This window comes from Endobacterium cereale (assembly GCF_009617585.1).
GTDB lineage: Bacteria > Pseudomonadota > Alphaproteobacteria > Rhizobiales > Rhizobiaceae > Neorhizobium > Neorhizobium cereale.
In genome coordinates this window covers 1-112,658 of sequence record NZ_WIXI01000048.1, presented here as the reverse complement: position 1 = coordinate 112,658, position 112,658 = coordinate 1, and the positions used below count along the sequence as shown (strand labels likewise).

Here is a 112,658-nt window from a genome sequence, read left to right as displayed (position 1 = left end):
GGCGTGATCACCGAATTGGTGTCCCAGCTGGCAAGCGTCGGGCCAAACGGGATGGCGATCGACAGGTTCGGAAACAGTGTCGACATGTTGTACCAGAAGATCAGCTGGACCAAGAGCGGCGTGCCGCGGAAGAACCAGATGAACAACGAGGCAAAACCGCTCGCCAGCCTGTCGTCGGACATGCGCATGATGGCGATGATCAGGCCGAGCGCCACGCCAAGGATCATGGCGATCACGGTGAGGCCAAGGCTGACGTAAAGCCCGCTCAGCACGGTCGGGTCGAAGAAATACTGGGCAACGACCGGCCAGCCGAAATTCTCGTTATTGGCAACGATCCAGCCGAAATCGACGACGACGATCGTTACGATCAGCCAGAGCGCAAGACGCCCGTAACGGAATGGCGCGTGGGCGGTCGCCACATCGCGGAAATCCGCAGCGCCCGAAGGCGCTGCTCGTGGTGAAGTGTTGGTGCTCATTTCGGCAGCTGTCCACCGAGGTTGATGCCCGGCTCCTTGAGCATGTTGTTCTCAAGGCCCCACTTTTTCATGATCGTCGCATAGGTGCCGTTGTCGATCAGAACCTTGACGGCATCCTTCAGGAGCGGACCGAGCGGCGAACCTTTTGGCACGACGGCGCCCTGATACAGGCTGTCGAAACCGTTCTTTTCACCAACGCCGGTCAGTTCCAGCTGGCCGTTTGCCTGGGAAACGAAATAGGTCAGCGGTGCCTGCGAGGAGAAGAAGGCATCGGCGCGCTTGGAGCGGACAGACAGGATCGAGGCCGGCTGGTCGGTGTAGGACTGCACGGCAACGGCTTCCTTGCCATCGGTCTTGCACTTTTCCGACTGCGCCTGGATCACGCGCTCGGCGGAGCCGCCGGCCATGACGGCAATGCGCTGGCCACAGGCGGTGTCGAGCGAGGTGATGCCCTTCGGATTGCCCTTCTGAACGGCGAAGACCACGAATTCCTGAACCCAATCCACGAAGTCATTGGCTTCTTCGCGGCTCTTGAAGTCACCGACCGGGCCGAAAGCGAACTGGTAGCGGTTGGAGTTGACGCCGGCGAGCAGCGCCGGCAGGCCGCCGACGGTTGCGTGGTCGATCTTGACGCCGAGAACCTGGCCGAGCGCGTCGGTGAGGTCGGCGCTGGCGCCGGTCATTTCTGTGCCGGTGACGATTTCATAAGGAGGGAAGGAGCCGTTGTTGACTGAGGTCATCTTGCCGGCGGCCTTGATGTCGGCCGGCAGGCGGTCGTTCAGTTCCTTGACCATTTCCAGTTTGATGGCGGCGTCCTGTGCTTTCGCAACGCCGGCAAGGGCAACGCCCACCAATGCAAGAGCGATGAGTTTCTTATGCGACATGTTCATTCCCCTTTGTTTTACAAAGCTACGTTTCTTGAGAGGCTAAGGTTTCAGAATTCCGCTCAGCCGATGCGGCTGCCGTCGGTATCGTATGCAAAAAGCTCTTCCGGCGTCATGTGACGTTTCATGATGCCTTGCGCATGCAGTTCCTTGGCAAAATCGTCAATCATCTTGCGGTTGATGGCAAAGCCGCTGGCGTCCCAACCCTTGGGCAGTTCGCGAGATGTCTTCAGCACTTCGTCGAACATCCAAGGCGTGGTCTCGGCATATTTGCGGCGCTTCTCGGTCCACATCTTCTGCGACTCGTCCACCAACCGGCTGACCTCGGCGATTACCCACGGATTTTCGGCGACGATTTCGGCCTTGATGCCGATCAGATGCATGCCGGGAACATAGCCGACACCATCGAAATAACGGCGCTCTTCCGAACGGAAGTCCGATAGAACCTGACGGAAGGGTGAACCTGGTTCGAAATAACCGTTCGGCATGAACGGTGTAAAAATCGCATCCAGTCCGCCGTCGCGCAACAAATCGACCATCGGCTTCTCACCGGGGCAGGCCTCGATCAGGCCGGGCTGGCCAAATCCGTCCAGACGGTCAGTGATCGGATGAGCTTCGGTGAGGCGGCCAGCATACCACATGGCATCCTTGACCTCGACACCTTCGCGGCGCACTGCCGCGCGTGTCCAGGTGTTGCCACTGTCGCGCCAGCCGGTCACGCCGATGCGCTTGCCTTTCAGCTGGCCAAGCGTGGTGATGTCGCTACTGCCCATGGTCATGATGCAGCGATGACGAAAACCGCGCATGATGAAGTTGGGGATACCGACGACTGTGTCATCGCCATCGTGACGAAGCTGGGTATAGCGGCTGAAGGAAATTTCCGCGGCGTCATGGTCGGGGTCTTTGCCGAGATGGGAAACCAGCGTGCCGATGCGGTCAACCTGAAGATCGAGCTTGTCGGACGTGACGTCGCCGAGAACCAGCGGTGTCATGTAATCCCAGTCACGAAGTGCAATTCGAAGGCGCAGTGTCATTTGAGCTACTCATTCAGAAAATGCTGATGGACGTAGATTAAAATGTTCATTTTGGATTGATCAAATGTTATTACGTTATTGAACATTAAATTTGGTGAGAAAATGAGCGACGCCTACAATTCAACCTGGTTTGCCGAAAAATTGAGCGACCGCACAATTCGCGGAATCGCTTTGGAAACCAGTGCCTTGATCCGCGCGGGCGCGCTGCCGGTTGGCGCAAAACTGCCTCCAATCCGCGACCTCGCTTTTTCGCTGGGGGTCAGCCCCGCGACGATTTCCGAGGCGTGGAGCGAGCTCCGAAAGCAGAAAATCATCACGGGCAGGGGTCGAAACGGTACCTGGGTAAGCGGTGATCGTTTCATCGCCAAGCCGGAACGGCTGGCCAGCTCCGGTCGTTATGGCCCTGATGCACTCGATCTGACCATGGCCGTGCCGGATCAAAAACTGCTGCCGCCGCTTGCAAAGGCGCTCGCCTATGGTGCCTCGGCGGAGGATCTCAACAGCTATGAGCGCAGCCGGATACTGCCGGAACTGGAAACGGAAGTCCGCAAGCAATGGCCTTACGAGGCTGAGGCATTTTTGACCATGAACGGTGGTTACAACGCCGTCTACACCGCCATTCAGGCGCTGGTTACACCGGGTGCGCCTGTCGCCATCGAAGAGCCGACGGCCATGCGCCTTCTGGATATTCTCGAACATCAGGGTGCACGAATCATCCCGGTGAAATGCGATCAGGACGGGCCTATCCCATCGTCACTTCAGGAGGCGATGCGCTACAAGCCGGTGGCCTTCCTGTTCCAGCCGCGCCTCCATTCGGTAACCGGTCGCACCGTGACTGCAGGGCGAATGTGGGAACTGGCGGACATTTTGCGCGGCAGCGATACGCTGATCATCGAGGATGATGGTGTCGCCGACATTGCCGAAAGCGGGCGTCATTCACTCGGCAACGAATTCCCCGATCGCGTTATCCACATCCTGTCCTTTTCGAAAACCCACGGGCCGGACCTGCGCCTCGCAGTGCTTTCGAGCACAAAGGCGATCGTCGAACAGATACAGTCCTATCGCAGCTTCAGCGCCGCCTGGACGAGCCGCATTCTGCAGGCCGCCGGCGCCTGGCTGCTGCGCGACGAGACAACAGCCGAGATGATTACGACAGCGCGTGGCATCTACAAGACGCGGCGCGACGGGCTGACGGAGAAACTCGCTGCGCGCGGTGTCGAGGCGACGGTCGGCAGCGGCCTCTGCGCATGGGTGAAGGTCGAAAGCGAGCCGTTTGCCATGGTCACGCTCGCGGCGCGCGGCATTGCTGTGCAGCCGGGCAACAAGTTCTCCTTCCTTCCCAGCCATCATCTGCGTGTCGCCACCAGCACGCTGGAAGATCGCGCCGATGAGGTGGCGGATGCGATCGCTCTTGCAGCACGAGGGGGGTGAGGGGGCGGCGCTTCTTGCGCCCGTCTCCCCGCTCTCAGCTCCGCGGCTTCAAGTTCTCCGGGTCGTAGATCGGCTTGTAACCGACACTCACAACTTCCACCGGATAGCTTTCCGCAAAATATTCGACATTGAGCTTGCGCCCGACTTGGGCATGCGACCACGGCAGATAGGCAAGCGCGATGTTCTTGCCCACCGTCGGACCATAGGCGATTGAGGTCGTGTAGGAGCGCCGACCGAGCTCATCGACCAGAACCGCGCCCGTATCCGGGTCCATGACCGGCAGGTTGCCGACCGGATATCGTTTGATACCCGAGGCATCGGTGTTTTCGGTCATCACCAGCGTGCACAGCATGGCCGGCTGGTTTTCCCGCGCCTTGTATTCCAGGTGTTTTGCCTTGCCGCGGAAATCCGCTTCCTTCACCTTCGGGCGCGCCAGATCGGCTTCGATCAGGTTGTATTGGGTCAGTAGATCGCCGTTCTGCAGGCGCAGCGATTTTTCCATGCGGCGCGAATTGGCATAGGTCTCGACACCAAATGCCATCACGCCGGTAGCGCGCAGCGCGTCCCAGACGGCTAGGCCGTCCTCGTATTTCATGTGCAGTTCCCAGCCCTGTTCGCCGACATAGGAAATGCGGAAGGCGGAGACCTGCTTGCCGGCGATCTCGATCGGCTTGATGGCCGCGAATGTGAAGTTCTCGATGTTCAGACCATCCGGATCGGCAACCACTTTCTTCAGCGTCTCGCGGGCATTCGGACCCCAGATGCCGATGGTGATGAATTTTTCGGAGACGTCGGTAATGGTGACATCGAGGCCGCGATCCGCCGCCACGCGCTTCATGTAATGATAATCGCGCGGGCCGGCATCTGCGCCGTTCACCAGACGGCCACGGTCTTCCATGCGGAACACGGTAAAGTCGGCGCGCACCATGCCCTCGTCATCGAGGAAGTGGGTGTAGATGCCCTTGCCGATATTGCCGTCACCACCGATCTTTGCCGCGCACAGCCACTCCAGCAGCTCGACATGATCGGGCCCTTCGATATCGACCATATGGAAGTGGCTGAGGTTGACGATGCCGACATCCTCGCTCATCGCCAGATGTTCGGCATTCGAAACGCGCCAGAAATGGCGGCTGTCCCATTCGTTCTCGCGCTCCGGCACCTGATTGCCGTATTTTTCCAAGAGGTGCTCGTTGGCGGCGTAACCGTGGGCACGCTCCCAGCCGCCAAGTTCCATGAAATGACCGCCGAGTTCTTTTTCACGCTCATGGAACGGCGATTTTTTCGCGCCGCGACCGGTCGCGTAAGGCTCGCGGGGATGCACGGCCGGGAAGTAGATCTTTTGGGCAGCCTCATAGGTGCGGCCCTCGATGAACTTTTCTTCCAGCTGATGCGGATAGAACCGTGCGTAATCGATCGAATTGTGGTCGACCTCGGTGCGGCCGTCGGTCATCCAGTCGGCAATCAGCTTGCCGTAGGCCGGGCCGTCTTTCACCCAGATCGCCACGCAATACCACAGTCCACGCACCTTCTGGCTTTCGCCGCAGGAAGCACCACCGCCGGCCGATACCTGCAGCAGGCCATTGAAGGAATGGCCTTCGTTATAACCAAGCTCGCCGAGAATGGGCGTCAGCTCGATCGCCTTTTCCAGCGGCTCGAGGATCTGTTCCATGTCGAGGTCGCGCTGCGACGGCGACAGGCGTGCTTCGTGTTTTTCCAAAATGTCGCGGGGGTGGCAGAGGCGCGGATTGGTGGTTTCGTAATAACCCCACTCGATCTGGCCACCCTCGGTCGTTTTCGGATCGCCGGTATCGCGCATGTAAGCCGAATTGCCCTGGTCGCGCAGCAGCGGAAAACCGATCTCCTTGCCCGTGCCTTCGAATTCGTTATAGGGGCCGAAAAAGGTCAGCGGATGATCGACCGGCATGACGGGCAGGTCTTCGCCGACCATTTCGGCGATCAGGCGGCCCCAGATGCCGGCGCAGACGATGACGTGATCGGCCATGATCGTGCCGCGATGAGTGACGACGCCCTTGATCCGGCCGCCTTCGACGATCAGCGATGTTGCCGGCGTATTGCCGAAAACCTTTAGCTTGCCCGCCTTTTCACCGGCATCGACAAGCTTGCCGGCAACGGTCTGGCTGCGCGGAATGACGAGACCGGCGTCGGGATCGAACATGCCACCCTGAACCTGATCCTCCTCGATCAGCGGGAACATTTCCTTGATTTCGGACGGCGTGACGAGGCGGACATTGGTGCCAAAAGCCTTGCCCGAGGTGACCTTGCGCTTGATCTCCTCCATCCACGTGTCGTCGCCGGTGCGCGCCACTTCCAGACCGCCGATGCGGGCGTAATGTCCCATCTTCTCGTAGAAATCGATCGAATACTGGGTGGTCCAGACCGACAGGTAATCGTGGCTGGTCGTGTAACAGAAATCCGAGGCGTGGGCGGTGGAGCCGATATCGGTCGGGATGCCCGACTTGTCGATGCCGACGATGTCGTCCCATCCGCGCTCGATCAGGTGATGGGCGATCGAGGCGCCGACGATACCGCCGAGCCCGATGATGACGACTTTAGCCTTGCTCGGAAATTCTGCCATTGCATGCCTCGTGCTTCGAAATGTCCGGCGATCTTATGAGGAGTAACATGCGCCACCTCTTCAGAATACGACATGCACGAACAACGATGCGCCATGGCGCAACTGGCGACGGATGTCGCAAACGAAAACGGCCGGGCGTTGAACCCGGCCATTCTGTTCTGTGGGCTGACTGCTTCAGGATGCCCGCTTCTTTTCGATTTCCTGCGGCACGATCGCCGGATCATTGAAACCGGCAATCGGTTTGCCGGCAAGATCGCGCGCCACGGCAAGCAGAAACGGCCAGGACGACACAAAATACCGCTTGGCCAGACGGCGTGGCTCGCTGGCCACCCGCCAGAGGAATTCGAAACCGAGTTTCGACACGATCCAGGGGGCCCGGCGTTTGGTGCCGGCGTAAAACTGCAGGGCGGCACCAAAGGCCATGCCGTAGCAATCCGGCAGGTCGTGTCGATGCTGCGCCATCCATTTTTCCGATTTCGGCGCGCCGAGGCCAAGGAAAAGATGCGTCGTCTGCTGCTTGCGGGCAAGAGAGGTCAGCCAGGTGCCGAAGGCCTCGTTTTTCTCAAATCCCATCGGCGCGGTAATGGATAGATGGTCCGTAAAGCCCAGTTCGCGAATACGCTCGTTCAGCTTGATGGCGGTCTCTTCATCCGGGCAGACGAAAAGCAGGCGATGTTGTCCCGGAGACAGGCGACGCAGAATTTTAGGAAACAGGTCGGAGCCTGAAAGGCGGCCGGGAATGGGGGCGCCACGCAGACGGGCATAGATCATGACGGGCATGCCATCGACCACGGCCTTCCAGGCGGAGCGATAGGCCGCGCGAAATTCGGCATCCTTGGTCAGGCGCACGATATGATCGACATTGGCCGTGACAAGCAGTTGCAGGCCTTCCGCGCGCGGAGCGGGCGTTGCCAGCGCCGCCAGCATGACCTCTTCATTCCACGTGGTGAAGTTGAACCCCAGAAGGTTGTGCTCAGCGGATGTGTGGTTGTTATCATTATCCCATTGCGATGGGACGCCTCGGGGCGAAAGCTCTGTCATGAACTGTCCCAGACTCCGTATCTCTGACGATGCTGCAGCGAGCCTGGTAAGCCAAGCCGAACATTGCTGCGGACAACGTGAACCAAAATGGGCCGGATCGCGCCAAGAAGACACTCTCCAAGCAGGCCAGAAAGATACCGTAGAGCCAAATTCTTAAGAACAACCGGGAAATATTGTTAGAATTGTTCCGATCACTTTGAATATTAAAGCTTCTTAGCGGGACGTAAAGTAGACAAGCTATCAGAATAAAGAGGCCTGGTAATCCCATGTTAACCATGGCGTCTACGTAGGCATTGTGTGCATCTACTGCTTTTACGGCCCAGGTGAAGGCTCCGAGGTCACTGTTCACCAGTGTGTTAGTACCCCAGAAACTATCAAACCCATATCCGAAGACCGGATTTTCGGCGATTGCTGCGAGTGCGAGATTCCAGATGTCGGCGCGCGCGGTAAACGTTGCGTCGATGCCGAGTGAGGTTACGAACTCGCGCACGGCCGGCAGGGCAACCACCCCGACAGTGGAAAAGTTGATAAGACCGACACCGCCGAAAACGATGGGCACCCGTGCCCAGCGAAAGCGCTCGAAGACAAATGCCAGAACCAGAATGACCGGCATCAGTGCCGTCGATGTCTTGGCGCCGGTCTTGAGCAGGAAGAGCGCGGAGCCGGCAAAGATGGCAAGTCCGATCACGCGGGACCAGGAGCGCGCCAGATAGAGCCCGAAAAAGCAGAACATGGCCATCACGCCGCCTGCCTCGTTCTTCTGAACGTAGAGGCCACGCCACAGCCCGGCATGTTCCGGCTCCAGAAAGTCGTTGGGCTGATGGATCGAGAGATAGGGCACGAAAATCACGCCGAAATAGCAAAGCCCCAGCACGATCAGTACGCTCTTGCCCAGCAGTCGCGCAAATTCCTCTTCGCTTGCGGGCAAGAGCAGAAGGATGCCGGCGCTGAGTGTGACCATGATGGCGATGATCGAGCGTTTGAGGGCGCCGGCTGGATCGACAGACAGAATGGCGGTCAGCAGCAGCCAGAAGAACAGCGTGCCGAACACGAGGCGGGGCTGTAAGACGAGTTTGCGGGCCTGCGCATTGGTCGCGGCAAAGGCAACCAGCATCAGGGTCAAAAGCACCATGATACCTTGCGTCCAGCCCGGCGGCTTTGACGTGGAAGGGTCGACGCTCAGGTCGGTAAACGGCGTCAGCGTGACCCAGTAGAGCAGGAATACGCCGATGAACAGCAGTCGCGCGGCAAGGCTTGCCCGCGGGGCGGCCGGTCTGCCGGTGGCGATTTCGCTGTCTGTCGGCACTGGCTGGGCTCCATCTTGTCGATGCCCGATAGGCACCTTTCCGTCAGGCTGATTAGATTAGAGATGTCGCATTAAGAATTTGCCAAGGCTGAATGGCGGCGGTTTGCGGCGGCTTAACCACGAAGGGTGAAGCGTCGCCGCGGGGCGCGGGTTTCATGTATCATGTGGGTCATATCTGTTGCGCCAGAAGGGTGAGACGCTTGAAATTTCAACTGTTTTCGTTGCGTCAGGGTCTCGCCGTCTGCCTGCTGCTGCTTCTTGGCGACACCGTTGCCGCCCAATCTCCGCGCACCGCGGAAGAACAGACCGCAGCCCTCGGTCGTGGCGTCAATTTTGGCGGCATTCTGGAAGCCCCCGATGCCGTCGATCGCGCAAAGCACCTCGATCGCACGCTTTTCAAGGCCGTAAGGGACGGCGGGTTTGCCACAGTTCGCCTGCCGGTTCGATTCAGCAATCACGCCGGCTTGACGGTGCCCTATGCACTGGACGAAGCCTTCATGCGTCATGTCGATGACGCGGTGGAATCGGCGTTGGCGGAAGATCTCACAATCATTATCGATTTTCACCATTACCGGCAGATGGATGGCGATCCGCTGGATGAAGGCGAGAGGCGAGCCGACCTTTCCGACGAGAGCCTGCGCGAACGTTTCACGCTCATCTGGCAACAGATCGCCGAGCGGTATCGTTCGCAGCCGGTCGAAAAAGTTCTGTTCGAGATTTATAACGAGCCGCACGGCAATACCGATGGCGATGTCTGGAACCAGCTGGTCGCTGACACGCTTGCCGTGATCCGCAAGAGCAATCCGGAGCGGTTTGTCATCGTCGATGCCGGCAACTGGGCGACGGCCTGGGGTTTGGAAACGCTGGAACTGCCGAAAGACGACCGCCGCCTGATCGTGTCGGTCCACAATTACGCGCCGTTCGATTTTACCATGCAGGGCGCAAGCTGGATCGAAAATTCGGCAAAGTGGGTCGGCACACCCTGCTGCTCCAAGGCACAGATCGCCAAGATCAACGAGCCTCTGGATATCGCCGTGGAATGGTCACGCGAGAACAAGCGCCCGATCTTTCTCGGCGAATTCGGAGCCAATTCCATTGCCGGTTACGAGGATCGTGTGCGTTATACCCGCATCATGCGCGACGAAGCCGAAAGACGCGGCTTCACATGGGCGTATTGGGATTTCTCATCCGACGAGTTCGGCCCGTGGGATTATCTCGGCAAGAAATGGCGCGTCGAACTGCGTGACGCGCTCACCGGGAAATAATCCTAGGCAATTCCCAGACGGTTCACCGTATCGATCACGGTTTCAACCTTCATGCCGCGCTTGCGCACCTTCTCCACCACTTCGGAGAAGAAGCGCGGCGTGCAGCCGATATTGGTCGGGTCGGGGCGCACGTCGTGGGTATAAAAGATCAGCCAGCCCTTGCGGCGTTGGGCATCGTCCAGCATGGCGTCGATAGAGCCTGAATCCTGCGAACAATCATAAAGCTCCTGCGCCTGCAGATGCGCGAGGTCGATAATGCCGTGATTGGTGCCGACCTTGATGCCCCGCAGCACCGGATAGCGGTTCATCAGGGTCAGCTTTGACATGACCGAAATCATGCCGAACGGATAGGCGAAGGAGACCGGTTTCGAATGGCCGACGATCTCGGAAATGATCCGGTCGTTGCGACGAACGTCTTCCTTCAGGTCGGAAAGCGGGGTGCGCTGCACATTGACATGGTCATGGGTATGGCCGCCGATTTCGTGCCCCTTGTCGGAGAGGTCGCGCACCATTGCTTCATCGACAATCAACTGGCCGTTTTCGTAGCGCCCCATCAAGCCGCTTGCCAGATAGAAGGTCCCGCGCATACCGGCGTCTTCCAGAGCTGGTGCCGCGTTCTGATAGCAGGACACGGGAAAGTCGTCGAAAGTAAAAGCAACGACAGCCTCATCCAGTTTCAGACTATATGGCCTGAAATGTACGTGCCTGCCGATCTTGCGGGAAAATCCATAGAGAATTTCCTGCGGTGAGTTTGACCGCATGCCGCGGTCTGCACCATTATCCGTCATACCGCCCCCGATAGATTGATGCCGTTTCTTTAATCCAGATTGCGGCATCGGGTAAGTATCGTTCTGTGTTAATGGTTACTTCGAAGCGGAAGCCTCATTTTCAAAAGCACGTCTTCGAATGCTTGTGACGCGCGCTCGACCGAAAACTGCATCGCGCGTTCCCGCAGCGCATTGATATCGGTCGGCTTGTCGAGAACATCCGCCATGGCGCCAGCCAGTTCCTTCGCATCGCCCACCGGCACCAGAGGCCCGAGTGCGCCACCCTGCAATATTTCGCGCGGCCCATGCGGTGCGTCCGTACATGCTACCGGAATACCGCAGGCCATCGCCTCGATAATCGCATTGCCCAGTCCCTCATGGCTCGAGGAGGAAACGAACAGCGATGCTCTTGAAAGCGCTTCGATCGGATGGGGATGGTGGCCGGGAAGATCGACATCGCTGGTCACGCCCAGTTCGACGATTTTTGCTTCGAGGTTCGGCCTTTCCGATCCCTCGCCGACAATTGTCAGTTTCGCCGGCCGTTGCTTTCGCAGCAACGCAAACGCCTCGATCAGCGTCACAAATCCTTTCTCCGGCGAAAGTCGCCCTACGGAAAAGATATGGCCCGGCTCGGGCGCACGCAGGCTGCCGTCGATCTCAGCGCGGATCGCCGGTGTGATCACCGCATTGGTGCCAAGATTGACGATCTTTTGCCGAGGCACGGAAAACTGTTCGATCAGGTCGTTGCGAGCGCCCTCCGTCAGCGTCATCACCACATCCGCCATCGGATAGAGTTTTGGTGCCATCCGATAGGCCAGCCGGTTCTGCCAGTAGGGATCGTTCAGTCGTGCCTGAACCGGGCTTGCCGCCTCACGCAGGATGATCCAGGGGCGCGATGCTTTCGGAACGAAACGCGATGCCATCGCTAAAAGCGCATTGGGTGCGGCTTCGGCCGAAACCACGCCTTTTGGCCGCCCTTTTACCATCAGCCTGCGGATCGCTGGTCCGGCGAAGGCGAGCCGTATTTTGGTGCCATCGCCCAAGTCGATGACCGGCACATCCGGGCTGATCAGTGCGTTCAGCGGGCCTGAACTCTGCAGCGTGACAATCGCCGTGTCTATGCCATTTCTCTGCAACTCATTGGCGAGGAGAATGGCATCGCGCTGCGCGCCGCCACCATCCAGGCCCCGAACCAGAAAACACAAGCGTCCGTTAGCATTCTCGATACCACGAGAGGGATTGGTAACCATTGATCCGCCATTATCAGCTTTGAGCTTTCCTCGGAGGAGGGTATCCATCCAGGATCGCAGCCCGCGTATTTTAGGCGGCAATCATTAATGCGAGGCGAATGGCCGACACATCGGGAAAAACGCAATCGGGCGAGAGCGACGTTCTCGTCTACCTGCTCTGCCGGGTGGCCGCCGCGATTTTCAACATCGTGGCCGTGGCGCTGTTTACCCGTCTGTCCGATGCGCATCTCTATGGTGAATATCTGATCGGTTTCTCGATCTGCTTCATCGTCTACAGCCTGACGGTTCAATGGGCCGTGTTTGCGCATTTCGGTACCTATACGCAGGAGGCCGCCGATCGTTTTGCCGGCTCGCTGCTGGTGATTTCCGCTGTGATGACCATACCGGCCCTGTCCGTTATTGCTGTCCTGGCCGCGACTGATACGCTGGAAATCCACATCGCCTGGGGTTCTGCTTTTCTAGCCGTCTGCTTCACCGCCTATTTCGCTTCCACCGAAATCGCCCGCGCACGGCTGCGGCCCGGTCTCGTCGCCATCGCCACCATCCTGCGCAGCGCACTGTCCATGCTGCTCGGTTGCGCCGCACTTTATCTCTTCGACAGCCCGACGGCACTTTTGATGGCGATCGGCATCGGTTATGCACTGGGCGCCATCCCGATTTTCGTCTTTCTCGCGCGCACCAGTTGGGCCAAGGGCTTTGTCTGGCCGCTGAAAAGCGATGTTTGGGGCATGCTGCGTTACGGCTGGCCGCTGATCTTTGCCTTCGGGGCTTCCGCCGGCGCGCTCAACATCGACCGTATCGTGCTGGAGCATTACACCAATGCAGCTTCAGTCGCACCCTATGGTGCGGTGATGGACCTGATGAAGCAGACATTTCTGGTTCTCGCCGAGGCCATCAGCGCGGGGTATATCGCCCATGCCCGCAAGCATATGCTGAACAAGGATGAACACGAAGTCGGGCAGGTACTGCGCCGCAGCTTTATCTCGCAGGTTTTTATCGTTGTGTTCGGTACCACGGCTTTTCTCGTGCTTGGCCGTCTTGTCTTCGGCATCATTCTGGCGCCGAGCTATGTCGATACGGCACTGGAAATCATGCCTTTCCTGCTGATCGGCAATGCCATCCTTATCCTGCGTGCCCATTATTTCGGGCAGATCATCTATCTCGGCGCGTCCTCGATGCTTGAACTGATTGCCTCCGTGGCGATGGTTGCCGCCGCCGTCGTCGCCGCCTTCATGCTGGTGCCGGACATGGGGCCGAAAGGCGCAGCTTTCTCCTTCGCCATCGGTCAGATGGTGGCACTCGTGATCCTGATCGTCGGCGCGCCGAAAGCCGCCCGCATGCCGATCGACTGGGTGAGTGCCGGCATGCTTCTCGCGGCCGGTTTCAGTCTCACTGTGATTGGCTTGGAACTGCAGGTGCTGATCGGCCATCTCTGGGCCAACACCATCAGCATCCTGCTGATCGGTATCGTCAGCGCCTTCTTCGCCATCCGCTGGAATATTTTCAATATCGGCGAGGTCGCCGGCAAACTGATGGGTAAAATGTCGCGAGCCTAGTTCGCCTTTTTCACTTTTGTCGCCGGCACGAAAACGGTCCATCCTTCCGGGTCGCCCCAGTCTCTGGGTTTCGCACAGCTCACGACAACGTTGTCGCCTGAGGCGCCATGGCTTTTCGGCAGCCATTGTACCGTCAGCGCCACGTCACAGCGCGGGGCGACCACTTTCAGGTTCGGATCAAGCGCTTGCCAGTCATCACCCGTCGTCTTGTTATGGGCGTCCAGAAAGCGAACGGCTTCCTGCCGGATTTCGTAAAGGCCGTGAAGCGTGTCCGTATTTCGGAACTGCTCCACACAACAGGCAAGAGCTTCGCCATCCGTCACGAATATAAATGCAGCGATCATGGACCCGGAGAGAGTCCGCCTCATCAGGATTGCTTATGCTTGACCGCCGTCTTCAGCGGCGCCAGCAGATTTCCGTAAAGCTCGAGCATATGAGCGCGTCCATGCCGCTCCACCTGCATGCGCCCATAATTCGCGCGCGTTTCGGCGGATGGGTAATGGGCCACCATGTCCTGTACGGCGAGCGCGAGTTCGTCGGCATTGCGCACGTCGTGAAACCGCGTCATCGCCTGCACGCCGACCGGCTCTCCGGTGGAAAGCACTTCGCGCAACACCGCCAGATCGGCTGCCACAATCGGTAAACCCGCCATGGTCGCTTCCACGCCGGCAAGGCCGAACGTTTCCCAGATGGACGGGAACACGTAGATATTGCCGGCAGCGAGCACGTCCCCGAGGTCCGCGCGATCGATGGCACCGATCAGGTGCAGGCGATCGAACACGCCAAGACGTTGCGCCTGGTTTTCCAGCGCTGCCTGATCCGGTCCGTCACCTGCGATGATTAGGTGCACGCCTGGCAAGAGTGCCAGCGCGCCGATGGCCGTACCATGGTTTTTTTGCCCGACAAGCCGCCCGGTCGCGACCAGAACTGTCGCGTCTTGCGGAATTTTGCGTTTCTCTCGCCAGTCGGTGCGCCCGGTCGCTTGCGGCAACGGATCGACGCCGTGGATGATGTCGATGAAATGTTTCTTATACGCCTTGGGCCAGCTGCCGAAGGCATCGCGCGTAGCATTCGAATTCATCACCATATGCGTATAGATGCCGAACGTGCCGAACAGCTTGTCGATCGCTCGCCAGTGCGGCCGAAGTCCTTCCGGAGAGGCTGTGTGATGCGACACCCGCATCGGCACGCGCGCCAGCCAGCCGAAAAAATTGCCGTAGATGGAGGCGGCGATCTGGTAGGTGAGGATCGCCTGATAGCGACCTTTGAGAATGTCGCGCGCCAGCAACGCCATGTTTTTCACGGTATCTACCGCGCCGCCCTGCCTCAGGCCCCGGCTTTCCACGGCAAAGCCACGCTCTTCAAGGCCGGCCGTCACCATGTCCACCAATGTGCGCACGCCGCCCATCTTGTCGTGGGTGACGAGTTGCAGCACGCGCGGCTGGTTTTCTTTTTGGTCGGTCATGCTTTTCAAGGCCCGGCAAATCGTTCCGTTTGCCGAACATGAAGAGCATTTTTGTGCAGTGCTCACAAATGCAAGCCGCCACAAGGGCGGCGATCAAAGCAAGAACACCGACGATGTGCGGCTTTTAGATCACAATTTTCTAACGCAGACCGCTCCTGCAATCCCTTCAACCAGGCTTGCTGGCACAGATAGCGTATCGATGCTGCAGCCCGCGGGCCGTCGCCTTGAAGAAGCTCAGATGTTTCGCCTGCGCGCGGTGAATTGTCTTCAGGTCGTGATCGATGATCACGCTCGCGAAACCGGCTTGCCGCAGCAGCGCTGCCACATCGTCGGCTCGGGCGCCGCCCGAAAAATGGACTTGGCTGAGGATCTCCTGGTGCTTGCCGGCCAGTTCCGCCGGCGCATGCAAAATTTCGGCCTTGATCAGCCCGATCCGCTCCGCCCACGCCGCCAACCGCTTCACCAGCCTTTCCGCAAAACCGACATTGACGAAATCGCCATCGACGATCAGCAGTTTTCCGCCCGGTTTCAGAACACGCATCCATTCGGCAAAACAGGCAACCGGATCCACAAGTGTCCAGACCAGATGCCGGGTCACGATGACATCGTAGGCTTCATCCGGCTCCATCGTGTTTTCCGCATCCGCCATGCGGAAGGTGATGTCGCGCCCGCGCTGTCTGGCCTTGCTCCGGGCCAGCGCCAGCATGGTCTCCGACCAGTCCAGCCCGGTCACTTTGAAACCGGCATCATCCATCATATGCGAGACGACCGCAGTCCCCGAAGCCAGATCGAGGGCAGGGCGGCCATCACCCTTGCCCAGGTGTTTTTCGATCAAGGCCTGCCAGGCCTTCCGCTCGTCTTCGGAGAAAATCTCATGCCCCGGAGACAGGTCGAATTTTTCGGCGCGGGCCGACCAATAGGCTTTGATCTCATCCCGCAGATTGTAGTTTTTGCCGTGTGTTTCAGTCATTGCAGTCTTTGGTTGTCCGCTGCTTACATAGTCGAGAATTGCTCTAAAAGATAAAACTTGACCAATCTAGTCATAAAAACATAGAGCGCCCTCGGTTTCCACGGGAGAGAGCATTCATGCCTCGCAATATCAAGGTCGCCGCGCTGTCGGCAGCACTTCTTTTTTCAGCCGTCTTCCCGGCTCTGGCCGACAAGGTCACGGTCAAGGACGTCACAGGCCGTGACGTCGAGGTCGAAGCGCCGGTCAAGCACGTGATCCTCGGCGAAGGCCGCCAGATCTATTTCCTTGCCGCACTCGACAAGGAAAATCCGTTTCAGCACGTCGTCGGCTGGCGCGATGACCTGCCGAAGGCCGACCCGGAAACCTATGATGCCTATCTGGCAAAATACCCGGATATCGCAAAAATCCCGACATTCGGCGGCATGAAGGACGGCACGTTCAACATCGAGCAGGCTGTTGCGCTGAAGCCCGATGTCATCCTGATGAACGTCGACGCCAAGACCGCGACGGAAGAAGCCGGTTATATCGAAAAGCTCGCCAAGGTCGGCATTCCGCTGGTCTATGTCGACTTCCGCGAAAAGCCGATGGAAAACACCGAGCCGAGCATGCGCGTCATGGGCAAGCTGATGGGCAAGGAACAGCTGGCCGAGGACTTCATCAAGTTCCGTTCGGATGCGATCAAGGTCGTTACAGACAAGCTCGCCGCTGAAAAGCCGAAGGCACCGGTTGTCTTCGTCGAGCGCGCCGGCGGTTATTCCGATGATTGCTGCATGTCCTTCGGTAACGAGAATTTCGGCAAGATGGTCGAGATCGCCGGCGGCAAGAACATGGCCAACGGCATTATCCCGGGCACGTTCGGCACGGTCAATCCGGAGCAGGTCATCGCCTCCAATCCTGACCAGATCATCGTCACCGGCGGCATGTGGGAAGCGTTCGTTCCCGGCGGCGCCTGGGTCGGCGTCGGTTATGGCGCGGACATGAAGGAAGCCAAGGTCAAGCTCGAAGCGCTGACCAAGCGTCCGGCCTTCACCGGCGTCAAGGCGGTTGAGGACAGACAAGTCCACGCCATCTGGCACCAGTTTTACAACAACCCCTACCAGTTCGTCGCCATCCAGGAGATCGCCAAGTGGCTGCACCCCGATCTTTTCGAGGATCTCGATCCGGAAGCGACCTTCAAGGAACTGCATGAACGTTTCCTGCCGCTTCCATACAAGCAGGGTTTCTTCGTATCCCTGAAGGACGAATGATCGGATGACCAACATGGCTCTGGAGCAATCCACAGTCGCCGGTTCCACGACAGCAGGGCGGGAGCGCTATCGCGCTCTCGCCTTCCGGCGCATCCTTATCCTCTGTTTTCTGACGGCAGCGTTGGCCTTCAGCATCGCCGCCGACATGGCGCTCGGCCCGGCCAACTACACCATCTCGGAAGTGCTGCAGGCGATCTTTTCGCCGTCGACAGCCAGCAACCAGCTGCGCGTCGTCATCTGGGATATCCGCATGCCGATCGCGCTGATGGCGGTCACCGTCGGTGCAGCCCTGTCGGTCGCCGGTGCGCAGATGCAGACCATTCTTGCCAACCCGCTGGCCAGCCCCTTTACATTAGGCATTTCCGCCGCTGCCAGTTTTGGCGCAGCCTTGGCGCTTGTCGCAGGCGTCGCCATCTTTCCGGCTGCCGTGCAATATATGGTGCCGATCAACGCCTTTCTGATGGCGATGGCCGCCTCGCTGTTCATCTATTTCGCCTCCACCATGCGCGGCGTCAGCGTCGAAACCATTGTGCTGCTCGGCATCGCGCTGGTCTTCACCTTCAATGCCGCACTGTCGCTGCTCGAATACCTGGCCTCCGAACAGGCGCTGGCCGCCGTGGTCTTCTGGACCATGGGCAGCCTCACCAAAGCAACCTGGGCCAAGGTCGCGGTCACCGCCGCGGTACTCGTCGTCACCGTGCCGCTGTTCATGCGCAAGGCATGGGCGCTGACGGCGCTGCGTCTGGGCGATGACAAGGCCGCCAGCATGGGCGTCAATGTCCGCAGGCTGCGGCTTGAAACCATGCTGATCGTCAGCTTGCTCGCCGCCATTCCGGTCTCCTTCGTCGGCACGATCGGTTTCATCGGCCTTGTCGGCCCACATATCGCCCGCATGGTGGTGGGCGAAGACCAGCGGTTCTTCCTGCCCGGCTCGGTCATTTGCGGCGCGCTGCTGCTGTCGGTCACGTCGGTGGTCAGCAAGGTCATCATTCCCGGCGCCATCCTGCCAATCGGCGTGATCACCGCACTTGTCGGCGTGCCGTTCTTCTTCGCCCTCATTTTCGGCAACAGGAGGCGCTCATGGTAAGCCTCGCCCTCAAGGACGTTGGTGCGAGCTACGGCCGCGTCACCGTTCTTGCGAATATCGGCATCGACACGCTGGAAAGCGGTAGCCTGACCGCCGTTATCGGCCCCAACGCCGCCGGTAAGTCGACTCTGTTCAAACGCATCGCTTCGCTGATCTCAGGTCCCGGCCTCGTGCAGCTGTCGAATAGCGAACGCGGCGACCGTTCCATCTGCTACATGCCGCAGGATACCGGCGCCAACGCCGTGCTGACCGTCTACGAATCCGTGCTCCTGTCTGCCAAGCAGGGCGGCGGCTGGCGGGTGCAGGATGACGAGTTGAACGAGATCGACGAGATCCTGAAGGCGCTGCGTATTGAAGACCTTGCCTTCCGGGGCTTGGGCGAATTGTCTGGCGGCCAGCGTCAGCTCGTGTCACTGGCGCAGGCGCTGGTGCGCAAGCCGGAAGTGCTTTTGATGGACGAGCCGACTTCGGCGCTCGACCTGCACCGTCAGATCGAGGTTCTGGCCTTCGTCAGCCAGCTGGCTGCCAAAAACGGCATGATCGTGCTGATCGCGCTGCATGATCTCAATCACGCGCTGCGCTATTGCCACAACACGATCGTCATCGCCGGGGGCACGATGATCGTCAGCGGCACGACGGCGGATGTCATCACGCCGGACATGCTGCGCGATGTCTATAAGGTCGAAGCTCGCATCGAGACCTGCTCGCGTGGAGAGCCTTATCTGCTGGTGGATGGAGTGGCGTAAAGAGGCGGTTTGTCGCTTGGCTGCATGCGGCGCGATCATGTCGTTTATTTTGCTCTGACCGCCGGTACGCGCCTCCCTCTTCGGAAACATCAGACACCCTCCCCCGCACCATCCCGGTTTTAGAGCCGGGATGACGGCAACGCCGCGTCTGCGGCGCGCTAGGGCCGCTGAAATCGGCACGTCCTGCGCCACTATAAAACTATACCAGAAGGCAAAGGACGTGCCCCGGCCGCATGGCCCGGAAACGACACCGGGCAAAAATCGAAAATCTCAGATCGCCAAGGCCGGGTTCTGGCTTGCCAAAAGCAGTTCTAAAATGCCCTTGCCATTCACCTGGCAAAGCGCAAGCATGCAGGTAGCACGGGGCAGCCATGGCTAAAAAGGCTTGCCATTCAGCGTGTGACATGGTTTGACCCGGCCAATTCGCGGCGCGCGTGCGTCGCCTTCATTATCAGGACATCGCAAATGCCTACGGAAAACCCTCATCTTCTGATCGTCGAGGCGCGTTTTTACGACGACATGGCCGATGCGCTTCTCGATGGCGCAACGACAGCCATCACCGCTGCCGGCGCAACCTTTGATGTCATCACCGTTCCCGGTGCGCTCGAAATCCCGCCGGCGATTGCCATGGCGCTGGATGGCGCCGACAATGGCGGTACACATTACGATGGTTTTGTCGCGCTCGGCATGGTCATCCGTGGCGAGACCTACCACTTCGATATCGTTGCCAACGAATCCTCGCGTGCGCTGATGGATATGGCCGTCTCGGAATCGCTTGCCATCGGCAACGGCATCATGACCGTCGAAAACGACGAACAGGCTTGGGCCCGTGTGCGTCGTTCGGACAAGGACAAGGGTGGTTTTGCCGCCCGCGCCGCGCTCACCATGATCGCCCTTCGCGAAAAGCTGGCGGGCTGACATCATGACACGTGAGAACGAACATCCGGTCAAGCCGGCAAACCAGCGTGGTGCCGCCCGTCTCGCCGCCGTTCAGGCGCTTTACCAGATGGATATCGGCGGCACCGGAGTGCTCGAAGTCGTCGCCGAATACGAAGCGCATCGTCTGGGCCAGGAACTCGATGGCGATACCTATCTGAAGGCAGATGCCTCGTGGTTTCGTTCGATCGTCTCGGGCGTCGTGCGCGATCAGGAGAAGATCGACCCGATGCTGCGCTCGGCACTGCAGGAAGACTGGCCGCTGTCGCGCCTCGATTCGACGCTACGCGCCACCTTGCGTGCCGGCACGTTTGAATTGATCGAACGCAAGGACGTGCCCGTCGCCGTCATCGTAACGGAATATGTCGAGATTGCCCGCGCCTTCTTCGAGGGTGAGGAGCCCAAGATCGTCAACGCAGTTCTCGATCGCCTGGCAAAGCAGCTCCGGGGCGACCCAAAGAAGTAAACAGGGAAGAAGACAATGGATGCGTCTGGGGCAACCGGTAGTTCTCATGGCCTCGACGGCCAGTTGAAAACCGCCAGACGCAACGTCCTCATTCTCTCCGGCGCACAGGCCATTCTTGGCTCGGTCGCGCCGCTCACCATCTCGATCGGCTCTTTGGCCGGTTACCAACTCTTGAGCCTCGATAAATCACTGGCGACTTTGCCGGTCACCGGTTTCAACGCCGGGACCTTGGCCGGCGCGGTACTGATCGCCTTTCTCGCGCGAATGCTCGGCCGTCCGCAAGCCTTTATGCTCGGCGCAGTCATCGGCGCGCTCGGCGGCGCACTGGCGACCATCGCTTTGTTTCGCGGCGATTTCTGGTTGTTTGCCGCAGCGCTCACGCTGATCGGCACCTGCAGCGGCTTTACCCAAAAAATCCGGTTTGCGGCAGCCGATGCCTCGCCGTCGTTTTTCAAGGCGAAAGCAATCTCCTGGATTCTTGGGGCAGGGGTGGTATCGGCCGTCATCGGTCCGCAGCTGGCCATCTGGGCCAAGGATCTTTTCGAGCCCTTCACCTTCGCCGGCACGTTTCTCGCCATCGTGCCGCTGGCGATTCTGGCGATCGGCATCCTGTTTTTCCTGAAACTTCCGAAACCTTCCGCCGCCGCCGACCATGCCGAGCCGGCCCGGCCCCTGCGGCAGATCGTCGCCACGCCACGTTTCCTCACCGGCATGATCTGTGGCATCGGCACCTATTCGCTGATGAGTTTCGTGATGATCGGCGCGCCGCTCGCCATGGTCATCGGCTGCGGGTTCCCGACAGAAATGGCAACGCTTGGCATCCAGTGGCATGTGCTTGCCATGTTCGCGCCAAGCTTTTTCACCGGCATGCTGATCACCCGTTTCGGGGCGGAAAAGCTGGTTGTCGCCGGGCTTTTCATCCTCATGGCCTGCGCCGTCGTCGCGCATATGGGGATCGAGCTATGGAATTTCTGGGGTGCGCTGGTGCTACTCGGTATCGGCTGGAACTTCGGTTTCATCGGCGCCACCGCCATCGTCGCCTCCAGTTACCGCCCGGCGGAAGCCGACAAGGTGCAGGGTTTTCACGATATCATCCTGTTCGCCTGCGTGGCGGTCTCGTCTTTCTCGTCGGGCAAGGTTTTTACCGCCTATGGCTGGTCGGTCATGAACCTCGTTATCTGGCCGGTGGCGATTGTTTGCCTGCTCCTCGTGCTCAATCTCCTTCGCCTGCAGCGCCGCCGGCTAGCGGCTTGAGCCTCACTGTCGCAGGACGAAAAATCCTGACGATCGTCAACGACACTGTCCCATGGTGAAACTAGCATCGCACGTCCGTTGCCGGACGGTTGTGAGGCGGGGCTTGACGCACCAACGCGCGCACCGCAATCTCGCGCTCGCGCCGCACGGCCTTCCTTGGGAGGGGAGGGCTTTGGCGCTGGCCTTTTCGGCCCATACCTAATGCATATTTGGCGTTGCGTTTTTTGGAGAGGAAAAACGAATGACAGTGCTTACAGGGGTAATCATCTGCGGACTTCTGTCGATCGTCTACGCCGTCTGGGCGACACGATCGGTTCTCGCCGCGGATCAGGGCAATGCCCGCATGCAGGAAATCGCAGGCTACATTCGCGAAGGCGCTCAAGCCTATCTCACCCGTCAGTATATCACCATCGGCATTGTCGGCGCCGTCGTCACGGTCGTCGTCTGGCTGCTGCTGACTGGCCTTGCCGCTTTCGGCTTCGTCATCGGAGCCGTTCTGTCCGGTGTTGCCGGCTTTATCGGCATGCATGTGTCGGTGCGTGCCAACGTCCGCACCGCACAGGCATCCTCGGTCAGCCTTGCTGCCGGCCTCGATATCGCTTTCAAGTCCGGTGCCATCACCGGCATGCTGGTGGCCGGTCTCGCCCTTCTCGGTGTCTCCATCTATTACGCTATCCTGACGAGCGGCCTGGGGCATGAACCCGGCTCGCGCACGGTCATCGATGCCCTTGTATCGCTTGGTTTCGGCGCCTCGTTGATCTCCATCTTTGCCCGCCTCGGCGGCGGCATCTTCACGAAGGGTGCGGATGTGGGCGGCGATCTCGTCGGCAAGGTCGAGGCCGGCATTCCCGAAGATGATCCGCGCAATCCGGCAACCATTGCCGATAATGTCGGCGACAATGTTGGCGATTGTGCCGGCATGGCGGCCGACCTGTTCGAGACCTATGCGGTCACTGTCGTCGCAACCATGGTTCTGGCAGCGATCTTCTTCACCGGCACGCCGACGCTTGCCGCCGCCATGCTTTATCCGCTCGCCATCTGCGCGGTCTGCATCCTCACCTCCATCGTCGGAACGTTCTTCGTGCGCCTCGGCGCCAACGGCTCGATCATGGGCGCGCTTTACAAGGGGCTGATCGCAACCGGCGTGTTGTCCGTTGCCGGCCTTGCAGCGGCCACCGCCTTCACCATCGGCTGGGGCCCGATCGGCACCGTTGCGGGCAAGGAGATCACCGGCGGCAACCTGTTCATCTGCGGTATCGTCGGCCTGATTGTCACGGCGCTGATCGTGGTGATTACCGAATATTACACCGGCACCAACAAGCGTCCGGTCAATTCGATTTCGCAGGCTTCCGTCACCGGTCACGGCACCAACGTCATTCAGGGACTTGCCGTCTCGCTCGAATCGACCGCTCTGCCAGCCATCGTCATCTGCGGCGGCATCATCGCCACCTACCAGTTCGGCGGCCTGTTCGGCACCGGCATTGCCGTGACCACCATGCTTGGTTTGGCGGGCATGATTGTTGCGCTCGATGCTTTCGGCCCGGTCACCGACAATGCCGGCGGCATTGCCGAAATGTCGGGACTTCCACCGGAAGTGCGAAAAGCCACCGATGCGCTTGATGCGGTCGGCAACACCACGAAGGCCGTCACCAAGGGGTATGCCATCGGTTCAGCCGGTCTCGGCGCGCTCGTGCTCTTCGCGGCATATTCCAACGATCTTGAATATTTTGCCGCCAATGCCGCCCAATACCCCTATTTCGAAGGTGTTGGTGCCATCTCCTTCAGCCTGTCCAATCCCTATGTTGTCGCCGGCCTGATCTTCGGTGGCCTCATTCCCTACCTGTTCGGCGGTATAGCCATGACGGCTGTGGGCAAGGCGGCAAGCTCGATCGTGGAGGAGGTGCGCCGCCAGTTCCGCGAAAAACCCGGCATTATGCAGGGCACGGAGCGGCCGGATTACGGTCGTGCCGTCGACATGCTGACGCGTGCGGCGATCAAGGAAATGATACTGCCCTCGCTTCTGCCGGTTCTGGCGCCCGTCGTCGTCTATTTCGGTGTGCTGCTGATTTCCGGCTCCAAGGCATCGGCATTTGCGGCCCTCGGTGCATCACTGCTGGGCGTCATCGTCAACGGCCTGTTCGTGGCGATTTCGATGACATCGGGCGGCGGTGCCTGGGACAATGCCAAAAAGAGCTTCGAGGACGGTTTTGTCGACAAGGACGGTCAGCGTCATCTGAAAGGCTCTGACGCCCACAAGGCCTCCGTTACCGGAGATACCGTCGGTGACCCTTACAAGGATACGGCCGGTCCTGCTGTGAACCCGGCGATCAAGATCACCAATATCGTAGCCCTGCTGCTGCTGGCGATCCTCGCCCACTGAGCTGTAAATCGATGCCAGCAAAAAGCCCGCGAGACCAATCGGTTTCGCGGGCTTTCGTTTGAATGATCAACTGCCTTACGGCTGTGCCTGCTGGAACATGTTGCGTGCCGCGGCCGCCGCTGCGCCCGGGCCGGAACCGCCCGACAGCAGCTGTTGCAGGAAGGTGAGGTCCTTGCCGCCGGTCGGCGTGGTGCGCGAGATCGTATCGAATACCTTGCCGTCCTGCAGGGTATAGCTGGCGCGACGATCAACAACGCCGTCCTTGTTGAAGTACACGGCAACAACGGTCTGATCGACGACGCGCGGCTTCATGAAGGCGGCGCTGCGGCGGCGAACCTGGGAAATGTAATAGAACACTTCGTTGTCGAAGGTTGCTGTCGTCGAGGGGGTTCCCATGCTGAGCATGACCTGCTCGCGGCTGGAGCCGACGGGGATGAGGTCGAGCGACTGTTTGTCGACGACATAACCGCTATAGATCGTGTCGCCCACGCCTGTGGTGCAGCCGGAAAGGCCCAGTGTCGCGATGACCAGCGCGATTGCGGTCTTGTTCATCAGTTTCATGTCAGGCCCGTAAACGCGCTTATTCACACCAGTCCTCATGTCTTCCACCTCGCCGCAAACCGCCACCCCTCTGCACACAGCATTGTGGCTATTCCGCGAACAGGATCGAAAAGCTGATCCTTCACGGCCACTTGGGCGTCGGTTTGCCGCGTTCCGCTGAACGGCGTTGCAATTCGTGCCTGCTTCGGTAAACCAGCTTTCGTTTGCATGCAACACGGCCGCCATCCGGACGGGCGCTTTTGCTGGCGATGTTTGACGGGATTTCTCATGTTTTTCGGTCTGTTCGGCAAAAAAAACCAGAACCGCGCAATTGTCGACCGGCAATATGCAACGCTGACGGCCATGGCCCGCGAGCCGTATTTCTATACGGATCTTGGTGTGCCGGACACGGTCATGGGCCGTTTCGAAATGCTGTCGATCGTGATGATCCTTTTCTTTCGGCGTACCCGAACGTCGCCACGCAGCGGTCAGGAAATTGCACAGGAAATCGTCGATGCCTTCTTTCAGGATATCGATCATTCCATCCGCGAGCTTGGCATTGGCGACCAGGGCGTGCCCAAGCGTATGAAGAAACTGGCCGGCATGTTCTATGGCCGACTGGAAACCTATGCGACCGCGCTTGATGCAAAAGACGAGGTGGCATTGGCGGAAGCGCTCAGACGGAATATATACCCGGAAAAGCAGGAGGGCATACCGGCCGTCGATGGTCTGGCGCGCTGGATGACAGAAGCGGATGCCGATCTTGCTGCACTGGATGAAGACAATATTTCCCGAGGCGTTGCGCAATTGCGCAAGCCGGGAAGCGAGGCATGATGCAGAACCACGTCGACGAAGAAAAACCGCCGTTCTCCTATGGCGTTAAAGTTGGGCACGTTTCGACCAATGCCTTTTCCGTGCATGTCGAGGCAGACGCGCGCGAACTGGTGGAGCTTGCCAGGGCCTGGAAGGTCGAGGCGGTCGAAAGCCTTTCCGCCGAGTTGCAGATCAACCGCTGGAAGCGCGATGGCATTCGCGTCAAGGGTACTGTTTCGGCCAAGCTGACGCAGGCCTGCGTCGTGACGCTGGAGCCTATCGAAACAAAGGTCAATGAAGAGTTCGAGCAGATTTTTGTGCCGGAAGGTTCAAAGCTCGCTCGCGTTGCGACAGGCTCGACGGCCGAGATGGTGCTTGACCCGGATGGCCCGGATCTGCCGGAAACATTTTCCGGCGATACGCTTGATGTAGGCCCGATTATCAGCGAGTTCGTGGCGCTTGCAATCGACCCTTATCCGCGCAAGCCGGGTGCCGAATTTGCCGATCATATCGAGCTGGACGATGAACAGGCAGCGAAGCGCCCATCGCCCTTTGCAGCGCTGAAAGACTGGAAAAGCGGGCAGTAGCGTTTCGCTTTCGTCATAATTGAGTTGTATGCGGTCCGGAAAACATTATTTTGGCCGCGATTTCGCCTGAAGGCGAAACAGAAGGAAAAGAACCAGCGTGATCAGAATCTCTATCGATGCCATGGGTGGTGATGCCGGCCCCTCGGTCGTCATACCGGGCGCCGCCAAGGCGCTTGAGCGTCATCCCGATGCGACGTTTCTGATCTTCGGCCAGAAGGATGTCTGTGAACCTCTGCTGGCCCAGCATCCGAAGCTGCGCGAAAAATCGGTCTTCCATCACTGCGATGTTGCAGTCGGCATGGATGAGAAGCCGTCGGCAGCTCTGCGCCGCGGCCGTAACGTCTCCAGCATGTGGCGCGCCATCGATGCCGTGAAGCAGGGTGAAGCGGATGTCGCCGTCTCGGCCGGCAATACCGGCGCGCTGATGGCCATGGCAAAGCTCTGCCTGCGCATGCTCGAAGGTGTTGATCGCCCGGCCATCGCCGGCATCTGGCCGACTTTGCGCGGTGAAAGCATCGTGCTCGATATCGGTGCCACCATCGGTGCCGATGCCCAGCAGCTTCTCGATTTCTCGGTTATGGGTGGCGCCATGGCGCGCGCGCTCTTTGAAATCGAACGTCCGACCGTCGGCCTGCTCAATGTCGGCGTTGAGGAAGTGAAGGGTCAGGAAGAGGTCAAGGAAGCCGGCCGCCTGATTCGCGAGGCAAATTTCTCCACTATTGATTATCGCGGTTTCGTCGAAGGCAATGATATCGGCAAGGGCACGGTCGACGTCGTCGTCACCGAAGGCTTTACCGGCAATATCGCGCTGAAGACCGCCGAAGGCACCGCCCGGCAGATCGCCGAGCTGCTGCGCGCCGCCATGTCGCGCACGCTGCTTGCCAAGATCGGCTATCTGTTTGCCAAGGGCGCGTTCGACGCCCTGCGGGAAAAGATGGACCCGCGCAAGGTGAACGGCGGTGTCTTCCTTGGCCTGAACGGCATCGTCATCAAAAGCCATGGCGGTACCGATGCGGTCGGTTATGCCGCCGCAATCGACGTCGGTTATGACATGGTTCGCAATGCGCTGAACGAAAAGATCGCGCATGACTTGAAAACATATCACGCCAATCATCAGCCCAACCAGGGCCCTGAAGAAGCGGCGTGAGGACAGGACAAAAAAGCATGATCCGTTCAGTAGTACGCGGTTTCGGGGCAGCGCTTCCGAAACGGGTTGTCACCAATGCCGAAATGGAAGGCATGGTCGAGACGTCGGACGAGTGGATCGTCCAGCGTACCGGCATCAAGCAGCGCTACATTGCCGGCGAAGGCGAAACGACAGCCTCGCTCGGTGAAGCCGCAGCCCGCGCCGCACTCGAGCGCGCCGGCCTGACGGCAGACGATATCGATCTCGTCATCGTCGCCACGTCCACGCCGGACAACACATTCCCGGCTACCGCCGTCAACATCCAGCATCGTCTCGGCATGACCAAGGGGTATGCGTTTGACGTACAGGCGGTCTGTACCGGCTTCGTTTACGCCATGGCGACGGCAGACGCGCACCTGCGCGCTGGTCTTGCCAAGCGTGCGCTTGTCATCGGCGCCGAAACGTTTTCCCGCATTCTCGACTGGAATGACCGCACCACCTGCGTTCTGTTCGGTGACGGCGCCGGTGCGCTGGTGCTGGAAGCGCAGGAAGGCGAGGGCACCATTTCTGATCGCGGCATGCTGACGGCGCATCTGCGCTCGGACGGTTCGCACAAGGACAAGCTCTATGTCGATGGGGGCGTGTCCTCGACCGGTACGGTCGGTCATCTGCGCATGGAAGGCCGCGAAGTCTTCAAATATGCGGTTGGCATGATTACCGACGTCATCGAGGCCGCTTTCGAGGCGACCGGCACGACGGCGGAAACGCTCGACTGGCTGGTGCCGCACCAGGCCAACCGCCGCATCATCGACGGTTCGGCCAAAAAGCTCGGCATCCCGAGTGAAAAGGTCGTGGTCACGGTCGACATGCACGGCAATACGTCTGCTGCATCGATCCCTCTGGCGCTGTCCGTTGCCGCTGGCGACGGTCGTATCAAGCAGGGCGATCTCGTCATGCTGGAAGCCATGGGCGGCGGCTTTACCTGGGGCGCGCTTCTCGTCCGCTGGTAATCCGCAAACACTGCACCATATCCGGTAACGGAAACGGGAAGTTTTAAAGCCAAGCGGCGGATAAGCGAATGGAAGCAGACGCTTGACCGCCGCCGCCAAGAAACATAAGCTCCTTTCTGCTTTGATAACAATAATTCTGATGGGCGGGGGTCATGGCCGGTAAGACAGTGACGCGAGCAGATTTGGCGGAGTCGGTTTTTCGCAAAGTCGGGCTTTCTCGAACGGAATCCGCTGAACTTGTCGAAACCGTCATCGACGAAATCTGCAATGCGATCGTGCGCGGAGAGATGGTAAAACTGTCTTCGTTCGCGACCTTCCAGGTCCGCGCCAAGAACGAGCGCATCGGCCGCAACCCGAAGACGGGTGAGGAAGTGCCGATCTCGCCGCGCCGCGTGATGACCTTCAAGGCGTCGAATGTGCTCAAACAGCGCATCCTGAAGGCCCATACCCAGCGCAAGAACAAGCAGAAACCTGCCAATCCGGCGGCCTGAGGAAGACCTGCCTTCCGCATCTCCTGTGGAAACGCGAGCGGGCGCTTGAAACCGTGCGCCCGAACCGTTGATATATGACGTATTGTGAATCTGCCGTTTGGCCTTAAACGGCAAGCAGCAAGCCGCCGGAGACGAGATCTTGGACAAGAGCCCTGATGCATTTCGCACCATCAGCGAAGTCGCGGACGATCTCGATCTGCCGCAGCATGTGCTGCGCTTCTGGGAAACACGCTTTCCGCAGATCAAGCCGATGAAGCGGGGCGGCGGACGCCGCTATTATCGCCCGGACGACATCGATCTGCTCAAGGGTATCCGCCATCTGCTCTATGATCACGGCTACACGATCAAAGGTGTCCAGAAACTTCTGAAGACCAATGGCAACAAGTTTGTTGCTGCCATCGCATCCGGCGATCTCGCCACCATGGAAGCGATCATGGCGGCCAACAGCGAAAAGCCGTCGGCGGAGCCACGCGTTTCCAACCCGGATGAAGACCAGATCGTAGGACGCCCGAAGGCAAGGCCAAGCGGCCGTTTCTTCGGTTTCGGCGGCGGAGGCGATGATGCGCCGGAAATTTCGGTCGGAAAAAGTTCTATCGGCAAGGAAGATCGAGCGCTTCTCCAGGAAGCTCTGTTCGATCTTCTGGAGTGCAAGCGCCTGCTCGATCAGGTTCGCTGACCGGTCATGGGTATATTTACCGTAGTGCTTGTAGTCTAAATTCGGGATCACGATAGGTTCCCGAAAGCGTGAACACGTTTTTTTGTCCGTTCACCGCTGGTTCATCGATAAAAAGAGACCATATCCTCATTATATAGCTAGGTGAGGAAGTTCATAATGAAGAAACTCGCGATCATCGCCCTGTCTCTTGCAACGGCATTTATGGGCGTTGCGCCCGCACAGGCATTTCCATCCGCCGCATCTGCGCCCAGGGTAGAGCAGACGCAGGCGAGCGGTGTTCAGAATGTTCAATATCGTCGCGAATGGCGCCGTGACCGCTGGCGTGGAGGCGATCGTCGCTGGGACCGCGGGCGTCACTGGGATCGTGGTCGCTATTACGGTGACCGCCGCTACTATCGCCGCCACCATCGTAACAATGCCGGTGCTGTGATCGGTGGTCTGGCGCTGGGCGCCATCGTCGGCGGCGCGATCGCCAATTCGCAGCCACGTTACGCCCCGGCTCCGCGTTATTATCGTGGTGCAAGCTCCCATACACAGTGGTGCGTCAATCGCTACCGTTCGTATCGCGCATATGACAACACGTTCCAGCCTTATAACGGCCCGCGTCAGCGGTGCTACTCGCCTTACTGAGGCGCTGGCAATATTGGACTTTAAAACGGCCCGCGATGCGGGCCGTTTGCGTTTGTTGGCGGCTTTGACGACGGGCATACGAATTGCGACAATGAAAGTTGCGCCTTCGAATACAATCAGTTTTCGCCCGTACGATACCGTACCCAATGGAACCTTGAAGCATCTGGCTTGTTCACTTTTCAGGCGGGCAATAAATCCGACAAAGAGGAACACCCAATGATTAAGCTTCTTACGGTAGCGGCACTTTCCCTCGGTCTTGCGACCTCTGCAATGGCGCAGGGCGCCAGCGGTGGTAGTGGCGGCGACGGCTCCAATAGCAGCGGCGCGAACAGCGATAATTCCGGTGCTTCGAGCGGTAGCTCCACCGGGGGCAGCGCGGCCGGCTCCAGCGAGAGCAAATCGGAAGGCAGCTCCCAGTCAAACTGTGGCGCACCGGGTGGTACGCAGGGTGCTACGCAGTCCGAGCAGAATAACAATGGTAGCACCAATCCCGGCGCCGGCAATGCTGGTACCTCGTGCTAATCACGTAAGTCATCAAGAGAAAGCCCCGCGCCTTTTTGGCCGGGGCTTTTTCATGGGTTGCGATTGTGAGCTTTGCCCGCCTTTGGGCTTTTGGAAAAGCTGACCTGCCGGTATCGCTTTAATGATCGTCGGCATGGCAGACGACGTATTCGTCAAGGCATCCGGTTAGGCGGTTCTCATGCCTAGGTGTATAGCTGTGGGTAATGCTTCATCCAATCAGGGGCAAACTGCACCTTATCGGGGGCAAATAGTGAACCGCAGCGACTTTTCGGGAGTTTGTGCTCCGCGACGACCTGCCGGACATATCCAATTCCACTCATGCTCATGGCAGCGTAGATAAGATAAGGCTGGTTGCTATATCGCGAGGGGATTTTGGTCGGAATGGCGGGATTCGAACCCACGACCCCTTGACCCCCAGTCAAGTGCGCTACCGGGCTGCGCTACATTCCGACCTGCCCCTTGCGAAGCAGAACCTCCATAAATGCTCGGCACGGTGCGCGCAAGAGCAAATGTCGGAGATTGAAAAGAGTTCAGCGGTAAAGTGGTGCGCGGCTGGCGTTCATAAGCAGCTCATGCTCGGCAGCGAACTGCCCGAGAAGACGCACGAGGCGTGTTTCTTCCTTCTCATCAAGCCGATATCGTTTAGCAAATTCGCTGACATTCCAAACTTTGCGGACTGCACTGCTTTCGATAGATTGTCCGGACAGATGCGTGCTCATGAGTTCCCGCTCTTTTTTGCTTGATGTGCGGCATCAACGACGGTCCGCACATTTTGTTCCGGGCAAACTACAGGCTTTTTCGTAAAATGCCGATGACGGTCGTTGCTCGCGATCCGCGATCAGTTTTCCTCGACCTTCACGCCGTCCTGGCCGATGCTGAGCTCAACACCTTTCGGTTTGCTTTGCTCGTTGTAGACATAGGCGCCGAGCCCGACCACGACGACAACCAGTGCGCCGATGATGAGGTAGAGGCCATTGTTGCGGTTCATGCGATTACTCCTTTGGCACCGACGCAACAGGATGGCGGCGGCATGCGTGATACGATTGCCCGCGACAACGACGATCGTGCCAAAATGTTCCAGCGAAAAGGAAAAACCGGTTCAGACGCGCATCAATCGTCGTTTGTGGCGTTCAGCCGTTCCGGCCGCAGTCCCTCGTCCTGCTGGCCACTACGCAGACGTATGCCCGGCCCGATCGATGCGTCTTCCTGGCCTGCTGCCAAAAATACGATGCCGCGGCTTTCCAGTGCACCTTGCAGCCGGCTGGCAAGCAGCGCGTCAGAAAATGCCTCGCCTTTTTCGGCATCGTGAATATCGGAGGAGGACAGACCGGTGAGAGTGGCAAGCTCGTCCACCGTCAGAGCGATCATGGCGCGCGCGGCGCGGAGTTGGGATACTGTCAACATGCTTGAGAAACTGGAGGCCACCAACGCGAAGTCAAGGCCGGCAACGGTTCAGTAGTCCAGCAAGGAACGATCGGCTTGTGCAGGTGGCGGCGGTGCAGGATGCAGACGTTTCTCGCGTTCTGCACGCTGGTGGCGGCTCTCCAGCGCGGCACAGCCCCAGACGATGCCGAACAGAAGATAGACATGGCGCCAGTGATCGATGTCGATGACATTGCCGATCAGCGCATGACCGGCCACCATTACCCAGGCGATCATCAGATAGGGCTGCCACGGACGGTCGCGCAAAAGATTGCGAAAGCCGATGATCAGAGTCCACCAGATCAGGATGATGTAACAGACGAAGCCCAGCCACCCGTAGGTGGTCAACGATTTCAGCCAGATGTTGTGTTCATCCTCGCCAAACATTTTCCCGAGCATCATGGGACCGAGACCGAGAGGGCGTTCCATCGACATGAGAAAACCCATCTTGTGACGCTCGAAGCGGCCGAGACGGGCACCATCATATTCCTGCACCAGCTTGGCGCGGCTTTCGAACAGGTCGTAGACCTTTTTCGACTGCATGGCGGCAGCCATGCCGAGCATCATCACCAGAATGGCGGCAATCGAAAGCGACAGAATCTTCAATCGGAATGCGCCTGTGCGTTCCTTCAGCAACATGATTGCCACCAGCGCGATGGCGGAGAAAGCAAACAGCGCCCAGGCAGCACGCGAGAAGGACAGGAGCACGCCGAGCGACAGCACCATCAGGCCGGCAATGGCGAGCGGCGCTTCTGAAAGCTTGCCGTTCAACAGGCGGTAGATCAGGTAGAGGGCAGGGGGCACCAGATAGGGGCCAAAGACATTGGGGTCCTGAAACGCACCCTTGGCGCGGTCATAAAGCGTGAAGACGTCGAAACCCGGCAAGACATGGAAATAGCCAATAATACCGAGCATGGAGGTGATGACGGCGGCCGCCACCCAGGCCTTGAAGATTAGTGCCAAACGGCGATGCTCGTCCTCGATGATCGCCGCATAGAAAACGGAACTCAGCGCCAGGAATAGCGACACTGCCACATACATCGGCCCACCGGACATGTCCTTCATCACTGTCAGCGAAAACATGCCGCCGACATTGAACAGAAGGAGCAGGACCAGAAGTGGCGCATTGGCGCGCGAGATTTTCAGTCCCAACAGAAACCACAGGCCGATCTGGGCGGCCATCACCAGTTCATAAGGTGCCGGTTCCGAAATCACGAAGCCGGACAGGAAAACGCCGAAGGCGACCATGGCCGAGCCGCAGATCCGCAGCGCCGCAAGCTGCGGGCGAAAGGTGTACGGTGAACTGTCGGCGGTCGTGCTCAATAGGCGTTGTCCGTATTGAGCAATCGGATCGGCGTCAGGAAAAGGATTTTCAGATCGAACAGCAGCGACCAGTTCTCGATATAGTCGAGATCGTAGGTGATGCGGGCGCGGATCTTTTCATCCGTATCGATCTCACCGCGCAGACCGTTAATCTGTGCCCAGCCGGTCACGCCCGGTTTTACACGGTGGCGTGCAAAATAGCTCTCGACGACATCGACATATTTGCGGTCACCAGTCTGTGCCTGCACGGCATGCGGGCGCGGGCCGACCAGCGAGAGATTGCCACGCAGCACGTTGAAAAACTGTGGCAGTTCATCGAGCGAGGATTTGCGGATGAACCTGCCGACCGGGGTCACGCGTGCGTCGCCTTTGGTTACAGCGAGCTTCGCGGTCGGGTCGCTCAGATGCGTATACATTGAGCGGAATTTCAGGACGTTGATGATCTCGTTGTTGAAACCGTGACGTTTCTGCACGAACAGGATCGGGCCCGGTGAGGTAAATTTCACGGCCAGCGCCACGCCTAGCATGATCGGCCACAGGAAGAAGATGGCGAGCAGCGAGAAAAAGATGTCGAAGGCGCGCTTCGCCACCGAATCCCAGTCGCGGATCGGCTTGTCGAAAATATCGAACATCGGCACGGAGCCGACATGACTGTAGGCGCGGGGACGGAAACGCAGGCGATTGGCATGCGCGGCGAGGCGGATATCGACCGGCAGGACCCAGAGCTTGCGGATCAGCTGCAGGATGCGATCCTCTGCTGTTGGCGGCAATGCAATGATCAGCATGTCGATGCGGGCCAGGCGCGAAAATTCCACCAGTTCGGCAAAGGTGCCAAGTTTCGGATAACCGGCAACGACTTCCGGCGAGCGGTCGTTTCCTCGGTCATCGAAGATGCCGCAGATGCGGATATCGTTGTCGGGTTGCCGCTCCAGGGCACGCGCCAGTTCCTTGGCCGGCTGGCCGCCGCCGACAATGACGGCCCGGCGTTCCATGATGCCGTTGCGTGACCAGTTGCGGATGCCGAAGGCAATCAGAAAACGTTCGACAAGGAGAACGGCGGCGCCACCGAAAACCCAGAGGATCAGACCTGTCGTAGTCGGAGCACCGTCAGCGGCCATAAGCAGACCGACACTAATGGCAATGCCAAGCAGCCAGCTTCCAACAAGGCGCTTGCGTGTACGTGACGGTGCGCGGATGCTCGGAATCTGATAGGCATCGGCCAGTTGCAGCAGAAGAACGACGAGGGCGGACCCGGCTCCAATGATGCAAAAACGGACGGCAAGCGAACGTTCTGACGGCCCGAAGAACAGTTCAGTTGCAAGGCCGACCGCCAGCATCAGCAGAAACTCGATGAGGCGGTACTGGCCGATCAGCATGGCGGGTGAATAATTTTCGTCGCGGAACTGCTCTGCCACCTGCCGGGCGAGCGGGTTGAGTTCCACCGGCTCATGCGGGTCGGGTGTGGAGGCAACGCCATCCGAAACGCGGCGGCGAAATGCCTCGATATCGAACTGCTCCTGTCCTTCGAGCTTGCTCATCATGCGCGATCTCGTCCTCACTGGCGCAAGGATGTATCACGACATTTGGTAAGAAATCGTTTAGATGTTGCTTATGCGCCCCGTCAGCTCACGATAGAGCGACAGCATTTGTTCCGCCATCGCCGAGGCTGAAAACACCGCCTTGAAAGCATCCGGTGCCGGCATCATATCCTCGCACCACGTGGGATTGGTCATGGCATCGACCATGACATGGGCAAGATCTGCCGGGTCGCCCGGCACTGCCAGCGCCGGGCTGTCTGCGCCGAGGATTTCGGGAACGCCCCCCACGCGCGTTGCGATCACCGGTTTTCCGGCGGCCAGCGCCTCTATGACGATATAGGGCATGGCTTCCGCCCGCGACGGTACGACGACATTGCGGGCAAGTGCGAAGGCCTGTCGCGCCGGCATGGCTTCCAGCATATGGATACGCCGCCCAAGGCCACGCTCGGCCATCATCCGGTGGTAGCGATCACGATCCGGCCCGTCGCCGACCATGACGGCTGAAAGCGGATGACCGATTGCCCGTTCCGTGCGACCGAAAGCATCAATGAACTTGTCCGGGCCTTTCAGGTCCCGCAGCATGCCGATGTAAAGAAAGTCGGCGCAATCCTCCACCGGCGTGACCGGCTCGAATTCGCTGTCACGCACGCCATTGTAGATCACCTGCGAACGGGTGGTAATCTTCCCGACCTTGGTCTCATAGGCATTGCGCTCGAATTCGCACACGAAAACGAGGCTGTCGGTGAAGCGTTCCTGAAGCCGCTCAAGTTTCAGCACGATCCGCCCGGACAGTTTTGCCCGGTCGTAATGCAGGCTGCCCCCGTGAGGCGAATAGAGGCGGGCTACGCGATACCTGTTGACCCGCAGGGCTGAGCCGATGAGCCGTGCCAGAACGCCACCCTTGGCGCCATGACCGTGCAATACATCCGGCTGCAAACTCTTGATGTGCTTGTAGCTATTGTAGAGCGCATTCAGGTCCGACGGCGCAACGGAACGCCGGATCGGAATGCGGATGAGACCGAGCGAAAGCTGCGGCCTGATAGCGTCGAACAGCCGCTCTTCGTGAGCGCCGCCCGTGGAACTGTCGCAGAGAATGCCGACCTCGTGGCCGGCCGCCCGATGTTCCTCCACCAGATCGCGGACATGGCGGAAAATGCCGCCAACCGGTGATCTGAAGCAGTGGATGATCCTTAAGGGGCGCGTCCCTGGCGTCATGTGCGTGCGATCAGAAAAGACGCTCGCGGACATAGATCGTGTCGCCGGCGAGCATGGCGCTGGAGATCGAGGTCCGGCCGGTGATGCTGCGCCCGTTGATCTTGCGGGTCACGTCGATATCGCGCTGGTTGCCGCGCGGTGTAAAGCCGCCGGCAATGGCAATCGCGTTTTGTGCGGTCATGCCCGGTACATAGGAATACTGGCCGGGCCGGCCGACTTCGCCCATCACGAAGACAGGGCGATAACGATCCATCTCGATCGTCACGTCTGGATCGCGCAGGTAACCCTGTTTGAGTTTTGCGGCGATCGCACCTTCCAGCGCCACCATGGTCTGGCCACGCGCGGCGACCTGTCCGATCAGCGGGAAGGAGATATACCCGGCCTGATCGACCGTATAGGTGTTGGAAAGGCCGGTCTGCTCGAACACGCTGACGCGCAACCGGTCGCCGCTGTCCAGTCTGTAAGGCTGGATCGTTGCTTCCTGAAAGCTTTTGGGGGCCGGCTGATAGGTGGAGCAGGCGCCAAGCATGGTTGCGGCGGCAAGTGCTGCGACCAATGCAATCTTTGATCTCGAACGGGCGAACGACATTTCGCGACAAGGCTCCGGCAGTCAAACTATGACATCCGTTATCGGTCCATTAGGGTTAATGCATAGTAAAGAGAAGCGGAAATTCGTGTATTGCGGAAGTTTTTATCGTCCCACAACCGCGTGTGGTGGCGCATTAACTGTCGAGTTACCATGATCCTTTAGGCTGCGGAGCTTGTTACCCAATCGGCAGTCCCTGAGTACGGAGTGTGGCATGTCAGCAAGCAATGGCAATCAGGACGTGGATATCGACCTCGGGCAGTTGTTTGCGGCCGTCTGGGAGCGCAAGAAAACGATTCTGACCGCGACGGCGCTGGCCGCGGTGCTCGCCTTTGTCGGGGCAAGCCTTATGACGCCTGCCTACAAGGCGGAAAGCCGCGTGCTGATCGAAAATCGCGCGCCCTCCTTGAATGGCCTGCCTGATCCTTCCGGTGCAAATGATCCGGTACTCGACGCGCTCAATATCCAGAGCCAGGCGCAGCTTCTGCAATCGACAGATTTGATAAAGCAGGTTGCGCGCGAGATGAAGCTGAGCGAGCGCAAGGAATTCGATCCGGCCGCACATTCGTCTTTGCCAAACCCTTTGGTCATGCTCGGCTTGCAGCAGAACCCGCTCGATCTGCCGCCTGAAGACCGCGTCATGAAAACTTTTCGCGAAAAGCTGCAGGTCTACCCCGTCGAAGGGTCACGCGTGATCGCAATCGAGTTCAGCTCCGAAGATGCAAAACTTGCCGCCGCGATCCCGAACCGCATGGCTGAAGTTTATCTCAGCATGCAGAGCGGCGCGAAACTGGACAGTCATGCGGAAGCCGCAAAATGGCTGGAACCGGAAATCGCCACCTTGACGAAACGCGTCAGCGAGGCGGAAAAAAAGGTCGCCGACTATCGTTCGTCCTCCGGCCTGTTCCGCACCAGCGATACCAACAACCTCACCAACCAGCAGCTTAACGATATTTCCGCCGAGCTTGCGCGGGTAAGGGGCGAACGCGCCAACGCCGACGCCCGCGGGCAGAATGTCCGCAATGCAATTGAGGCCGGTCGTCCTTCCGACACACTGAGCGACGTCGTCGGGTCCGCGATGATTCAGCGGCTGAAAGAAACCGAGGCCAGCCTGCAGGGGCAGATTTCCGATCTCTCCACCTCGCTGATGGAAGGCCATCCGCGCCTGAAAGGACTGCGTGCCCAGCTTTCCGGCATCCGCCAGCAGATCCAGGGGGAAACGCGCAAGATCCTTGCCAGTATCGAAGGCGAGGCCAATGTAGCGCGGCTGCGTGAGACGCAGCTTGTACAGCAATTGAATGGTCTGAAGGCTGACACCGCCCGCGCCGGCGAGGAGGAAGTGGGCCTGCGCGCGCTGGAACGCGAAGCGACCGCCCAGCGCCAGTTGCTGGAAACCTATCTTGCCCGTTACCGCGAGGCGACGTCGAGGATCGATCGGAATTCGACGCCAGCCGATGCGCGCGTGATCTCGACGGCAGGTGAACCAGCCGAACCCTATTTCCCGAAAATCCTGCCCATTACGATTGTTGTGACACTTGCAACGCTGGTGATCAGCACCATCGTCGTGCTTTTGATCGCGCTGTTCGGCGGCCGGGGCTTGCGGCCGAGCAATGCCGAAGCAATCGAAACGGCTGCGCAGGCCAAAGCTATCGAGCCACCTAAGCCCGTCACAAAACCTGCCGTCACCTCGAATGCGGTCGTGGCTGAGCCGGCAGTGAAGACCGCTGTCGTTGCCGAAACGGTCACCACCCCGGTCGAAGCGGTTGTCGCCAGCGAAGTCGTCAAGGCGCAGGACGACGCCTTCAGCATCGAGGCCGTGCGCGATTATATCATTGGTCGAAAAGTGCAGGTGGCCGTGGCCGTCTCTCCGGGTGGCGACGAAGGCTCGACGGCAACCGTCATGCTGGCGCGCGAAATCGCCGAGGCCGGCCGCGCCGTGGTCCTTGTTGATATGACCGGCTCGTCATGCCCAACACGTCTTATGGCAAACGGCAAGTCGTTGCCGGGCATCACTGATCTTCTTACTGGCGCCGCTGCCTTCGCCGATACGATCCATCCCGATCGGCTCTCGGACGCGCATATCGTCCCGCGCGGGATCGCCGATGGTGCAACTGCCATGCGTGGTGCCGATCGTCTTGGCATTATCATCGACGGGCTTGCCGGTGCATATGATGTGGTTCTGGTGGAATGTGGGCCTGCGGGCATTGGCAATCTCGCGCGCGTGGCACGGAGCAAGGACGCCGATATCGTCATCTCGGCCCCCGGTTACGACGAAAAACGTCTGGCCGAGGCTGCAGAAGTATTCGAAACCGCCGGTTATACCAACCTGATGATCATGGCTGGCACGTCGCTAATGCCACCGACCAATCGGGATAGCGCCGGCAACCGGCGTCGTGCGGCATAAGCCAGCTCAATCTTTCTCGGTGGATGCAGTAAATTGCGATGCCTGCCGCCCGGCGCGCAATCTCTGCACCCATCCATAGAGGACAGGATTGCGCTTGATCACGCCTTTTGCCCGATTTTTCGCGGTCAGTAGATACACCATCAACCGTCCGCGCAACGTCACCGGCAACAGCAGTTCGTGCGTGACCGTTTCCTGTGTGCACCAGCTGCGTTTGTAAGGCTGGTCACCGATGCCGAAATCAAAGATCGCAGCGCCTTGCTCGCAGGCGCGTTCAATCATCAGCCAGAAAAGCAGTTCCCCGGGGCTCGCGTCGGGAACGAGCCTGTCATCTATTGAGCCGAACTGGCAGATGACGTGGTCGCCTTTGCGTGACAGCCCGGCTATGGCAGCGATCCCGCTGCAATATTCCCCCTTCAGTCGGATCGCGTGCAGTTCAAGCGGCGTATTGACGCCTTGGGTGCAAACTTTCGTGAGGTTGCGAAAAAATGCCTTCTTCTCCGCAGGCTGGAAGACATCCGGCAGGCCGTGAAGACGAAACCGGGCAGCCTTCTGCTCGAAGAAAATATCGAGCAGTGCCGCTTTCTGTTCCGACGTTTCGGCGATGACATAGTCGTAACCGCCTTTCTCCTGGAGGCGCCGTTCCTGTACGCGAAATTTCTTGCGTCGCCGCTTGGCATTCACCTGCGCCAGCGTCTGTTCGAAACTGCCCAAGAGAGGCAGCTGAAATGTGTGATTGGCATCCGCTATGGCGTAAAGGCCATTGAAGGGGTGCGCCACATCTCGCCATATCAGCGGTACCGTTCCAAGCGCAAGCAGGTCGACCTTGGCCTTCAGCAGCGCTATCAGCCTGCTCTTGATAATCTCCAGCGCTTCAGCATCCAGAAAGCGAAAATCTTCATCCAGAAGGCCGCTGTTGAAGTTATTGAAACGAGTGGCGATGAAGCGGGCGATGGTGGCTCCACTCTCCCGAACCGCCTCCAGCGGCAGGATCATGATCGTGCGATCCGCGATGCGGCCGCGAACCAGCAGTAATGGATTTTGGTGTGCCTGATGCCAGGCGTGACACCAGTCATAGGCTTGGTGAAGAGAGTTTCGGGGCAGTGCTTCCAGCCTCTGCCAGTCGGCCCTGATCTCCTCCATGCTGGCAACGAGATCAAGCTGCAACTGTTCGACAGGAAAGGGCGTCGGCGCGGGCATGCTATTCGCCGGCGCTGCTACAGCGTCCATTACCGTTTTGAAATCGGGTTGCGGCTTCTGCACGCCCATCTCCGCCATCACATTCGCGTGCGATCATAAAGGCGGAGTTGCAACAATCGGTTTATAGGCGGCCCCTTCGTGAGAAGATCCGGCCTGCTTGGTTAAGGCGTCGTCAACGCAAAAAAAAGTCAGGCGCGCGGCGGTCTCGGACCTGCCATCCACTTGATGATGAGCATGGCTGGCAGGATCCACAACAGGCCGGTGAGCAGGAAATACAGGAGATGCACCCACCATGCCGAGGTGGCAAGGAGGGCTGAGGCGACCGTGGTGGCAATGTCGGCATAAACGATCACCAGAATGATGATGAGGATCGTGCCGATGAAGCTTTTGAGGCGCGGATGCATTTTTTCGTCAAGCTCTCCCGTCAAGCCGCGACCGCATGCCGCAAAGCTGAAGGACTTGTTTTGCACGGGGGCATCGGGCAAAGCAACGGACAAAAGCGCGCAGCAAGACGCTAATGGACGCAGTCAGCAGGGATGAAACGGATGTCGGTCATGCATTCGACAGCAGCAGATTTTTCCGCAAGCACGAAGAAGGCGACGCGCAATCGCAAGGCCGTGCGCCTCTGGCTCGGTTTTGTCATCCTCACGCTTTTCTGTCTGGTTCTTGTCGGCGGCGCCACGCGCCTGACCGACAGCGGGCTTTCGATCACCGAGTGGAAGCCGATCCACGGGGTCATACCACCGCTCAATGCCGCTGAGTGGGAAGAGGAATTCCAACTCTACCAGCGTATTCCGCAATATGAACAGCTCAACAGCCATATGACGGTCGAGGATTTCAAGTCGATTTTCTGGTGGGAATGGGCGCACCGGTTCCTTGCCCGTGCCATCGGCATGATTTTTGCGCTGCCGCTCCTGTTTTTCTGGCTGACCGGCCGCATCGAAAAACAGGTGCGCTGGCCGCTGGTCGGCACCCTGGCGCTCGGCGGGTTTCAAGGCTTTATCGGATGGTGGATGGTCTCGTCCGGCCTCACCAAGCTCGTCAGCGTCTCGCAATACCGTTTGGCGACCCATTTGGTCATTGCCTGTCTGATCTTTGCCGCCTGTGTGTGGATCATGCGCGGGTTGACGTCACAACGTCGCGACGCCGCGCCTACCCGCTATTCCGTCTGGGCGGCGGGTGGTATCGCCTTCCTGGCACTGTTCCAGATTTATCTCGGCGCACTGGTGGCCGGCCTCGATGCGGGCCTGAGCTACAATACCTGGCCGCTGATGGACGGCGCCTTTATCCCGGCCGACCTGTTCATCCGCGATCCGTGGTGGATCAACCTCTTTGAAAACCACAAGACGGTGCAATTCGTGCACCGCTGCGGGGCCTATCTGATCCTTGCTGCCACGCTTGTGCACATGCTGATCACGCTCTCGAAGGCGGCGGGCAGCGTTTACGCCACGCGCTCGATCACCCTGTTTGCGCTGGTCTGTGGGCAGGCGGTGATCGGCATCCTGACACTGCTATGGCAGGTGCCTCTCGATCTAGCGCTGGCGCATCAGGGCGGCGCTCTGATCGTGCTGGGTTATGCGGTCGCCCATTGGCGTGGCTATGTCGGAGAATATCCGGTTGAGGCGTCGCAAGCCGTTACACGCTGACGGCTCCGGCTTCCAGCAAGCGTCTCGCCACCTTGAAGAAGGCAAGCCGTTCGCTTGCGTTGCCGCCGGCGGAAATTCTGTCGTTGCCTTCAAATGACCAGCAGATCGACACACCCGCATGGGCTATGGCGTAACGCAGGATTTTTTCCTTACTGCAGCCAATCGTCTTTGCGAAAAGCAGGGTGAGGGTGATGATCCGGGCCGGATCAACGATATCGGCAAAGGCGCCGTCTGGGTTCCCGAAAATGTTCGCCACGTCATAGGCCGGGTCGCCGATCAGCCCCTGCGGATCAATTGCACGCCAGACGCCACCGTCGTCCGAGATAATATTTTCATGGTGCAGGTCGCCATGCAGCGGCCGGATGTTCGCCTGCGTGGCTAACAGGTCGTCAGCGATCACCGTGCAGTAGGAAAAGACGTCAAAAAGCGGATCGCTGGTGTCCGCTGCCCGGACATATAGCGATTGAAAATGACGTTTCAGCGGGGTGAGTTCGGCAGGCTGTGGCGAGGATGAGCCGGAATGCAGCTTGTTGACCAGATCGACCACGACACTGTTCGACGCATCCTCGCCATGCAGCAGGCGATAGTCGCGCAGCAGGATCGTTCCGGCATCTTCCAGCAGCGCCGCCGTTTCCGTGCGGTCCAGCAGTCGCACGGCGCCGTTGCCGTCGCGCCAGCTGAGAAAATCGAGGCCAGGCAGTTCATGCAGGCCGCTCGGCTTCAACTGTTTGACGATCGCATCCGGCTGGTCATCGCATTGAACGCGATAAACCAGACTGCTGCGCGTATCTGCGATCAGGCGGGAAGAGCGGATACGCCAGCGTTTAACCAGCGCGTCCGAAAGGGTGGGCTTCGCTTCCGCAATCACGCGGACAACATCAGATCCATGTTCTGAACGGCAGCACCGGAAGCGCCCTTGCCGAGATTGTCGAGCAGCGCCACCAGGTTGACATGGGCGCCGCCCGGCGTACCGAACACAAACAGCTTCATGCGGTCGGTGTTGACCAGTTCTTCCGCATCGACGCGCGGCAGTTTTGCGCTTTCGTCGAGTGATACGACCGACACGATGTCCTGACCGGCATAATGTTCGACGAGCGTTGCGTGGATTTTTTCCACTGTTGCACCGTCCTGAAGGTCTTCCAGGAAAAGCGGAACCTGCACGATCATGCCCTGCGCAAAACGACCAACGGACGGCGAGAAGAGGGGCGCGCGGTCGAGCAGACCATGCGTCTTCATCTCTGGCACATGCTTGTGCTTGAGCGTCAGGCCATAGAGAAAATTGTTGGCGGAAAGCGCATCCTCGCGAGACGCATCTTCCATCTGGCCGATCAACTGCTTGCCGCCGCCGGTATAACCGGAAACCGCATTGACCGAGACGGGGTAACCATCCGGCAGCAGTCTGGCGTTGCGCAGCGGACGCAGAAGCGAGACCGCGCCGGTCGGATAGCAGCCCGGATTGGACACGTGACGGGCAGAGCGGATTTTTTCGGCCTGGCCCTTGTCCAGTTCGGCAAAACCATAGGCCCAGTCGGGTGCAACGCGGTAAGCGGTCGAGGTGTCGATGATGCGCACATTGTTGTTGCCGGCCAACATCGAGACGGCTTCCTTGGAAGCATCGTCGGGCAGGCAAAGGATGGCGATATCGGCGCTGTTGAGCAGATCCTCCCGCATCGCGGCATTGCGGCGCTCGGCTTCAGGGATCGACAAAAGCTCGACGTCGCGGCGGCCGGCCATGCGGGTGCGGATCTGCAGCCCCGTCGTGCCATGTTCGCCGTCGATGAAGATCTTTGCTGCCATTGTCGTCATCCCATAATTTCGGTGGCTGAAGCTCTGGCCGGCAATGCTCTTCCTGCCGGCTATTGAACTGTTTTAACGCTGAGCGAGGCGCTCGGCTGTAAGGCCGAGCATATACATTGCTACCGTCGCTCCGGCAATGGCGGTGATGTCGGCATGGTCGTATGCCGGGGCAACCTCCACCACGTCCGCGCCACGAATATCGAGCGGGCCAAGTTTGCGCAGCACCGACAGGATTTTGGCGCTGGATGGGCCCCCGGCAACCGGCGTGCCGGTGCCAGGCGCGAAAGCGGGGTCGAGGCAGTCGATATCGAAGGTCAGATAGACGGGCCGGTTGCCGACATGGGCAAGGATCGTTTCGGTTATGGCCTGTGCACTCAAATCCTCGACTTCATGACCATGCAGGATTTTTATACCAAAATCCTCCGGCGCATGGGTGCGGATGCCGATCTGGATCGAATGATCGGCGTCGATCACGCCTTCGCGGACGGCGCGGGCCACGAAGGAGCCGTGGTCGATGCGCTCGTCGTCATCGTCCCATGTGTCCTGATGGGCATCGAAATGGACGAGGGCAAGCGGGCCGTGTTTGGCTGCGTGGGCTTTCAGAAGCGGCCATGTGACGAAATGGTCGCCGCCGAGAGACAGAAGAAAGGCGCCGGAAGAAATGATTTTTGCGGCCTCCGCCTCGATCAGGCCAGGCGTCTTTTGATGATTGCCGTAATCCAGCAGCACATCACCATAATCCACCACCGCCATCGCTTCGAAAAGGTCGCGGGAAAACGGGTATTGCGGGTCGTTGTCGAAAATCGCCGAGGCGCGGCGGATAGCCTGTGGCCCGAACCGCGCACCAGGTCGATTGGAAACGGCCGCATCGAACGGAATGCCGAGAATGACCGCATCTGCGTCGTCAATCTCCTTGCTGTAGCGGCGGCGCATGAAGGACAGCGCGCCGGCATAGGTGGGGTCTGTGGCTGCGCCGCGCACCGTTCTTGCGGTAAAGGCATTGTCGATGGATTTGCTTGCCATGATCTGTCCTATCTGTCGAAACCGTATGCGCGCTCTACCCGTGCGATGCGTACCTGATACTCTTCATACCAACGCTCCCGCCCTAGCCTTTGCGCCGCCGCGTGAGAAACCACGGCCTTCCAGGCCTTGATACTCTCCTCGTCGGCCCAATAGGAATTGGTGATGCCAAAACCATCGTCACCGCGGGCGCTTTCCACGCCGAGATAGCCCGGTTGCCGGCTGGCCAATTCCACCATTGCATCGGCCATATTTCCATAGCCATTGTCGCCATCGGTGCGACAGGAGGAAAAGGCAACAATGTAATAAGGTGGTGCGGGCAGTTTTGCGAATGGGGTTGGGGAGGAGGATGACATGGTGATTCCCTGCGCGATCAGATGTCGTCATGGTGGCGTGTGCAACGTGATGCGCCAATTCGAAATTGTGATGGTTTAAGGCCATTTCATGTTTCATGCAGGTTTTCTGTTAAACGCATGGTGCCCATGGGCAGCTATTGTTGCACCGCAGCGATGGTGATGATACCTGCAGCCGCAAAGCAATATCTGAGTGCCGCATTGCATGACCATGTACAGGCCGGAAATTGACGGCCTGCGTGCGATCGCAGTGCTGTCGGTTGTCCTCTCCCACGCCAATTTCGCAGCTTTCAGCGGTGGATTTATTGGTGTCGATGTCTTTTTCGTCATCAGCGGTTACCTGATTACCCGCATTATTCTCGGTGAATACGAACGTGGTCGTTTTTCGCTCGTTCGTTTTTACGAGCGTCGCGCGAAGCGCATTTTGCCGGCGCTGTTTTTTGTTGCGCTGGTCTGCCTGCCATTCGCATGGCTTTTGCTCATGCCGTCGGCATACGAGGATTTTTCGAAAAGCCTGATAGCGACGGCTTTTTCCGTCTCGAATTTTTACTTTTGGAAAAAGACGGACTATTTCGCCACCGAATCCGGCGAGGTGCCGTTGCTGCACACATGGAGCCTCGGTGTCGAGGAGCAGTATTACATGCTCTTCCCGCTGCTGTTCCTCTGGCGCTTCAGGGTTTCAACGATCTTTCGCATCGTCGCGGTGATGGCGGTCTGCAGTCTTGCTTTCAGCGAGTGGGGCGCGCGCGCCATTCCGTCTGCAAACTATTATCTTCTGCCCGGTCGCGCATGGGAAATCCTTGCGGGCTCGCTCTGCGCATTTTACGCCATCTTGGGTTTTCGCAAGCCGAATGGTCTGTTGGCCATGCTGGGGCTGGTCATGATCGTCGTTGCGATCTTTCTTTTTGAACCCTCGACACGCATACCGTCCCTTATGGCTTTGCTGCCCGTCGTGGGTGCGGCGCTCGTCCTGCTGTTTTCCTCACGTGATAATGTCGCAGGAAAGATCCTGTCGCAGCCGGCTTTGGTCTTTGTCGGCAAGATCAGCTTCAGCGCCTACCTCTGGCACCAGCCGGTCTTCGCGTTTTGGCGCATCAATAGCCTCGAGCCGCCGGGGCCGATGGTTATGATCGGCCTGATCATGCTCGTGTTCGTTTTGGCCATGGCGACCTGGACGCTGATCGAGCAACCCTTCAGACATAACAAAGCTTCCGTTTTTCGTGTCGCAACGGCGGTCATCGGCGGCGCGCTGGCCTTTGTGGCGATCGGCCTGTTCGGCGTCATCAAGGATGGCGTGCCGTCTCGTCTCGATCCGAAGCTTTTCGCCTTTATTGATACCACGACCTGGAGCAGTCGCTGCCTTATCCAGGTGGAGAACGGGCTGCCGACGCTGCCGTGGAAAGGCTGCATGTTTGACCGGGACGGAAATCCGGAAGTGGCGATCTGGGGCGATTCCATTGGTTCATCAATCACACCGGCCATGGTCAAGGAATTGGGTGCCCGCGGTGACGGCATCGTTCAACTGACCCACGGACATTGTGCGCCGATACTTGCAGTCTCGATCGCACGCTCTGGCGGGGCCGCCAATTGCGACGTCTTTAACCAGCAGGCCTTCGATTATCTTCTAAAAAGTGATGTGAAGACGGTCGTTCTTGCCGCCTCATGGGTCGGGTTCTTCAATGAGGATTATCTCAATGTCGATGGCCGCGAGCAGTCGCGCGATTCGATTGCCATTGAAAGCGTGCGCGAAAATCTGAGCGAGACCATTGGCCGCCTGCAGCAGGACGGCAAAAAAGTGCTGCTGCTTTATCCGGGACCAAGGTTCAGCAAGGGTGTCGCCGATCAGATGGCAGCGATCATGCTGAAGGGCGACGATACGCCGACAGTCGTCTACAGCCATGCCGATTTCAGGCAGAACACGGCGCGGGCCTACGCGTTTCTGGATGCGGTCGAGGTCGAAGGACTGGAACGGGTCTGGCCGGAAAAGATATTTTGTGACACCGCCGCTAGCTGCACGTTTGGCAGGGACGGCACGGCATATGTTGCCGATCGCTCGCATTTTACCCGTGCCGGAGCATCGCTGGTGGCAACCCGGATTTCCGGCGAGTTGTTCCCGTCCAAGATCGGCGGTAGCGGTCAGCGGCAAGATATCCAGTAAGCTGAGTTTCTGCGAGTCTTGGAGAAGTCCCGGCATTAACAGATCGCGGGAGATCTGTTCGCGACGGCAAGGTCATTGTCGGAAATGCCTGCGGTCAATTTCTTCAATTCGTTTAGCTGTGCCCCTGACTTCGTGCTGGCTGGTTCGTGTAGAGCCCATCTGCCGATGCGTTTCGGGCTTTCTAGGAGAAGGTTTGGTTCTCTACTGCCGTGAACGAAAAAAGGCGGAGCCAAAACTCCGCCTTTCCAAAAGTCCGTAGATCCTGAAACGATTAACGCTTCGAGAACTGGAACGAACGGCGGGCCTTGGCCTTACCGTACTTCTTACGCTCAACGACGCGGCTGTCGCGGGTCAGGAAGCCACCCTTCTTCAGGACCGGACGCAGACCCGGTTCGAAGTAGGTGAGAGCCTTGGAAACGCCGTGACGAACAGCACCGGCCTGACCGGACAGACCACCACCGGTAACGGTAGCGATGATGTCGAACTGACCCGAACGAGCTGCTGCGACCAGCGGCTGCTGCAGGATCATCTGCAGAACCGGACGGGCGAAGTAGGTCGTGAAGTCACGGCCGTTGATGATGATCTTGCCGGAACCAGCCTTAACCCATACGCGGGCGATGGCGTTCTTGCGCTTGCCGGTGGCGTAGGAGCGGCCCTGTGCATCGACCTTGCGGACGTGAACCGGTGCAGCTGCCTGACCTTCGGCCGGAGCGAGGTCCTTCAGGGAGGAGAGATCGGCCATTATCAGGCGCTCCTTGTGTTCTTGCTGTTCAGCGAAGCCACGTCGAGAGCGACCGGCTGCTGTGCTTCATGAGGATGGTTCGAGCCGGCGTAAACGCGCAGGTTCTTGAGCTGGCGACGGCCGAGCGGGCCGCGCGGGATCATGCGCTCGATAGCCTTCTCGAGAACGCGCTCCGGGAAGCGGCCTTCGATGATGGCGCGTGCAGTGCGCTCCTTGATACCGCCCGGGTGACCGGTGTGCCAGTAGTACTTCTTGTCGGAATACTTCTTGCCGGTGAAGACGCACTTTTCCGCGTTGATGATGATGACATTGTCACCGTCGTCGACGTGCGGGGTGAAAGTGGCCTTATGCTTGCCGCGAAGGCGCATGGCAACGAGGGTGGCGAGGCGACCGACAACGAGCCCTTCGGCGTCGATGATGATCCACTTCTTCTCCACCTCTGCAGGCTTCTGAACGAAGGTCGACATGGTGTTACTCTTTCTTTTGGACCCGTGTCCGTGGATGAAATCCGTCGGATGGGCGTTTCTTGTTGCTTGGTTTGGTCACCTTGCGGCGCCAAAAAGAAAGCGGGCCACGAGGGTCCGCATTTCTGCTGCGGCTTATAAGCGCGAGGCCGCAGAGCGTCAAGGCGACGGAGTTTGTGCCACCGAAAATTACCTCAGTAAAAACAATAGTTTAAATATGTGGTATTTAAAAACCACACAAAAGATCGGCGAATCCCTGTGGTTTCGCCGCCGATGCGACCGCATATAACCGTGAGACACATTCAGTGGAGACCCTGAGATGAACCACGACGCTTATGAACCCGCCTACATTTCCGGCATCCTGAAGGGCACCAAAACCATCGCGCTGCTCGGGGCCTCGCCCAATCCGGAGCGTCCCAGCAATCGCGTCATGGCATTCCTTGTGTCCAAGGGATATCAAGTCTTTCCTGTCAATCCGGGGCAGACGGGCAAGCAGATCCTCGGCCAGACCGTTTACGCCAAACTGGCCGATGTGCCGCAGCCGGTCGATCTGGTCGACGTGTTTCGCGCGGCCGAATATCTGGATAGTGTCGTGGATGAGGCGATTGCGCTCGACGCCAAACCCAAGGTCATCTGGGGCCAGCTTTCGGTGCGCGACGACAAGGCGGCGGCAAAGGCAGAGGCTGCCGGCATCAATGTCGTCATGGACCGCTGCCCGGCTATCGAATATCCGCGCCTTGGCCTCTGATCTTTTCGCGCTGGCGCACCTTCCGTCTTCACGCTAATCTTGGCGCCAAGGCCGGAGGCGGCCGGCAGCCCGCGCTTGAAAGAGCATGGCGAACGCCTCCAGACACCGATCCTGAACGTTTCCCGTCAGGCGAAGGCGTTGGCAATGCGGGCACCGACGACAAGATTCGCCGTCTGACGAAGGAACGGATCATGCGCGATCATCGCGATGCAAAGGCTTTTGCCAAAACACTGCGGGAGGAACTCGGCTCCCGCGACATCTCTATAACTCACTCCGAAGCTCTGGAAATCGTCGCCCGGCAATTCGGGCTGGCAAATTGGAATATATTGAGTGCGAAACTGGAGCCGGGAGAAAAGGAAAGCCTCATCGCCTTTGAAAGGGCAGTGCCGATCGTGCGCATCTTCGATGTCGCCAAGGCCCACGAATTCTATCTGGGCTTTCTCGGTTTCAGTGTCGATTGGGAGCATCGTTACGGCGAGGATTTCCCGCTCTACACGCAGGTCTCGCGCGGCGGACTGCAATTGCATCTTTCCGAACATGCAGGCGACGCCACGCCCGGCGGCACGACGGTCGTTTACATGAAGGGTGCGCGTGCCTTCCAGAAGGAACTGATCGACAAGAAATACCGCTACATGAAGCCGGGTCTGGAAGAGGTGGATGGCCGGCTGGAAGTGACGGTGACCGATCCGTTCAACAACCGCATCCGCTTCATGGAGATCGTGGAGGAGTAGTCGCTTCCAAGGCCGGGCTTGCGCATCGACCGGAAACTGACAACGGTTTCCGTGGGAGTGATGCGTAGACTGTACTAGTCCTATGGCGTGGATTGCGCACCTTATCCCTGCGCGGCGCCATATGCCCGGCCAGCGTCTTCCTCCTCGAATATCCGGCGTCAATCCAGCATCAGGTTCGGCTGCGTCCGCATCGCATTCAGCTCGTCTGAATTGCCGCAATAGTGGCCGAACTGTTTGCCGGCATTGCTGTTGCTCAGATCGCGCCGACAGCGCGACTTGGCGGAACACTTTGCGCAGCGCAGCTGCATGTCGCGAAAGAGGGCCGGGTGCTGCAACAGAACCTCCACCGGATCGATGCCGAGATGGCGCATCATGGCCAGCATTTCGTCTGCCGCCTCCGGCCCCGCCCGCGCCAACCGCACCAGATCCTGCGGCGAGATGCTGCAATCGCGGGCGATCTCGGAAATCATCCGCTCGTCCATCGTCGCGATCACCTCCGCTTCGGAAGCGGCGCTGTAAGCTTTGGCGCACCAGCGCAGGAACCGGCCGGCGAAACCCGGTTCATATGGGGTGGCGGCATCCGGTCTGGCGATCTCGGTCACGGCCATATCTCCTCTCTTTCCAAGGAGATTAGCTATGTTGAAAATATATGCCTTGATCACAATCAACTACGGAGATTTTCTGTGTATCGCCGCCCGCACGGGTTGGTAAAACTATGCCGGAAATGGGACGAAGCGGGCTGTAGGCCTAAAACAGGTGAGGACGAAGATATGCCGAAACGCGACCCCGGATTTTCGACGCTTGCGGTCCATGCCGGTGCGGCACCCGATCCGACTACGGGCGCGCGCGCCACGCCGATCTACCAGACGACTTCCTTCGTCTTCCAGGACAGCGATCATGCCGCCGCCCTGTTTGGTTTGCAGCAATTCGGCAATATCTATACCCGCATCATGAACCCCACCCAGGCGGTGCTGGAAGAGCGTGTTGCGGCACTCGAAGGCGGCACGGCGGCGCTGGCAGTTGCTTCCGGCCACGCGGCGCAGATGCTGGTGTTTCACACGATCATGCAGCCGGGCGACAATTTTATCGCGGCCAAGCGACTTTACGGCGGCTCGATCAACCAGTTCGGTCATGCCTTCAAGAATTTTGACTGGCACGTCCGCTGGGCCGACGTTTTTGATCCGCAGACTTTCGAGGCCCAGATCGACGAACGCACCAAGGGCATCTTCATCGAAAGCCTCGCCAATCCGAACGGCACATTCGTCGATATCGCCGCGATTGCCGAAGTGGCCCGCCGCCACGATCTGCCGCTGATCGTCGACAACACCATGGCCAGCCCCTACCTGGTCCGCCCGCTCGAACATGGTGCCGATATCGTCATCCATTCCCTGACCAAATTTTTAGGGGGCCACGGCAATTCCATGGGCGGCATCATTGTCGACGGCGGCACGTTCGACTGGTCGCAATCCGGCAAATATCCCATGCTATCTGAGCCGCGTCCGGAATATGCGGGCATCGTGCTGCACCAGGCGTTTGGCAATTTTGCCTTTGCCATCGCAGCCCGCGTTCTCGGCCTGCGCGATCTCGGGCCCGCCATCTCGCCCTTCAACGCCTTTATGATCATTACCGGCATCGAAACCCTGCCGCTCCGGATGCAGAAGCATTGCGACAATGCTGCTGCGGTCGCCGAGTGGTTGAAGGGCGAGGAGAAGGTCGGCTGGGTCAGCTATGCCGGCCTTGCCGATGATCCCAACAATGCGCTGCAGAAACGGTATTCGCCCAAGGGTGCCGGCTCGGTCTTCACCTTCGGCCTCAAGGGCGGGTACGAGGCGGGCAAGACGCTGGTGGAAAATCTAAAGCTGTTTTCGCATCTGGCGAATATCGGCGACACCCGCTCGCTGGTCATCCACCCGGCCTCCACCACGCACCGTCAGTTGTCAGAAGAACAGCAGACGGCAGCCGGTGCCGGGCCGGATGTTGTGCGCCTGTCCATCGGCATCGAGGATGCGGCAGACATCATCGCCGACCTTCGGCAGGCTCTGGCAAAAGTCAACTGACGCTTCTATAGAAGCCGCTCATGTAATCATTTCTACACAGTCGGCCGTTATCGGCTGGCTGTGGCGGTCGCGGCCCCAAGGCGCGAAGACCGAGAAAAATCAGAGAAGGGGCAGGGGCGAACGCCCCCGTTCCAGTGGAGAATTTCCGTGAGCGAGCAGTCACTCCTTCGGCTGTCCATCGTCGTCACGGCCGCATTGGCCGCATTCGGCATCATCGTCGGCCTGTGGTCCGGCTCTTTCGCCATCGTTTTCGACGGCTTTTATTCCCTGACCGATGCGTTCATGACTCTGCTGGCGCTATTGGTGTCGAAACTCATCGTCACCTCTGCCCAACCGACCGCAAAAGGCAAGCTGATCGATCGTTTCAGCGTTGGTTTCTGGCATCTGGAGCCGATGGTGCTCGGCCTCAACGGCACACTTTTGATGGGCGCCGCGATCTACGCATTCATCAGCGCCGTCGAAAGCCTGATGTCCGGTGGTCGGCCGATCGATTTCGGCCCGGCGGTCATTTTTACGGTGGTCACCGTCACTGTGTCGCTTGTCATGTGGCTGTTCTGCCGCCGCGCCAATCGCAAGCTCAATTCCAATTTCGTTGCGCTCGATACCCAGGCCTGGTTGATGACGGCGGCGCTGACCTCCGCCCTGCTGGTTGCCTTCGGGTTGGGGCATGCCATCGAGGGCACGCAATACGCCTGGGCGACGCCCTATATCGATCCGGGCGCGCTGGCGATCATCTGCCTGATCATTGCGCCGGTGCCGCTTGCCCATGTGCGCCAGGCGGTGGCCGATATTCTGTTGGTGACGCCGGTCGAGCTGAAAAACCATGTCGATGCGGTGGCGGAGGCTATTGTCGAACGTCACGGTTTTCTCTCCTACCGCGCCTATGTCGCACGCGTCGGTCGCGGCAAGCAGATCGAACTGTTTTTTATTGCGCCCAGTGAATGGCCGGCGCGACACCTGTCCGAATGGGATGCCATCCGCGACGAGATTGGTGATGCGATCGGCGACGAAGGGCCGGACCGTTGGCTGACCATCGTCTTCACCAGCGATCCGGAATGGGCCGATTGACCCTCAGCCGGGTTTCAATTCAACCCGGCCGGTTCTCGTGAAAATGGTTGTAAACCTGTTTGGCAACGGCCTCGGAAATCCCTTCCACCGCCATCAGATCGTTCAGTCCCGCGCGTGAGACTGCCTTTGCCGTACCAAAATGCTGCAGAAGCTTGCGTTTGCGGCCCGGCCCGATACCGGCAATCTCATCCAGCGGGTTTTTGATCATTTCCTTCTTGCGTCTTGCCCGGTGCGAACCGATGGCAAAGCGGTGCGCCTCGTCGCGCATGCGCTGCACGAAATAGAGAACCGGATCACGCGGCGGCAGCGAGAAATCGCTTTTACCGTCGGCAAAGAAGCGTTCGCGGCCGGCATCGCGGTCGACGCCCTTGGCAACGCCGATTGCCGTCACCACGTCGCGAATGCCGAGTTCGTCGAGAATGGCGCGCACCGCCGTCATCTGACCCTGACCGCCGTCGATCAGGATCACGTCCGGCCAAGCCGGGAAGGCGGCATCGTTGATATCGTCGCTTGTCGTCTCAGTTGGGGCTTCGGCATTGGCTGGGGCCGAAATGCTGCGGTTCGGAATGCCTTCCTCCTTGATCAGGCGGGAGAAGCGGCGCGTCATCACTTCCTTCATCATGCCAAAGTCATCGCCGGGCGTGATGTCGGTCGATTTGATGTTGAATTTTCGGTACTGGCCTTTGACGAAACCCTCCGGCCCCGCAACGACCATGCCGCCCACGGCATTCGTGCCCATGATATGGGAGTTGTCGTAAATTTCGATGCGCTGCGGCACGTAAGGCAGCTTGAAGGTTTCGGCCAAGCCGGCCAGCAGACGCGTCTGGGAAGAGGTTTCCGCCAACTTGCGACCATGCGCTTCACGGGCATTGGCCGCAACGTGATCGACCAGATCTCGTTTTTCGCCACGCTGCGGCACGTTGATCAAAACCTTGTGGCCGACCTTTTCGGAAAAGGCGAGCGCCAGCAGCTCCTGTTCCTCGACGGTTTCCGAAAGCAGGATCTGTTTCGGCACCGGCTTGTCGTCGTAGAACTGCGCCAGAAACGCATTCAATACTTCGGCGCCGGTCATCTGCGGATCGGCTTTTGGGAAATAGGCGCGGTTGCCCCAGTTCTGGCCGGTGCGGAAGAAGAAGACCTGAATACAGGTCAGGCCGCCCTCGTGATGGATGGCAAAGATATCCGCTTCCTCGACGCCGGCCGGATTGATGCCCTGATGGCTCTGGACGTGGGAAAGTGCCGCCAAGCGATCGCGATAGATCGCTGCGCGCTCGAAATCGAGATCTTCGGACGCCTCAGTCATCTGTTTGGCGATGACGGTTTTGACGTTCTGGCTCTGGCCGGAGAGGAAGTCCGAGGCTTCCTTGACGAGTTCCGCATACCCCGCATCGCTGACTTCATGCGTGCAGGGGCCGGAACAGCGCTTGATTTGATAGAGAAGACAGGGGCGCGTGCGGGTTTCGAACACGCTGTCGGTGCAGGTGCGCAACAGGAAGGCGCGCTGCAGCGAGTTGATGGTGCGGCCGACGGCCGAGGCAGATGCGAAAGGCCCGAAATATTGTCCCTTGCGCGCCCGCGCACCACGATGCTTCAGAAGGGCAGGCGCGCGATGATCGCCGCTGATGAGGATATAGGGAAACGACTTGTCGTCGCGCAAAAGCACGTTGAAGCGCGGGCGCAGGCGCTTGATCAGGTTGGCTTCGAGCAGCAGCGCTTCGGTTTCCGTCCGCGTCGTGACGAATTCCATATGCGTGGTTTCGCGCACCATGCGCGTCAGGCGGTTGGAATGCAGCCGCCCCTGCGCATAATTGCTCACCCGCTTTTTCAGGCTGCGTGCCTTGCCGACATACATCACGTCGCCGGCCTCGTTGAACATGCGGTAGACGCCCGGCGCATTCGGCAGGTGTTTGACGAATTCGGCGATCAGGTCGGCGCCCTTGAGGCCGGTATCGTGCTTGACGGCCTCGTTCCAGTCGATCGCCGTCGTCAGGCGCGCGACATCACCTTCCGGCGCTGCCGAATCCAGCACGGAATCGTCGTCGTCTTCGTCGGTCTCGTCATAGAGCACACCGCCGTCGGGCAGTTTTGCAGAATTCATTCATTGATCTCCGCCACATCCGGTGTTTGCCACGCCAGATGCTGGCCGCCGTCGAGCGCGACCATTTGGCCGGTGATCGAGGGCGCATTGAACAGAAAGCGAATCGTCGCGCCGAATTCCTCCGGCGCCGGTCCCTGCTTCAATATAAGGGCGGAGAGTTGCGTCTGAAAGTCCTCGTCGCTCTGACGTGGACTTTTGAAACTCGGACCGGGTCCGATCGCGTTGACGCGCACTCGCGGACCATAGGCCTGAGCGAGCGTCTGTGTTGCCGTCCACAGTGCTGATTTCGACAGCGTGTAGGAATAAAAGCGCGGTGTCAGCGCCCAGACCCGCTGGTCGATCACATTGACAATGAGGCCCGATGCCGCTTGCGGCAGTTGTGCCAGAAAGGCGGAAGAGAGGATCGATGGCGCTTTGACATGGATGGAGAAATGCTGCTCGAAGGCTTCCGCGTCGAACTGATCGGCGTTGTCTTCGCGAAAGATCGAGGCATTGTTGACCAGCAGGTCGAGCGGGCCGAGATCGGCTGCGACTCGGCCAATCAAATCAGCTGTTTCTGACGGGTCCAAAAGGTTTGCCCGGAGCGCGATGGCCTGCGCGCCGTCCTGCCGCAATCGCGCCGCCAGAGATTCGGCCTCGGCGATCGCCTCATTCGCATGGATGGCAACGGCAAATCCGTGCGCTGCCAGATCGCTGCAAATCGCAGCACCGATCCGTCGGGCTGCTCCGGTCACAAGTACGGTTCTGGGGGATTTCACAGGTAAATCTACGCTTTTTCTGCTGATACGGGCTGTATGCTCCATATAAACATGGGAGACGTCAAGCGGAAGGCGTGCCAAAATGATGCTTGCCTGCGCTGTTCTGTTGTTTTATTGATGGCGCTCGATGTATTGCTGAAGATTAAAATTAATATACTTGTTTAAACTTTTAGGTAAGGTTAACAAACTGCGTGTTGCGATGAAGCAACATCAAACTTCAGCCGTCTCGCTGCCACAAACAATTCACATTTCGGCTCTTTCATCTCCGCAATTGACCTCCAATTTCATCTCCAACGGGCGACGAACGAAAAAATGTTTTGGAACCGCACGGGTTCCGCAACGTTCACTGACCCGAGTACAAGGAGATTAAGTATGCGTACCATTATCGCTTCCATCATCGTTTCCGGCGTAAGCCTCATCGCAGTTTCGGCTGCCCAGGCCGCTGATGCCGTCGAGCAGATCCCGGAAGCTCCGGTTGCCGTTGAACAGCCGGCTCCTGCTGCCAACTGGTCTGGTTACTACCTCGGCGCGACCGGCAACTACGATTTCGCCGGCAAGGCAAGCGGCGGTGACGGCGACAGCAAGGCAGACGGTTGGGGCGGTTCGCTCTACACGGGTTACAACTGGCAGAGCGGTCAGATCGTTTACGGTGTTGAAGCAGACGTCGGTTATTCCGACCAGAAGGGTTACGCCGGTAACGGCGTCGACATGAAGGAAGGCTGGAATGGCTCCGTTCGTGGCCGCCTGGGTTACGACCTCAGCCCGGTTCTTCTGTACGGCACAGCCGGTGTTGCCGCCGCCAACAACAAGGTGTCCAACGCTGCCGGTTCTGACGACAAGACCGCAGTTGGTTACACGGTTGGTGCCGGTGCCGAAACGATGGTGACCGACAACATCACCGCTCGCGTCGAGTACCGCTACACCGACTACCAGGACAAGGACTTCAACGTCGGCGGCACCACCTACTCGCGTGGTTTCGACGATCAGAGCGTCAAGGTCGGTATCGGCATGAAGTTCTAATCCGGATTTCGGATTATCGAGAAAGGCCGGAAGCGAAAGCTTCCGGCCTTTTTTGTTTTGGGGTGGGATGGCTTCAATCCATCTGAATATTGGCGTCCTTCACCACCGGTCCCCATTTGGCCAGTTCCGCGGTGACGTGTTTGCCGAGATCCTCCGGCGTCGAGCCGACGATGGTGGCGCTGAACTCCTTCATTCGCTCCACCACTTTCGGATCCTTCATCGCCGCATTGGCCGCTTCGTTCAGTTTGGTGATGGCTTCGGGCGGCGTGCCGGCCGGGGCAAACAAGGCATTCCACGAATAGGTTTCGTAGCCTGGCACTGTCTCGCCTATCGTTGGAACATCGGGGAAGGATGGCGCGCGTTCCTTGGTGGTGACGCCCAACGCCTTCAGGGTTTTGCCCTTGATATGGCCGGAGGAGGAGGGCAGGTTGTCGAACATGATCGATATCTGGTTGCCGATCAGGTCGTTCAAGGCAGGGCCGGCCCCCTTGTAAGGCACATGCTGCATGGTCGTGCCGGTCATCGACTTGAATAGCTCACCGGACAGGTGCAGTGGCGTGCCGTTGCCTGATGAGGCATAGGAATATTTGTCCGGTTCCTTTTTCAGGAGATCGATCAGTTCCTGTACGGAATTGACCGGCAGTTGCGGATTGACCACCAGCACATTCGGCACCACGACCAGCAATGATACGGGCGAAAAATCCTTTTCCGGGTCATAAGGCTTTGTCTTGAGGATCAATGGGTTAAGTGCGTGTGTCGCGACCGTTCCCATCAGGATCGTGTAGCCGTCCGGCTCGGCACGGGCCACACGGTCCGCACCCAGATTGCCGCCGGCGCCTGCCACGTTTTCGACCACCACCTGCTGGCCGAGAATGTCACCCATCTTCTGGGCGATGACACGCCCGACGACATCGGTGGAGCCTCCGGCCGCAAACGGCACGACCAGCGTGATGGTGTTGTTGGGAAAATTCTGGGCCTGGGCTGCCGATCCGAGCGACATAAGGGCAAGAGCCGAGCCCGCCAACGCGAGCGCAGCCCGCCGCGTGAACGCAGTGTGTTTCATGAGTTTCTCCTCCGCGGCCTCCCGCCGCTCACGCGATAGTAGCGGAGGAAGAGGTGAGAGCAAGCGTTTGCAGCCTGCTCTCAGCCAAAGGTCTTATGAACGCCTCGCAGGCAGAAGTCACGGCCTCAGCCGGCAGATTTCATCTCGTTATAGTCTCCAAAACGCTTGGCAAAGGTTTCACGCCACGCGGCGAGGAAAGGGCGGTCCTCTTCCCACTGGCCTGCAAAGCGCAGGTCGAGATAACCGAGAAGTGCGGCCAGCGAAAAATGTCCGCCATTGAGCTTCTTGCCGGTCTTCGGCAGGTTCCTTTCCAGATGGTCGAGGCCACGCATCGCCTTGCCCCACTGTTTGTCGATCCACGGCTGATGGACCTTTTCTTCGGGACGGAACCGGCGTTCGTAGATGACGGCCAGCAGAGAGTCTGTAATGCCGTCGCACAGGGCTTCCAGCACCTCCGCGTCGGTGCGCTTTTCATGCTTCTTCGGATACAGCCGGTTGCCGGACAGGCGGTCGAGATAGGACATGATGGCGACGCTGTCATACACGGCGCGGCCGTCATCCGCGATCAGGACCGGGATTTTTCCGAGAGGATTGTTTTCTAACAATTCGGCAGGTTCCTGATTGGCATCCGTCTTCACCTCTTCGACCTCAAGTCCGAGGTAACGAGCGGCCATGCGGCACTTGGCCGAATAGGGAGAGGCGGGGGAATAGAGGATTTTCATTGCGAGAATACCATGTTGCGGATCAAAAAATCATTGTGCCGGGGGCAAGCTGACGCGAGAGAGTGAACAACTGCGCCTGTCGACCTCCGGGCAGGTGCGGAAACCGAAATCCTTGGTCATGCAGATGCGAACCTCTTCCAGCTTGTCGCGCTCGCAGGTGACCGCGATGCCCTGTGGCTGCATGCCGGGATTATCCTTGATGAAGGCGTCCTCGATGGCGCGGGCTGATAGCGTCTGAGGCGTTGCCTGATCGGCAAGGCCTGACGGCATCTTCACGCGATCATAGGCCGTGCGGATCGCCTTCAGGTAATCGCGCTGCGAAAGGCCGCTGCAGGCGCCATGCTTGCGCCATTGATGGCCGATCAGCCCCATCGACGGCATGATGTCGAACAGCGGTTCGCCCAGTTCGTTCGGCACCCGGCCCGGCTCCCCGGTCGTGCAGAATTCTGGGTAGCTGCGTTCATGCTGCGGCCATAGCCCGTGCACGATGAAGCCAAAATCCTTGTCGCTCCCACATTGCTGGGCGTTGCGGCCGCCTCTTTGCGTGTCGCAGAAGGTCGGCGACCAGGATAGCGACAGAACGTAGAAATCGAACACGCCGGACTGACCGCGCGGACGGTTACGCTCCTGTGACGAAACGTCCGTTACCAGTATCAGAACGGTGCAGACGGCCAGCAAAGCGGCGGTTGCGATCCTGATGGCGGAGAAATAGTTCCTCGTCATGGTCGAAAAATCCCGGTCTCTGGAACACGAAAGCTATGGAAAGGTTGAATGGTTAGGAGTTTGGCGGCTAAGCTGCTGCTTCGCGAGCGGCCGCACACTGTGGCCGTGGTGAGGAGTGAAGAGCGAAACGGCTTAATGACATTCAAGAAATACCTTTGGCCGACTGTAGGCGCACTGACGATAGCGCTTTCGGCATGGCTTCTCTACAAGGAATTGCGTGGCCTGTCTCTGGACGATCTGGGGGACAGTTTTTCGGCCATCCCGATGACGCATTGGCTGCTCGCAGCGCTGTCAACACTGGTCGCCTATGCGGCGCTCGCCGGTTATGACCGTATCGCGCTGATGCATCTCGGCAAGAAGATCGACTGGTGGTTCATCACCATCTGCTCGTTTACCACCTATGCGCTGTCGCACAATGTCGGGGCTTCCGTAGTTTCGGGCGCAGTGGTGCGTTACCGGGCCTATTCGACACGCGGCCTGACGCCGGCGGAAATCGGCGTGCTGATCGCCACCTGTTCCTTCACCTTCATCCTCGGTACGCTGCTTCTGGCCGGCATGGTTCTGGTCTACGAACCGGAACTGATCGAGCGTTTTGGTGATCTCGTACCGGTCGAGGCATCCGCTGCGACAGGCGTGCTGATCCTGGCGCTGATCGGGCTTTACGTCGTGGCAAGCTTCATGAAGCTGAAGCCGCTGAAACTCGGCTCCATTCACATTTCCTATCCGGCCCCGAAAGTGGTGCTGCCGCAATTGCTGATCGCCCCAATCGAGCTGATCGGCGCTGCCGGCATCATCTATTTCGCACTGCCGGAAGCCGGCAATCCGGGCTTCATGATCGTGCTCGGCATCTTTCTGATTTCATTTTCGGCAGCCCTTCTGTCGCATGCGCCGGGCGGCCTCGGCGTGCTGGAACTGGTGTTCCTGATGGGCCTGCCGGACATGAACCAGGCCGATGTCATCGCCGCCCTTCTGGTGTTCCGTCTGTTCTACCTGATCATCCCGTTCGTGATGGCGCTGGTGGTGATCCTCGTATTCGAGCGTTCGCAGTTCAAGCTGAACAATCCGCCGGATCTCCGACGCGGCGAGCAGCACGAAGGCTGACAAAAAGGCGAGTCCGAGGGCGCCTTTTTAATTTATTCCTCTTCGCGCTCGACCATTTCTTCGCCGCGCAGCCAGAATGCGCGCTGCGAAGCATAGCGGTCTTTCGCCATGACATCCTTCAGGGCCGGCAGAACCAGATGCAGCTCGTCCTTCAGCGTGAAGGGTGGGTTGACGACGATGACGCCCGAACCGTTGAGGCCGGTTGCTTCACGGTCGCTCTGCACCGTCAGTTCGGCGCACAGCATCTTTGGGATGTTCAGCGCCTGCAGCTGCTCGTGAAACATCTTTATCGGCGCGCCCTTTTTTAGCGGGTACCACAGGCAATAGGTGCCACCGGAAAAACGCTTGTAAGCTGTCGCCAGCCCCTTCACGAGGCGATCATATTCGCCCTCGATCTCGAAGGGCGGATCGACCAGCACGACGCCGCGCTTTTCCTTCGGCGGCAGATGCGCGCCGAGCGCTAGCCAGCCGTCGAGTTCGGTCACGCGGGTCTGAAAGTCACCCTCGAACAGGCGCGACAGGCGATTATAGTCGTCGGGATGCAGTTCCATCGCCGCCAGCCGGTCCTGCGGACGAAACAGCATGCGCGAAAGCTTTGGCGAGCCCGGATAGAGTTTTAGCGCGCCATCGGCTTCGAAACCCGGATTGAGCTCGCGGACGGCATCCAGATAGGGTTTCAGCACGGCGGCGACTTGCGGCGAAAACTCCGCCGCCATCACCTTGCCAATGCCGTCGCGCCATTCGCCGGTCTTTTGTGCTTCCTCCGAGGAAAGGTCGTAAAGGCCGATGCCCGCATGCGTATCAAGCACGCGAAAAGCCTTGTCCTTCTTCTGCATGTAAAGAACGAGCTGCGCCAGCACCGCATGCTTCAGGACGTCGGCAAAATTGCCGGCATGGTAGATGTGGCGGTAGTTCATGGCAGCTCCGGATGAATAAAATTGATGGGTCGCAAATCTGACTTTTTGCGCGCCTGTCCATGCCATATAGAAATCCGATGAACATTGCGACGCCCATCTCTGCCCGAAACCTGCCCGGCCACAATTCCGTGGCCCACACCGTCTGTCCGCACGACTGTCCCTCCGCCTGCGCGCTCGATATCGATATCGCCGCCGACGGCAAGATCGGAAGGGTACGCGGCTCGGCCGACAACAGCTACACGGCCGGTGTCATCTGCGCCAAGGTCGCGCGTTATGCCGAGCGCCTCTATCATCCCGGCCGTCTTATGGTGCCGCAGCGCCGGGCAGGGGCCAAGGGCGACGGTAATTGGCAGGAGCTTTCCTGGGAGGCGGCGCTCGACGAGATCGTCTGGCCGTATTTTTATGCCGGCACGATGGGGCAGGTGCAGCGCGACAGCATTGAGCGCCTGCGCCACGCCAAAAAATATTCCGGATTTTTCGGCACGATCTGCACCAACATGGCCTGGACCGGTTACGTGATGGGCACGGGTGACCTGCGCGGTCCCGATCCGCGCGAGATCGCCAAGGCGGATTGCGTGGTGATCTGGGGCTCGAACGTGGTTTCGACGCAGGTCAACGTTATGACCCACGCGATAAAAGCCCGCAAGGAACGCGGCGCAAAGATCGTGGTGGTCGATATCTATGACAACCCGACCATGAAACAGGCGGACATGGCGCTGACCGTGCGTCCCGGCACCGATGCCGCGCTCGCCTGCGCCGTGATGCATGTCGCCTTCCGTGACGGTTATGCCGACCGTGCCTATATGGCAAAGTTCGCCGATGATCCGGCCGGCCTCGAAGCGCATCTGAAAACCCGCACGCCGGAATGGGCATCTGCCATCACCGGTCTGTCGGTCGACGAGATCGAAGCCTTCGCCCGACTGGTGGGCACGACGAAAAAGACGTTCTTCCGCCTCGGTTACGGTTTTGCCCGCCAGCGCAACGGCACCGCCGCCATGCATGCGGCGCTGTCCATCTCCACCGTGCTCGGCTCCTGGCAATACGAAGGTGGCGGCGCGTTCCACAATAACGGCGCGATCTATCACCTCGACAAATCGCATCTGATGGGTACGGCATTTGTCGATCCCGACATCCGTATGCTCGACCAGTCGCAGATCGGCCGCGTGCTGACCGGTGATGCCGAGGCGCTGCGCTACCGCGGTCCGGTCGATGCGTTGCTGATCCAGAACACCAACCCGATGAATGTCGCGCCCGAACAGCGCCTCGTCCGCGACGGTTTTATGCGCGACGACCTGTTTGTCGCGGTGCACGAGCATTTCATGACCGATACCGCTCAGGTCGCCGATATCGTGCTGCCGGCCACCATGTTTGTGGAGCATGACGACCTTTATCGTGGCGGCGGCCACATGCACATTCTGCTGGGTCCGAAAATCGTCGAGCCGCCGCCAACGGTACGCACCAACCTGTTTGTCATCGAGGAACTGGCAAAACGCCTCGGCATCGACCACTGTTCCGGCTTCGGCGAGGATGAGCGCAGCCATATCGACCGCATCCTTTCAGACAGCGGCTGGCCGGGTTATGACGATCTCGCGCGAGACAAATGGATCGATGCCCAGCCGGATTTCGACACCGCGCATTATCTCAACGGTTTCGGTTACGACGATGGCAAATTCCGCTTCAGCCCGGATTGGGCAAACGGCCCGTCGCCGGACAAGCCGCCGGAAAATGTCGGCACACTTGGTCCCTTCGCCAATCTGCCGGTCTTCCCGGATCATGTCGACCTGATCGAGATGCCGGACGAAGACCATCCTTTCCGTCTGGCGACATCGCCGGCCCGCAGCTTTCTCAACTCCTCTTTCACCGAAACCAAGGGCTCGGTGCAGAAGGAGGGCAGACCGGACGTGATGATAGAGCCATCCGATGCCGAGCGTCTGGGCATTTCCGATGGCGATATCGTGCGCATAGGAAACTGTCGCGGCGATATCCGGCTGCATGCCCGCATCGTTGCGGGTGCGCGGTCCGGCGTGCTGGTGGCGGAAGGTCTCTGGCCGAATTCGGCGCATCTCGATGGCGAAGGCATCAATGTCTTGACCGGCGCCGATGCGGTGGCACCTTACGGCGGCGCCGCTTTCCACGACAATCGGGTCTGGCTCCAAAAAGCCTGATCCGGCATCATCCCCGAAATGGAATCACAGGCCCGAAATGGGATAACAGGAACGGACATGATCGACATCGACACTTCCGAAGCGGAACGCGTGCGCCTAGTTGGCCGGGAAATGATCTACAAGGGCTTTTTGACGCTGGAAAGGCTCACTTTCGAGCAGCGCATGCCCGATGGCAGCCTGGTGACGATCCATCGCGAGATTCATGACCACGGTAGCGCCGCTGCCATCCTTCTGCATAACCCGGATGATGATACGGTTGTGTTGGTGCGCCAGTTCCGCGCCGGTGCGTTTGCCAATGGCGATGCCGCTTTCCTGCTGGAATTGCCGGCCGGTCTGATCGATGAGGGCGAAGCTCCGGCCGAGGCCGTCATTCGCGAGGCCATGGAAGAGACAGGTTATGACATCACGACGGCGCATCACATCTGCGACATGCACCCGACGCCCGGCACACTGACGGAAAAGCTGTCCCTGTTTGCCGCCAGCGTCGATACCGGCAAAAAAACTGGGCAGGGCGGCGGTCTCGTCGGCGAAGGCGAGGATATCGAGGTCGTCACGCTTCCGCTAGAGGAAGCCTATCGCATGATCGCGACCGGCGAGATCACCGATGCTAAAACGATCATTGCCCTTCAATGGGCCATGATCAATCGTAACAAACTTTCGTCCGGGAACTTCGACTGAAGCTGTCGCGTTGGGTGACGCTGCCAGAGCCGAAACGCCGATGTCAGCAAGTCAGCAGCGGCACCCCTTCCCGTGCCGCTGCTGCGCTCAAATGTTTGTCGAGTGTAGCGGGTGGGAGTGTCAAACAGAAAACCGCGAGATGGAAATCTCATTTCCAGCGACGCTTAAAATCTCTCTTTTTTTGCGCCCGATCTGTTTCCGGCGATCTCTTCGTGGGTGATCGACGAACGACCTTTCACGTTCGCGAAGAATTGTTTGAATGAGTTCCGTTTTGCTGTTGATCGAGATCAGCATCGCCGTCGTTGGGCGTGATCGTCACCGCTCCGCTCCACCTGCAACGGTCTTTCAGCAGGAAAGAGCCGTCAATCGGCGCTCAGAGCCCAGCGGAAACGATGCGCTGGTCGGCTAGGCTGGCATCCGTGCCGGGCGCGGAAATTGCCTTCCCGCCTTCCATCCGCACCTGGCCTTCGGCCAGCGCCTTCAGCGCCAGCGGATAGAGCTTGTGCTCGACGGTTAGCACCCGTGCCGCCAACGTATCAGATGTATCATCGGCAAGAACCGGCACGGCCGCCTGTGCCACGATCGGGCCTTCATCCATGCCTTCGGTGACGAAGTGTACGCTGCAGCCGGCGATTTTCATGCCGGCGTCGATGGCGCGCTGGTGGGTGTGCAGGCCGGCAAACAGCGGCAGCAGCGAAGGGTGGATGTTGATGATCCGGCCTTCGTAACGAGAAATGAAATCACCCGAGATCAGCCGCATGTAACCGGCAAGGCAGATAATGTCCGGCTTGATCACCTCGAGCGCGTCGAGGATCGCCATCTCATGCTCGATCTTGCTGCCATAAGCCTTGCGTTCGAACACGCGGGTTATGATGCCGCGCGCAGCGGCCTTGGCAAGGCCGCCGGCATCCGGCTTGTCGGAAATGACGGCAACGATCTCGGCCGGAAAATCTTCTGACGCACAGGCATCGGCCAGCGACACCATGTTGGAGCCGCCGCCGGAGATGAACACGACGACGCGCTTGCGATCAGATGCCGCCGGAAGGGATGTCATAGGCCAAGCGTGCCCTTGTAGACGGTGCCGGCGCCGCCTTCTTCGCGGGCAATGATGCGGCCAAGCTGCACGACGGTCTCGCCTTCGGCAGCGAGCGCATCGGTCACGGTCTTGGCGTTCTCTGCCGAAACGACGACGATCATGCCGACGCCGCAGTTGAAGGTGCGCAGCATCTCGTTCGGCGCAACGCCGCCCGTCTTGGCCAGCCACGAAAACACGGCCGGAACCGGGATGTTGGACAGTTCGATTTCAGCGGCCAGATGGTCAGGCAGGACGCGCGGAATATTGTCCGGGAAACCGCCACCGGTGATGTGGGCGAGCGCCTTCAGTGCACCGGTGTTGCGGATCGCGGCCAGAAGCGGCTTTACATAGATGCGGGTCGGCGTCAGCAGCGCCTCGCCCAGCGTCTTGCCGTCGGCGAACGGGGCAGGGGCATCCCAACCGAGGCCGGAGAGGGTAACAATCTTGCGCACCAGCGAAAAACCGTTGGAGTGAACGCCGGAAGAGGTGAGGCCGAGAATGACATCGCCTTCGGCCAGATCGCCAGCCGGCAAAAGCTTGCCGCGTTCGGCTGCACCCACGGCAAAGCCGGCGAGGTCGTAATCGCCCTCGGAATACATGCCCGGCATTTCGGCGGTTTCGCCGCCGATCAGCGCGCATCCGGCCTGACGGCAACCTTCGGCGATGCCGAGAACGATCGCCGCACCCTGTTCCGGATCGAGCTTGCCGGTGGCGTAATAGTCGAGGAAGAGCAGCGGCTCGGCGCCCTGTACGACGAGATCGTTGACGCACATGGCGACAAGGTCGATGCCCACGGTGTCGTGACGGTTGGCGTCGATGGCGATCTTCAGCTTGGTGCCGACGCCGTCATTGGCGGCCACCAAGATAGGATCGTTGAAACCGGCCGCCTTGAGGTCGAACAGGCCGCCGAAACCGCCGATTTCGCCATCAGCGCCGGGGCGGCGCGTCGAGCGCACGGCCGGCTTGATCTTTTCCACCATCAGATTGCCCGCATCGATATCGACGCCCGCATCGCTATAGGTGAGACCGTTCTTGCCCGCCTCGCTCATCGCATGTTCTCCACTGAAGCCGTCGCATGTCTGCCGGAAACGCCCACGGAAAGCAAAGCGAAACCCGGTCAGGGGCATGCATGAATAATTAGGCTCGCAATTGCACGATGGGCCTTCGGATGCAAGCGCCACCACGGTTTGGGCGCGGTTTTACAGTCCGTTCACAGGCTTTTCATGAGGATGATCCACAGCTCACCCCTCATGCCCGCCCTCAAGCTTGACGTTGAGAAGCGGCACCTTCATATCCCAAGAGACAAAAACGCAGCCGAGAGGATACCTTATGGCCTATCATATCAGCGGCACCACCCTCCGGCGCCATATCTATTTCTGGCTCGCCGTGTTCGTGCTGTTCGTGGGCTTCCTGTGGTTCTTCCGCACCATCCTTCTGCCCTTCGTGGCTGGCATGGCGCTCGCCTATTTCCTCGATCCGGTCGCCGACTGGCTGGAACGCCGAGGCCTCAGCCGCATGATGGCCTCGGTGCTCATCCTTGTCGGCTTCGTGCTGATCTTTGCGCTTTCGCTGATGCTGGTCATCCCGGTCATCGTCAACCAGTTCGCCCAGTTTGCCGCCGCCATGCCGGGTTACATCACCCAGTTGCAGCAGATCCTGTCCAGTCCGGAAACCTCGTTCCTGCCCGGTTGGGTGACGAGCCAGATCGACACGGTGAAGCAGAACTTTTCCGAAGTCCTGAGCCAGGGCGCCGGTTTCATCGGCACGCTGTTCGCGCAGGTCTGGAATTCCGGCAAGGCGATCGTCGATGTCGTGTCGCTGCTGATCGTCACCCCGGTCGTCGCCTTCTACCTGCTGCTGGACTGGGACCGCATGGTCAACAAGGTCGATAGCTGGGTGCCGCGCGACCAAGTGCAGGTGGTGCGCCAGCTTGCCCGCGAGATGGATCGGTCCGTGGCCGGCTTCATCCGTGGCCAGGGCTCGCTCTGCCTCATCCTCGGCATCTTTTATGCGGTTGGCCTGTCGCTGGTCGGCCTGAATTTCGGTCTGCTGATCGGCTTCGTCGCGGGCATGATCTCGTTCATTCCCTATATCGGCTCGCTGATCGGCCTCGTGTTGTCGGTCGGAGTGGCACTCGTACAGTTCTGGCCGGAATATACCTGGATCATCGCCACTGCGGGCGTGTTCTTCCTCGGCCAGTTCCTCGAGGGCAACATCCTGCAGCCGAAACTGGTCGGCTCCAGCGTCGGCCTGCATCCGGTCTGGCTGATGTTCGCGCTGTTTGCCTTCGGCGCCATGTTCGGTTTCGTCGGCCTTCTGGTCGCTGTGCCGGCTGCTGCCATGGTTGGTGTGCTTGTCCGCTTCGTGCTGTCGCGATACCTTGATAGCGATATCTATTACGGGCGCTCCGAAACACTGCCGTGGGAAGAGGGAAAACCTCACGCGGTGGATCATGCGGGAACCACCCAGATTACCGTCCAGAAATCAGAATGACCGAAAACGACCGGCAGACGCCTAAGCGCAGCGAGCAGCTGGCGCTATCCTTTTCCCACGATCCGGCAACGGGCCGCGACGACCTGCTGGTCTCCGGCCCGGTCAGCGCAGCCGTGGCGATTGTCGATAGTTGGCCGGCATGGCCGTCGCCGGTCATCGTGCTGGCCGGTCCCGCCGGTTCCGGCAAGACACATCTCGCCAGCATCTGGCGCGAGAAGAGCGGCGCCAGGGACATCCATCCGATCCCCGGCGAACACGCCAATCTGGCGGCAGCCGCAGGCCCAGTCCTGTTCGAGGATGCCGACCGTCGTGATTTCGATGACACCGAACTCTTTCACGTCATCAACAGCGTGCGCGAAAACGGCTCCAGCCTGCTGATGACCTCGCGCACATGGCCGTCCGCATGGGGTGTCACCCTGCCGGATTTGCGCTCGCGCCTCAAGGCGGTAACCATCGTCGAGATCGGCGAACCGGACGAAGACCTCCTGGCGCAGGTGATCGTCAAATTGTTTGCCGATCGTCAGCTTAATATCGATGACAAGATTGTCGGGTATATCGTGGCACGCATGGAGCGGTCACTGGAAGCAGCCCAGCGCGTGGTGGATCAGATCGATCGTCTGGCGCTGGCGCGAGGCACCCGCATCAGCCGCAATATTGCCGCCGAAGTGCTGGAAACCTTCGGCGAAGAAGGCGCTCGCGACGACGGGGACGGTTGACTGTCACAGTTCCGTCGTCAAAACGTTATACCGCCGCAAGGCTAACATATGAGGGACGGGGCATGGACCAGATCGCCGATACGCATGAAGCCAACGAAGTTGAGGCGGCCCCGAGCTTCGAGGAGCTGATGGCCAGCCCCGAGCGCTTTATCAACCGCGAATTTTCCTGGTTGCAGTTCAACCGCCGCGTCCTTGAAGAAACGCTCAATACCGATCATCCGCTGCTGGAGCGCATCCGCTTCCTGTCGATTTCCGCCGCCAACCTCGATGAATTTTTCATGGTTCGCGTCGCCGGCCTAGAAGGCCAGGTGCGCCAGAACATTCTGGTGCGCAGCCCTGACGGCAAGACGCCGGCCGAGCAGCTGGAAGAAATCCTCAAGGAAATCGACAACCTGCAGATGGAGCAGCAGGCTTCGCTTGCCGTCCTGCAGCAGTACCTCGCCAAGGAAGACATCCTCATCGTCCGACCGGCGTCTTTGACCGAAGAAGATCGCAACTGGCTGGCCACTGATTTCGAGGAGGACCTGTTCCCGGTCTTGACGCCGCTTGCCATCGATCCCGCCCATCCGTTCCCGTTCATTCCGAACCTCGGCTTCACCATGGGCCTGCAGCTCGACAGCAAGCACGGCAAGGAGCCGATGACGGGTCTCTTGCGCCTGCCCACGACGCTCGATCGCTTCATTCGCCTGCCCGATGCTGGCGCCACCGTCCGCTACATCACGTTGGAAGACGTGGTGAGCATGTTCACCGACCGCCTTTTCCCCGGTTACGAGGTCAGAGGCGCCGGTACCTTCCGCCTCATCCGCGACAGCGACCTTGAAGTCGAGGAAGAAGCCGAAGACTTGGTGCGCTTCTTCGAAACCGCGCTGAAACGCCGCCGTCGCGGAAAGGTCATCCGTATCGAGACCGATTCGGAAATGCCGGCCTCGCTGCGCCAGTTCGTAGTGCAGGAATTGGGCGTGCCGGACAACCGCGTCGCGGTTCTGCCGGGCCTGCTCGCCCTCAACACGATTTCCGAGATCGCCAAGGCTCCGCGTGATGACTTGCGATTTCCGCCCTACAATGCGCGATTTCCCGAACGCGTCCGTGAACACGCCGGAGACTGCCTCGCCGCCATCCGCGAAAAGGACATGGTGGTCCATCATCCGTACGAAAGTTTTGACGTGGTGGTGCAGTTCCTTCTGCAGGCGGCCCGCGACCCCGACGTCCTCGCCATCAAGCAAACCCTCTACAGAACCTCCAACGACAGCCCCATCGTCCGAGCCCTGATCGATGCCGCTGAAGCCGGCAAGTCGGTGACGGCACTGGTCGAGTTGAAGGCGCGTTTCGACGAAGAAGCCAACATCCGTTGGGCCCGCGACCTCGAGCGCGCCGGCGTACAGGTCGTGTTCGGTTTCATCGAACTCAAGACTCATGCCAAAATGTCGATGGTCGTGCGCCGTGAAGACGGCAAGTTGCGCACCTATTGCCACCTCGGCACCGGCAACTATCACCCGATCACGGCGAAGATCTACACGGACCTGTCCTTCTTTACCTGTAATCCGAAGATCGGTCATGACATGGCCAACATCTTCAACTTCATCACCGGTTACGGCGAGCCGACCGAAAGCATGAAGCTGGCCGTGTCGCCTTATACGCTGCGTCCGCGTATTCTCCGTCATATCGAGGAGGAGATCGTCCACGCCAAGCAGGGCCGCCCGGCTGCCATCTGGATGAAGATGAATTCGCTGGTCGATCCCGAAATCATCGATGCTCTTTATCGCGCTGGCCATGCCGGCGTCGATGTCGATCTTGTCATCCGCGGCATCTGCTGCCTGCGTCCGCAGGTTCCGGGTCTGTCCGACAATATCCGCGTCAAATCGATCGTCGGCCGTTTCCTCGAACACAGCCGCATCTTCTGCTTCGGCAACGGTTTCGGCCTGCCGTCGGAAAAGGCGCTCGTCTATATCGGCTCGGCCGACATGATGCCGCGCAACCTCGATCGCCGCGTCGAAACCCTGGTGCCTTTGCTCAATCCTACCGTGCATGAACAGGTTCTTTCACAGATCATGCTGGGCAATCTCATTGACAACCAGCAGAGCTACGAGATATTGCCCGACGGCACATCGCGGCGGATGGAGGTTCGTCATGGAGAGGAACCTTTCAACGCCCAGCAGTATTTCATGACCAACCCGTCACTGTCTGGACGTGGTGAAGCCTTGAAATCGAGTGCGCCGAAACTGATCGCGGGCGTCATGTCCGGACGAAAGAAATAAGGCCCAACTTGTAGGCTCGCATGGTACGAACAGAAGCTCAGGGGCGCGTCCAAGGTAGCGCTCCTGTTTCCGTTATCGACATCGGCTCGAATTCCGTTCGCGTCGTCATCTACGAAGGCCTTTCCCGCGCCCCAACCACCCTTTTCAACGAGAAGGTGTTATGTGGTCTCGGCAAGGGATTAGGCTCGAGCGGTCGCATGGACCCCGAGGCGGTTGATCGTGCGCTCGCGGCACTGCGTCGTTTCAGGGCCTTGTCTGTGCAGGCAGGTGCCACGGAAATCTACGTCCTGGCCACCGCCGCAGCCCGCGAAGCCTCTAATGGCCCGGATTTCATCCGCAATGTCGAAGGAATTCTCGGCCAGGAAGCGCACGTCCTTTCCGGCGAGGAAGAAGCGTATTATTCGGCGCTCGGTGTCACCAGCGGGTTTCATCATGCCGATGGCATTGCCGGCGATCTCGGCGGCGGTTCTCTGGAATTGATCGATATTCACGACCATGAACTCGGCAAGGGCATAACGCTGCCGCTTGGTGGCTTGCGCCTGTCCGAATATTCAGGCGGCTCTATTGCCAAGGCGCGCGCTTTTGCGCGGCAGCAGGTGAAGTCCGCGAAACTGCTGTCCAAGGGCGAGGGACGTACCTTTTACGCGGTTGGCGGCACGTGGCGCAATGTTGCCAAGCTGCATATGGAAATGCGCGGTTACCCCCTGCATATGATGCAGGGTTATGAGTTGCCACTAGCCGAAATGCAGGCCTTTCTGAAGGAAATTGTCGACGGCACGGCGGCAAAGAACCCGGCCTGGCAGGCGGTCTCGAAAAACCGCCGCGCTCTTTTGCCCTTCGGCGCCGTCGCCATGCAGGAAGTGCTGGCGGTGATGAAGCCGTCGCGCATCATCGTTTCGGCGCAGGGCGTACGCGAAGGCTACCTCTATTCAAAACTGTCGCCTAAAGACAAGGCATCCGACCCGCTTCTGGTGGCTGCCGACCAGCTTGCCATTCTGCGCGCCCGTTCGCCCGAACATGCACGTGAACTGGCGGAATGGACCGGCCGCATGGTGCCGGTGTTCGGTATAGATGAAAGCGACGAGGAAAGCCGCTATCGCCGCGCCGCCTGCCTTCTGGCGGATATCAGCTGGCGCGCCCATCCGGATTACCGTGGCCTGCAGGCACTCAACATCATCGCGCATTCTTCGTTTACCGGCATCACCCATGCCGGCCGCGCTTATATCGCGCTTGCCAACTATTACCGGTTCGAAGGCCTGAGCGACAATGGTGCCACCGGCCCCTTGGCCGCCATTGGTACCCCGCGCCTGCTGGAACTGGCAAAGCTTCTGGGTGGTCTTCTGCGGGTGGTGTATTTGTTCTCTGCATCCATGCCGGGCATCGTCAACCACCTGAGTTTCCGTCCGTCCGTTCAGCCGGATATCGATCTCGAATTCGTGGTGCCGCCAGCCTATCGCGACTTTTCCGGGGAACGTCTGGATGGTCGTTTGCAACAACTGGCAAAGCTGACCGGAAAGCGGCTGGCCTTCCGTTACGAATAAGGACGGGCCGCCCATGGCAAAACGGAGGCTTGTGACGGCGCTGAAGATCATCGGCGTCGTTCTCGTCGTGCTTGTTGCCATTGCGGTCGGCCTCTTCATCTACGCCGTGCATGTGGCCGGCAAGGTCTGGGAAAGTATGGCCGCGTCGGATGACTATGCAATCTCCGGTGATCAATTGACGGAAAAGGCATTCAAGGATGCGTCCGTGGCCACAGTTCGCGGGATGACCTTGCGTCTCGTCCGTTATCGCGCCCATCCCTTTATGGCGGAGTACCGCATGGTGATCGAAGTGACGGCCGGCAATAGCCGGTCTTCGCGCGAGCTGGAACCGGATAGCGGTGGCATGAGCACCGTCAAGCTCTGCAACAATACTGACGGCAGTCTGTTGCTGGAGGACAATGCCTCCATTCTCGAAATAAGCTCTGCCGGTGACATCAGGAAGGTGGAGGACACGACTTCGCAAGTCGCGCGCTGTGCCTGGCCGGTTGGCAAATTCGGTTATGGAGATGTTGGAGGCTACGGCTTCCAGCCCGCAGCCCCTGATCGACCATGAGAAATTCATCTCGCACGCTAATATAATGTGTGATATTGTCACATTTGTTTTCTCAAGGATGCATGTGACATGGTGCTGGTGCTGCGGGGAGCAGACTGGCGCGCGATATTCCCGCGGGCCTCGAATGCAATCCTCCAAGCCTTTATCGACGGAGCGCCGCTTTTAGCCGCTGCGGGCATCACCATGAGCCGTACACGGCTGGCCTATGCCTTGGCCAACGTTAAGCACGAGTGCGATGGTTTCAGTCTCAAGAATCTGACGGAAGACATCTATTATTCCTCGGAAGGGGTGGCCAAGACCTGGCCAGCGAGGTTTTCTGACGCCGCTGCCGTGCGCAAGGCCTATGGTTCGGGCTACGGTTGGCAGAAAAAGGCGATCGACGACATTTATGGCGACTGCATGGGCAATGGGCGCGGCACTACGGATGGCTCACGCTTCATCGGCCGTGGCGGCCCCCAGATCATCGGTCGGGAAGAGTATTGGGAAGTTGGCCAGCGCTGCGGCCTTGATCTGATAAATCGCCCGGAACTCGCTGCGGAGGCAAGGTTTCAGCCAGCCATTCTGGCCGCCTTCTGGAGTTGGAAGGGACTGAATGCTCAAGCCGACGCCGGCAATTTTCACGGGCTTGTGGAAAAATGGAAAGGGCATCGCGTAAGCGTTGCCGATCACGAAGCGCGAATGGCGGGCCATGATCCGATGCTGAGCCGTCTGAACAATGTCGCGGCGCTGATGCCTGTTCTGGAGCCGATCCGTTTTGCGGCACCCGTACCAAGGACATTGGTGGGCCAGCGGCGCTCGGTTTGACGGGATTGACCTGTCGTTCTCAACGCAGCATGTTCTCCGCGGCCACTTCACACTGGCGATGTATGCGCGGGCTTGGCCACAGCGCAGATCGGCAAGTGAATGATGGTGTCGTGGCTGGATTGGAGGGGTAGATGAGGCTTGGCGCAAAGAGGATCGTGCTCGTTTGCCTTCTGTCCATCGCCGTGATTCCGGTCCTGACGATTGCCGGTCCTATTCTGTATGACGGCTGGCGCATCAGCCGCGGCGATTATCCGCTGGCGGACAGGGTCGAGGCCAGGGTCGGCACGCTATCGATGACCTTGGAACGATACGTCATCCATCCCTATCTTGCCGAATATCGTCGTGTTCTGACGGTCGTCACGGCGGATGGCAGCAAACGTGTAAGCGAGCTTTCCACCGACACCGGTGGAGCATCGCGCATCGACGTCTGTGAACTCGGTGACGGTGATCTGCGCCTGAGCGACCGCTTCGGGCATTATCGCCTCGATCACGCGGGTAACATGCTTCCTCTTCAGAGCGCTTCCGTTTCGCAAGGTGGGTCCGGTGGTCTGGTCATATCGGCCGGTATTTCGGGAGAGGTTCCGGAATGCGTGCGAAAGCTGGGACGTTTCGACAGCGATGCCGAGGGCGGTTACATGTTCCAGCCCACCGCGATCTGAGCACAAGCGCGATCATCATTCCTGCCATTGATGGGAATAGGTCCGGGCTACACTTCCGATATGCGGCCCGGATAAACCATGGCCTATCAGACCGGCAGCGGTGCCTCAGGATTGACAAGTCCTGTCGTGCGCAATTCCTGCCAGAAATCGGCCGGAATTTTTTCCCGAAAGGCAGCGCCATCCTCGGCAATGCGTGACGGTTGGCTGGCACCCGGAATGACGGCAGCAACGGCTGGGTTGGCCAGCGAAAATTGCAGGCCTGCCGCCTTCATGCTGACACCGTGGCGATCGGCAATCGCCTTGATCTTCGCGATTTTCGCCGCCATTTCCGGCTTGATCGGCGCGTATTCGAAATTCGGTCCTCCGACCAGCGCGCCCGAACTGTAAGGTCCGCCGACCACCACGCCGAGGCCACGCTCGACCACCATCGGCATCACCCGCTGCAGCGCCTTGTCATGGTCGAGCAGTGTGTAGCGCCCGGCGAGGAGAAAAGCGTCTGGCTTCGGCTCATCCAGTTCCAGCACCAGTTCAATTGGCTCGACGCGATTGACACCGAGGCCCCAAGCCTTGATCACCCCTTCATCGCGCAATCGGTCGAGCGCCTTGAAGGCGCCATTGCGCGCTTCCTCGAACTTTTCGAGCCACCGGTCGCCCCAGAAATCCTGTGCCAGATCGTGCACGAAAGCGATTTCGATATGGTCGGTCTTCAGGCGCTTGAGGCTGTCTTCGATGGAACGCAGTGTCGCGTCGTGACTGTAGTCGTTGACAACCTTGTTGGGCAGGCCATGGCTGAAGACGCCACCCTTTTCACCCTGATCGCGGGCGCTGACATCCTCGACCTCATCAAGGATCACCCGGCCAACCTTGGTAGAGATCACATATTCTTCACGCGGCTTGCCTGCCAGTGCCTCGCCCATACGGATTTCGGCAAGCCCTGCGCCGTAGAATGGGGCATTGTCGTAATAGCGAATGCCATCAGTCCAGGCGGCTTCGACGGTGGCCAACGCCTCGTCGTCGGGAATGTCGCGAAACATGTTGCCGAGCGGTGCCGAGCCGAAACCGATCCGGCTCGGAAGAATATCCTTGAGTGCCATTAGCCTGTCCTCGCTGTGAAATTGTTCACGATGGAAATCCAAGTGCTCAAAAACTCGCGAGGAGGCACGACACGCCGTACAGACGGTCGAGGCAGTTCTCACGCGTCAGGACCTGTTCGGATCGTCAATTCGATCCTAGCCCTGACGCGGATATAAAAATGCACCGCCCTGCCTTCAAGCTCGGGCTATGGTCTTTCTCATTCCGGCATCACGCCATTATTCGCTGATTTCCGGTTCCACCAGCCTGTGCAGGTTCGCCAGGCATTCCTGCCAGCCGAGATAGCAGGATTCGGCGGGTATGACGTCCGGCACGCCGGCCTGGGTGATGTGCATCTCGGTGCCGCAGGATACAGCCTTCAAGGTCACGGTAACTTCCATCACGCCCGGAAGGTTTGGGTCTTCAAAACTGTCGGTGTAACGCAGGCGTTCACCCGGTACGAGTTCCAGAAACTCGCCGCCGAAGGAATGGCTGTCGCCGGTCGTGAAATTTCTGAACGACATTTTGAACGTGCCCCCCACCTTGGCATCGAAATGATGCACCGCGCACGTAAAGCCGTTCGGCGGAAACCATTTGGTCAGTGCGTCCGCTTCGATAAAGGCGCGATAGACCTTTTCCGGCTTGGTGGCGAGAACGCGGTGCAGCTTGATCGTGCTTGGCATGGCTTTTCCTCCTGTTGAACCATTGCTGTGACACAAGGACGGAGAATAGGCCGCGCAACCGACATGCGGCAGTAAATTATTTCGAAAAAATGGAAACGCCCGGCTTTCACAGGGCGCTTCTTACTGGGGCCGTAGCTTACTTCGCCGACAAAAACTCGCCGACTTCCAGCAGGCTGAACTCGTTGTCGTCAGCCTTGTCGACGGCGCGACCGGCCGAGAAGGGCAGGTTATTGTCATTGCCGATGACGATATGGGTGGCATCGACCACGTCGACATTCTCGATGGTCACGAACGGCATGTCGTAGACACCATCCTTCGAGCCGGCCTTCTTCTTGTTGTCCGGGTCCTTGATGTTCATCAGGTCGATATAACCGATCTTACGAACGGCCTTGCCCACATTGGCGTCGCTCATCTCGATCTTGTAAACGCGCTTCAGTTCCGCCGGGGCATCGAAGCAATCAGGCTTCGGCTGTTTCGGATCGGCGCAAGCCTTGTCCTTGGTGCCGGCGCCATTGTCGCGTTCGATCACCAGAGCCGTCGTGTCGTCAATCATGTTGAAATCGCCGATCGCAACACCCTTTTCGGCCAGCGGATAAAGCCAGGACCGTCCGGTCCAGTTTTTCGAAGCGATGTCGAATTCGATGACGCGCAGTGCGGTCGCGGCATCCGCCTGCTCGACCTTGCCGTCTTCTAGGAATAGCGGGCCTTCCAGCAGGCCATAAAGCTTGGAACCGTCCTTCGACATCGCCATGCCTTCATATCCGCCCGAACGCTTGAGGTTGAACACCGGCAGCTTTGCAGTCGGGTTGGCCGGCATGACAAGTGTCGGATTGTCAGGTGACTTCACCGGCTTGCCGTCTACCATGGTCGGCACCACATCGGTCAGCTGGCCGAGTGCATCGACCTTGATCAGGTAGGGGCCGAACTCCTCGCCAAGCCAGAAACCGTCGGCCACAGGCTGGATAGACTCGATGTCGAAATCCGCACCCGTCAGGTAACGTTTGTCAGACCCTTCCATGACGATCGGGAAGGGGGCTATGCGGTTCGGGTCGGAAAGGAAGAGGTTCTTGACCACTTCGACCTTGTTGCCGGCCCAGTCGAACTTGACCTGATGCAGGAAAAGCATGGCGTCCGACGAATTGGACTTTGAGCCGAAACCGTTGTCGGACAGCGTCCAGAACGTGCCATCAGCCATGGTCTTGATGCCCGAAAAACCCTGGATCGGCTGGCCGTCGAACGGCAGTTTCACATCGGTGACGCGCGCGCCATCCTTGCCGTCCACGGTGCCGAGCTTTTCGGTACGCTTGCCCGGAGCGGTAAATTTGCCGGAGGTTTTCAAAAACTCCGGTGCATCGGAAGGAGCCGGGGTTACGGTATTGGCTGGCAGGATCGCTTGTCTGGCGAGCTTTGCCGGGAATTCCCTGTCTTCGGCGTGGGCAGCGCCGGCAAAAAATGCGGCAAAGGCAACGGTGCTGAGAAGAAGTCGGTTCATGGATCACCTGTGGTTTTTGGTCTCGGACACAGGATCGGATTAGAGGCCTCACATGACGCTCAGGTGATCGTCATTTGACAGATCGATGAAGGTTTGATGGCAGGGTTTTTGGAAGCTTATAAAGGGTTTGCGCAGCGATGGCGGATTCTGGACCCGGCTATCGCGCATTCTTCCGCAATGCAATCCACCGTCCCGGTGTCATGCCGAAGGTTTTGCGAAAATGCCGCGTGAAATGTGCCTGGTCGGCAAAACCGGCATCGGCGGCCACATCCGCCAACCTGCCACTGGCGGCCATGAGTTGCTTCGCGCGGTCCAGCCGCCGCATGACCAGGTAATGATGCGGGCTTGTACCCAATAGACGACGGAACTGTCGGGCCAGTTCATAGCGGTCGAGGCCCGTCGCTGCCTCCAATGCCTCGGAGCGGATCTCTTCGCGACAGCAATCTTCGAGGATATCGCGTGCGTACAAGACGGCCGTGCGGGCAGCCGCCTGCACCGTGGTGACGCGGCTGCTCGCCCGTCGCCGAAGCCCGGCTTCCACGCGCATCACTACGTCGTCCAGAGCGAGGTCGCCCGGTTCATGCTCGAGGTCGCACAGAATATCGGCCAGCGCCTGCCACAGCCTCATGTCGCGCACTACCGGATCGGCGACGAAAGGCAGGGACGTGCGATGCCCGTTAACTGCGCCGATCAGGTCCGGCGGCAGATAGATCATCCGGTAGATCAATCCCTCCTCGGTGCCGGCTGCACCATCATGCACTTCGTCGGGATGCAGAACGATGACATTGCCGGGATTGCTGAATCGTCCGGCGCCACGATAGCGAAAGGTCTGCACGCCGTGCAGCGTCAGCCCCAGCGCATAGGTATCGTGTCGGTGTGGCGAAAACCCGTTGCCGTGAAAACGCGCCTCAATGCGCTCGATCCCACGCGAGGGGGGCGCGATGTGCATGCCATCGGCAAATCCAGTCTTGCACGAACGTTCAAGACTGCTGACGGCGTGCCGCGCTAATGGTTCTGTTTCCTGAAAACCGCGAACGGAGTTCTTCTGCATGTTCGACACCAAGATCGCCATCGTCATTCGTGATGATCTCGCCACTTGGCAAAAGCTCAACGTCACCGCCTTTCTGACGAGCGGTATCGTCGCCCAGACGCCGGCGATCATCGGCGAACCATACCGGGATGCGGCCGGTCATGTCTACAATCCGCTCAGTGTCCAGCCTGTCGTGGTGCTGGGCGCCGATCAGGAGACTTTGCGTATCATCCACCGACGTTCGCTGGAGCGTGAGGTGATGACCTCCGCCTACATCGAGGAGATGTTTTCGACGGGCCACGACACAGCCAATCGAGAAGTGTTTGGGCAATTCTCGCCGGATGATGCCAAGCTTGTCGGAATTGCGCTAAGGGCCGAAAAGAAGGTGGTCGGCAAGATCACCAAGGGAGCAAAGATGCATCCTTAGTAAGCAATCGGTGGTCGGCCTTAAAGCTCGACCGCTTCCACCTTCTTGTCGACGAAGCGCAGGGCAACGCTGCCATTGATCAGACGCAGTGCCGTGTCGCCGAAAAGATCACGACGCCAGCCGGACAATGCGCCGACCTGCGCATTCTCGCCTTCTGCCGCGATCTTTTCCAGATCGTCGGTATTGGCGATGATCTTGGCTGCGACGCCCTGACGGTCGGCGACAAGCTTCAGGAGAACTTTCAGCAGCTCAACGGCAGCGGCGGTGCCTTCCGGCACATGCACATGTTTTGGCGCATGTGGCATGTCAGTCTTCGGCAGCGCCAGTGCGGCGTTCACTGCCTCGATGATGGCGGCACCCGAAGCCGAGCGTTCCCAGCCTTTTGGAATGGTGCGAAGGCGGCCAAGCGCCTCGGTATCCTTCGGTTGCTGCTGGGCGATCTCGAACAGACCGTCATCCTTCAGCACGCGCGAGCGTGGCACATTGCGGCTGCGCGCCTCACGTTCGCGCCATGCCGCCACGAATTTCAGGATGGCGAGTTCGGTCGGCTTGCGCAGGCGCGATTTCAGACGCAGCCAGGCGTCGTCCGGGTGCATGTCGTAGGTGGAGGCGCTTTCCAGCACCGCCATTTCCTCGCTCACCCAGAGCGCGCGACCTTCGCGCTCGAGCTGTTCCTTCAGCGACAGATAGGCGTCGCGCAGGTGCGTGACGTCGGCAGCAGCATAGTCCAGCTGCTTGTCGGTCAGCGGGCGACGGCTCCAGTCGGTGAACCGCGACGACTTGTCGATCTGCACGCCCTTGATACGGTTGACGAGCTGGTCATAGGAAATGCTGTCGCCAAAACCGCAGACCATGGCGGCGACCTGCGTGTCGAAGATCGGCTGCGGAATGAGATTGCCGAGATGATGGATGATCTCGATATCCTGACGCGCCGCATGAAAAACCTTCACCACCGAGGTGTCGGCCATCAACGCGAAGAAGGGGGCAAGGTCGATGCCCTTGGCCAGCGGATCGACGATCACTTCCAGGTCCGGGCTCGCCATCTGGATCAGGCACAGTTCCGGCCAGAACGTCGTTTCACGGAGAAACTCCGTGTCGATGGTGATGAATTCCGACTTTGCCAGCTGGATGCAGGCTTCTTTTAGGGCAGCAGTGGTTTCGATCATGATCTTCGTCAGGCGGGGAAATAAAGGTTCAACCTTCCTTTCCCTTTCAATCGCTTATGTCAACCGGAAGGAGCCGTGATGCGACACGAAAGCACCGCAAAGCTGCAAGATTCCGGTTTGTACCGCGTCAATCCTTGTTTTTATCCTCTGGAGGCGCCGCCAGCCGGTTGAAATAGGCGGATGTCCGCAGGAGTGCACGGAAACCTCCGGAACGCTCGGATGGCGGCACTGGCGCGCGCGAACCCATGCGCGCCATCGTATAGATCATGAAGCCGATGAAAATGAACGACGTGTAAGCGAAGAAGGCGCGTGGTCCGAAATTTTCGAGAAGCACGGAGGCAAGCAGCGGCCCGATGGTTGCACCGAGCGACCAGAAAAACAAAAGGCCTGCAGCCACCAGCGCATGTTCTCCCGGTTTTGCGTGGTCGTTGCCATGCGCCGAACACAGCGAATAAAGCGGCATCGAAAAGGCGCCGAACAGGAATACGCCGATGATGTTGGCAATTTCATTCGTGCCCGCCCCGAAGGAGAGGTAGGCACCTGTTATGACCGAACCGAACGTTGCCCACAGGATGACGCGACGACGATCGAGCCGGTCGGAATAGTTCCCCAGCGGATATTGCAGAACCACGCCACCAATGATGCCGGCGCTCATGAAAGTGGCGATCGAGGTGATGCTCATGCCGAGCTCTTCTGCATAGATCGGCCCGATATTGCGGAAGGCGGCCATGGACAGGCCGACGGCAATGACGCCGATCACCGAAAGCGGCGAAATCCGCCACACCGCGCGAATGTCGAAGGACAACGCTTCCGGTGGAGACGGGCTGGATTTGTCGGCGAGCGAAATCGGCACCAGCGACAGGCTCATGGCGATCGCGACGATGCTGAACACCAGCGGCCCATCGATACCGGCGATCGGGATCACGTATTGCGCAAGCGTGACCGAGGAGAGATCAACGACACGATAGACCGACAGCGTTCTCGCCCGGTTCTCGTTGGTCACCTTGGCATTGATCCAGCTTTCCACGGTGGCGAATAGACTGGCCACGGTCATGCCGATGACAAAGCGCATCACGAACCAGAACCACGCCTCAGTCACCAGTGGTAATAGGATCGAGCAGCAGGCGGTGATCGCCGCCATCGCCGAAAAGGTGCGGATATGGCCGATTTGCCGCAATATGCGGGTGACGTAGAGACAGCCGATGGCAAAGCCGATGCTGTAACCGGCGCCGATCAGCCCGATTGTCGAGGTGGCAAAGCCTTCGGCCGAACCGCGCAGGGCAATATAGGTTCCCTGCAATCCGTTGCCGCCGATCAGAATACCGGCCGTGACGAGAAGCGGAACGAGAGGGCGGATATGGGACATCGGGGACCGAAAGAATCGCTGCGCGAGAGATTGACGAATCTCTAGCCCGGCGTGCACTGGAACGACAGGCCATAAAAGACGGAAAGCGGTGCCTGATTTGATTTATCAGCACATTTGAATGCGAGTTTGCCCTTTGTTGATCGCCCTGTAAGCTTGCGACTTGCGAAAAGCAGCAAACATGATAGTTCCGGTCATGATATGGGGTCGACGGGATAGTTCTGTCGATCCTACTCGAAATATTCGGGCAACTGCGGACGGCTCTCTGTTTTGAACTATCTCCATTCGATGAAGTCGCGCACGGAAGGCCTTCGCGCCACGGCTCCGGTCAAATGGCTGGGGCTGGACGGTGCCGTTGGTTGCTTCTGGCAGATGGAAAGCCGGGCGGGAGCGAATTGCCACTTCGTGTCGCCTGATCCGCGCATCCTCGTCTATTTCAATGACGTCTCGACGCGCATCCGCATGTCTAACCGCGGCAAGGGGCAGATGAGCGATCGCCGCGCGATGGCGCGCGCTGTCTATGTGCCGCCGGGAACGCCGATGTGGACCGAAACCAGTTCGCAGCATCGTTTCACCCATCTCGATCTGCATGTTCATCGCGACCGGATGCTGCGGCTTTTGTCCGCGTCGATCGGCACCTCGGCAGCGATGGCAACGATGCGCCGGCCTTCGGAGATAGAGGATATCGGCGCCATCGAGCCGCTCGCAAATCTTCTTGCGGAAGAGATCGTCAATCCGGCGAAGCCGTCGCTTTACGCGGAAAGCCTCATCAACGGTATTGTTGGCGGCTTGCTGGATGTGTCCGGTCGCCCCTGTGAGGAAATTGGCGGCAGGCTGAGCGAGATGCAGATGAAAATGCTGAGCGCTACGGTGGATGCCCGCGAGGATGGCCGTCTGAGCGTTGCAGAAATGGCGGATATGGTTGGCCTGTCCGAAAGCTGGTTCACCAATGTCTTCAAGCAGACAACGGGCAGCACGCCGCTGCAATGGCAGCTTGCCCGACGCATCGAAACGGCGAAAGTCATGCTGTCGGCGGGTGATATGAGTGTCGCAGATATCGCCGCCCGTCTAGGTTTTTCCGATCAGGCGCATCTGACCCGCGTTTTCCGTCAGGCTGTGGGCGGCACACCTGCCGCATGGCGGCGCTTGCAGAACGCATAATCGACAAAGCCCAGACTGAGCTCTGGACATTCCTGCAACAGTGGCGGAAAAGTGGCGCACAGACACAGTGGCTTTTTTCAAAAAAGCGGAATTTTTCTATAACGCAATTGCTGTCCCACCTAGTGGACCGGTCAGTTTACATATCTGCACCGGAGACCAGTCTTGTCGAAGCGGCCACATTTTCTTCTTCTCGGCGCCCTGTCCTGCGCCACCGCCCTGATCATCCCGTCGATCGCGATGGCGCAGTCCGCGCTTTCTGACGCGCAGGCCAATGGCGGTTCCACGGTTCTCGAAACCATCGTCGTGCAGGATGCCAATGCCATCGGTCCGGAAAAGGGTGTCGTTGCCAGCCGCACCAAGGCCGCCAGCAAGACCGATACGCCGATCATCGACGCGCCGGCTGCCGTTTCGGTCGTGACGCAGGACGAGATCAAGAACCGTTCGGCCAGCGACCTGCAGCAGGTCATCGCCTACACGTCCGGCGTCACGGTCGATGAATACGGCTCCGACAACCGCTATGACTTTTTCCGCATCCGCGGTTTTGGCGCGCAGGGCAATGGCGTCTATCGGGATGGCCTGCCGAGCCGCAACATGAGCTTTACCAGCGCGCGTATCGAACCTTACGCCTATCAGCGCGCGGAGGTGCTGAAAGGCTCCACCTCGACGCTCTACGGTCTCAATGCGCCGGGTGGTCTCGTCAATCTCGTCACCAAGCGCCCGCAGGATGTCGCTTTTGGTGAAGTTTATACGACGCTTGGCGAGGATCACGCCGAAGTCGGCGCCGATTTCGGCGGTCCGATCGACGATGCCGGCATATGGACCTATCGCCTGACCACCAAGGGCCAGAACGCCGATGTCGACAGCGAATACCTGCCGGACGACCGTCGTTATGTCGGCCTTGCCATCGGCTTCAACCCGACCGATGCGACGAGCTTCACGCTGCTCACCAATTTCAACAAGCGTGAAGGCAATACCGGCATGAGCATCCCGGTCGGCCGTGGCATCGATCCGCGCACCTATCTCGGCGAGCCCGAGTGGAACGACATGGATTCGATCGAGCGCAATATCGGTTACGAATTCTCGCATGATTTCGGCAACGGCCTGACCTTCCGTCAGAACCTGCGTTACGGCACGCTCGACATGGTCTATCAGCAGGTCTACGGCACATTCACCGGTGTCGGCGCGCCGGCCGGCAGCCGCATCGCCTATGGAGTCGATGGCCATATCGAACGTTTTGGCGTCGACAATCAGCTTGAATACCAGGCGAGTTTCGGCCGCTTCGACAGCAAGACCCTGCTCGGTACCGATTTCGTGCGCGACAATGCCCGCGAAAGCACCAAGCGCGGTTATGCCCTGCCGCTCGCCGATTACAACAACCCGGTTTACGTCGGCACGGATGGCATTTTCATCCGCACCATTACCCCAAGCTCGCTCGACCAAAAATCCACGGGCGTCTACGCGCAGGAAGAATTGACGCTCGATGATCGCTGGATCTTCACCTTCGGTGGCCGTTACGACCATGTCGATACGCTGCAATATAACGGCACACGTTATTTCGACGCGACCGACGAGGCGCTTACCGGCCGTGTCGGCGTCACCTACAAGTTCAACCCGAACCTGTCGGTTTACGCCAACTATTCGGAATCCTTCCAGCCGGTCGGCGCCAACCGCACGACCTATGTCGGCGAAGTCAACCCGATGGAAGGCACCCAATACGAGATTGGAGCCAAGTACCAGCCGGAAGGCATCGACGCGCTGTTCACTGCGTCTCTGTTCGACCTCACCCAGACCAATGTTGCCTATAGCATCGGCAACGGACTTTTCAGCCAGGCTGGTGAAGTGAATGTCCGCGGCCTTGAACTCGAAGGCAAGGTGGCGCTGACGGACCAGATGAACCTGACAGCCGCCTACACGTTCTGGGACGCGGAAATCACAAAAGATGCCACGGCCGCCAATGTCGGCAAGGTGCCGCAGTTGACTCCCCGCCACTCGGCTTCGCTGTGGGTTGATTACACCATTCCAGATATCGCCGATGCCGGCGATCTGACGTTTGGTCTCGGCGCGCGCTTCACCGGCAAACGTTTTGCCGATAACCCCAATACCGTGCCGCTGGCCTCCAACATCGTGTTCGATGCCATGGCAAAGTACCAGATCAACGAAAAGACCGATCTGCAGCTCAACGTCACCAATCTGTTTGATCGCGAATATATTTCGCAGCTCAGCGTGTTCGACAACACGGCGTTTTACGGCAATGGTCGTGAGGTGAAGCTGACCCTGCGCCGGACCTGGTAATCCGCGATCCCCATCGAATGTGATCTCGCCGGCCATCCTTAAATTGGGTGGCCGGCTTTCTTATGCGTGTCTGCACATCGGAAGGCGCGAGACAACCTCGTGATGTCCTGATGGTTGTCGCGCTGATTGGTTCCGCGCGTGCCGCTCACTTCTTCATAACAGCGAATTTAATCGTAATGCTGCATCGCACCTCGATTTTGCTGCATTGCACCTTAAGTTCGAACATCCGAATGTACCGTCGGTGAATGAGGAAGCTTTTCATGGTCTTGCCCCAATCCGCCCGTCTGCATCGAATGCTTGGTTACATCGGCTGGCCACTGGCGCTATTATTTTTTTGGGACATCGCAGTCACGCTCGCTTATGTCTATCTGCCGCATCCTTGGCTAAATCTGCCAGTTCTACCTATGAGCCTTCTGGGCTCGGCGCTTGCCCTGTTTCTCGGCTTTCGCAACAACAATGCCTATAATCGCTGGTGGGAAGGGCGCACGTTGTGGGGCGCCATGGTCAATGCCTCGCGCTCTTATGGTCGTGAGGTCATGCATCTGATCGATGACCGGCCGGAAAGCCAGCGGCTGCGCCACGATCTGGTACTGCGCCAGATTGCCTATGTTCAGGCGCTGCGGTGTCATCTGCGCGGCCAGCCTGTCGGGGAAGAGATTTGCGACTTTCTGCCCGATGGCGAATGCGACGCATTGCAGAACTTTTCCAACATCCCGAATGCCATCCTCAACGGCACCGGCGCCATGCTGGCGGAAGCGGAAAGAAACGGCTGGATCGACACCTTCCGCCGCGTCCAGATCGAGCGCGTGCTGGTGGACATGAGCAATGCGCAGGGCGGCATGGAGCGTATCAAGAACACGCCACTGCCGCGCGAATACGGTTATTACCCGACGCTGTTCGTGCATTTTTTCTGTATTCTTCTGCCGATTGGGCTGGTCGACAGCCTGACCATTTTTACTCCGCTCGCCTCCACCGTCGTCGGTTTCATGCTGTTGGCCATGGATCGCATTGGCGCCGATCTGCAGAACCCGTTTGCCAACCGGGCTCACGACGTGCCGCTGACCTCGATCACTCGCACCATCCAGATCGATCTGGAGCAGTTGCTGGGCAAGACGGAGGCGGCAAAACCGGTGCAGCCGGTCGAACATGTTCTGTGGTAGAAACGCAGATGCCGGACAGGCAAGGGCACACCATGCCTGTCCATATCGCGCCTCCGGTCGCAACAACCACTGGCCAAGCTGCCTCACTGGGGCCGCAACCCTTGACAAATCGGCCTGCCCATGCGCTTTTCGCGCCGATTTTCCATGATTTCGGCCGGGCTGCTTCGCGCGCCCGCAACAGGCCGTTTCCAAGCATCAGTCCAGGATAAAAGACATGCATCGTTACCGTAGCCATACCTGCGCAGCCCTCCGCAAGTCGGATGTCGGCTCCAATGTCCGCATTTCCGGCTGGGTCCATCGCGTGCGAGATCACGGCGGCGTGCTGTTCGTCGACCTGCGCGACCATTACGGCATGACCCAGGTCGTCTGCGACCCGGATAGCCCGGCCTTCAAGTCGGCCGAAATCGTCCGTGGCGAATGGGTGATCCGCATCGACGGCGTGGTCAAGGCGCGTTCGGACGAGACCGTCAACAAGACCATGGCGACCGGCGAGATCGAACTTTACGCCAAGGAAATCGAAGTTCTTTCGGCTGCCAAGGAATTGCCGCTGCCGGTCTTCGGCGAGCCGGAATATCCGGAAGACGTGCGCCTGAAGTACCGCTTCCTCGACCTGCGCCGCGAAACGCTGCACAAGAACATCGTCAAGCGCACCCAGATCATCGCCGCCATGCGCCGCGAAATGACCTCGGGGGGCTTCACCGAATATTCGACGCCGATCCTGACGGCTTCCTCGCCGGAAGGCGCACGCGACTTCCTCGTGCCGTCGCGTATCCATCCCGGCAAATTTTTTGCCCTGCCGCAGGCGCCGCAGCAGTACAAGCAGCTGATGATGGTTGCCGGTTTCGACCGCTACTTCCAGATCGCACCCTGCTTCCGTGATGAAGACCCGCGCGCCGACCGTCTGCCGGGCGAGTTCTACCAGCTCGACCTCGAAATGAGCTTTGTCACCCAGGAAGAAGTCTGGGAGACGATGGAACCGGTGATGCGCGGCATCTTCGAAGAGTTTGCCGAAGGCAAGCCGGTCACCAAGGAATTCCCGCGCATCCCGTACGATGTCGCGATCCGCAAATACGGCTCCGACAAGCCGGACCTGCGTAACCCGATCGAGATGCAGGCTGTCACCGAGCATTTTGCCGGCTCCGGCTTCAAGGTATTTGCCGGCATGATCGCGTCCAGCCCGAAGGTCGAAGTCTGGGCGATCCCGGCCAAGACCGGCGGTAGCCGCGCATTCTGCGACCGCATGAACGCATGGGCACAGCAGCAGGGTCAGCCGGGTCTCGGCTACATCTTCTGGAAGGAAGAAGAGGGCAAGGTTGCCGGCTCCGGTCCGCTTGCCAAGAACATCGGCGAAGAGCGCACCGCAGCGATTGCCGCACAGCTCGGCCTCGAAGCTGGCGATGCCTGCTTCTTCGTCGCCGGCGAACCGGAAAAGTTCTACAAGTTCGCAGGCGAAGCGCGTAACCGCGCTGCCGACGAACTGGGTCTCGCCAACAAGGACCAGTTCGCCCTGTGCTGGATCGTCGACTTCCCGTTCTTCGAATATAACGAAGAAGACAAGAAGATCGATTTCGCCCACAACCCGTTCTCGATGCCGCAGGGTGGCCTCGACGCACTGGAAAACCAGGATCCGCTGACGATCAAGGCCTACCAGTACGACATGGTCTGCAACGGCTTTGAAATCGCCTCGGGCTCGATCCGTAACCAGCTGCCGGAAGTCATGGTCAAGGCGTTCGAGATGGTCGGCCTGTCCCAGCAGGACGTGGAAGACCGCTTTGGCGGCCTCTACCGCGCCTTCCAGTACGGTGCGCCTCCGCACGGCGGCATGGCAGCCGGCGTCGACCGCGTCGTCATGTTGTTGACCGGTGCGAAGAACCTGCGCGAAATCACGCTGTTCCCGATGAACCAGCAGGCACAGGATCTTTTGATGGGTGCGCCTTCGGAAGCCCAGCCGGCGCAGCTGCGCGAACTGGCGATCCGCCCGATCCCGCCAGTCAAAAAGGACTGATCGCCAGTAAAAGTGATCATCTGTCAAGTATTGCAGCGGCGGCCTTCGGGTCGCCGTTTGTGTATAGACAATCCCCGTTATCCACTGTCATGAAATTGTCATTGTAATTTCATCTCAGTTTTGAAGGTTCGTTAAAGCCTGGCAGGTCAGAACACCGGCAAAGTTCAGTTGCCTCGGGGATTTTGCTCTTGTCGTTCTTTTCAAATCTTCGGATTTCCCATCGCGTAATGCTTCTGGCCGTATTGGCTTTTGCAGGCATCATCGCCATCGCCGCCATTTTTCTGGGCCAGCGCCAGATCGAGGCAGGTTATAGAACGACGGCCGATGCACTGTCGCAGCGTCAGGCCGAAGTGGCGGGCATGTCGGCCAGCGTACGTGACAGCCTGTTGTGGGAACAGTATTTCCTGCTGCATAAGGACATGGCCGCGACCGAAAAATTCCAGGCTGCGATCGCGGATATCCGCACCGCTCTTGCCGGTTTGCAGACTGGGGCAAGCCCGGAACTTGCCGGTCAACTCGATCAACTGGGCAAGGGGCTTGTGACCTATGAAGCCGCCTTTGCCACGCTGGTGAAGAACGATCAGGAGCTTGGCCTTGACCAGAACAGCGGCCTGCAGGGCGCCATGCGCTCGGCCGTGCATTCGATCGAGAACCGCCTCGAAGCGGTCGAGGAAGCCGGCATTCGCGCCAGCATGCTGATGCTGCGCCGCCATGAGAAGGATTTCATGCTGCGCGGTGACGCTTCCTATCTGGAAAAGCACGCCGCCGAGGCCGAAACCTTCGCCGCGCTGATCAAGGAAGCCTTTCGCCCCGGTGCACAGCGCAGCCGCGTCATGGACGCGCTGGAAGTTTACCGTTCGGCTTTCCGTTTTTATGCGGAAGCAAGCCTGACGGAAGCGCAGAGCCAGAAGGATGTGTCCGCCGCCTATCAGGCGCTGGAGCCGCAGGTTCAAGCCGTCAGCGCCGCCTATGAAGCCAAGCGCGATGCGACGCTCGCCGAAAACGCCAGCGTTGCTCAGCGTAACCTGATGATTGCCGCTGGTCTCGTCCTTGCCGCCATCATCGCGCTCGGCCTTGGCGTCTGGCTGATCGGCCGTTCCATCACCCGCCCGGTCGTTGCCATGACTGCCGCCATGCGTGAACTCGCCGGTGGCCAGACGGATCTCACCATTCCATCGCTCAACTGTCGCAACGAATTCGGCGCCATGGCCGGCGCGCTCGATACGTTTCGCGAAGCCGCCATTGCCAATCGTCGTCTGGAGGAAGAGGCTGCCGAAGCGCGTGCCAATGCCGAGGGCGAACGTCTTCACCTGCAGCGTCAGGCAGAAGCCGAGGCGCGTGTCCGCCTGATGCAGGCGACCGAAGGTCTGGCGGAAGGCCTGCGCCGTCTCGCTAGTGGCGATCTTGCCTTCGAGCTGAGCGAACCTTTTGCGCCCGACTTTGAAAACCTGCGCGGCGATCTCAACCAGACCGTGGCCCGTCTCGGCGAAGTGATGGCGTCGATCGCCCATGCGGCCCACGCGATTGATGGCGGAAGCCGTGAAATCGCCGGCAGCGCAAATGATCTTTCCAGCCGCACCGAACAGCAGGCGGCCTCGCTGGAAGAAACGGCGTCGGCGCTGGAACAGATCACCGCCAATGTCCGCAATTCCTCGAAACGTTCGCAGGATGCCAACCGCATGGCCGGTGAGGCCAATGTCTCTGCCGGCCAGACCCGTATCCTCGTCAACGGCGCACTGGAGGCCATGGGCCGCATCGAAGCCTCGTCTTCGCGCATCGCCGGCATTCTCGGCGTCATGGATGAGATCGCCTTCCAGACCAACCTGCTGGCGCTCAATGCTGGTGTCGAGGCGGCACGGGCAGGGGAGGCCGGTCGTGGTTTCGCCGTCGTCGCGCAGGAAGTGCGCTCGCTTGCCGGCCGTTCCGCCGATGCCGCGCGCGAGATCAAGGAGCTGATCCGCGTCTCCGGCGTGGAAGTGAAGGACGGCGTGCGTTCTGTGCGTGAGACCGGCGAGGCACTCACCGGTATCGGCAGCCGGGTTGAGGCCATCAATGTGGAGGTCGAGGCGATTGCGATTTCCGCCCGTGAACAGTCTGTCGGCCTGGGCGAGATCAACACCGCCGTCAACCTGCTTGACCAGAACACCCAGCACAACGCCGCGATGGTGGAAGAGAACAATGCGGCCAGCGCACTTCTTATGAGCGAGGCCCAGCGCCTGCGCGATCTGGTCGGCATGTTCACGCTGGCGGATGGCGAGGTGCAGGAGTTCCGCAACAGCCGCGCGGCCTGAACGCAGCCCTCTTAAAAAGAACGGAGCCGCCCGCAAGTAAACCGGGCGGCTCTTTTGTATTGTGGCACTTCTGCCTTGATATTTGTCCAAATGGGGCAGGTGAAAAAGCGGAACCATCTTAACCCAAGCGTGTTTCTACCCCAGCAATTCGCTCAAGGGAGAAGCAATATGCGTAAGTTTACGATGGCTGCCACCGCAGCATTTCTCGCTCTTTCGGCTTCGGCCTATGCACAGAGCACCGTCATCATCGAGCAACCGGCTGATCCGGTCGTGACGCAATCGACCACCCGCGTCCTGCCCGGCGAGGTCCGCACCTATGTGATGGAGCAGGAGCCGATGGACTCGATCCCATATGAAGGCGATGTGCTTGTCGGTCGTGTTCTGCCTGAAAGCGTTCAGGTTCGCCCTGTCGAAGGTTATAGCGATTACGGCTATACGATCGTCAATGAGCGCCGCGTAATCGTCGATCCGCAGACCCACACGGTCATCCAGGTTCTGGAATGATCTGACAGCAGGTCAGAATTGAAGAAGAAGGTCGGGATCGTCTCAGCGATTCCGGCCTTTTCCACGTCTGGCGATCGATCAGCCGAATTTGCGGTGCCACCAATAAAGTAAAATAAGGCAAAAGATCACCTTGCCAATCGATGGCAACGGAAGCAGGAAGAAGTCGATATCGGTCATGTGGCCTGCTTAAGCGGCGATCAGTCCCGATAGCCGGGGCCGAATTTGCGATTGACGATATACAACGCCACTGCCACGAACAGCAAGCCGGACACCGGCACCAAAAGCATCGAAGCGATTTGCCACACGGTCATGGTACGAGCTTTCTGAGAAGCAAACTTCCCCAGTAATGTAAGATGAATGCCGCTAGAATACAAACTGTACTTGTAAGCACGACGGCACGCTTACGCCGGTAGGCCCGTAAAAATTCGTCATCATTGGGGCTATCCGTCCGACGGCGAACATCGCGATTGCGATCCCATTCATAAACGTCGCCAGCAGCTTCGGCCGCTCGTTATTCACCAGCTTGCTTCGGTCATCCATCAACCCATCCCCAAAAGCCCCACCACAGCTTATCCGCAAACCCTTCCGCCTCAAGAGCTAAATCCCGCACTTGGCATTTGCCCAGTTCGCCGATATAGCTCCTTCATCACAAGGACTCGGGTGAGACTCCCGGGTGGCTCTTCCGGCCGCCGATCCGCCGGACAACGCAAAGCATCAGCCTAATCCAAGACATAAGTCACACCAGGATATCCTCCCGGCGGATGCGCTCCCTTTTGCGAAAAATCCAACCCATGATCTCTTTAACCACCTACCGTCGTGAATGGTTCTCCAACATTCGTGGCGATATTCTTTCCGGCATCGTCGTCGCACTGGCACTTATCCCGGAAGCCGTCGGCTTTTCGGTCATCGCCGGTGTCGATCCCGCCGTCGGGCTCTTCGCCTCGGTGCTGATCGCCTGCGTCACCGCCATTTGCGGCGGCCGTCCGGCAATGATTTCGGCCGCAACCGCCGCCACCGCCGTTCTGATGGCGCCGCTGGTGCGCGATCACGGCATCCAGTACCTATTCGCCGCCACCATCCTGATGGGTGTGTTGCAGATCATCGCGGGGCTTCTGAAACTCGGCCGCCTGATGCGTTACGTCTCGAAGTCGGTGATGACCGGTTTCGTCAATGCGCTCGCTATCCTCATTTTCATGGCGCAGCTGCCGGAACTGACCAACGTCCCGCATATCACCTACGCGCTGATCGCCGTCGGTCTCGCAATCATCTATCTCTTCCCTTACGTCACCAAGGCCGTGCCATCGCCGCTGGTCGCCATTGCGGTCGTCACCATCGGGGTCCTCCTCTTCGGCGTGGAAGTGAAGACAGTCGCCGATCTCGGTGCCATGCCGACATCGCTGCCGGGTTTTGCCTTCCCGATGGTGCCTTTTACCTTCGAAACGCTGAAAATCATCTTTCCGTATTCGCTGGCTCTCGCCGCCGTTGGTCTGCTGGAATCGCTGCTGACGGCCCAGATCGTTGACGACATGACGGATACGACGAGCAGCAAAACCCGCGAATGTTTCGGTCAGGGCGCAGGCAATATCGTTTCGGCCATGTTCGGCGGCATGGGCGGCTGCGCCATGATCGGCCAGTCGGTCATCAACGTTTCGTCCGGCGGGCGTGGACGTCTTTCCACCTTCGTCGCCGGCGCCTTCCTGCTCATCCTGCTTCTGGTGCTGGATGATATCCTGCGTGTCGTGCCGGTCGCGGCGCTGGTGGCGGTGATGATCATGGTGTCGGTCAACACGTTTTCATGGAAATCGATCATCGACCTGAAGCGGCACCCCGGCACGTCTTCCATCGTTATGCTGGCGACTGTCGCCGTAGTGCTTGCCACACATGACCTGTCGAAGGGTGTCATCGTCGGCGTGCTCCTGTCGGGCGTGTTTTTTGCCGGAAAGGTGGCGCGCATGTTCCGTGTCTCCTCAGAACTTTCCGAAGACGGCAAGCTGCGCACCTATCGGGTCGAAGGGGAAATCTTTTTCGCCTCGGCGCAAGCCTTTGTCGGCGGTTTCGATTTCACGGAGACGCCTGAGCGTATCGTCATTGATGTCACACGCGCACATCTGTGGGATATTTCCGCCGTCGGAGCGCTCGATCAGGTCGTGCTGAAATTCCGCCATCGCGGTGTTGATGTGGATGTCGTCGGCGTCAACGAGGCAAGTGCCGGCATGATCGACCGTTTTGCGCTGCACGACAAGGAACATGCATCTTTCAGCGCATCGGCGGCTCACTGAAACGCAAAAGCCCGGCAGTCACCTGCCGGGCTCTTCAATTGGTCTATGAAACCAGAAGCTTAGTCGTTGGCGGTCACGTTGACGCCGAGAATCTGCGGGATCGTGTTCGGAGCTGCCATGGCGGCGCCCATGATTGTTGGGACCGCAACGGACTTTTCCGGCTTGGCGCTGATCGTGAAGCTGCCCGGATCGTCGAGATAGGCGTTGAGCGCATCGGTGAGCGACTTCTGCAGTTCCGGCATGTTGTACTGGGCCAGCATCATCGGCGCCATGGCCTTGATCATCTGTGCCAGCTGGTCGCCGGTCGTGCCCTGCTTCTTGGCGGTGACATCGAGTGCCTTGGTGGTGATGCCATCGTCATCGAAACGGATTTCGGCGCTGTTGAAGCTGAGCTGCTGGATCAGTCCGAGCATGGCAAGACCCGCGGCCTGCTGTGCCTGTTCGTCATTGGCGTTGGCTTCAGCCTTCTTTGCTGCTTCATTGAGCGAACGCAGAAAGTCCAACGTGTAACCCGACAGGCTGAAGGCCATGTTCAAGCGGCCAATATTGCCGAAATCGAAGGCATATTCTTCAATTGCAAGAGTGCCCGGCACAACATCCCAGCTGCCGACCATGCTGATATTGCCGCTGATGTCGCTGATGCCGAGATCGGCAACGGTCTGGCGTGCCTGCGGCTCTTCTATGGTGCTGAGATCTGCCTTGATATCCGCAACGCGCACATCGAACTTCATCGACTTCTTGTCGTCGGAGAGTTCGCTGGTCATTTTGGAAGAACCGATGGACGCAGCGGTCTTGCCGTCGAACTTCACTTCCATCGCGCCCGCGGTGGCTTCTTCGTAGAACATCAGCGCGTCGAGAGTATCACCGTTTGGATCGGCTGGAATGCGCATGCCGGAAACGGACAGGTCCTGTGCGGTGATGGCGATGCCGTCCTTGGCAAAGTCGATGTTGTCGAAGGACATGGTTTCGACGGTATAGGCGCCAGCGTCTTCCTCAACGCCTTCCAGTTCGATCGTGCCCAGCGGCAGGCTTTCCTGGCCATTGCCCATTTCGAACCGGCTGTCGGCCAGGGTCACGTCGGATCCGTCCACGGTAATCGAGCCGGCAACGATACCCATGCCGTTCTGGGCATTGAGGGCGGCATTGAGTTTCTTGACGAGATCATTGCCATCCAGCGCCAGCGCCGGGGAGGAAAAAGCAAACAGGGCAGTTCCGGCCGCAAACAACTTGGCCGAGGCAGTGTAACGCATGAATAGTCTCCTCACGAGGCAGGTGATCCGCCTGAAAAATAAATGGAATTTATAAGCTACGCCAATAAGGCGCTGAATTCTCTCTGTGAAGTCTATCTGGACCTTTTTGTGGCAAGGCTTAATGAGAGATGACTGAAGCGCGAGGTTCTCCACAGTCTGATTCCCCTGCTTTGTTGCCGGGAATCGGGCTTTCCGCTAGTCAAACCCCATGGGAAAAAGTCTGACTCCGCCGCCAGAAGATGGCGACGACCACATTCTGCCGGTCGACCTGAAGGCGGCGCTGGAAGAGCGCTACCTTGCTTATGCGTTGTCGACCATCATGCACCGCGCGCTGCCGGACGTCCGCGACGGCCTGAAACCTGTGCATCGCCGCATCATCCACGCGATGAGCGAAATGGGTATCCGGCCGAATTCGGCGTTCAAGAAATGCGCCCGTATCGTCGGTGACGTGATCGGTAAGTTCCACCCGCACGGCGACCAGTCGGTCTATGATGCGCTGGTGCGCCTGGCCCAGGATTTCTCGCAGCGTTACCCGATCGTCGATGGCCAGGGCAACTTTGGCAATATCGACGGCGATGGCGCCGCCGCCTATCGTTACACCGAAGCGCGCATGACTGAGGTCGCGGCGCTGCTTCTGGAAGGCATCGATCAGGACTCGGTCGATTTCCGTCCCACCTATAACGAGGAAGACAGCGAACCGGTCGTCATGCCCGGCGCTTTCCCGAACCTGCTCGCTAATGGCTCATCCGGCATCGCCGTCGGCATGGCGACGTCCATCCCGCCGCATAACGCGCACGAACTCTGCGACGCGGCGCTGCATCTGATCAAACATCCGGATGCGACGGTCGAAAAGCTGGTCGAATTCATTCCCGGCCCGGACCTGCCGACCGGCGGCATCATCATCGACAGCCGTGAATCGATCATCGAATCCTATCGCACCGGTCGCGGCGGTTTTCGCGTACGTGCGAAATGGGAGACAGAAGATCTCGGTCGCGGCGGTTACCAGATCGTCATCACCGAAATTCCCTACCAGGTCCAGAAGTCGCGCCTGATCGAAAAGATCGCCGAACTGCTGATCGCCCGCAAACTGCCGCTTTTGGAAGACGTGCGCGACGAGTCAGCCGAAGACGTCCGCGTCGTGCTGGTGCCAAAAAACCGCACCGTCGATGCGACGCTCCTGATGGAATCGCTGTTCAAGCTGACGGATCTGGAAAACCGGTTCCCGCTCAACATGAACGTGCTGTCCATGGGCAAGGTGCCCCGGGTCATGGCGCTCAACGAAGTGCTGACGGAATGGCTGGCGCACCGCAAGGAAGTGCTGGTTCGCCGCTCGAATTTCCGCTTGGCCGCCATCGAGCGCCGGTTGGAACTGCTCGGCGGTTACCTGATCGCCTACCTCAATATCGATGAGGTGATCCGTATCATCCGCGAGGAGGATGAGCCGAAACAGGCGATGATCGCCCGCTTCGGGCTGACCGACATCCAGGCCGAGGCCATCCTCAACATGCGCCTGCGCTCCTTGCGCAAGCTGGAAGAGTTCGAAATCCGCAAGGAATTCGATGAGCTGACCGCTGAAAAGGCCGATCTCGAAGCGCTACTGGCCTCTGACGAAAAGCAGTGGAAGGTCGTCGAGACCGAAATCCAGAAGGTTCGCAAGGATTTTGCCAAGGGCAAGGGCAAGCCGTTCGCGCGCATGACGCAATTCGCCGATGCGCCGGAGGCCGATCTCGAAGCCATCCAGCAGGCGATGATCGAAAAAGAACCGGTCACCGTCGTCATCTCGAAGAAGGGCTGGATCCGCGCACTCAAGGGCCATATTGCCGACACCTCGACGCTCACCTTCAAGGAAGGCGACGGCCTGAGCCTGGCATTCCCGGCCCAGACGACAGACAAGCTGCTGCTGATCACCACCGGTGGTAAGGTTTATACGCTTGGCGCGGACAAGCTGCCGGGCGGCCGTGGCCATGGCGAACCGATCCGCATCATGGTCGACATGGAAAATGATCAGGACATCCTGACCGCGTTCGTGCACGACGCGACGCGCAAACATATTCTCGCATCGACGGCCGGCAACGGTTTTGTTGTTGCGGAAAGCGAAATGACCGCCAATACCCGCAAGGGCAAGCAGATCATGAATGTCGGCATGCCCGATGAGGCCAAGCTGGTCATCCCGGTCTCGGGCGATTATGTCGCGGTCGTCGGTGAAAACCGCAAGATGCTGGTCTTCCCGCTGGCGCAGCTGCCGGAAATGACGCGCGGCAAAGGCGTTCGCCTGCAGCGCTACAAGGATGGCGGCATTTCCGACATCAAGTGTTTTGCGATCGAAACGGGCCTCACCTGGGAAGACAGCGCCGGCCGCCAGTTCACGAAGACCAAGGATGAGCTGATTGAATGGCAAGGCGATCGCGCTTCGGCAGGCCGCACGGTGCCGAAAGGCTTTCCGCGCAGCGGGAAGTTTGCTGGGTAATCAGGGGTAGGGGACGGTGTGATCACGCAGGAAGCGTGTCAGGCCGTCCTCATCAATTTCTCCAGCGGCGACACCCAATATGAGGATTACGATCTGCGCCTGCGTTGCTTCAATCAAGTAACCGTTCATCAGGAGAAAGGTGAAGGCTGCCAGATACGCAGTGCGTTTATTTCCATCTGAGAATGGATGGTTTCTCGCAAGTTTATACACGTAGGCTGCAGCAAGAACGAAGATATCTTCCTCGCCATACGTGTTCTTGTGGAGCGGACGGACAAGGGCAGATTCGAGAGCATTTTCATCCGTTATGCCGACCAGTCCCCCATGTTCGGCTAGCTGTTCGCTATGGATGATCTCAATGGCCGGGCGTGACAGCCATTTGATGGCTGTCACTTGGCAAGTTCCCGCAGAGCGATTCGGTATTTTTCCATACCAAGACGTGCCGCTTTGAGCTGCTCAGCGAGATCGGCTTGCTCAGGCACGAGGGCAATGTTGCCATTTTCCTCACGAATTTCGAGCGTGTCGCCAGCCTTCAGCCCCATGCGATCAAGAACATCCTTGGGAATGATAATGCCTTCGGAATTACCTATTTTACGAATGGTCGCGTTCATGGTTTAAATCTCTGTTATAATCATGTTATAACACCATTGCTCGATGCGGGCAATATTCTCTAATGAAGGGCTTGGGATCCAGAAGGCTCAGGCCTCGTCCTCACCCGTATACAATTCCCAGCCCCGCGCCGTCAGATGCTCCTGCGGCTGGTAGCGGGTCTTGTATCCCATCTTCGCCGAACCCTTCACCCAATAGCCGAGATAGACATGCGGCAGGCCGAGCGTGCGGGTCCGGTTGATGTGGTCTAGGATCATGAACGTTCCGAAGGAACGTTTTTCCAGTTCCGGGTTGAAAAACGAATAGACCATCGAAAGCCCATCGCTCATCATGTCGGTCAGAGCCACACCCACCAGTTCGCCCTTGGCGGCGCCGATGCCGGAACCTTCCACGCGACGGCGGTATTCGATGATGCGGGTGTTCACATGCGTGTCTTCCACCATGATCGCATAATCGAGCGCCGACATGTCTGACATGCCGCCGCGCTGATGGCGGCTATCGAGATAAGTGCGGAACAGCGAAAACTGCTCGGTCGAAGGCTGTGCCGGATAGATCTCGGCGGTGATGTCGCTGTTGGCGTTGAGTACCCGGCGCATCGTCCGGCTCGGCTCAAACTGATCGACGAGGATGCGCACCGAAACGCAGGCGCGGCAGGCTTCGCAGGCCGGACGATAGGCGATGTTCTGCGAACGACGGAAACCGCCCTGTGTCAGGAGGTCGTTCATCTCGGCTGCGCGCGGGCCGACAAGGTGGGTGAACACCTTTCGCTCATATTCGCCCGGAAGATAGGGACACGCTGCCGGAGCCGTCAGATAGAACTGCGGTGATGGCGAAATTTGCGAGTTCATCCCGGGTTGGAGCCTTGCGTTCGACGAGTGTGCGTTGCGACAATTTCTATTAGCATGACCTAAGTTCGCAAAACGTCAACATGCGGGCAGAGACTGCCCGCATGTGTGGTCATCAAATGTTTTCATTCAGGCGCGGTTGCAGCTTCAGCTGGAGCGCGCAACCACGGTGCCGAGCAGGAAGTCGTGCACCAGGCGCGAACGGTCGGTGAACAGACCAGCCAGCAGGATCAGCGGTGTCAGCACCGAGTTGATCACCCAGAACAGCACTGTGTGCACCATCGCAGTCAGGAAATCCATGCGGCGGCCATCGAGGCGCAGCATGGTAATGCCGGCAGCGCGCATGCCAGGAGACGCCTGGCTCGGGCCACCCAGCGTCATTCCGAAATAGAGAAGCGCGACGATCACGAACAGAGCCGGGTAGAGCATGAAGCCGAGGCCGAGCGTCAAAACGCCGAGGAAGAATACGATGATGGCCGCCGGTATGCACAGCAGCAGCACAATCAGGTAGTCGAGAATGAAGGCAAATGAGCGCCGCATCAGCACGCCGCTATAGGCGCGCCAGTCTTCAGGTGCGACGACGGCTGTGTTGGGGTCGAGGCTCATGGTATTGTGTTCTCCTTTTCCCGAAACGGGATTTTACCCATTCAATATGGTGGAGAAATCCGGCGGCACAAGGCCGCCGGAAAATGCCGCTTCTTTATAGCGTGCGGAAAAGCGCGCTCAGGCCTTGGCCAGTTTCTTTGCCACATCCACGGCAAAGTAGGTCAGGATGCCATCGCAGCCGGCGCGCTTGAAACAGAGAAGCGTTTCCATCATCACCCGTTCCTCGTCGATCCAGCCCTGCATGGCGGCGGCCTTGATCTGCGAATATTCGCCGGACACCTGATAGGCATAGGTCGGAAGCCCGAAAGCTTCCTTCACGCGCCAACAGATATCGAGATAGGGCAGGCCGGGCTTGACCATCAGCATGTCGGCGCCTTCCTCGACATCGAGCGCGGCATCGCGCAGCGCCTCGGTGCCGTTGGCGGGCGAGACATAATAGGTGTTTTTATCGCCCTTCAGAAGTCCGCCGGTATTGATCGCCTCGCGATAAGGACCATAGAAGCCGGACGAAAATTTTGCCGCATAGGACATGATGCCGACATCCTGGTGCCCGGCGGCATCGAGACCACGACGGATGGCGCCGATGCGGCCATCCATCATTTCGGACGGCGAGATGATGTCGGCGCCGGCATCGGCTTGCAGAACGGCGGCTTTCACCACCTGATCCACCGTCTCGTCATTGAGGATCACGCCGTCGCGCAGGATGCCGTCATGACCGTGGCTGGTGAACGGGTCGAGCGCCACATCGCTGATCACGCCGATATTGGAGACCGACTTCTTGACCGCGCTGGTAAAGCGGTTGATCAGGTTGTTAGGGTCGAGAATGCCGGAGCCGGTCGCGTCCCGCAGGTTCATTTCAATATCGGGGAATGGGGCAACGGCCGGAATGCCAAGATCGGCCGCCTCTTTCACCGCTTCCACCGCCTTGTCCACGCTGAGGCGGTAAACACCCGGCATGGCCTTTATGGGGTCGACGATGTTTTCGCCGGGCACGATGAAGATCGGCCAGATCAGGTCGTCCACCGTCACACGGTTCTCCTGAACCATGCGGCGTGTCCAATCGGCCTTGCGGTTGCGCCGCATGCGGCGGTGTCCGGTGATCTCGTCCACCAGGTGCGTCTTGTCGGACATGGTATGCCTCTGTCACTCTTCTTTATAATAGAGCTGATCCAATATCACGCGACCTGCGTTTTGCGAATTGATCTGACACCGCATCTTGTATGCACTGAGGTCATAGGGGCGGCGCCCTCTGGCGAATGGCATGAACCACCGCTATCGTCCGCTCCATGGCTCCTGATTCTCTCAAACGCCCGAAACGCTCCATGACGCAGTTGCTCTACGTCATCTTTCTGCGTCTCGTTGCCGTCTCCTGTTTCTGGTTTGGCCTGCAATATTGGGGAATGATCACAGGTTACAGTTTTGGCGGGCGCGGCCGGTTCGATCTGTTGAGCTTTCCATGGCGCGCAGCGGCCTCCACTTTGGCCGTGCTTTTCCCGGTCGCCTCGCTTGGCCTCTGGCTTGCGGTGTCGTGGGGACCCGTGCTTTGGGCGCTCGCAGCCGGCACCCAGCTTCTGATGTATCAAGTCTGGCCGGAAATCTTTGGGCACAGCCTGTTGATAACCCTCATGCACGGCCTCGTCGCCGCCATTTATGTGCTCTTTCGCGTCGCGATTTACCTCGAAAACCGCAAAAATGCCGAGCGGGTAACCACTGATTAACCAGGTTTCCCAAGCAGTTTTCGTTAAAATTCGAACGAAAATTTCCGCTAAATCATTGAAATAAATAGGGCCGATTTGCTTAACGCGGCCGTTGCCTCAACCGCGCCACAATGGAGAAACGGGCGTTTACCGGCTGTTAGCCGTGTGTTTTAAGTCGAATTTTATGCGCATTCGATAGTGTCTCTCACAAGGCGGGAACAAACAAACACACCGCCAAACAAAACAGTGAGGCAAAAAATGTTGAACGCAAAAGTTAAGCCGCAGGCTGCGGCAGTCGCCAATCCCCACGAAGACCAGATCCGTGGTCTTTACATGGAATCCCTGCATCTCGTCGAGCGTCTTCACCGTCGCCTTCTCGATGTCATCAAGGACGAGTTCGACCGTCAGGGTCGTGACGATGTCAACGCCGTCCAGGCACTTCTCCTGTTCAACATCGGCAATTCAGAACTGACCGCCGGCGAGCTGCGCTCGCGTGGTTATTACCTCGGCTCCAACGTTTCCTACAACGTCAAGAAGCTGGTCGACCTCGGTTTCATCAACCACCAGCGTTCGCGCATCGACCGTCGCTCGGTCCGCATCAGCCTGACCAAGGAAGGCCAGGAAATAGCTGAAACGGTTGCCAAGCTTTATGATCGCCACATCGGCTCGATCGAAAAGGTCGGCGGCATCGGCGAAGGCGAATTTTCGCAGATGAACAAGCTGCTGCAGCGCCTCGACCGTTTCTGGAACGATAGCATCGCTTACCGGATGTAATCGATCCCTTCAGGGACATCATGTCATGCCTCCGCGCGGCCAGGCCCATCCACGGGCCGGCCACCGGCAAGAACAACAAAACACCTCCAGAAGCGATCAATACCGGATGGCGCCTGCGCCTCCGGTTTTTCGCGTGGTGAAGAGCTTAAAAAGTCGCCGCCCTGATGCGCGCTTTGACATCCATCAGCGCAAAGCCCAGCAAATTCTCACCACGCCACTGTGTCGGATTGGCTGCTGCCGCATCGTCGGCTGCAAGCCCGATACCCCAGACCGGATCGACCGGGCTCGCCTCGACCAGCACCTTGTCGCCGGTCGACAGAAGAAACTCGCGCAGGTCTTCATTCTGCAGGAATTTCTGAAAACTGCCCTCGCGGACGATCGCAAACTTTTCACGGTCCCAGGCCTCCGCATCAAAACCGCGCGCCTTGCGGCCGAGTGCCTTGACCGCCTTCGGATCGGTCGCCGCCAGAATGTGCTCGGCCGTCTGGTGATCTCCGAAAAGCCGGGCCTTGGCGGCCATCATCCAGTGTTCGGCAGTCTGATAGATGACACCGTCCACCGTGAATGGAGAGGGCCACCATTGGCTTAGGCACGAAGCAGTGATCCTCCCATCCTTCGAGGGCCGGTGCCCCCAGAAGAACAGGAAATCGATGGAGGCATTTGATAGAAATGCGGTTTCGAGCGCGGTGCGATTGTCGTACATGGGGTTATAGAGCGTGTCCGTTGCTGACCTGTCAATTCGGAACGGGCGTAAAAAGGCGATGTTTTCAATGTGGTGTTTTATGAAAAAAACTACCCGGCATGAAACGTCGCACGCCTTTCGGATGATCGCCGCAGCAGTGACAATCTTTGTGATGGCGCCATCGGTGCGGGCCGAACCAATCATGCAGGTAGTGCAACTGGTTGAAAACCTCACGATCGATACCGTGCGCAATCGGCATTCGCTGGAAAATGCCTTTTCATTCCGGCTGAAGCCAGATGAGGGGACAAGCGTGTTTTCGTTCTGGATCGCCGATGATCTCGTCATAGACGGCCTGCCGGTCGAGAGCATTTCTTATCGCCAGCCCCGCCCTGGTGCGGGTGCAACCGCCGGGCCGCTTCTTATTCTCTTGCTCGGCAAGGGCGTCTGTGTCGATAGGGAAGCATTGCTTGCACGGTTCCCGGCCATGCAGCCGGCTGCGCCGTCATCGCCTCACGATCCCAATCCGATGCTATCCTACTCACGGCAGACGGAAGACGCGACACTCACCCTCGGCTTCCCGCTCCTCCAACAGGATTGCCTAAGCAAAATCATCTATTCGCTGGCAAATTCGTAGCGCCACGCATTATGCGGTCCGTCGTCTGAAAGATCGCGAGACACCCCGCGCGGTTATGGAAGCGCGGCTCTCAGCAAAGCCGTGTTCGTTGCGGTAAATTCTCCGTCCGTCAAAAGCAATTGCTTAACGATATAATTGAATGCCTGCTGTCCAACGACGCATTCATTTCATTTTTTCATCCGGGTCTGGCAATTCGTTACTGTTTTCCGGGAAGAATTACTCGCATCGATGCTGTCGAAGGCGGAAGTATGCAAGTGGAGCAGGAGCCAGAATGTCATTCGGACGAAAACCGTCCCACGATCGTGAACCGGCGGAGCCGGCAGCGCGCCCGTGGCGCTCGCTCGGGATGATCGCCAACAGCATGCTTATTCTTCTGTTCGTCTTGCCGATCGTAACCTCGGCCAGCATTTTTCTGGCGGTTAATTTCCAACTCTGGAAGGGCTTCGGCAGCTTCGATCCGTTGAGCTGGCGCATTGAGCGTGCGCACAATGAAAATGGCGTCGTATCCGGCGATGATCCTGAACAGCTGAAGGCGCTTTACCGCAAACTTCAGTCCATGACGGCTTCGCGTGATGCCGCCCAGCGTTCGGATGCCGTGCATATCGTGTTCCAGTTTTTTGAGGACCGCGCTCCCCATCGTCGCGTCAATCTCGATCTGTCCGACATCGGCGATGCGGCTGCCGTCTTCGTCAGCGATCGGCCCGTTATGTGGGGGATCGAAGGGGCTGCAGGCATACGCGCGAAGATCGGGTTCGAAGGACCTTTCGCATTCGATCTCGACAATGCGCATGACGGATTGCTGGCAGGGTTCCGTGTCGGCGTGTTCGGCGCCGGCGGAACGGCCAGCCCGCAAGATTATCTCGAATTCAGGAAGGGACGCGCACAGATGCATACCGTCTGCTCCGCGGTTCTTCGCTGGCAACGTTATTTTGGCGTCGATAAGACGAGGGTTTTCGTGTGGTCGGTCAGGAATGCACAGCAGATCGTGGTCAAGGATCGTTCGGTGCTCGTGGATGGTCGCTCCAATCCGGACTTCAGGGGAATTGCAAGAACATGCACGCGATGGAATTGACTTTATTCAAGGGCGGGTCGGGAAGATGACATTCGGTAAACTGGGATCATCGGATCCAGATAGAAAAGGCGACGTCAATCTCCTGCTGCAGAGCAACGGTTCGGACAAGTGGGGCTTCTCGCTTGCCGATGTCGGCATCGGGCTTTCTGCGATGCTCGTTGTTTTTTCCGGTACCTATTTCTTCGCCGATGACATGATCGCGGTCGTCAAGCCAGCGCAGGCAGCTAGGCAGTCCCACGCTATCTTTGCCTATGAACCGGAGCCGAGGGCGCGCGCTTACAGGAAAGATGTACGCGTCGATCCTATTTTTCCCAGCCCGTTCAATATGGTTCTCAAGATGAATGTGACGGCGGAAGGTTTCGACGCCGTCGACAGCGAACTGCACGAGCGTTGCTTGAAACGAATCGACGAGCGATCCGCCCGATATGCGGAGGTTCATGGCAAGGTACCTGTGGCGACGCAGACAGCGGCACAGTTTATTGCCTGTTCCATGCGGAACCTCAAAAGCCGTTTCTGCGAAAAACCGCACAAGGATCGCCTCGTTGCCCGGCTTGGGGAATTCATTCGTGTGCAAAGAGCCTTTGCCGCGGAAATAAAGAAGATCGCCCAGACGCCTCAAGGCCAGATGATGATGAACGTCGCGGAGATGAGCGCACGCAACGGAAAGGGGGCGCTCAAGTCCGGCCGTCTGCAGGGGCCGATTGTACCGCCGGTTCTCGCAGAGCAGTTGCAAGCACTCTCGGAGGTCGCATTGCTGTCGCAGGCCGACTTCAACAAGTGGCCAATCGGTGAAGTGCCCGAAGAACTGAAGCCCTATCTGAAAGCCGAGGCCGGCCCGTCACCTTGCGTCTGAGGGTATGGGCCGCACAGCGCTTCATGGCTTGAGAAAATACGAAAACGCCGCAGGTCGGACATGACCTGCGGCGTTTTCGTAAGGTGCGTAGGCAGTTCCAGCCCGTTTATTTGGGCAGTTTCAGCGCGCTTTTATGCGTTTTGGAAAAGTGCTGCATGGTCATGCGCAGCGTGCCGCGCTCGAACACTGCATCCTTTGCCGACACAGCCTGTTTGCCCTCGAACGGGCCAAAAGCCGCGCGTGGCAATTGCCAGAGCGGCGGGTTGCCGATACGCAGGCGCTGGCGATTGAAGGCAGCGACGCTCTGGTCGAAATTGATCGACTGCTGTTTGGTAAAGCCAAGACGGTTAGATGTGTAGAAACCGGCGCGCCAGCGCTCGGTGATATCCTTGCACATGTCGAAAAATTCGCGGTCGGAGGTCACGTAGTCGGCCGCTGTGGGATAAAGGTCGACACCGGAAAGAGCTTCGATCAGTATCCAAGAGGCGGTCGCCATTTCGCATGTCGGTTGCCGGATGATCCAGCGCAGCACGTCGACGCCTGATTCCCAGTGCCATGTCAGCGCCGTCTCGTGCCAGAAATCAGGATCGCTGCCGCGCTTTTCCAACCAACAGATCACCTCGTGGTCGGCGCATAGTTTAGAATTTTCGTAATAGATGTCCAGAAAATCAAAGAAGTTCTTGGATTCTTCGCTGCTTGCAAAGCTCATCGAAATGCTTGGTCCATATTCATCTACAATCGCTACACAGAAATACGTGTGCCGCCATAATTTACGATTATGAACGAATATAAAAATTCAGCTTTTATCTAGTCGGGAATTGGCTCATTTCGAGGCGCATGGATGTCCTGTAATCATGCAGATTGGGCCGCCTAGTGTCGAGGCTAAGCCCCCTATAATCGCTGATAACAACATAAAAGCAATATTTTACAGATGGTTGTGGATTTCTTTGGTGTTTGCATGCGGGCTGTCCGGCAACGTGACTAGCCACGCTAGGTCTGCCGCTGGCGGCCTTGCTGAAAAGGTCGGCAAAGTAAAAAGGGTAATAATACCTCAGGCGACACCGAGGCTGCATACGGATTAACATTGCGCGCCGGTCAGCTTGCAAGATCTGCTGTCAGGTAATTAACGAGCTTGCGCGCATGCACCGGCAAAGCAGCAAAACTGCGCGCGCAAATCAGCAGGTGACGTAGCGCCCAAGGGTCGGACAGCGGGATGATCGCAAGCTCCATGTCGTCGCGGAATTTCTGCGCATAGATTTCCGGCACGATCGCCAAGCCGACACCATTGCCGGCCATCGAACAGATGTCCTCGAAACTGTCGAGGCGGATGCGCAGCTTGAACGGCTTGCCCTCGCGTGCCGCATGCGTGGCCAGATGTCCCTGCAGGGCGCTGTCGGCTGGCAATCCCACGAAAGGTTCGTCGAGAACATCTCGCAGGGCCACCGACTGTTGCGTGGAAAGCGGGTTTAGACGAGGTGCGATCAAAACCAGCCGGTCCGTCTCGAAGGGCCTTGTTTCCAGTGATCCGGTATCGGTCGTATCGGCCGAAATGCCCAGATCGGCCAGTCCGCCGGCCACCGCCGCCACCACATCCACGCTCTGCCGTTCCTCGAGATCGATATCGATGGCCGGATGATCGACAAGAAAACGGTGTAGCGCGCCCGGCAGATGTGCCATGGCGGCGCGGCCGGACCAAAGCCGGATATGGCCGCGCAGACCACGCGCATAGAGTTGCAGGTCGCCGCGCATCTGTTCCATCTGGCCGAGCATGATGCGGGCATGGTGGGCCAGCGCTTCGCCGGGTGGGGTTGGGCGCACACCGCGCGGGCCACGATCCAGCAGAGAAATGCCGCTGGCCTCCTCCATGCCCCGTATGCGCGCGCTGGCAGACGCCAGCGCCATGCCGGCCCGATCCGCGCCCTGTGTGATGCTTTCCGCCTCCACAACATGCAGAAACAGCCGCAGATCCGTCAGATCGAAGCGCATAAATTCCCTCCCGTCACGGTCCATTTCGTGACCCTTCGGATTATCCGAAGTCTGTCCTTGTATCTTCCGCATTGTGCAAAGTCGCGGCCCGCAGACAATGGCATCAGCTTTTTACCGAAAGGATATGATCATGAACGCCACGGAAGGGCTTTTGCGCGGCATTGCATGGAGGCTGGCATTTCTGGTCGCGCTGGTTTTTATAGCCCAGAATGTGCCGGATAATCGCCCGCAGATGGTGGCCGATGCGACGCAGGCGGTGGCCTCCAGCGCTCATGCCGAGGGGCACTGACGTTCTGAAGCCTCACCTGGCAAGCGAGCTTCTGCCAGTTGACGAGGAAGCGAAAACCGCGCGCCGCCGCGCTTCGCGGTTCTCAAGAATCGGTCTTGATGACTGAACGCCCTGCGTTCATTTCCATCAATCCGTGTCGTTTAGCCGAAGATTTCCTGGGTCGTATAACCGTCGCTGCCCGGACGGTTGACGTAAAAACGCCATGAGCCGCCGCGTTTCATTCCAAAAAAGCGGGCCGTGCCACCATATTGCTGCACACCCAGCATCTTTCCCGAGGTGAGGCCGGGTGTCGAAGCCACGATGTTTTGCAGCATGAGGTACAGGCTGTCGGTGCGTGCGCGGCCGACCGCTGCCGCCTCGCGGACCATTTTTTTCGCATTGCTCTCGAAAAGGTTCTGAAAAAATGTCGGTCCGGGTGGAGTGACCTGGATATTGTGATGCACGAGAACCGTCTTGCCGGCACCGCTCAACACGATGATGCCGCATCCCGTCAGTTCGGCAGTAAAGAAAAGCTGCGCCTCGAAGCCCAGTTCCACGGCATAGGCGCTGTCTGGCCCCCATTGCAGATAATAAGCGCGGTCCTTTTGGTAATCGCCGCTCGAGGGCTTGCGCTGGCTGACCCAGATTGCCGACGTTTGTGGAATAGGGGTGTCGTCATAGCGAACGAAAACCGGGCTGACCGAGGCCTTTTCATATTGGTAATGCAGCGGTACCGCGCCCGGCGCGCTGACCGTGCGGGCAACGGAGTTGGCTCTTGTTCTCCCCATGCTGCTATCCAGCCGGAGATGTCGCACATTGCCTTCATTCAATATATCGCAAGGATTATTCAAAAATGCCGAATATCGCTGTTGATCCATAAGGTTACCTTTCCTTTGGTTCTAAAGACGTTCCGACCTATTATGATTGTGGGTCGCAAATATGGCTGCTGAGCGGCCCCTTGCCGAGCCCGGTCCTGTCAACGAAGGCGCCCGATGCAGTCGAGTATATCCGTTTCGCAGACCGGCACGTCCTTTCGGACTGCGGCATCCTCCAGCCAACGATGATAGGCACCGCGAATTTCGACATCCTTGTAATGATAGATTTTTGCCTTCTTGCCGCTGCGGCTTTTTTCCAATGCCTGCGGCGTCACTACCATGTGGAAGGCAAGTTCCTTGAAACGCCAAGGCTCCGAGCCGCGTTTATGCTCGAAAACCCGGACATGGACATAGGGATCGTCGGCGCGTTCGGGCATGGCCTTGTAGACGGCCGCCCAGCGCACCGTCCCGCCGGATACGGATAGAATGACGTCTTCTGCGTGCATTTGCTGAGCCAGCGCTGGCAGGCTACCAAGCAGCCAGAACACGGCGAGAGCAGGTGCCATTCGTGCCTTTTGCAAAAATCCCGGCATCATCTTCCCCCGTAAAAATGCGCTCATCCGCCACCCGTTGATATGACGGGACCGGCGTCTATATCAACAGCCATGCCACCGCTCAAACGCCCGCTTGGTCACAGCTGATTTTTGCGTTGACGGCTGCAAGGCTCATTCGACAGCCGAAAGCGTCCACTCTGGGAGGAACCGGAATGCCTGCTCCAAAAATCTCTTATCCCCGCATCCTGCTGAATACCGTCCGCATCGCCCCGGCTTTCACGGCCATCGCGTTGCTGGCCGGTGCGCAGACTGCCGGTGCCGAAGAAGCCTATCCGCATGCCAAGGAAAAGATCGGCACAGTGGAGCAGATTTATGACGGTGCGCTGACACCTGATCTCGCCGTCAGCACATTCCGCAATGTCGACCGGCTGTTCCCGACCCGCACCATCAAGGCCGGCGGCAGGGCATCCGAATTGTCGAAATCGGAGAATGAACTCGGCAAGGTCAGCCTGGAGGTTGATGACGAAACCTATGACCTTTACGACTATCTCGCCCTCAATCAGGTGAGCGGCCTGATCGTGCTGAAGAATGGCAAGGTCGTTTACGAAACCTACCAGCGCGGCAACACGGAAAAAACCCGGTGGATGTCGATGTCCGTCGCCAAGTCGATTTCCTCCACGCTGGTGGGAGCTGCCATCAAGGACGGGTTGATCAAAAGCCTCGACGACAATGTCGTCACCTATGTGCCGCGGCTGAAGGGCACGGCTTATGACGGCGTCAGCGTGCGTGACGTGTTGATGATGTCGTCCGGCGTCAAATGGAATGAGAAATACACCGACCCGGCATCCGATCGCCGAGCGCTTCTGAAAGCGCAGATCGCCCAGAAGGCGGGTGGTGCGATGGATGTGATGGCCAAACTGCCGCGCACCGCCGATCCCGGCACGGTCAATAATTACAGCACCGGCGAAACACAGGTTCTGGCAGAAATCCTGCACGGCGCCATCAAGAAGCCGCTGGCCGATTACCTCTCCGAAAAGATCTGGACGCCTTACGGCATGGAAGCCGATGCAAAATGGTGGCTGGAATCACCGGATGGTATCGAGATCGGTGGCAGCGGTCTGAGCGCCACGCTGCGCGATTTCGCCCGCTTCGGCCAGTTCGTGCTGGAGGATGGCAAGGCAGGCGACAAGGCTGTGCTGCCGGAGGGCTGGGTGAAGGAAGCGAGCACGCCAAAGACGCTGAAGGGCGCCGAGGCACTGGAATACGGTTACATGTGGTGGACCGGCTGGACCGATGCCGCCAAGAAGGACGGCGCCTTCAGCGCGGTCGGCATCCAAGGCCAATATGTCTATATCAATCCCGCCCATAACGTGGTGATTGCCCAGACGGCGGCGGAACCCAAGCCGACCGACAAGGAAGCGATCGACCCGATGGCGTTTTTTGACGCGATTGTCGCCGCTGTGAAGTGAGGGCAGGGCCGGTACGAGGTCTTTCCGCGGTGGAGACCTCGATCGGCCGCTTGCTTCACCCCAACTCGAAACGTTTGCACACCGCGCCTTCGGCCAGCCGGTACGTCACAAAACCCATCTTCTCGTAATAGGCCTGCCCCTCGGCATTCTTCTCGCCGATAAAGGCTTCGATCTTTGCAAGGCCTGCCTCGGCGGCGGCCCGTTTCGTCACCTCGAACAGTTGCCGCCCCACGCCGCGCCGGGCAGCGAGAGGTGAAACATGCGTGCCGATAATGCCCCAGCCGACCGGCGTTTCGTAGCGGTTGCCATCGCGGGCAAAAATCAGCGACTGGAGACCGAGAACCGAACCGCCGTCATCTATCGCCAGCGAACAGCGGATGCCGTCCGGGTTGCTGATGTATTGGGAAAGCACGAAGGCTTCATCGGCAGGGGAAATGCGTTTGCCCGCCTGCACAAGCAGTTGCAGCATGGCGCTCATGGCCGGCGCATCGGCCGGTATCGCGGTTCTGATTTGCATGACGCCACTGTCGGATGATCGCAGGCGAATGGTCAAGAGATGAACCGGCCGGATTTTTTGACTCCGGCCGGAAAACGCAGGCAAGCTTGGCTATTGCAGCGGTATGTTGGCGGCCTTGATCACCTCGGCCCATTTGCTCGTTTCGCTGGCGATAAATGTCTTGAACTCGGCCGAGGTATTGCCGACCGGGGTGGCGCCCATGCCCTTGATCTTGGCCACCATGTCCGGATCGGCCATGATCGCCTGCACTTCCTTGCTGAGTTTTTCCACGATCTCTGGCGGCGTGTCGGCCGGTGCAAACAGGCCGTGCCACGACGTTGCCTCGAAGCCCGGGAAGGTTTCCGCCATGGTCGGCACGTCGGGCAGGAGTTCTGCCTTGTCTAGACTGGTGACGGCGAGCGCCCGCACCTTGCCGGCCTTCACCTGTTGGGCGGCGGTTGGAATATTGTCGAACATCATGTCCACATGGCCCGCCACCACATCCATGATTGCCTGGCTCGACCCCTTGTAGGGCACATGGTTCATGGTCACGCCCGCCTTGGTGGACAGAAGCTCGCCCGCGAGATGGATCGAGGTGCCCGTGCCGGATGAGGCATAACTGATCTCGCCCGGTTTGGTTTTCAGGAATTCGATCAGCTCCGGAACGCTCTTGGCGGAAATCCGCTCCGGGTTGACCACCAGTACATTCGGCAGTGTGGCGATCAACGAAATGGGCGCGAACCCTTTCGCCTTGTCATAGGGCAGTTCCTTGTAGAGCGTCTGGTTGATCGCGTTGGAACTGACCGTGCCCATGCTGATCGTGTAGCCGTCAGGCTCGGCGCGGGCGAGTTCCCCAAGCCCGATATTGCCGCCGGCGCCTGGCTTGTTTTCCACGATGAAGCGTTGCCCCAGCCGCTGGTCCAGCCGCTCCCCGACAAGCCGCGCAAAGGCGTCGGTATTGCCGCCGGCCGCGAATGGCACGAGGATCGTCACTGTCTTCGAAGGATAATCCTGAGCCGCCGCAAAGGTGGAAAACACGGCGGCGACCGTTGCCAGCAAAAAAACGCGCGAAAATTTCATGAAACATCCCTCCCGTTTGATGGTCATGTGCGAAACGCCGGCCTCCTCGAACTCCTCTCCGGGAGTGCTGACGCGAATACACTCTCCGCGAGAATGTCTGACAATGCAAGCATGAGTCATATTATCTCGATGTGATCACTCACAGATGTGGACGCGTCTTGTTTGCAGATTGAGATCAGGGGCGGGTGGCACTATCACTTCGTCGGCGATCTGCGCTGGCGCAGCGCTTGGGAGGTCGCCCTTGTGCGGGTTTTGGGAAAACATGCCGTCAGTTTCATCCTGGTCGTTCAGGCCACGTCTGCTGTCTTCGTCGCAATTGGCGCTCGCCTGTGCACTTGCTTTTTCCGTTCTGTCCGACCGGGCACAGGCCGCCGCGATTGATGTCGCGGTCAATCCCGCCACGGCGGAAACCTGCGTCGCGGTCTTCTCGGTCATGGCCTATGCCTATGCCGACGATGATCTGAAAGAGCGGCAACTCGAAGAAAAGAAGGTTCTGGCACGCGCTGATATCGTGCCGCAGCAGAGTGTTGTTTCTGCACAGCCTCAGGCCTCGGAAATTCAGACGGCGGACATCCAGTCCCCGGAAACCCCGGCCCCGCAGGAGCAGTCGTCGGAAGACCGCATCCAGCACATTATGGATGTGCTGACGGAGATGATGCTCGACGAGCCGACAAAGGCACAGGGCATAGCCAGCGAGTGCTTTCGAAAGTACCCGCCGGAGATCGAGCTGAATTGATCCGTCGAACCCCGTTGCACTGCAGCAAATCTGTGTCCTTCCGGTCACGTCTCAACACGCCCGCGTGAGTGCGAGTTTTGCTGACACGAATCGGCCATATTGCTATGTGACCGCCAAGCTACACAAAGCCGTCTTGCGTCTTTATTTCCGCGCTTATCCGCTGCGGCGCACGCAACGATTTTTAACCATATCCGTTTAGGTGTGTTGCCTTATGCCTACGGATGAGATGGACAGGAAAATGTCGAAGAAGATTGGATCTGAACTGATTTCCCGCCGCACGATGCTTCGCACGGCGGTTTCCGCCGGTGCCGCGGCACTCGCTGCGCCAGCCCTTGCGCAATCGGCAATCGATGATCTGATCAATGCGCCACGCCGCGGCGGCTGGGACGACCAGTTCGACGCCCGCTCGTCATCCAGCGCCAGCGTCAGCACTAACAACCCTGTTCTCGGTCCGTCCGGCCCTGGCAACATCCAGACGGCGA

General features: G+C 59.0%; 109 protein-coding genes, 1 tRNA gene, 1 pseudogene and 1 other annotated feature (1 of these 112 running past the window's edge). Of the genes and pseudogenes, 55 read left to right on the top strand and 56 right to left on the bottom strand.

Annotation, left to right across the window (positions count from 1 at the left end):
- From GAO09_RS21005 to GAO09_RS20995, 3 genes are all read right to left on the bottom strand, one after another.
- Positions 1-476: the 5' portion of an amino acid ABC transporter permease gene (locus GAO09_RS21005; protein ID WP_153357039.1), read on the bottom strand. The gene continues 454 nt to the left of window position 1, outside the view; 476 of the gene's 930 nt are visible here — the first part of the coding sequence; the start codon lies at positions 474-476; its stop codon lies off the left edge, out of view.
- A complete protein-coding gene (locus tag GAO09_RS21000; RefSeq protein ID WP_153357036.1) occupies positions 473-1,360 on the bottom strand; it encodes an ABC transporter substrate-binding protein in 888 nt (295 codons plus the stop codon). Before GAO09_RS21000 ends, GAO09_RS21005 begins: the two co-directional genes overlap by 4 nt.
- Before the next feature lie 62 nt (positions 1,361-1,422).
- Positions 1,423-2,394: a substrate-binding domain-containing protein gene (locus GAO09_RS20995; RefSeq protein ID WP_153357033.1), complete on the bottom strand. Its 972-nt coding sequence runs from the start codon at positions 2,392-2,394 to the stop codon at positions 1,423-1,425.
- 102 nt (positions 2,395-2,496) lie between these two features.
- Here GAO09_RS20995 and GAO09_RS20990 point away from each other — a divergent pair, with 102 nt between their 5' ends.
- The gene (locus GAO09_RS20990; protein WP_153357030.1) at positions 2,497-3,825 is read left to right on the top strand and encodes an aminotransferase-like domain-containing protein; all 1,329 of its coding nucleotides are present in this window, start codon (positions 2,497-2,499) and stop codon (positions 3,823-3,825) included.
- Positions 3,826-3,859: 34 nt separating this feature from the next.
- Here GAO09_RS20990 and GAO09_RS20985 read toward each other — a convergent pair whose 3' ends face one another.
- The 3 genes from GAO09_RS20985 to GAO09_RS30375 form a co-directional block, all read right to left on the bottom strand.
- Positions 3,860-6,421, bottom strand: coding sequence for a GcvT family protein (locus tag GAO09_RS20985; protein ID WP_153357027.1), 2,562 nt, complete (start codon positions 6,419-6,421; stop codon positions 3,860-3,862).
- Between the two features lie 174 nt (positions 6,422-6,595).
- A complete protein-coding gene (locus GAO09_RS20980) occupies positions 6,596-7,462 on the bottom strand; it encodes a WecB/TagA/CpsF family glycosyltransferase (RefSeq protein ID WP_153357024.1) in 867 nt (288 codons plus the stop codon).
- Entirely contained in the window at positions 7,419-8,768 is a 1,350-nt protein-coding gene (locus GAO09_RS30375; protein WP_153357021.1) for an O-antigen ligase family protein, read from the bottom strand. The genes GAO09_RS20980 and GAO09_RS30375 overlap by 44 nt, the downstream gene beginning before the upstream one ends.
- A gap of 200 nt (positions 8,769-8,968) precedes the next feature.
- Here GAO09_RS30375 and GAO09_RS20970 point away from each other — a divergent pair, with 200 nt between their 5' ends.
- Positions 8,969-10,033 (top strand): glycoside hydrolase family 5 protein, encoded by a 1,065-nt coding sequence (locus GAO09_RS20970; protein ID WP_209018782.1) that lies wholly within the window; start codon positions 8,969-8,971, stop codon positions 10,031-10,033.
- A 2-nt stretch (positions 10,034-10,035) separates the two neighbouring features.
- On the opposite strand, the gene GAO09_RS20965 is transcribed toward GAO09_RS20970, so the two are convergent.
- Both GAO09_RS20965 and GAO09_RS20960 read right to left on the bottom strand, forming a co-directional pair.
- Positions 10,036-10,821 (bottom strand): polysaccharide deacetylase family protein, encoded by a 786-nt coding sequence (locus tag GAO09_RS20965; RefSeq protein ID WP_209018781.1) that lies wholly within the window; start codon positions 10,819-10,821, stop codon positions 10,036-10,038.
- Positions 10,822-10,889: 68 nt separating this feature from the next.
- A complete protein-coding gene (locus tag GAO09_RS20960; RefSeq protein WP_209018780.1) occupies positions 10,890-12,050 on the bottom strand; it encodes a glycosyltransferase in 1,161 nt (386 codons plus the stop codon).
- 98 nt (positions 12,051-12,148) lie between these two features.
- Here GAO09_RS20960 and GAO09_RS20955 point away from each other — a divergent pair, with 98 nt between their 5' ends.
- Positions 12,149-13,606 (top strand): lipopolysaccharide biosynthesis protein, encoded by a 1,458-nt coding sequence (locus tag GAO09_RS20955; protein ID WP_153357008.1) that lies wholly within the window; start codon positions 12,149-12,151, stop codon positions 13,604-13,606.
- Here the strand turns inward: GAO09_RS20955 and GAO09_RS20950 are convergent.
- The 3 genes from GAO09_RS20950 to GAO09_RS20940 form a co-directional block, all read right to left on the bottom strand.
- Positions 13,603-13,950: a hypothetical protein gene (locus GAO09_RS20950; protein ID WP_153357005.1), complete on the bottom strand. Its 348-nt coding sequence runs from the start codon at positions 13,948-13,950 to the stop codon at positions 13,603-13,605. The two genes, GAO09_RS20955 and GAO09_RS20950, sit on opposite strands and share 4 nt — an antisense overlap.
- 23 nt (positions 13,951-13,973) lie before the next feature.
- Positions 13,974-15,071, bottom strand: coding sequence for a glycosyltransferase family 4 protein (locus GAO09_RS20945; RefSeq protein ID WP_153357002.1), 1,098 nt, complete (start codon positions 15,069-15,071; stop codon positions 13,974-13,976).
- Between the two features lie 166 nt (positions 15,072-15,237).
- Positions 15,238-16,041: a class I SAM-dependent methyltransferase gene (locus GAO09_RS20940; RefSeq protein WP_153356999.1), complete on the bottom strand. Its 804-nt coding sequence runs from the start codon at positions 16,039-16,041 to the stop codon at positions 15,238-15,240.
- Between the two features lie 116 nt (positions 16,042-16,157).
- Here GAO09_RS20940 and GAO09_RS20935 point away from each other — a divergent pair, with 116 nt between their 5' ends.
- The 7 genes from GAO09_RS20935 to GAO09_RS20905 all read left to right on the top strand — a co-directional run bounded on the left by GAO09_RS20935 (position 16,158) and on the right by GAO09_RS20905 (position 24,157).
- Positions 16,158-17,288 (top strand): ABC transporter substrate-binding protein, encoded by a 1,131-nt coding sequence (locus tag GAO09_RS20935; RefSeq protein ID WP_153356996.1) that lies wholly within the window; start codon positions 16,158-16,160, stop codon positions 17,286-17,288.
- Positions 17,289-17,301: 13 nt separating this feature from the next.
- Positions 17,302-18,375 carry a FecCD family ABC transporter permease gene (locus GAO09_RS20930; protein ID WP_153357564.1) on the top strand — a complete coding sequence of 358 codons (1,074 nt, stop codon included), beginning with the start codon at positions 17,302-17,304 and terminating at the stop codon, positions 18,373-18,375.
- Positions 18,369-19,121 (top strand): ABC transporter ATP-binding protein, encoded by a 753-nt coding sequence (locus GAO09_RS20925; protein ID WP_153356993.1) that lies wholly within the window; start codon positions 18,369-18,371, stop codon positions 19,119-19,121. Before GAO09_RS20930 ends, GAO09_RS20925 begins: the two co-directional genes overlap by 7 nt.
- 465 nt (positions 19,122-19,586) lie before the next feature.
- Complete coding sequence (gene ribH / locus GAO09_RS20920; protein ID WP_153356990.1) at positions 19,587-20,039, top strand: 6,7-dimethyl-8-ribityllumazine synthase; 453 nt, start codon at positions 19,587-19,589, stop codon at positions 20,037-20,039.
- A 4-nt stretch (positions 20,040-20,043) separates the two neighbouring features.
- Entirely contained in the window at positions 20,044-20,523 is a 480-nt protein-coding gene (gene nusB, locus GAO09_RS20915; protein WP_153356988.1) for a transcription antitermination factor NusB, read from the top strand.
- A gap of 15 nt (positions 20,524-20,538) precedes the next feature.
- The gene (locus tag GAO09_RS20910) at positions 20,539-21,777 is read left to right on the top strand and encodes an MFS transporter (protein ID WP_153356985.1); all 1,239 of its coding nucleotides are present in this window, start codon (positions 20,539-20,541) and stop codon (positions 21,775-21,777) included.
- Positions 21,778-22,018: 241 nt separating this feature from the next.
- Positions 22,019-24,157 carry a sodium-translocating pyrophosphatase gene (locus GAO09_RS20905; RefSeq protein WP_153356982.1) on the top strand — a complete coding sequence of 713 codons (2,139 nt, stop codon included), beginning with the start codon at positions 22,019-22,021 and terminating at the stop codon, positions 24,155-24,157.
- A 75-nt stretch (positions 24,158-24,232) separates the two neighbouring features.
- Here GAO09_RS20905 and GAO09_RS20900 read toward each other — a convergent pair whose 3' ends face one another.
- Positions 24,233-24,757 carry an outer membrane protein assembly factor BamE gene (locus GAO09_RS20900; RefSeq protein WP_235938358.1) on the bottom strand — a complete coding sequence of 175 codons (525 nt, stop codon included), beginning with the start codon at positions 24,755-24,757 and terminating at the stop codon, positions 24,233-24,235.
- Between the two features lie 228 nt (positions 24,758-24,985).
- On the opposite strand from GAO09_RS20900, the gene GAO09_RS20895 reads away from it, so the two are divergent.
- From GAO09_RS20895 to GAO09_RS20860, 8 genes are all read left to right on the top strand, one after another.
- Positions 24,986-25,531: a ubiquinol-cytochrome C chaperone family protein gene (locus tag GAO09_RS20895; RefSeq protein ID WP_153356979.1), complete on the top strand. Its 546-nt coding sequence runs from the start codon at positions 24,986-24,988 to the stop codon at positions 25,529-25,531.
- Positions 25,531-26,097 carry a YceD family protein gene (locus tag GAO09_RS20890; RefSeq protein ID WP_153357559.1) on the top strand — a complete coding sequence of 189 codons (567 nt, stop codon included), beginning with the start codon at positions 25,531-25,533 and terminating at the stop codon, positions 26,095-26,097. Before GAO09_RS20895 ends, GAO09_RS20890 begins: the two co-directional genes overlap by 1 nt.
- A 97-nt stretch (positions 26,098-26,194) precedes the next feature.
- Positions 26,195-27,244, top strand: coding sequence for a phosphate acyltransferase PlsX (plsX, locus tag GAO09_RS20885; protein ID WP_324184849.1), 1,050 nt, complete (start codon positions 26,195-26,197; stop codon positions 27,242-27,244).
- Positions 27,245-27,261: 17 nt separating this feature from the next.
- A complete protein-coding gene (locus GAO09_RS20880) occupies positions 27,262-28,233 on the top strand; it encodes a beta-ketoacyl-ACP synthase III (RefSeq protein WP_153356977.1) in 972 nt (323 codons plus the stop codon).
- A gap of 152 nt (positions 28,234-28,385) precedes the next feature.
- Positions 28,386-28,724, top strand: a complete 339-nt coding sequence (locus tag GAO09_RS20875) for an integration host factor subunit alpha (RefSeq protein ID WP_112728403.1) — start codon at positions 28,386-28,388, stop codon at positions 28,722-28,724.
- Positions 28,725-28,863: 139 nt separating this feature from the next.
- Complete coding sequence (locus tag GAO09_RS20870; protein WP_153356973.1) at positions 28,864-29,400, top strand: MerR family transcriptional regulator; 537 nt, start codon at positions 28,864-28,866, stop codon at positions 29,398-29,400.
- A 156-nt stretch (positions 29,401-29,556) separates the two neighbouring features.
- On the top strand, positions 29,557-30,030 hold the full coding sequence (locus GAO09_RS20865; protein WP_153356970.1) for a BA14K family protein: 474 nt from the start codon (positions 29,557-29,559) through the stop codon (positions 30,028-30,030).
- Positions 30,031-30,246: 216 nt separating this feature from the next.
- Positions 30,247-30,552 carry an oxidoreductase gene (locus tag GAO09_RS20860; protein ID WP_153356967.1) on the top strand — a complete coding sequence of 102 codons (306 nt, stop codon included), beginning with the start codon at positions 30,247-30,249 and terminating at the stop codon, positions 30,550-30,552.
- A gap of 373 nt (positions 30,553-30,925) precedes the next feature.
- On the opposite strand, the gene GAO09_RS20855 is transcribed toward GAO09_RS20860, so the two are convergent.
- The 8 genes from GAO09_RS20855 to GAO09_RS20825 all read right to left on the bottom strand — a co-directional run bounded on the left by GAO09_RS20855 (position 30,926) and on the right by GAO09_RS20825 (position 36,639).
- Positions 30,926-31,002, bottom strand: a tRNA-Pro gene (locus GAO09_RS20855).
- 80 nt (positions 31,003-31,082) lie between these two features.
- Positions 31,083-31,271, bottom strand: a complete 189-nt coding sequence (locus GAO09_RS20850; RefSeq protein ID WP_153356963.1) for a hypothetical protein — start codon at positions 31,269-31,271, stop codon at positions 31,083-31,085.
- A 119-nt stretch (positions 31,272-31,390) separates the two neighbouring features.
- Positions 31,391-31,540 (bottom strand): hypothetical protein, encoded by a 150-nt coding sequence (locus GAO09_RS29700; protein WP_209018779.1) that lies wholly within the window; start codon positions 31,538-31,540, stop codon positions 31,391-31,393.
- 122 nt (positions 31,541-31,662) lie between these two features.
- Positions 31,663-31,956, bottom strand: coding sequence for a helix-turn-helix domain-containing protein (locus GAO09_RS20845; RefSeq protein WP_153356961.1), 294 nt, complete (start codon positions 31,954-31,956; stop codon positions 31,663-31,665).
- Positions 31,957-32,004: 48 nt separating this feature from the next.
- Positions 32,005-33,297, bottom strand: coding sequence for an O-antigen ligase family protein (locus tag GAO09_RS20840; RefSeq protein WP_235938356.1), 1,293 nt, complete (start codon positions 33,295-33,297; stop codon positions 32,005-32,007).
- The gene (locus GAO09_RS20835) at positions 33,294-34,835 is read right to left on the bottom strand and encodes an undecaprenyl-phosphate glucose phosphotransferase (RefSeq protein ID WP_153357551.1); all 1,542 of its coding nucleotides are present in this window, start codon (positions 34,833-34,835) and stop codon (positions 33,294-33,296) included. The genes GAO09_RS20840 and GAO09_RS20835 overlap by 4 nt, the downstream gene beginning before the upstream one ends.
- Before the next feature lie 60 nt (positions 34,836-34,895).
- The gene (locus GAO09_RS20830; RefSeq protein ID WP_153356958.1) at positions 34,896-36,050 is read right to left on the bottom strand and encodes a glycosyltransferase family 4 protein; all 1,155 of its coding nucleotides are present in this window, start codon (positions 36,048-36,050) and stop codon (positions 34,896-34,898) included.
- A gap of 10 nt (positions 36,051-36,060) precedes the next feature.
- Entirely contained in the window at positions 36,061-36,639 is a 579-nt protein-coding gene (locus GAO09_RS20825) for a polysaccharide biosynthesis/export family protein (RefSeq protein ID WP_209018778.1), read from the bottom strand.
- A 211-nt stretch (positions 36,640-36,850) separates the two neighbouring features.
- Here GAO09_RS20825 and GAO09_RS20820 point away from each other — a divergent pair, with 211 nt between their 5' ends.
- Entirely contained in the window at positions 36,851-39,040 is a 2,190-nt protein-coding gene (locus GAO09_RS20820; RefSeq protein ID WP_153356955.1) for a GumC family protein, read from the top strand.
- 6 nt (positions 39,041-39,046) lie between these two features.
- On the opposite strand, the gene GAO09_RS20815 is transcribed toward GAO09_RS20820, so the two are convergent.
- Together GAO09_RS20815 and GAO09_RS20810 are read right to left on the bottom strand one after the other, a co-directional pair.
- Positions 39,047-40,315, bottom strand: coding sequence for a GNAT family N-acetyltransferase (locus GAO09_RS20815; protein WP_235938354.1), 1,269 nt, complete (start codon positions 40,313-40,315; stop codon positions 39,047-39,049).
- A 110-nt stretch (positions 40,316-40,425) separates the two neighbouring features.
- Complete coding sequence (locus GAO09_RS20810; RefSeq protein ID WP_153357543.1) at positions 40,426-40,641, bottom strand: DUF2842 domain-containing protein; 216 nt, start codon at positions 40,639-40,641, stop codon at positions 40,426-40,428.
- A 141-nt stretch (positions 40,642-40,782) separates the two neighbouring features.
- Between GAO09_RS20810 and GAO09_RS20805 the strand changes: the two genes are divergently transcribed.
- Positions 40,783-41,883, top strand: a complete 1,101-nt coding sequence (locus tag GAO09_RS20805; protein WP_153356952.1) for a COX15/CtaA family protein — start codon at positions 40,783-40,785, stop codon at positions 41,881-41,883.
- On the opposite strand, the gene GAO09_RS20800 is transcribed toward GAO09_RS20805, so the two are convergent.
- From GAO09_RS20800 to GAO09_RS20785, 4 genes are all read right to left on the bottom strand, one after another.
- The gene (locus GAO09_RS20800; protein WP_324184847.1) at positions 41,873-42,751 is read right to left on the bottom strand and encodes an aminoglycoside phosphotransferase family protein; all 879 of its coding nucleotides are present in this window, start codon (positions 42,749-42,751) and stop codon (positions 41,873-41,875) included. The two genes, GAO09_RS20805 and GAO09_RS20800, sit on opposite strands and share 11 nt — an antisense overlap.
- Positions 42,748-43,680: an N-acetyl-gamma-glutamyl-phosphate reductase gene (argC, locus tag GAO09_RS20795; protein WP_153356949.1), complete on the bottom strand. Its 933-nt coding sequence runs from the start codon at positions 43,678-43,680 to the stop codon at positions 42,748-42,750. Before argC ends, GAO09_RS20800 begins: the two co-directional genes overlap by 4 nt.
- Positions 43,681-43,752: 72 nt before the next feature.
- Complete coding sequence (speB, locus tag GAO09_RS20790; RefSeq protein WP_153356946.1) at positions 43,753-44,703, bottom strand: agmatinase; 951 nt, start codon at positions 44,701-44,703, stop codon at positions 43,753-43,755.
- Positions 44,704-44,711: 8 nt separating this feature from the next.
- Positions 44,712-45,056, bottom strand: coding sequence for an antibiotic biosynthesis monooxygenase family protein (locus GAO09_RS20785; RefSeq protein ID WP_153356944.1), 345 nt, complete (start codon positions 45,054-45,056; stop codon positions 44,712-44,714).
- 202 nt (positions 45,057-45,258) lie between these two features.
- On the opposite strand from GAO09_RS20785, the gene GAO09_RS20780 reads away from it, so the two are divergent.
- On the top strand, positions 45,259-47,211 hold the full coding sequence (locus tag GAO09_RS20780) for an acyltransferase family protein (protein WP_153356941.1): 1,953 nt from the start codon (positions 45,259-45,261) through the stop codon (positions 47,209-47,211).
- Between the two features lie 271 nt (positions 47,212-47,482).
- On the opposite strand, the gene rpsI is transcribed toward GAO09_RS20780, so the two are convergent.
- Both rpsI and rplM read right to left on the bottom strand, forming a co-directional pair.
- On the bottom strand, positions 47,483-47,953 hold the full coding sequence (gene rpsI / locus GAO09_RS20775; RefSeq protein WP_153356938.1) for a 30S ribosomal protein S9: 471 nt from the start codon (positions 47,951-47,953) through the stop codon (positions 47,483-47,485).
- A gap of 2 nt (positions 47,954-47,955) precedes the next feature.
- On the bottom strand, positions 47,956-48,420 hold the full coding sequence (gene rplM / locus GAO09_RS20770; protein WP_153356935.1) for a 50S ribosomal protein L13: 465 nt from the start codon (positions 48,418-48,420) through the stop codon (positions 47,956-47,958).
- A gap of 316 nt (positions 48,421-48,736) precedes the next feature.
- Between rplM and GAO09_RS20765 the strand changes: the two genes are divergently transcribed.
- Positions 48,737-49,165 (top strand): CoA-binding protein, encoded by a 429-nt coding sequence (locus tag GAO09_RS20765; RefSeq protein WP_153356932.1) that lies wholly within the window; start codon positions 48,737-48,739, stop codon positions 49,163-49,165.
- Between the two features lie 191 nt (positions 49,166-49,356).
- Entirely contained in the window at positions 49,357-49,896 is a 540-nt protein-coding gene (locus tag GAO09_RS20760; protein ID WP_153356929.1) for a glyoxalase superfamily protein, read from the top strand.
- 158 nt (positions 49,897-50,054) lie between these two features.
- Here GAO09_RS20760 and GAO09_RS20755 read toward each other — a convergent pair whose 3' ends face one another.
- On the bottom strand, positions 50,055-50,498 hold the full coding sequence (locus GAO09_RS20755) for a DUF6455 family protein (protein WP_324184845.1): 444 nt from the start codon (positions 50,496-50,498) through the stop codon (positions 50,055-50,057).
- 168 nt (positions 50,499-50,666) lie between these two features.
- Here GAO09_RS20755 and GAO09_RS20750 point away from each other — a divergent pair, with 168 nt between their 5' ends.
- Together GAO09_RS20750 and GAO09_RS20745 are read left to right on the top strand one after the other, a co-directional pair.
- A complete protein-coding gene (locus GAO09_RS20750) occupies positions 50,667-51,953 on the top strand; it encodes an O-acetylhomoserine aminocarboxypropyltransferase (RefSeq protein WP_153356927.1) in 1,287 nt (428 codons plus the stop codon).
- Positions 51,954-52,100: 147 nt separating this feature from the next.
- Positions 52,101-53,021, top strand: a complete 921-nt coding sequence (locus tag GAO09_RS20745; RefSeq protein WP_324184843.1) for a cation diffusion facilitator family transporter — start codon at positions 52,101-52,103, stop codon at positions 53,019-53,021.
- 19 nt (positions 53,022-53,040) lie between these two features.
- On the opposite strand, the gene uvrC is transcribed toward GAO09_RS20745, so the two are convergent.
- Positions 53,041-55,119 carry an excinuclease ABC subunit UvrC gene (gene uvrC, locus GAO09_RS20740; RefSeq protein WP_153356921.1) on the bottom strand — a complete coding sequence of 693 codons (2,079 nt, stop codon included), beginning with the start codon at positions 55,117-55,119 and terminating at the stop codon, positions 53,041-53,043.
- On the bottom strand, positions 55,116-55,877 hold the full coding sequence (locus GAO09_RS20735) for an SDR family oxidoreductase (RefSeq protein WP_338015091.1): 762 nt from the start codon (positions 55,875-55,877) through the stop codon (positions 55,116-55,118). Before GAO09_RS20735 ends, uvrC begins: the two co-directional genes overlap by 4 nt.
- A gap of 372 nt (positions 55,878-56,249) precedes the next feature.
- Here GAO09_RS20735 and GAO09_RS20730 point away from each other — a divergent pair, with 372 nt between their 5' ends.
- Entirely contained in the window at positions 56,250-56,897 is a 648-nt protein-coding gene (locus tag GAO09_RS20730; protein ID WP_153356918.1) for an outer membrane protein, read from the top strand.
- Between the two features lie 73 nt (positions 56,898-56,970).
- Here the strand turns inward: GAO09_RS20730 and GAO09_RS20725 are convergent, their stop codons facing one another.
- The 3 genes from GAO09_RS20725 to GAO09_RS20715 form a co-directional block, all read right to left on the bottom strand.
- A complete protein-coding gene (locus GAO09_RS20725; RefSeq protein WP_153356915.1) occupies positions 56,971-57,960 on the bottom strand; it encodes a Bug family tripartite tricarboxylate transporter substrate binding protein in 990 nt (329 codons plus the stop codon).
- Between the two features lie 125 nt (positions 57,961-58,085).
- Positions 58,086-58,682, bottom strand: a complete 597-nt coding sequence (locus GAO09_RS20720) for a glutathione S-transferase (protein ID WP_153356912.1) — start codon at positions 58,680-58,682, stop codon at positions 58,086-58,088.
- A gap of 30 nt (positions 58,683-58,712) precedes the next feature.
- Positions 58,713-59,405: a ribonuclease T2 family protein gene (locus GAO09_RS20715; RefSeq protein WP_153356909.1), complete on the bottom strand. Its 693-nt coding sequence runs from the start codon at positions 59,403-59,405 to the stop codon at positions 58,713-58,715.
- Positions 59,406-59,540: 135 nt separating this feature from the next.
- Between GAO09_RS20715 and GAO09_RS20710 the strand changes: the two genes are divergently transcribed.
- A complete protein-coding gene (locus GAO09_RS20710; protein ID WP_153356906.1) occupies positions 59,541-60,506 on the top strand; it encodes a lysylphosphatidylglycerol synthase domain-containing protein in 966 nt (321 codons plus the stop codon).
- Positions 60,507-60,538: 32 nt separating this feature from the next.
- On the opposite strand, the gene GAO09_RS20705 is transcribed toward GAO09_RS20710, so the two are convergent.
- Entirely contained in the window at positions 60,539-61,423 is an 885-nt protein-coding gene (locus GAO09_RS20705; RefSeq protein WP_153356903.1) for a 23S rRNA (adenine(2030)-N(6))-methyltransferase RlmJ, read from the bottom strand.
- A 59-nt stretch (positions 61,424-61,482) separates the two neighbouring features.
- On the opposite strand from GAO09_RS20705, the gene GAO09_RS20700 reads away from it, so the two are divergent.
- Complete coding sequence (locus tag GAO09_RS20700) at positions 61,483-63,588, top strand: molybdopterin-containing oxidoreductase family protein (RefSeq protein ID WP_235938350.1); 2,106 nt, start codon at positions 61,483-61,485, stop codon at positions 63,586-63,588.
- 57 nt (positions 63,589-63,645) lie between these two features.
- A complete protein-coding gene (locus tag GAO09_RS20695; protein WP_153356897.1) occupies positions 63,646-64,266 on the top strand; it encodes an NUDIX domain-containing protein in 621 nt (206 codons plus the stop codon).
- 373 nt (positions 64,267-64,639) lie between these two features.
- Here the strand turns inward: GAO09_RS20695 and purN are convergent, their stop codons facing one another.
- The gene (purN, locus tag GAO09_RS20690; RefSeq protein ID WP_153356894.1) at positions 64,640-65,320 is read right to left on the bottom strand and encodes a phosphoribosylglycinamide formyltransferase; all 681 of its coding nucleotides are present in this window, start codon (positions 65,318-65,320) and stop codon (positions 64,640-64,642) included.
- Positions 65,317-66,390 (bottom strand): phosphoribosylformylglycinamidine cyclo-ligase, encoded by a 1,074-nt coding sequence (purM, locus tag GAO09_RS20685; RefSeq protein WP_153356890.1) that lies wholly within the window; start codon positions 66,388-66,390, stop codon positions 65,317-65,319. Before purM ends, purN begins: the two co-directional genes overlap by 4 nt.
- A gap of 280 nt (positions 66,391-66,670) precedes the next feature.
- On the opposite strand from purM, the gene GAO09_RS20680 reads away from it, so the two are divergent.
- The 7 genes from GAO09_RS20680 to GAO09_RS20650 all read left to right on the top strand — a co-directional run bounded on the left by GAO09_RS20680 (position 66,671) and on the right by GAO09_RS20650 (position 74,362).
- Positions 66,671-67,834, top strand: a complete 1,164-nt coding sequence (locus GAO09_RS20680; protein WP_153356887.1) for an AI-2E family transporter — start codon at positions 66,671-66,673, stop codon at positions 67,832-67,834.
- On the top strand, positions 67,831-68,550 hold the full coding sequence (gene hdaA, locus GAO09_RS20675) for a DnaA regulatory inactivator HdaA (RefSeq protein WP_153356884.1): 720 nt from the start codon (positions 67,831-67,833) through the stop codon (positions 68,548-68,550). The genes GAO09_RS20680 and hdaA overlap by 4 nt, the downstream gene beginning before the upstream one ends.
- Before the next feature lie 62 nt (positions 68,551-68,612).
- On the top strand, positions 68,613-70,805 hold the full coding sequence (locus GAO09_RS20670; RefSeq protein WP_153356880.1) for an RNA degradosome polyphosphate kinase: 2,193 nt from the start codon (positions 68,613-68,615) through the stop codon (positions 70,803-70,805).
- 20 nt (positions 70,806-70,825) lie between these two features.
- Positions 70,826-72,346, top strand: coding sequence for an exopolyphosphatase (ppx, locus tag GAO09_RS20665; RefSeq protein WP_153356877.1), 1,521 nt, complete (start codon positions 70,826-70,828; stop codon positions 72,344-72,346).
- Positions 72,347-72,359: 13 nt separating this feature from the next.
- A complete protein-coding gene (locus GAO09_RS20660) occupies positions 72,360-72,899 on the top strand; it encodes a hypothetical protein (protein ID WP_153356874.1) in 540 nt (179 codons plus the stop codon).
- 183 nt (positions 72,900-73,082) lie between these two features.
- Positions 73,083-73,703 carry a glycoside hydrolase family 19 protein gene (locus tag GAO09_RS20655; protein WP_209018777.1) on the top strand — a complete coding sequence of 207 codons (621 nt, stop codon included), beginning with the start codon at positions 73,083-73,085 and terminating at the stop codon, positions 73,701-73,703.
- Positions 73,704-73,834: 131 nt separating this feature from the next.
- Positions 73,835-74,362: a hypothetical protein gene (locus GAO09_RS20650; RefSeq protein ID WP_153356868.1), complete on the top strand. Its 528-nt coding sequence runs from the start codon at positions 73,835-73,837 to the stop codon at positions 74,360-74,362.
- An 86-nt stretch (positions 74,363-74,448) separates the two neighbouring features.
- On the opposite strand, the gene GAO09_RS20645 is transcribed toward GAO09_RS20650, so the two are convergent.
- The 4 genes from GAO09_RS20645 to GAO09_RS20630 all read right to left on the bottom strand — a co-directional run bounded on the left by GAO09_RS20645 (position 74,449) and on the right by GAO09_RS20630 (position 78,659).
- Positions 74,449-75,456 carry an aldo/keto reductase gene (locus GAO09_RS20645; RefSeq protein WP_153356865.1) on the bottom strand — a complete coding sequence of 336 codons (1,008 nt, stop codon included), beginning with the start codon at positions 75,454-75,456 and terminating at the stop codon, positions 74,449-74,451.
- A gap of 216 nt (positions 75,457-75,672) precedes the next feature.
- Positions 75,673-76,116, bottom strand: a complete 444-nt coding sequence (locus GAO09_RS20640; protein WP_153356862.1) for an SRPBCC family protein — start codon at positions 76,114-76,116, stop codon at positions 75,673-75,675.
- A 136-nt stretch (positions 76,117-76,252) separates the two neighbouring features.
- Complete coding sequence (locus tag GAO09_RS20635; RefSeq protein WP_153356858.1) at positions 76,253-77,608, bottom strand: esterase-like activity of phytase family protein; 1,356 nt, start codon at positions 77,606-77,608, stop codon at positions 76,253-76,255.
- Between the two features lie 157 nt (positions 77,609-77,765).
- A complete protein-coding gene (locus GAO09_RS20630) occupies positions 77,766-78,659 on the bottom strand; it encodes an AraC family transcriptional regulator (protein WP_235938348.1) in 894 nt (297 codons plus the stop codon).
- Between GAO09_RS20630 and GAO09_RS20625 the strand changes: the two genes are divergently transcribed.
- Positions 78,658-79,065 (top strand): DUF2000 family protein, encoded by a 408-nt coding sequence (locus GAO09_RS20625; protein ID WP_153356852.1) that lies wholly within the window; start codon positions 78,658-78,660, stop codon positions 79,063-79,065. The two genes, GAO09_RS20630 and GAO09_RS20625, sit on opposite strands and share 2 nt — an antisense overlap.
- A gap of 20 nt (positions 79,066-79,085) precedes the next feature.
- Here the strand turns inward: GAO09_RS20625 and rnd are convergent, their stop codons facing one another.
- Both rnd and GAO09_RS20615 read right to left on the bottom strand, forming a co-directional pair.
- A complete protein-coding gene (gene rnd / locus GAO09_RS20620; protein WP_153356850.1) occupies positions 79,086-80,231 on the bottom strand; it encodes a ribonuclease D in 1,146 nt (381 codons plus the stop codon).
- Positions 80,232-80,358: 127 nt separating this feature from the next.
- Positions 80,359-81,597, bottom strand: a complete 1,239-nt coding sequence (locus GAO09_RS20615) for an MFS transporter (protein ID WP_153356847.1) — start codon at positions 81,595-81,597, stop codon at positions 80,359-80,361.
- Positions 81,598-81,864: 267 nt separating this feature from the next.
- On the opposite strand from GAO09_RS20615, the gene GAO09_RS20610 reads away from it, so the two are divergent.
- The 8 genes from GAO09_RS20610 (at position 81,865) to GAO09_RS20575 (ending at position 93,286) form a co-directional block, all read left to right on the top strand.
- On the top strand, positions 81,865-82,755 hold the full coding sequence (locus GAO09_RS20610) for a helix-turn-helix domain-containing protein (protein WP_153356844.1): 891 nt from the start codon (positions 81,865-81,867) through the stop codon (positions 82,753-82,755).
- Between the two features lie 162 nt (positions 82,756-82,917).
- Positions 82,918-85,047, top strand: a complete 2,130-nt coding sequence (locus GAO09_RS20605; protein ID WP_153356841.1) for a TonB-dependent siderophore receptor — start codon at positions 82,918-82,920, stop codon at positions 85,045-85,047.
- A 260-nt stretch (positions 85,048-85,307) separates the two neighbouring features.
- A complete protein-coding gene (locus GAO09_RS20600) occupies positions 85,308-86,207 on the top strand; it encodes a bestrophin family protein (RefSeq protein ID WP_153356838.1) in 900 nt (299 codons plus the stop codon).
- Between the two features lie 214 nt (positions 86,208-86,421).
- Positions 86,422-88,212, top strand: a complete 1,791-nt coding sequence (gene aspS / locus GAO09_RS20595) for an aspartate--tRNA ligase (RefSeq protein ID WP_153356835.1) — start codon at positions 86,422-86,424, stop codon at positions 88,210-88,212.
- Positions 88,213-88,380: 168 nt separating this feature from the next.
- Positions 88,381-88,440, top strand: a complete 60-nt coding sequence (locus GAO09_RS30595; protein WP_410767892.1) for an SWIM zinc finger family protein — start codon at positions 88,381-88,383, stop codon at positions 88,438-88,440.
- Positions 88,440-90,503, top strand: coding sequence for a methyl-accepting chemotaxis protein (locus GAO09_RS20585; protein ID WP_153357528.1), 2,064 nt, complete (start codon positions 88,440-88,442; stop codon positions 90,501-90,503). The genes GAO09_RS30595 and GAO09_RS20585 overlap by 1 nt, the downstream gene beginning before the upstream one ends.
- A gap of 168 nt (positions 90,504-90,671) precedes the next feature.
- Positions 90,672-91,007, top strand: a complete 336-nt coding sequence (locus GAO09_RS20580) for a DUF1236 domain-containing protein (RefSeq protein ID WP_153356832.1) — start codon at positions 90,672-90,674, stop codon at positions 91,005-91,007.
- A 649-nt stretch (positions 91,008-91,656) separates the two neighbouring features.
- Positions 91,657-91,714, top strand: a sequence feature (sul1 is cis-regulatory element that is thought to sense ions involved in sulfur or methionine metabolism; They are found in Alphaproteobacteria).
- Between the two features lie 84 nt (positions 91,715-91,798).
- The gene (locus GAO09_RS20575; RefSeq protein ID WP_209018775.1) at positions 91,799-93,286 is read left to right on the top strand and encodes a SulP family inorganic anion transporter; all 1,488 of its coding nucleotides are present in this window, start codon (positions 91,799-91,801) and stop codon (positions 93,284-93,286) included.
- A gap of 59 nt (positions 93,287-93,345) precedes the next feature.
- Here the strand turns inward: GAO09_RS20575 and GAO09_RS20570 are convergent, their stop codons facing one another.
- Positions 93,346-94,536: a hypothetical protein gene (locus GAO09_RS20570; protein ID WP_153356826.1), complete on the bottom strand. Its 1,191-nt coding sequence runs from the start codon at positions 94,534-94,536 to the stop codon at positions 93,346-93,348.
- A 208-nt stretch (positions 94,537-94,744) separates the two neighbouring features.
- Here GAO09_RS20570 and parC point away from each other — a divergent pair, with 208 nt between their 5' ends.
- Complete coding sequence (gene parC, locus GAO09_RS20565) at positions 94,745-97,003, top strand: DNA topoisomerase IV subunit A (RefSeq protein ID WP_153356823.1); 2,259 nt, start codon at positions 94,745-94,747, stop codon at positions 97,001-97,003.
- On the opposite strand, the gene GAO09_RS20560 is transcribed toward parC, so the two are convergent.
- From GAO09_RS20560 to hemB, 5 genes are all read right to left on the bottom strand, one after another.
- On the bottom strand, positions 97,004-97,393 hold the full coding sequence (locus GAO09_RS20560; protein WP_324184839.1) for a type II toxin-antitoxin system death-on-curing family toxin: 390 nt from the start codon (positions 97,391-97,393) through the stop codon (positions 97,004-97,006). It abuts the gene before it with no gap.
- Entirely contained in the window at positions 97,390-97,611 is a 222-nt protein-coding gene (locus tag GAO09_RS20555; RefSeq protein ID WP_153356820.1) for an AbrB/MazE/SpoVT family DNA-binding domain-containing protein, read from the bottom strand. The genes GAO09_RS20560 and GAO09_RS20555 overlap by 4 nt, the downstream gene beginning before the upstream one ends.
- An 87-nt stretch (positions 97,612-97,698) precedes the next feature.
- Positions 97,699-98,457 (bottom strand): arginyltransferase, encoded by a 759-nt coding sequence (locus GAO09_RS20550; RefSeq protein WP_153356817.1) that lies wholly within the window; start codon positions 98,455-98,457, stop codon positions 97,699-97,701.
- Between the two features lie 144 nt (positions 98,458-98,601).
- Complete coding sequence (locus GAO09_RS20545) at positions 98,602-99,060, bottom strand: RDD family protein (RefSeq protein WP_153356815.1); 459 nt, start codon at positions 99,058-99,060, stop codon at positions 98,602-98,604.
- Positions 99,061-99,177: 117 nt separating this feature from the next.
- Positions 99,178-100,191, bottom strand: coding sequence for a porphobilinogen synthase (gene hemB / locus GAO09_RS20540; RefSeq protein WP_153356812.1), 1,014 nt, complete (start codon positions 100,189-100,191; stop codon positions 99,178-99,180).
- Between the two features lie 191 nt (positions 100,192-100,382).
- On the opposite strand from hemB, the gene GAO09_RS20535 reads away from it, so the two are divergent.
- A complete protein-coding gene (locus GAO09_RS20535; protein WP_235938344.1) occupies positions 100,383-100,778 on the top strand; it encodes a DUF6163 family protein in 396 nt (131 codons plus the stop codon).
- A gap of 240 nt (positions 100,779-101,018) precedes the next feature.
- Positions 101,019-101,531 (top strand): transcriptional regulator LdtR, encoded by a 513-nt coding sequence (gene ldtR / locus GAO09_RS20530; RefSeq protein ID WP_209018789.1) that lies wholly within the window; start codon positions 101,019-101,021, stop codon positions 101,529-101,531.
- Positions 101,532-101,676: 145 nt separating this feature from the next.
- Here the strand turns inward: ldtR and GAO09_RS20525 are convergent, their stop codons facing one another.
- Positions 101,677-102,234, bottom strand: a complete 558-nt coding sequence (locus tag GAO09_RS20525; RefSeq protein WP_153356802.1) for an NADAR family protein — start codon at positions 102,232-102,234, stop codon at positions 101,677-101,679.
- Positions 102,235-102,247: 13 nt separating this feature from the next.
- Here GAO09_RS20525 and GAO09_RS20520 point away from each other — a divergent pair, with 13 nt between their 5' ends.
- The 3 genes from GAO09_RS20520 (at position 102,248) to GAO09_RS20510 (ending at position 104,772) form a co-directional block, all read left to right on the top strand.
- The gene (locus GAO09_RS20520; protein WP_153356799.1) at positions 102,248-102,847 is read left to right on the top strand and encodes a hypothetical protein; all 600 of its coding nucleotides are present in this window, start codon (positions 102,248-102,250) and stop codon (positions 102,845-102,847) included.
- A gap of 271 nt (positions 102,848-103,118) precedes the next feature.
- Positions 103,119-103,919, top strand: a complete 801-nt coding sequence (locus tag GAO09_RS20515; RefSeq protein ID WP_153356796.1) for a hypothetical protein — start codon at positions 103,119-103,121, stop codon at positions 103,917-103,919.
- A complete protein-coding gene (locus GAO09_RS20510; RefSeq protein ID WP_153356793.1) occupies positions 103,861-104,772 on the top strand; it encodes a hypothetical protein in 912 nt (303 codons plus the stop codon). The genes GAO09_RS20515 and GAO09_RS20510 overlap by 59 nt, the downstream gene beginning before the upstream one ends.
- A gap of 106 nt (positions 104,773-104,878) precedes the next feature.
- On the opposite strand, the gene GAO09_RS20505 is transcribed toward GAO09_RS20510, so the two are convergent.
- Both GAO09_RS20505 and GAO09_RS20500 read right to left on the bottom strand, forming a co-directional pair.
- Positions 104,879-105,481, bottom strand: coding sequence for a DUF4274 domain-containing protein (locus tag GAO09_RS20505; RefSeq protein ID WP_153356790.1), 603 nt, complete (start codon positions 105,479-105,481; stop codon positions 104,879-104,881).
- A 386-nt stretch (positions 105,482-105,867) separates the two neighbouring features.
- Positions 105,868-106,758, bottom strand: a complete 891-nt coding sequence (locus tag GAO09_RS20500) for a LysR family transcriptional regulator (protein ID WP_153356787.1) — start codon at positions 106,756-106,758, stop codon at positions 105,868-105,870.
- 130 nt (positions 106,759-106,888) lie between these two features.
- Here GAO09_RS20500 and GAO09_RS20495 point away from each other — a divergent pair, with 130 nt between their 5' ends.
- Entirely contained in the window at positions 106,889-107,047 is a 159-nt protein-coding gene (locus GAO09_RS20495) for a hypothetical protein (protein ID WP_153356784.1), read from the top strand.
- Positions 107,048-107,187: 140 nt separating this feature from the next.
- On the opposite strand, the gene GAO09_RS20490 is transcribed toward GAO09_RS20495, so the two are convergent.
- Both GAO09_RS20490 and GAO09_RS20485 read right to left on the bottom strand, forming a co-directional pair.
- The gene (locus GAO09_RS20490; protein WP_153356780.1) at positions 107,188-107,814 is read right to left on the bottom strand and encodes a hypothetical protein; all 627 of its coding nucleotides are present in this window, start codon (positions 107,812-107,814) and stop codon (positions 107,188-107,190) included.
- Positions 107,815-108,002: 188 nt separating this feature from the next.
- On the bottom strand, positions 108,003-108,407 hold the full coding sequence (locus tag GAO09_RS20485; protein ID WP_153356777.1) for a DUF5086 family protein: 405 nt from the start codon (positions 108,405-108,407) through the stop codon (positions 108,003-108,005).
- 200 nt (positions 108,408-108,607) lie between these two features.
- Between GAO09_RS20485 and GAO09_RS20480 the strand changes: the two genes are divergently transcribed.
- The gene (locus GAO09_RS20480) at positions 108,608-109,864 is read left to right on the top strand and encodes a serine hydrolase domain-containing protein (protein WP_153356774.1); all 1,257 of its coding nucleotides are present in this window, start codon (positions 108,608-108,610) and stop codon (positions 109,862-109,864) included.
- A gap of 55 nt (positions 109,865-109,919) precedes the next feature.
- Here GAO09_RS20480 and GAO09_RS20475 read toward each other — a convergent pair whose 3' ends face one another.
- Positions 109,920-110,381, bottom strand: a complete 462-nt coding sequence (locus GAO09_RS20475) for a GNAT family N-acetyltransferase (protein WP_153356771.1) — start codon at positions 110,379-110,381, stop codon at positions 109,920-109,922.
- 90 nt (positions 110,382-110,471) lie between these two features.
- Positions 110,472-111,440, bottom strand: a complete 969-nt coding sequence (locus tag GAO09_RS20470; RefSeq protein WP_153356769.1) for a Bug family tripartite tricarboxylate transporter substrate binding protein — start codon at positions 111,438-111,440, stop codon at positions 110,472-110,474.
- Positions 111,441-111,702: 262 nt separating this feature from the next.
- Between GAO09_RS20470 and GAO09_RS20465 the strand changes: the two genes are divergently transcribed.
- The gene (locus GAO09_RS20465) at positions 111,703-112,176 is read left to right on the top strand and encodes a hypothetical protein (protein ID WP_153356766.1); all 474 of its coding nucleotides are present in this window, start codon (positions 111,703-111,705) and stop codon (positions 112,174-112,176) included.
- A gap of 238 nt (positions 112,177-112,414) precedes the next feature.
- A pseudogene (locus GAO09_RS20460) lies at positions 112,415-112,658 on the top strand (L,D-transpeptidase family protein); the annotation flags it as partial.

Bases quoted from the DNA above. Each gene is read 5' to 3' on its own strand.
- GAO09_RS20760 (WP_153356929.1), top strand. From the start codon at position 49,357: ATGCGCGATCATCGCGATGCAAAGGCTTTTGCCAAAACACTGCGGGAG.
- GAO09_RS20965 (WP_209018781.1), bottom strand. From the start codon at position 10,821: ATGACGGATAATGGTGCAGACCGCGGCATGCGGTCAAACTCACCGCAG.
- GAO09_RS20860 (WP_153356967.1), top strand. From the start codon at position 30,247: ATGATTAAGCTTCTTACGGTAGCGGCACTTTCCCTCGGTCTTGCGACC.
- GAO09_RS20710 (WP_153356906.1), top strand. From the start codon at position 59,541: ATGACATTCAAGAAATACCTTTGGCCGACTGTAGGCGCACTGACGATA.
- GAO09_RS20875 (WP_112728403.1), top strand. From the start codon at position 28,386: ATGGCCGGTAAGACAGTGACGCGAGCAGATTTGGCGGAGTCGGTTTTT.
- GAO09_RS20980 (WP_153357024.1), bottom strand. From the start codon at position 7,462: ATGACAGAGCTTTCGCCCCGAGGCGTCCCATCGCAATGGGATAATGAT.
- GAO09_RS20780 (WP_153356941.1), top strand. From the start codon at position 45,259: ATGACCATGTACAGGCCGGAAATTGACGGCCTGCGTGCGATCGCAGTG.
- GAO09_RS20765 (WP_153356932.1), top strand. From the start codon at position 48,737: ATGAACCACGACGCTTATGAACCCGCCTACATTTCCGGCATCCTGAAG.
- GAO09_RS20830 (WP_153356958.1), bottom strand. From the start codon at position 36,050: ATGACGCCAGGGACGCGCCCCTTAAGGATCATCCACTGCTTCAGATCA.
- GAO09_RS20895 (WP_153356979.1), top strand. From the start codon at position 24,986: ATGTTTTTCGGTCTGTTCGGCAAAAAAAACCAGAACCGCGCAATTGTC.
- GAO09_RS20670 (WP_153356880.1), top strand. From the start codon at position 68,613: ATGGACCAGATCGCCGATACGCATGAAGCCAACGAAGTTGAGGCGGCC.
- GAO09_RS20910 (WP_153356985.1), top strand. From the start codon at position 20,539: ATGGATGCGTCTGGGGCAACCGGTAGTTCTCATGGCCTCGACGGCCAG.
- GAO09_RS20650 (WP_153356868.1), top strand. From the start codon at position 73,835: ATGAGGCTTGGCGCAAAGAGGATCGTGCTCGTTTGCCTTCTGTCCATC.
- GAO09_RS20935 (WP_153356996.1), top strand. From the start codon at position 16,158: ATGCCTCGCAATATCAAGGTCGCCGCGCTGTCGGCAGCACTTCTTTTT.
- GAO09_RS20630 (WP_235938348.1), bottom strand. From the start codon at position 78,659: ATGCAGAAGAACTCCGTTCGCGGTTTTCAGGAAACAGAACCATTAGCG.
- GAO09_RS20925 (WP_153356993.1), top strand. From the start codon at position 18,369: ATGGTAAGCCTCGCCCTCAAGGACGTTGGTGCGAGCTACGGCCGCGTC.
- GAO09_RS20905 (WP_153356982.1), top strand. From the start codon at position 22,019: ATGACAGTGCTTACAGGGGTAATCATCTGCGGACTTCTGTCGATCGTC.
- GAO09_RS20600 (WP_153356838.1), top strand. From the start codon at position 85,308: ATGGTCTTGCCCCAATCCGCCCGTCTGCATCGAATGCTTGGTTACATC.
- GAO09_RS20535 (WP_235938344.1), top strand. From the start codon at position 100,383: ATGACGCAGTTGCTCTACGTCATCTTTCTGCGTCTCGTTGCCGTCTCC.
- ppx (WP_153356877.1), top strand. From the start codon at position 70,826: ATGGTACGAACAGAAGCTCAGGGGCGCGTCCAAGGTAGCGCTCCTGTT.
- GAO09_RS20720 (WP_153356912.1), bottom strand. From the start codon at position 58,682: ATGAAAATCCTCTATTCCCCCGCCTCTCCCTATTCGGCCAAGTGCCGC.
- rplM (WP_153356935.1), bottom strand. From the start codon at position 48,420: ATGTCGACCTTCGTTCAGAAGCCTGCAGAGGTGGAGAAGAAGTGGATC.
- speB (WP_153356946.1), bottom strand. From the start codon at position 44,703: ATGGCAAGCAAATCCATCGACAATGCCTTTACCGCAAGAACGGTGCGC.
- GAO09_RS20960 (WP_209018780.1), bottom strand. From the start codon at position 12,050: ATGGTTACCAATCCCTCTCGTGGTATCGAGAATGCTAACGGACGCTTG.
- GAO09_RS20865 (WP_153356970.1), top strand. From the start codon at position 29,557: ATGAAGAAACTCGCGATCATCGCCCTGTCTCTTGCAACGGCATTTATG.
- nusB (WP_153356988.1), top strand. From the start codon at position 20,044: ATGACACGTGAGAACGAACATCCGGTCAAGCCGGCAAACCAGCGTGGT.
- GAO09_RS20545 (WP_153356815.1), bottom strand. From the start codon at position 99,060: ATGAGCCTCGACCCCAACACAGCCGTCGTCGCACCTGAAGACTGGCGC.
- GAO09_RS20470 (WP_153356769.1), bottom strand. From the start codon at position 111,440: ATGAAATTTTCGCGCGTTTTTTTGCTGGCAACGGTCGCCGCCGTGTTT.
- GAO09_RS20705 (WP_153356903.1), bottom strand. From the start codon at position 61,423: ATGAACTACCGCCACATCTACCATGCCGGCAATTTTGCCGACGTCCTG.
- GAO09_RS20785 (WP_153356944.1), bottom strand. From the start codon at position 45,056: ATGTCATCCTCCTCCCCAACCCCATTCGCAAAACTGCCCGCACCACCT.
- GAO09_RS20695 (WP_153356897.1), top strand. From the start codon at position 63,646: ATGATCGACATCGACACTTCCGAAGCGGAACGCGTGCGCCTAGTTGGC.
- GAO09_RS20950 (WP_153357005.1), bottom strand. From the start codon at position 13,950: ATGATCGCTGCATTTATATTCGTGACGGATGGCGAAGCTCTTGCCTGT.
- GAO09_RS20515 (WP_153356796.1), top strand. From the start codon at position 103,119: ATGTCATTCGGACGAAAACCGTCCCACGATCGTGAACCGGCGGAGCCG.
- GAO09_RS20835 (WP_153357551.1), bottom strand. From the start codon at position 34,835: ATGAGCAAGCTCGAAGGACAGGAGCAGTTCGATATCGAGGCATTTCGC.
- parC (WP_153356823.1), top strand. From the start codon at position 94,745: ATGGGAAAAAGTCTGACTCCGCCGCCAGAAGATGGCGACGACCACATT.
- GAO09_RS20580 (WP_153356832.1), top strand. From the start codon at position 90,672: ATGCGTAAGTTTACGATGGCTGCCACCGCAGCATTTCTCGCTCTTTCG.
- GAO09_RS20505 (WP_153356790.1), bottom strand. From the start codon at position 105,481: ATGAGCTTTGCAAGCAGCGAAGAATCCAAGAACTTCTTTGATTTTCTG.
- GAO09_RS20660 (WP_153356874.1), top strand. From the start codon at position 72,360: ATGGCAAAACGGAGGCTTGTGACGGCGCTGAAGATCATCGGCGTCGTT.
- GAO09_RS20585 (WP_153357528.1), top strand. From the start codon at position 88,440: ATGCTTCTGGCCGTATTGGCTTTTGCAGGCATCATCGCCATCGCCGCC.
- GAO09_RS20820 (WP_153356955.1), top strand. From the start codon at position 36,851: ATGTCAGCAAGCAATGGCAATCAGGACGTGGATATCGACCTCGGGCAG.
- GAO09_RS20985 (WP_153357027.1), bottom strand. From the start codon at position 6,421: ATGGCAGAATTTCCGAGCAAGGCTAAAGTCGTCATCATCGGGCTCGGC.
- GAO09_RS20990 (WP_153357030.1), top strand. From the start codon at position 2,497: ATGAGCGACGCCTACAATTCAACCTGGTTTGCCGAAAAATTGAGCGAC.
- GAO09_RS20640 (WP_153356862.1), bottom strand. From the start codon at position 76,116: ATGCCAAGCACGATCAAGCTGCACCGCGTTCTCGCCACCAAGCCGGAA.
- GAO09_RS20500 (WP_153356787.1), bottom strand. From the start codon at position 106,758: ATGCGCTTCGATCTGACGGATCTGCGGCTGTTTCTGCATGTTGTGGAG.
- GAO09_RS20575 (WP_209018775.1), top strand. From the start codon at position 91,799: ATGATCTCTTTAACCACCTACCGTCGTGAATGGTTCTCCAACATTCGT.
- GAO09_RS20510 (WP_153356793.1), top strand. From the start codon at position 103,861: ATGGTCGCTCCAATCCGGACTTCAGGGGAATTGCAAGAACATGCACGC.
- rnd (WP_153356850.1), bottom strand. From the start codon at position 80,231: ATGATCGAAACCACTGCTGCCCTAAAAGAAGCCTGCATCCAGCTGGCA.
- GAO09_RS20635 (WP_153356858.1), bottom strand. From the start codon at position 77,608: ATGAACCGACTTCTTCTCAGCACCGTTGCCTTTGCCGCATTTTTTGCC.
- GAO09_RS20680 (WP_153356887.1), top strand. From the start codon at position 66,671: ATGGCCTATCATATCAGCGGCACCACCCTCCGGCGCCATATCTATTTC.
- ribH (WP_153356990.1), top strand. From the start codon at position 19,587: ATGCCTACGGAAAACCCTCATCTTCTGATCGTCGAGGCGCGTTTTTAC.
- GAO09_RS20940 (WP_153356999.1), bottom strand. From the start codon at position 16,041: ATGACTGAAACACACGGCAAAAACTACAATCTGCGGGATGAGATCAAA.
- argC (WP_153356949.1), bottom strand. From the start codon at position 43,680: ATGGCAGCAAAGATCTTCATCGACGGCGAACATGGCACGACGGGGCTG.
- GAO09_RS20570 (WP_153356826.1), bottom strand. From the start codon at position 94,536: ATGCGTTACACTGCCTCGGCCAAGTTGTTTGCGGCCGGAACTGCCCTG.
- GAO09_RS20955 (WP_153357008.1), top strand. From the start codon at position 12,149: ATGGCCGACACATCGGGAAAAACGCAATCGGGCGAGAGCGACGTTCTC.
- GAO09_RS20490 (WP_153356780.1), bottom strand. From the start codon at position 107,814: ATGGGGAGAACAAGAGCCAACTCCGTTGCCCGCACGGTCAGCGCGCCG.
- uvrC (WP_153356921.1), bottom strand. From the start codon at position 55,119: ATGAATTCTGCAAAACTGCCCGACGGCGGTGTGCTCTATGACGAGACC.
- GAO09_RS20645 (WP_153356865.1), bottom strand. From the start codon at position 75,456: ATGGCACTCAAGGATATTCTTCCGAGCCGGATCGGTTTCGGCTCGGCA.
- GAO09_RS20750 (WP_153356927.1), top strand. From the start codon at position 50,667: ATGCCGAAACGCGACCCCGGATTTTCGACGCTTGCGGTCCATGCCGGT.
- GAO09_RS20825 (WP_209018778.1), bottom strand. From the start codon at position 36,639: ATGTCGTTCGCCCGTTCGAGATCAAAGATTGCATTGGTCGCAGCACTT.
- GAO09_RS29700 (WP_209018779.1), bottom strand. From the start codon at position 31,540: ATGAACCGCAACAATGGCCTCTACCTCATCATCGGCGCACTGGTTGTC.
- GAO09_RS20815 (WP_235938354.1), bottom strand. From the start codon at position 40,315: ATGGCGGAGATGGGCGTGCAGAAGCCGCAACCCGATTTCAAAACGGTA.
- GAO09_RS20890 (WP_153357559.1), top strand. From the start codon at position 25,531: ATGCAGAACCACGTCGACGAAGAAAAACCGCCGTTCTCCTATGGCGTT.
- GAO09_RS20900 (WP_235938358.1), bottom strand. From the start codon at position 24,757: ATGAGGACTGGTGTGAATAAGCGCGTTTACGGGCCTGACATGAAACTG.
- GAO09_RS20930 (WP_153357564.1), top strand. From the start codon at position 17,302: ATGGCTCTGGAGCAATCCACAGTCGCCGGTTCCACGACAGCAGGGCGG.
- GAO09_RS20480 (WP_153356774.1), top strand. From the start codon at position 108,608: ATGCCTGCTCCAAAAATCTCTTATCCCCGCATCCTGCTGAATACCGTC.
- GAO09_RS20525 (WP_153356802.1), bottom strand. From the start codon at position 102,234: ATGTACGACAATCGCACCGCGCTCGAAACCGCATTTCTATCAAATGCC.
- GAO09_RS20805 (WP_153356952.1), top strand. From the start codon at position 40,783: ATGTCGGTCATGCATTCGACAGCAGCAGATTTTTCCGCAAGCACGAAG.
- GAO09_RS20730 (WP_153356918.1), top strand. From the start codon at position 56,250: ATGCGTACCATTATCGCTTCCATCATCGTTTCCGGCGTAAGCCTCATC.
- GAO09_RS20655 (WP_209018777.1), top strand. From the start codon at position 73,083: ATGAGCCGTACACGGCTGGCCTATGCCTTGGCCAACGTTAAGCACGAG.
- GAO09_RS20700 (WP_235938350.1), top strand. From the start codon at position 61,483: ATGCCATATAGAAATCCGATGAACATTGCGACGCCCATCTCTGCCCGA.
- GAO09_RS20995 (WP_153357033.1), bottom strand. From the start codon at position 2,394: ATGACACTGCGCCTTCGAATTGCACTTCGTGACTGGGATTACATGACA.
- GAO09_RS20725 (WP_153356915.1), bottom strand. From the start codon at position 57,960: ATGAAACACACTGCGTTCACGCGGCGGGCTGCGCTCGCGTTGGCGGGC.
- GAO09_RS20715 (WP_153356909.1), bottom strand. From the start codon at position 59,405: ATGACGAGGAACTATTTCTCCGCCATCAGGATCGCAACCGCCGCTTTG.
- GAO09_RS20810 (WP_153357543.1), bottom strand. From the start codon at position 40,641: ATGCATCCGCGCCTCAAAAGCTTCATCGGCACGATCCTCATCATCATT.
- GAO09_RS20845 (WP_153356961.1), bottom strand. From the start codon at position 31,956: ATGTTGACAGTATCCCAACTCCGCGCCGCGCGCGCCATGATCGCTCTG.
- aspS (WP_153356835.1), top strand. From the start codon at position 86,422: ATGCATCGTTACCGTAGCCATACCTGCGCAGCCCTCCGCAAGTCGGAT.
- hemB (WP_153356812.1), bottom strand. From the start codon at position 100,191: ATGTCCGACAAGACGCACCTGGTGGACGAGATCACCGGACACCGCCGC.
- GAO09_RS20880 (WP_153356977.1), top strand. From the start codon at position 27,262: ATGATCCGTTCAGTAGTACGCGGTTTCGGGGCAGCGCTTCCGAAACGG.
- GAO09_RS20465 (WP_153356766.1), top strand. From the start codon at position 111,703: ATGCCGTCAGTTTCATCCTGGTCGTTCAGGCCACGTCTGCTGTCTTCG.
- purN (WP_153356894.1), bottom strand. From the start codon at position 65,320: ATGACATCCCTTCCGGCGGCATCTGATCGCAAGCGCGTCGTCGTGTTC.
- GAO09_RS20850 (WP_153356963.1), bottom strand. From the start codon at position 31,271: ATGAGCACGCATCTGTCCGGACAATCTATCGAAAGCAGTGCAGTCCGC.
- GAO09_RS20615 (WP_153356847.1), bottom strand. From the start codon at position 81,597: ATGTCCCATATCCGCCCTCTCGTTCCGCTTCTCGTCACGGCCGGTATT.
- GAO09_RS20625 (WP_153356852.1), top strand. From the start codon at position 78,658: ATGTTCGACACCAAGATCGCCATCGTCATTCGTGATGATCTCGCCACT.
- rpsI (WP_153356938.1), bottom strand. From the start codon at position 47,953: ATGGCCGATCTCTCCTCCCTGAAGGACCTCGCTCCGGCCGAAGGTCAG.
- GAO09_RS20550 (WP_153356817.1), bottom strand. From the start codon at position 98,457: ATGAACTCGCAAATTTCGCCATCACCGCAGTTCTATCTGACGGCTCCG.
- GAO09_RS21000 (WP_153357036.1), bottom strand. From the start codon at position 1,360: ATGTCGCATAAGAAACTCATCGCTCTTGCATTGGTGGGCGTTGCCCTT.
- GAO09_RS20945 (WP_153357002.1), bottom strand. From the start codon at position 15,071: ATGACCGACCAAAAAGAAAACCAGCCGCGCGTGCTGCAACTCGTCACC.
- GAO09_RS20495 (WP_153356784.1), top strand. From the start codon at position 106,889: ATGAACGCCACGGAAGGGCTTTTGCGCGGCATTGCATGGAGGCTGGCA.
- hdaA (WP_153356884.1), top strand. From the start codon at position 67,831: ATGACCGAAAACGACCGGCAGACGCCTAAGCGCAGCGAGCAGCTGGCG.
- GAO09_RS20475 (WP_153356771.1), bottom strand. From the start codon at position 110,381: ATGCAAATCAGAACCGCGATACCGGCCGATGCGCCGGCCATGAGCGCC.
- purM (WP_153356890.1), bottom strand. From the start codon at position 66,390: ATGAGCGAGGCGGGCAAGAACGGTCTCACCTATAGCGATGCGGGCGTC.
- GAO09_RS20485 (WP_153356777.1), bottom strand. From the start codon at position 108,407: ATGGCACCTGCTCTCGCCGTGTTCTGGCTGCTTGGTAGCCTGCCAGCG.
- GAO09_RS20555 (WP_153356820.1), bottom strand. From the start codon at position 97,611: ATGAACGCGACCATTCGTAAAATAGGTAATTCCGAAGGCATTATCATT.